The 114212-nt window shown below is 71.5% G+C and carries 102 protein-coding genes, 2 tRNA genes, 1 pseudogene and 1 riboswitch (1 of these 106 cut by a window edge); of the genes and pseudogenes, 68 read left to right on the top strand and 37 right to left on the bottom strand.

The window, feature by feature from the left end; translation table 11 throughout:
• The 4 genes in view from SOM11_RS01780 to SOM11_RS01765 are tightly spaced (each overlapping or abutting the next) and all read left to right on the top strand, a layout consistent with a single transcriptional unit that may run on beyond the window.
• Window positions 1-1795, top strand: the 3' portion of a protein-coding gene (locus SOM11_RS01780; RefSeq protein ID WP_414655435.1) for a gamma-glutamyltransferase family protein. It extends 122 nt beyond the left edge of the window; the window shows 1795 of its 1917 coding nt (coding positions 123-1917); its start codon lies beyond the left edge, outside the window; the stop codon is at window positions 1793-1795.
• On the top strand, window positions 1779-3446 hold the full coding sequence (locus SOM11_RS01775) for an ABC transporter ATP-binding protein (RefSeq protein ID WP_320477011.1): 1668 nt from the start codon (window positions 1779-1781) through the stop codon (window positions 3444-3446). The genes SOM11_RS01780 and SOM11_RS01775 overlap by 17 nt, the downstream gene beginning before the upstream one ends.
• Window positions 3427-4323 carry a GntR family transcriptional regulator gene (locus tag SOM11_RS01770; protein ID WP_320477010.1) on the top strand — a complete coding sequence of 299 codons (897 nt, stop codon included), beginning with the start codon at window positions 3427-3429 and terminating at the stop codon, window positions 4321-4323. The genes SOM11_RS01775 and SOM11_RS01770 overlap by 20 nt, the downstream gene beginning before the upstream one ends.
• Complete coding sequence (locus SOM11_RS01765; protein WP_192059695.1) at window positions 4320-5246, top strand: acetamidase/formamidase family protein; 927 nt, start codon at window positions 4320-4322, stop codon at window positions 5244-5246. Before SOM11_RS01770 ends, SOM11_RS01765 begins: the two co-directional genes overlap by 4 nt.
• A gap of 21 nt (window positions 5247-5267) precedes the next feature.
• Here the strand turns inward: SOM11_RS01765 and SOM11_RS01760 are convergent, their stop codons facing one another.
• The 5 genes from SOM11_RS01760 to SOM11_RS01740 form a co-directional block, all read right to left on the bottom strand.
• The gene (locus SOM11_RS01760) at window positions 5268-6146 is read right to left on the bottom strand and encodes an ABC transporter permease (protein WP_320477009.1); all 879 of its coding nucleotides are present in this window, start codon (window positions 6144-6146) and stop codon (window positions 5268-5270) included.
• Window positions 6133-7131 carry an ABC transporter ATP-binding protein gene (locus SOM11_RS01755; protein WP_320477008.1) on the bottom strand — a complete coding sequence of 333 codons (999 nt, stop codon included), beginning with the start codon at window positions 7129-7131 and terminating at the stop codon, window positions 6133-6135. Before SOM11_RS01755 ends, SOM11_RS01760 begins: the two co-directional genes overlap by 14 nt.
• Window positions 7132-7141: 10 nt before the next feature.
• On the bottom strand, window positions 7142-8263 hold the full coding sequence (locus tag SOM11_RS01750) for a DUF2092 domain-containing protein (protein WP_320477007.1): 1122 nt from the start codon (window positions 8261-8263) through the stop codon (window positions 7142-7144).
• Window positions 8264-8466: 203 nt separating this feature from the next.
• Window positions 8467-8778 (bottom strand): antibiotic biosynthesis monooxygenase family protein, encoded by a 312-nt coding sequence (locus SOM11_RS01745; RefSeq protein WP_192059703.1) that lies wholly within the window; start codon window positions 8776-8778, stop codon window positions 8467-8469.
• A 61-nt stretch (window positions 8779-8839) separates the two neighbouring features.
• Window positions 8840-9322, bottom strand: a complete 483-nt coding sequence (locus SOM11_RS01740) for an FBP domain-containing protein (RefSeq protein ID WP_320477006.1) — start codon at window positions 9320-9322, stop codon at window positions 8840-8842.
• 102 nt (window positions 9323-9424) lie between these two features.
• Here SOM11_RS01740 and SOM11_RS01735 point away from each other — a divergent pair, with 102 nt between their 5' ends.
• Entirely contained in the window at window positions 9425-10318 is an 894-nt protein-coding gene (locus SOM11_RS01735; protein WP_320477005.1) for a putative protein N(5)-glutamine methyltransferase, read from the top strand.
• Here the strand turns inward: SOM11_RS01735 and SOM11_RS01730 are convergent.
• Complete coding sequence (locus tag SOM11_RS01730; RefSeq protein WP_192059710.1) at window positions 10300-10731, bottom strand: hypothetical protein; 432 nt, start codon at window positions 10729-10731, stop codon at window positions 10300-10302. The two genes, SOM11_RS01735 and SOM11_RS01730, sit on opposite strands and share 19 nt — an antisense overlap.
• A gap of 101 nt (window positions 10732-10832) precedes the next feature.
• Between SOM11_RS01730 and SOM11_RS01725 the strand changes: the two genes are divergently transcribed.
• From SOM11_RS01725 to gcvP, 4 genes are all read left to right on the top strand, one after another.
• Window positions 10833-11282 (top strand): SseB family protein, encoded by a 450-nt coding sequence (locus SOM11_RS01725; RefSeq protein WP_320477004.1) that lies wholly within the window; start codon window positions 10833-10835, stop codon window positions 11280-11282.
• A 72-nt stretch (window positions 11283-11354) separates the two neighbouring features.
• Window positions 11355-11458: riboswitch (glycine riboswitch) on the top strand.
• Window positions 11459-11660: 202 nt separating this feature from the next.
• Window positions 11661-12875: a glycine cleavage system aminomethyltransferase GcvT gene (gcvT, locus tag SOM11_RS01720; protein ID WP_320477003.1), complete on the top strand. Its 1215-nt coding sequence runs from the start codon at window positions 11661-11663 to the stop codon at window positions 12873-12875.
• Window positions 12876-12936: 61 nt separating this feature from the next.
• Entirely contained in the window at window positions 12937-13314 is a 378-nt protein-coding gene (gcvH, locus tag SOM11_RS01715; RefSeq protein WP_192059716.1) for a glycine cleavage system protein GcvH, read from the top strand.
• Window positions 13311-16247 (top strand): aminomethyl-transferring glycine dehydrogenase, encoded by a 2937-nt coding sequence (gene gcvP / locus SOM11_RS01710; protein ID WP_320477002.1) that lies wholly within the window; start codon window positions 13311-13313, stop codon window positions 16245-16247. Before gcvH ends, gcvP begins: the two co-directional genes overlap by 4 nt.
• Window positions 16248-16302: 55 nt before the next feature.
• Here gcvP and SOM11_RS01705 read toward each other — a convergent pair whose 3' ends face one another.
• A complete protein-coding gene (locus SOM11_RS01705) occupies window positions 16303-17088 on the bottom strand; it encodes a CPBP family intramembrane glutamic endopeptidase (RefSeq protein WP_192059721.1) in 786 nt (261 codons plus the stop codon).
• A 235-nt stretch (window positions 17089-17323) separates the two neighbouring features.
• On the opposite strand from SOM11_RS01705, the gene SOM11_RS01700 reads away from it, so the two are divergent.
• The 6 genes from SOM11_RS01700 (at window position 17324) to SOM11_RS01675 (ending at window position 25448) form a co-directional block, all read left to right on the top strand.
• Window positions 17324-18949 carry a peptide ABC transporter substrate-binding protein gene (locus tag SOM11_RS01700; protein ID WP_192059723.1) on the top strand — a complete coding sequence of 542 codons (1626 nt, stop codon included), beginning with the start codon at window positions 17324-17326 and terminating at the stop codon, window positions 18947-18949.
• A gap of 148 nt (window positions 18950-19097) precedes the next feature.
• The gene (locus SOM11_RS01695) at window positions 19098-20027 is read left to right on the top strand and encodes an ABC transporter permease (protein ID WP_055794476.1); all 930 of its coding nucleotides are present in this window, start codon (window positions 19098-19100) and stop codon (window positions 20025-20027) included.
• Window positions 20017-20973 (top strand): ABC transporter permease, encoded by a 957-nt coding sequence (locus SOM11_RS01690; protein ID WP_192059725.1) that lies wholly within the window; start codon window positions 20017-20019, stop codon window positions 20971-20973. The genes SOM11_RS01695 and SOM11_RS01690 overlap by 11 nt, the downstream gene beginning before the upstream one ends.
• A complete protein-coding gene (locus tag SOM11_RS01685; protein ID WP_320477001.1) occupies window positions 20970-22733 on the top strand; it encodes an ABC transporter ATP-binding protein in 1764 nt (587 codons plus the stop codon). The genes SOM11_RS01690 and SOM11_RS01685 overlap by 4 nt, the downstream gene beginning before the upstream one ends.
• A 141-nt stretch (window positions 22734-22874) precedes the next feature.
• Window positions 22875-24785 (top strand): translational GTPase TypA, encoded by a 1911-nt coding sequence (typA, locus tag SOM11_RS01680; RefSeq protein WP_192059729.1) that lies wholly within the window; start codon window positions 22875-22877, stop codon window positions 24783-24785.
• A 147-nt stretch (window positions 24786-24932) separates the two neighbouring features.
• Entirely contained in the window at window positions 24933-25448 is a 516-nt protein-coding gene (locus SOM11_RS01675) for a hypothetical protein (RefSeq protein WP_320477000.1), read from the top strand.
• Window positions 25449-25500: 52 nt separating this feature from the next.
• Here SOM11_RS01675 and efeB read toward each other — a convergent pair whose 3' ends face one another.
• The 3 genes from efeB to efeU are packed head-to-tail and all read right to left on the bottom strand — an operon-like array spanning window position 25501 to window position 28909.
• Entirely contained in the window at window positions 25501-26817 is a 1317-nt protein-coding gene (gene efeB / locus SOM11_RS01670) for an iron uptake transporter deferrochelatase/peroxidase subunit (protein WP_320476999.1), read from the bottom strand.
• 14 nt (window positions 26818-26831) lie between these two features.
• A complete protein-coding gene (efeO, locus tag SOM11_RS01665) occupies window positions 26832-28037 on the bottom strand; it encodes an iron uptake system protein EfeO (RefSeq protein WP_320476998.1) in 1206 nt (401 codons plus the stop codon).
• Window positions 28034-28909: an iron uptake transporter permease EfeU gene (gene efeU, locus SOM11_RS01660; protein WP_192059737.1), complete on the bottom strand. Its 876-nt coding sequence runs from the start codon at window positions 28907-28909 to the stop codon at window positions 28034-28036. The genes efeO and efeU overlap by 4 nt, the downstream gene beginning before the upstream one ends.
• A 155-nt stretch (window positions 28910-29064) precedes the next feature.
• Between efeU and SOM11_RS01655 the strand changes: the two genes are divergently transcribed.
• The 4 genes from SOM11_RS01655 to SOM11_RS01640 are packed head-to-tail and all read left to right on the top strand — an operon-like array spanning window position 29065 to window position 33109.
• Window positions 29065-30372 (top strand): PIG-L family deacetylase, encoded by a 1308-nt coding sequence (locus tag SOM11_RS01655; RefSeq protein WP_192059740.1) that lies wholly within the window; start codon window positions 29065-29067, stop codon window positions 30370-30372.
• Window positions 30369-30686: a ferredoxin gene (gene fdxA, locus SOM11_RS01650; protein WP_192059742.1), complete on the top strand. Its 318-nt coding sequence runs from the start codon at window positions 30369-30371 to the stop codon at window positions 30684-30686. Before SOM11_RS01655 ends, fdxA begins: the two co-directional genes overlap by 4 nt.
• Window positions 30687-30696: 10 nt before the next feature.
• Entirely contained in the window at window positions 30697-31797 is a 1101-nt protein-coding gene (gene dapC, locus SOM11_RS01645; protein ID WP_320476997.1) for a succinyldiaminopimelate transaminase, read from the top strand.
• 16 nt (window positions 31798-31813) lie between these two features.
• Window positions 31814-33109, top strand: a complete 1296-nt coding sequence (locus SOM11_RS01640) for a citrate synthase (protein ID WP_192059746.1) — start codon at window positions 31814-31816, stop codon at window positions 33107-33109.
• A 167-nt stretch (window positions 33110-33276) separates the two neighbouring features.
• On the opposite strand, the gene dapD is transcribed toward SOM11_RS01640, so the two are convergent.
• Window positions 33277-34245 (bottom strand): 2,3,4,5-tetrahydropyridine-2,6-dicarboxylate N-succinyltransferase, encoded by a 969-nt coding sequence (dapD, locus tag SOM11_RS01635; RefSeq protein ID WP_243214647.1) that lies wholly within the window; start codon window positions 34243-34245, stop codon window positions 33277-33279.
• 88 nt (window positions 34246-34333) lie between these two features.
• On the opposite strand from dapD, the gene dapE reads away from it, so the two are divergent.
• From dapE to SOM11_RS01620, 3 genes are all read left to right on the top strand, one after another.
• Entirely contained in the window at window positions 34334-35407 is a 1074-nt protein-coding gene (gene dapE / locus SOM11_RS01630; RefSeq protein ID WP_320476996.1) for a succinyl-diaminopimelate desuccinylase, read from the top strand.
• A complete protein-coding gene (locus SOM11_RS01625) occupies window positions 35392-36663 on the top strand; it encodes a hypothetical protein (protein ID WP_320476995.1) in 1272 nt (423 codons plus the stop codon). The genes dapE and SOM11_RS01625 overlap by 16 nt, the downstream gene beginning before the upstream one ends.
• An 85-nt stretch (window positions 36664-36748) precedes the next feature.
• Entirely contained in the window at window positions 36749-36919 is a 171-nt protein-coding gene (locus tag SOM11_RS01620) for a DUF3117 domain-containing protein (protein ID WP_192059753.1), read from the top strand.
• A gap of 68 nt (window positions 36920-36987) precedes the next feature.
• Here SOM11_RS01620 and SOM11_RS01615 read toward each other — a convergent pair whose 3' ends face one another.
• Entirely contained in the window at window positions 36988-37614 is a 627-nt protein-coding gene (locus SOM11_RS01615) for an O-methyltransferase (RefSeq protein WP_320476994.1), read from the bottom strand.
• A 63-nt stretch (window positions 37615-37677) separates the two neighbouring features.
• Between SOM11_RS01615 and SOM11_RS01610 the strand changes: the two genes are divergently transcribed.
• Window positions 37678-38082 carry a Sec-independent protein translocase TatB gene (locus SOM11_RS01610; protein WP_192059757.1) on the top strand — a complete coding sequence of 135 codons (405 nt, stop codon included), beginning with the start codon at window positions 37678-37680 and terminating at the stop codon, window positions 38080-38082.
• 23 nt (window positions 38083-38105) lie between these two features.
• On the opposite strand, the gene SOM11_RS01605 is transcribed toward SOM11_RS01610, so the two are convergent.
• Complete coding sequence (locus tag SOM11_RS01605; RefSeq protein ID WP_192059759.1) at window positions 38106-39020, bottom strand: LysR family transcriptional regulator; 915 nt, start codon at window positions 39018-39020, stop codon at window positions 38106-38108.
• 236 nt (window positions 39021-39256) lie between these two features.
• On the opposite strand from SOM11_RS01605, the gene SOM11_RS01600 reads away from it, so the two are divergent.
• Window positions 39257-39379: a hypothetical protein gene (locus SOM11_RS01600; protein ID WP_255354969.1), complete on the top strand. Its 123-nt coding sequence runs from the start codon at window positions 39257-39259 to the stop codon at window positions 39377-39379.
• Window positions 39380-39479: 100 nt separating this feature from the next.
• On the opposite strand, the gene SOM11_RS01595 is transcribed toward SOM11_RS01600, so the two are convergent.
• From SOM11_RS01595 to SOM11_RS01585, 3 genes are read right to left on the bottom strand one after another with little or no spacing between them, the layout of a single operon-like run.
• A complete protein-coding gene (locus SOM11_RS01595) occupies window positions 39480-40643 on the bottom strand; it encodes an Mrp/NBP35 family ATP-binding protein (protein ID WP_243214652.1) in 1164 nt (387 codons plus the stop codon).
• Window positions 40636-41220 (bottom strand): DUF1003 domain-containing protein, encoded by a 585-nt coding sequence (locus SOM11_RS01590; RefSeq protein ID WP_320476993.1) that lies wholly within the window; start codon window positions 41218-41220, stop codon window positions 40636-40638. Before SOM11_RS01590 ends, SOM11_RS01595 begins: the two co-directional genes overlap by 8 nt.
• Window positions 41207-42526, bottom strand: a complete 1320-nt coding sequence (locus tag SOM11_RS01585) for a magnesium transporter MgtE N-terminal domain-containing protein (RefSeq protein WP_320476992.1) — start codon at window positions 42524-42526, stop codon at window positions 41207-41209. Before SOM11_RS01585 ends, SOM11_RS01590 begins: the two co-directional genes overlap by 14 nt.
• 48 nt (window positions 42527-42574) lie before the next feature.
• Here SOM11_RS01585 and SOM11_RS01580 point away from each other — a divergent pair, with 48 nt between their 5' ends.
• The 4 genes from SOM11_RS01580 to SOM11_RS01565 all read left to right on the top strand — a co-directional run bounded on the left by SOM11_RS01580 (window position 42575) and on the right by SOM11_RS01565 (window position 45420).
• Complete coding sequence (locus SOM11_RS01580; protein ID WP_192059768.1) at window positions 42575-43072, top strand: general stress protein; 498 nt, start codon at window positions 42575-42577, stop codon at window positions 43070-43072.
• Window positions 43072-43680 (top strand): hypothetical protein, encoded by a 609-nt coding sequence (locus tag SOM11_RS01575; protein WP_192059770.1) that lies wholly within the window; start codon window positions 43072-43074, stop codon window positions 43678-43680. The genes SOM11_RS01580 and SOM11_RS01575 overlap by 1 nt, the downstream gene beginning before the upstream one ends.
• A gap of 109 nt (window positions 43681-43789) precedes the next feature.
• Window positions 43790-44572 carry a YcnI family protein gene (locus SOM11_RS01570; RefSeq protein WP_320476991.1) on the top strand — a complete coding sequence of 261 codons (783 nt, stop codon included), beginning with the start codon at window positions 43790-43792 and terminating at the stop codon, window positions 44570-44572.
• Complete coding sequence (locus SOM11_RS01565; RefSeq protein WP_320476990.1) at window positions 44569-45420, top strand: copper resistance protein CopC; 852 nt, start codon at window positions 44569-44571, stop codon at window positions 45418-45420. Before SOM11_RS01570 ends, SOM11_RS01565 begins: the two co-directional genes overlap by 4 nt.
• Window positions 45421-45536: 116 nt before the next feature.
• Here the strand turns inward: SOM11_RS01565 and SOM11_RS01560 are convergent, their stop codons facing one another.
• Both SOM11_RS01560 and SOM11_RS01555 read right to left on the bottom strand, forming a co-directional pair.
• Window positions 45537-47030 carry an aminopeptidase P family protein gene (locus SOM11_RS01560; protein ID WP_320476989.1) on the bottom strand — a complete coding sequence of 498 codons (1494 nt, stop codon included), beginning with the start codon at window positions 47028-47030 and terminating at the stop codon, window positions 45537-45539.
• Between the two features lie 53 nt (window positions 47031-47083).
• Window positions 47084-48112, bottom strand: coding sequence for an endonuclease/exonuclease/phosphatase family protein (locus tag SOM11_RS01555; RefSeq protein WP_243214466.1), 1029 nt, complete (start codon window positions 48110-48112; stop codon window positions 47084-47086).
• Between the two features lie 40 nt (window positions 48113-48152).
• On the opposite strand from SOM11_RS01555, the gene SOM11_RS01550 reads away from it, so the two are divergent.
• Window positions 48153-49007, top strand: a complete 855-nt coding sequence (locus tag SOM11_RS01550) for a PHP domain-containing protein (protein ID WP_192059781.1) — start codon at window positions 48153-48155, stop codon at window positions 49005-49007.
• Between the two features lie 315 nt (window positions 49008-49322).
• Here the strand turns inward: SOM11_RS01550 and SOM11_RS01545 are convergent, their stop codons facing one another.
• A complete protein-coding gene (locus SOM11_RS01545; RefSeq protein ID WP_243214470.1) occupies window positions 49323-50759 on the bottom strand; it encodes a DEAD/DEAH box helicase in 1437 nt (478 codons plus the stop codon).
• 118 nt (window positions 50760-50877) lie between these two features.
• On the opposite strand from SOM11_RS01545, the gene SOM11_RS01540 reads away from it, so the two are divergent.
• Window positions 50878-51564 (top strand): ferritin-like fold-containing protein, encoded by a 687-nt coding sequence (locus tag SOM11_RS01540; RefSeq protein ID WP_243214474.1) that lies wholly within the window; start codon window positions 50878-50880, stop codon window positions 51562-51564.
• Window positions 51565-51633: 69 nt separating this feature from the next.
• Here SOM11_RS01540 and SOM11_RS01535 read toward each other — a convergent pair whose 3' ends face one another.
• Entirely contained in the window at window positions 51634-51921 is a 288-nt protein-coding gene (locus SOM11_RS01535) for a hypothetical protein (RefSeq protein WP_243214477.1), read from the bottom strand.
• A gap of 2 nt (window positions 51922-51923) precedes the next feature.
• Window positions 51924-52148 (bottom strand): DUF3107 domain-containing protein, encoded by a 225-nt coding sequence (locus SOM11_RS01530; protein ID WP_192059787.1) that lies wholly within the window; start codon window positions 52146-52148, stop codon window positions 51924-51926.
• Window positions 52149-52247: 99 nt separating this feature from the next.
• On the opposite strand from SOM11_RS01530, the gene SOM11_RS01525 reads away from it, so the two are divergent.
• Both SOM11_RS01525 and SOM11_RS01520 read left to right on the top strand, forming a co-directional pair.
• A complete protein-coding gene (locus tag SOM11_RS01525) occupies window positions 52248-55397 on the top strand; it encodes an ATP-dependent DNA helicase (RefSeq protein ID WP_320476988.1) in 3150 nt (1049 codons plus the stop codon).
• Window positions 55394-58744 (top strand): ATP-dependent DNA helicase, encoded by a 3351-nt coding sequence (locus tag SOM11_RS01520; protein ID WP_320476987.1) that lies wholly within the window; start codon window positions 55394-55396, stop codon window positions 58742-58744. Before SOM11_RS01525 ends, SOM11_RS01520 begins: the two co-directional genes overlap by 4 nt.
• Here SOM11_RS01520 and SOM11_RS01515 read toward each other — a convergent pair.
• Window positions 58735-59730 carry a phosphotransferase gene (locus tag SOM11_RS01515; protein ID WP_320476986.1) on the bottom strand — a complete coding sequence of 332 codons (996 nt, stop codon included), beginning with the start codon at window positions 59728-59730 and terminating at the stop codon, window positions 58735-58737. The two genes, SOM11_RS01520 and SOM11_RS01515, sit on opposite strands and share 10 nt — an antisense overlap.
• Window positions 59731-59804: 74 nt before the next feature.
• Here SOM11_RS01515 and nudC point away from each other — a divergent pair, with 74 nt between their 5' ends.
• Both nudC and SOM11_RS01505 read left to right on the top strand, forming a co-directional pair.
• Window positions 59805-60737, top strand: a complete 933-nt coding sequence (gene nudC / locus SOM11_RS01510; protein ID WP_197981792.1) for an NAD(+) diphosphatase — start codon at window positions 59805-59807, stop codon at window positions 60735-60737.
• Window positions 60734-62446 carry an ATP-dependent helicase gene (locus SOM11_RS01505; RefSeq protein WP_243214490.1) on the top strand — a complete coding sequence of 571 codons (1713 nt, stop codon included), beginning with the start codon at window positions 60734-60736 and terminating at the stop codon, window positions 62444-62446. The genes nudC and SOM11_RS01505 overlap by 4 nt, the downstream gene beginning before the upstream one ends.
• Here SOM11_RS01505 and SOM11_RS01500 read toward each other — a convergent pair.
• Window positions 62376-62765, bottom strand: a pseudogene (locus SOM11_RS01500) (TOMM precursor leader peptide-binding protein); the annotation flags it as partial. The gene SOM11_RS01505 and the pseudogene SOM11_RS01500 sit on opposite strands and share 71 nt — an antisense overlap.
• A 528-nt stretch (window positions 62766-63293) precedes the next feature.
• Window positions 63294-64670, bottom strand: coding sequence for a zinc-dependent metalloprotease (locus SOM11_RS01495; protein ID WP_192059798.1), 1377 nt, complete (start codon window positions 64668-64670; stop codon window positions 63294-63296).
• Between the two features lie 97 nt (window positions 64671-64767).
• On the opposite strand from SOM11_RS01495, the gene SOM11_RS01490 reads away from it, so the two are divergent.
• The 4 genes from SOM11_RS01490 to SOM11_RS01475 all read left to right on the top strand — a co-directional run bounded on the left by SOM11_RS01490 (window position 64768) and on the right by SOM11_RS01475 (window position 70452).
• Entirely contained in the window at window positions 64768-65877 is a 1110-nt protein-coding gene (locus SOM11_RS01490; protein WP_320476985.1) for a YlbL family protein, read from the top strand.
• A 104-nt stretch (window positions 65878-65981) separates the two neighbouring features.
• Window positions 65982-68945: a UPF0182 family protein gene (locus SOM11_RS01485; RefSeq protein ID WP_243214496.1), complete on the top strand. Its 2964-nt coding sequence runs from the start codon at window positions 65982-65984 to the stop codon at window positions 68943-68945.
• Window positions 68946-69071: 126 nt separating this feature from the next.
• Window positions 69072-69145 (top strand) — tRNA-Met (locus tag SOM11_RS01480).
• A gap of 110 nt (window positions 69146-69255) precedes the next feature.
• Window positions 69256-70452 (top strand): glycerate kinase, encoded by a 1197-nt coding sequence (locus SOM11_RS01475; protein WP_320476984.1) that lies wholly within the window; start codon window positions 69256-69258, stop codon window positions 70450-70452.
• On the opposite strand, the gene SOM11_RS01470 is transcribed toward SOM11_RS01475, so the two are convergent.
• Window positions 70372-71571 carry an aminotransferase class I/II-fold pyridoxal phosphate-dependent enzyme gene (locus SOM11_RS01470; RefSeq protein ID WP_320476983.1) on the bottom strand — a complete coding sequence of 400 codons (1200 nt, stop codon included), beginning with the start codon at window positions 71569-71571 and terminating at the stop codon, window positions 70372-70374. The genes SOM11_RS01475 and SOM11_RS01470 overlap by 81 nt on opposite strands.
• Window positions 71572-71731: 160 nt before the next feature.
• Here SOM11_RS01470 and SOM11_RS01465 point away from each other — a divergent pair, with 160 nt between their 5' ends.
• The 6 genes from SOM11_RS01465 (at window position 71732) to SOM11_RS01440 (ending at window position 78124) form a co-directional block, all read left to right on the top strand.
• A complete protein-coding gene (locus SOM11_RS01465; RefSeq protein WP_192059806.1) occupies window positions 71732-73501 on the top strand; it encodes a trypsin-like peptidase domain-containing protein in 1770 nt (589 codons plus the stop codon).
• A 147-nt stretch (window positions 73502-73648) separates the two neighbouring features.
• Window positions 73649-74692, top strand: a complete 1044-nt coding sequence (locus tag SOM11_RS01460) for a glycosyltransferase family 2 protein (RefSeq protein WP_243214502.1) — start codon at window positions 73649-73651, stop codon at window positions 74690-74692.
• A gap of 8 nt (window positions 74693-74700) precedes the next feature.
• Window positions 74701-75507 (top strand): CDP-alcohol phosphatidyltransferase family protein, encoded by an 807-nt coding sequence (locus SOM11_RS01455; protein WP_192059811.1) that lies wholly within the window; start codon window positions 74701-74703, stop codon window positions 75505-75507.
• On the top strand, window positions 75504-76382 hold the full coding sequence (locus SOM11_RS01450; protein ID WP_320477100.1) for a glycosyltransferase family 2 protein: 879 nt from the start codon (window positions 75504-75506) through the stop codon (window positions 76380-76382). The genes SOM11_RS01455 and SOM11_RS01450 overlap by 4 nt, the downstream gene beginning before the upstream one ends.
• 55 nt (window positions 76383-76437) lie before the next feature.
• On the top strand, window positions 76438-77721 hold the full coding sequence (locus SOM11_RS01445) for a CDP-glycerol glycerophosphotransferase family protein (protein WP_414655434.1): 1284 nt from the start codon (window positions 76438-76440) through the stop codon (window positions 77719-77721).
• Between the two features lie 97 nt (window positions 77722-77818).
• Window positions 77819-78124 carry a helix-turn-helix domain-containing protein gene (locus SOM11_RS01440; protein WP_192059812.1) on the top strand — a complete coding sequence of 102 codons (306 nt, stop codon included), beginning with the start codon at window positions 77819-77821 and terminating at the stop codon, window positions 78122-78124.
• A 15-nt stretch (window positions 78125-78139) separates the two neighbouring features.
• On the opposite strand, the gene SOM11_RS01435 is transcribed toward SOM11_RS01440, so the two are convergent.
• The 5 genes from SOM11_RS01435 to SOM11_RS01415 all read right to left on the bottom strand — a co-directional run bounded on the left by SOM11_RS01435 (window position 78140) and on the right by SOM11_RS01415 (window position 81669).
• Entirely contained in the window at window positions 78140-78421 is a 282-nt protein-coding gene (locus tag SOM11_RS01435) for a hypothetical protein (protein ID WP_192059814.1), read from the bottom strand.
• Between the two features lie 118 nt (window positions 78422-78539).
• Window positions 78540-79325, bottom strand: coding sequence for a hypothetical protein (locus SOM11_RS01430; RefSeq protein WP_243214505.1), 786 nt, complete (start codon window positions 79323-79325; stop codon window positions 78540-78542).
• A 9-nt stretch (window positions 79326-79334) separates the two neighbouring features.
• On the bottom strand, window positions 79335-80111 hold the full coding sequence (locus SOM11_RS01425; protein ID WP_192059818.1) for an ABC transporter ATP-binding protein: 777 nt from the start codon (window positions 80109-80111) through the stop codon (window positions 79335-79337).
• Window position 80112: 1 nt separating this feature from the next.
• The gene (locus SOM11_RS01420) at window positions 80113-80898 is read right to left on the bottom strand and encodes an ABC transporter permease (protein WP_192060190.1); all 786 of its coding nucleotides are present in this window, start codon (window positions 80896-80898) and stop codon (window positions 80113-80115) included.
• Window positions 80899-80955: 57 nt separating this feature from the next.
• Window positions 80956-81669, bottom strand: coding sequence for an NTP transferase domain-containing protein (locus tag SOM11_RS01415; RefSeq protein WP_243214506.1), 714 nt, complete (start codon window positions 81667-81669; stop codon window positions 80956-80958).
• 260 nt (window positions 81670-81929) lie between these two features.
• On the opposite strand from SOM11_RS01415, the gene SOM11_RS01410 reads away from it, so the two are divergent.
• The 3 genes from SOM11_RS01410 (at window position 81930) to SOM11_RS01400 (ending at window position 85350) form a co-directional block, all read left to right on the top strand.
• On the top strand, window positions 81930-83486 hold the full coding sequence (locus SOM11_RS01410; protein ID WP_320476981.1) for an ABC transporter ATP-binding protein: 1557 nt from the start codon (window positions 81930-81932) through the stop codon (window positions 83484-83486).
• Complete coding sequence (locus SOM11_RS01405) at window positions 83462-85027, top strand: ABC transporter permease (RefSeq protein ID WP_320476980.1); 1566 nt, start codon at window positions 83462-83464, stop codon at window positions 85025-85027. The genes SOM11_RS01410 and SOM11_RS01405 overlap by 25 nt, the downstream gene beginning before the upstream one ends.
• Window positions 85028-85089: 62 nt before the next feature.
• Complete coding sequence (locus SOM11_RS01400; protein ID WP_192059824.1) at window positions 85090-85350, top strand: DUF3039 domain-containing protein; 261 nt, start codon at window positions 85090-85092, stop codon at window positions 85348-85350.
• A 45-nt stretch (window positions 85351-85395) separates the two neighbouring features.
• On the opposite strand, the gene SOM11_RS01395 is transcribed toward SOM11_RS01400, so the two are convergent.
• Complete coding sequence (locus SOM11_RS01395; protein WP_192059826.1) at window positions 85396-86685, bottom strand: nicotinate phosphoribosyltransferase; 1290 nt, start codon at window positions 86683-86685, stop codon at window positions 85396-85398.
• A gap of 60 nt (window positions 86686-86745) precedes the next feature.
• On the opposite strand from SOM11_RS01395, the gene murI reads away from it, so the two are divergent.
• Genes murI through rdgB form a run of 3 tightly spaced genes read left to right on the top strand, consistent with a single transcriptional unit; the run spans window position 86746 to window position 88981 of the window.
• The gene (gene murI / locus SOM11_RS01390; RefSeq protein ID WP_192059828.1) at window positions 86746-87630 is read left to right on the top strand and encodes a glutamate racemase; all 885 of its coding nucleotides are present in this window, start codon (window positions 86746-86748) and stop codon (window positions 87628-87630) included.
• The gene (gene rph, locus SOM11_RS01385) at window positions 87627-88397 is read left to right on the top strand and encodes a ribonuclease PH (protein WP_320476979.1); all 771 of its coding nucleotides are present in this window, start codon (window positions 87627-87629) and stop codon (window positions 88395-88397) included. Before murI ends, rph begins: the two co-directional genes overlap by 4 nt.
• On the top strand, window positions 88394-88981 hold the full coding sequence (gene rdgB / locus SOM11_RS01380; RefSeq protein WP_192059832.1) for an RdgB/HAM1 family non-canonical purine NTP pyrophosphatase: 588 nt from the start codon (window positions 88394-88396) through the stop codon (window positions 88979-88981). The genes rph and rdgB overlap by 4 nt, the downstream gene beginning before the upstream one ends.
• 22 nt (window positions 88982-89003) lie before the next feature.
• Here the strand turns inward: rdgB and SOM11_RS01375 are convergent, their stop codons facing one another.
• The 3 genes from SOM11_RS01375 to SOM11_RS01365 all read right to left on the bottom strand — a co-directional run bounded on the left by SOM11_RS01375 (window position 89004) and on the right by SOM11_RS01365 (window position 91160).
• Entirely contained in the window at window positions 89004-89729 is a 726-nt protein-coding gene (locus tag SOM11_RS01375; protein ID WP_192059834.1) for a DedA family protein, read from the bottom strand.
• Window positions 89730-89754: 25 nt separating this feature from the next.
• A tRNA-Leu gene (locus SOM11_RS01370) sits at window positions 89755-89836 on the bottom strand.
• A gap of 70 nt (window positions 89837-89906) precedes the next feature.
• On the bottom strand, window positions 89907-91160 hold the full coding sequence (locus SOM11_RS01365; RefSeq protein ID WP_243215225.1) for an MFS transporter: 1254 nt from the start codon (window positions 91158-91160) through the stop codon (window positions 89907-89909).
• Window positions 91161-91219: 59 nt separating this feature from the next.
• Here SOM11_RS01365 and mnmA point away from each other — a divergent pair, with 59 nt between their 5' ends.
• The 15 genes from mnmA (at window position 91220) to SOM11_RS01290 (ending at window position 107441) form a co-directional block, all read left to right on the top strand.
• Window positions 91220-92347, top strand: a complete 1128-nt coding sequence (mnmA, locus tag SOM11_RS01360) for a tRNA 2-thiouridine(34) synthase MnmA (protein WP_320476978.1) — start codon at window positions 91220-91222, stop codon at window positions 92345-92347.
• Window positions 92348-92357: 10 nt separating this feature from the next.
• Window positions 92358-94670: an NAD-dependent DNA ligase LigA gene (gene ligA, locus SOM11_RS01355; RefSeq protein ID WP_320476977.1), complete on the top strand. Its 2313-nt coding sequence runs from the start codon at window positions 92358-92360 to the stop codon at window positions 94668-94670.
• A 184-nt stretch (window positions 94671-94854) separates the two neighbouring features.
• Window positions 94855-96240 carry an alpha/beta hydrolase gene (locus SOM11_RS01350; RefSeq protein ID WP_320476976.1) on the top strand — a complete coding sequence of 462 codons (1386 nt, stop codon included), beginning with the start codon at window positions 94855-94857 and terminating at the stop codon, window positions 96238-96240.
• A 117-nt stretch (window positions 96241-96357) separates the two neighbouring features.
• Window positions 96358-96657: an Asp-tRNA(Asn)/Glu-tRNA(Gln) amidotransferase subunit GatC gene (gene gatC / locus SOM11_RS01345; protein ID WP_055794582.1), complete on the top strand. Its 300-nt coding sequence runs from the start codon at window positions 96358-96360 to the stop codon at window positions 96655-96657.
• Window positions 96658-96659: 2 nt separating this feature from the next.
• Window positions 96660-98210, top strand: coding sequence for an Asp-tRNA(Asn)/Glu-tRNA(Gln) amidotransferase subunit GatA (gene gatA, locus SOM11_RS01340; protein WP_192059845.1), 1551 nt, complete (start codon window positions 96660-96662; stop codon window positions 98208-98210).
• Complete coding sequence (gene gatB / locus SOM11_RS01335; RefSeq protein ID WP_192059847.1) at window positions 98210-99709, top strand: Asp-tRNA(Asn)/Glu-tRNA(Gln) amidotransferase subunit GatB; 1500 nt, start codon at window positions 98210-98212, stop codon at window positions 99707-99709. Before gatA ends, gatB begins: the two co-directional genes overlap by 1 nt.
• Window positions 99710-99797: 88 nt before the next feature.
• On the top strand, window positions 99798-100655 hold the full coding sequence (locus SOM11_RS01330) for a hypothetical protein (RefSeq protein ID WP_320476975.1): 858 nt from the start codon (window positions 99798-99800) through the stop codon (window positions 100653-100655).
• Window positions 100648-101484: a DUF3097 domain-containing protein gene (locus SOM11_RS01325; protein WP_243215221.1), complete on the top strand. Its 837-nt coding sequence runs from the start codon at window positions 100648-100650 to the stop codon at window positions 101482-101484. Before SOM11_RS01330 ends, SOM11_RS01325 begins: the two co-directional genes overlap by 8 nt.
• Before the next feature lie 76 nt (window positions 101485-101560).
• Complete coding sequence (locus tag SOM11_RS01320) at window positions 101561-102205, top strand: spermidine/putrescine ABC transporter substrate-binding protein (RefSeq protein WP_192059854.1); 645 nt, start codon at window positions 101561-101563, stop codon at window positions 102203-102205.
• Between the two features lie 25 nt (window positions 102206-102230).
• Window positions 102231-102641, top strand: coding sequence for a DUF3054 domain-containing protein (locus tag SOM11_RS01315; RefSeq protein ID WP_320476974.1), 411 nt, complete (start codon window positions 102231-102233; stop codon window positions 102639-102641).
• A 92-nt stretch (window positions 102642-102733) separates the two neighbouring features.
• Window positions 102734-103480 carry a DedA family protein gene (locus SOM11_RS01310; RefSeq protein ID WP_320476973.1) on the top strand — a complete coding sequence of 249 codons (747 nt, stop codon included), beginning with the start codon at window positions 102734-102736 and terminating at the stop codon, window positions 103478-103480.
• A gap of 100 nt (window positions 103481-103580) precedes the next feature.
• Window positions 103581-104402 carry a hypothetical protein gene (locus SOM11_RS01305; RefSeq protein WP_320476972.1) on the top strand — a complete coding sequence of 274 codons (822 nt, stop codon included), beginning with the start codon at window positions 103581-103583 and terminating at the stop codon, window positions 104400-104402.
• A 122-nt stretch (window positions 104403-104524) separates the two neighbouring features.
• The gene (locus tag SOM11_RS01300; RefSeq protein ID WP_243215855.1) at window positions 104525-105532 is read left to right on the top strand and encodes an SDR family oxidoreductase; all 1008 of its coding nucleotides are present in this window, start codon (window positions 104525-104527) and stop codon (window positions 105530-105532) included.
• Window positions 105529-106995: an NAD(P)/FAD-dependent oxidoreductase gene (locus SOM11_RS01295; protein WP_320476971.1), complete on the top strand. Its 1467-nt coding sequence runs from the start codon at window positions 105529-105531 to the stop codon at window positions 106993-106995. Before SOM11_RS01300 ends, SOM11_RS01295 begins: the two co-directional genes overlap by 4 nt.
• Complete coding sequence (locus SOM11_RS01290) at window positions 106992-107441, top strand: SRPBCC family protein (RefSeq protein ID WP_320476970.1); 450 nt, start codon at window positions 106992-106994, stop codon at window positions 107439-107441. The genes SOM11_RS01295 and SOM11_RS01290 overlap by 4 nt, the downstream gene beginning before the upstream one ends.
• A gap of 46 nt (window positions 107442-107487) precedes the next feature.
• Here SOM11_RS01290 and SOM11_RS01285 read toward each other — a convergent pair whose 3' ends face one another.
• On the bottom strand, window positions 107488-109170 hold the full coding sequence (locus SOM11_RS01285; protein WP_320476969.1) for a long-chain-fatty-acid--CoA ligase: 1683 nt from the start codon (window positions 109168-109170) through the stop codon (window positions 107488-107490).
• 133 nt (window positions 109171-109303) lie between these two features.
• On the opposite strand from SOM11_RS01285, the gene SOM11_RS01280 reads away from it, so the two are divergent.
• The 3 genes from SOM11_RS01280 (at window position 109304) to lepB (ending at window position 111763) form a co-directional block, all read left to right on the top strand.
• Window positions 109304-110122 (top strand): SDR family oxidoreductase, encoded by an 819-nt coding sequence (locus SOM11_RS01280; RefSeq protein WP_320476968.1) that lies wholly within the window; start codon window positions 109304-109306, stop codon window positions 110120-110122.
• A gap of 106 nt (window positions 110123-110228) precedes the next feature.
• Window positions 110229-111146 carry an oxygenase MpaB family protein gene (locus SOM11_RS01275; protein WP_243215848.1) on the top strand — a complete coding sequence of 306 codons (918 nt, stop codon included), beginning with the start codon at window positions 110229-110231 and terminating at the stop codon, window positions 111144-111146.
• A 29-nt stretch (window positions 111147-111175) separates the two neighbouring features.
• The gene (gene lepB, locus SOM11_RS01270) at window positions 111176-111763 is read left to right on the top strand and encodes a signal peptidase I (protein WP_243215847.1); all 588 of its coding nucleotides are present in this window, start codon (window positions 111176-111178) and stop codon (window positions 111761-111763) included.
• Between the two features lie 19 nt (window positions 111764-111782).
• Here lepB and SOM11_RS01265 read toward each other — a convergent pair whose 3' ends face one another.
• The gene (locus SOM11_RS01265) at window positions 111783-113477 is read right to left on the bottom strand and encodes a long-chain-fatty-acid--CoA ligase (RefSeq protein WP_192059877.1); all 1695 of its coding nucleotides are present in this window, start codon (window positions 113475-113477) and stop codon (window positions 111783-111785) included.
• A 60-nt stretch (window positions 113478-113537) separates the two neighbouring features.
• The gene (locus SOM11_RS01260; RefSeq protein ID WP_192059879.1) at window positions 113538-114095 is read right to left on the bottom strand and encodes a TIGR03086 family metal-binding protein; all 558 of its coding nucleotides are present in this window, start codon (window positions 114093-114095) and stop codon (window positions 113538-113540) included.
• Between the last annotated feature and the right edge of the window lie 117 nt (window positions 114096-114212).

The following is a 114212-nucleotide window of genomic DNA, read 5'->3' as shown; positions in this document are numbered from 1 at the left end:
CAACGCGTTCGACGCCGCCGTCGCCGGCGCCTTCGTGCTGCACGTCGTCGAACCCCACCTCAACGGACCGGGCGGCGACCTGACGGCCGTCTTCGCCACCGCCGACGCCCCGGGCGCCCCGACCGTGCTGATGGGTCAGGGGCCCGCACCGGCCGCGGCCACCGTCGAGCACTACCTCGCCGAGGGCCTCGACCTCGTGCCGGGAGCGGGGGCGCTCGCCGCGGCCGTGCCCGGTGCGGTCGACGCGTGGCTGCTGCTGCTGCGCGACCACGGCACATGGGAGCTCGGCGACGTGCTCGCCTACGCCATCGGCTACGCCCGCGACGGACACCCGATCACCGCCCGCGTCACGGAGACGATCGGCGCGGTCGGCGAGCTCTTCACCGAGCACTGGCCCACCTCGGCCGACCGCTGGCTCGTCGACGGGCGCCCGCCCGAGCCCGGCGACCTCGTCACGAACCCGGCCTACGCCGCCGTCCTCGAGGGGCTGATCGCCGCCGGCGGGCCCGCCGACGCGGCGGTCGACACGAGCCGAGGAGGCGCGGCGCCGGTCGCCGACGACGCCCGCCGGGATCGCGCGGACCGCATCGAGGCGGCCCGGACGGAGTGGGCCGAGGGGCTCGTCGCCCGCTCGATCGACGAGTTCGTCCGCCGCCCGCACCGTCACTCGTCGGGCACCGATCACGCCGGGGTGATCCGCGCCTCGGACCTCTCGGGGTTCCGCGCCGGGTTCGAGCCGGCGGCGACCGTGGAGTTCCGCGGGCACACCGTCGCCAAGACCGGCGCCTGGGGCCAGGGCCCGGCGCTGCTCCAGGTGCTCGCACTGCTCGACCCGCTTCCCGACGAGCTGCTCGACCCGTCGACCGCCGACGGCGCGCACACGATCGTCGAGGCGCAGAAGCTCGCCATGGCCGATCGCGAGGCCTACTACGGCGACCACGACGTGCCCCTCGACGCCCTGCTCTCGTCGGAGTACGCGGAGGCGCGGCGTGCGCTCATCGGCGCGCGGGCCTCGCTCGAGCTGCGACCGGGCGACCTCGTCGCGGGCGCTCGGCCGCTCGCAGCGCTCCGGACCGACGACGAGGCGGCCGGGGCCGTCGCCGGCGTCGGCGAGCCGACCGTCGGGTCGTTCGCCGAGACGCCCGCCGACGACGACCCCGTCGCCGCGGCCTCCGCCGAGCCCGTCGTCGACGCCACGGGGGCGACCCGCGGCGACACCTGCCACATCGACGTCGTCGACCGGTGGGGCAACATCGTCTCGGCGACGCCGTCGGGCGGCTGGCTGCAGTCGTCTCCGACGATCCCCGCCCTCGGCTTCTGCCTCGGCAGCCGTCTGCAGATGGCCTGGCTCGACGAGGGCACCGCCTCGACGCTCGAACCCGGTCGCCGACCGCGCACCACCCTCACCCCGACCCTCGTGCTGCGCGACGGTCGGCCGGTGGTCGCGCTCGGCTCACCCGGCGGCGACCAGCAGGACCAGTGGCAGCTGCTCTACCTGCTGCGCACGATCGTCGGCGGGTACACGCCCCAGCAGGCCATCGACGCCCCCGCTCTGCACACCACGTCGTTCCCCGGCTCGTTCTGGCCGCGCACCTGGACCCCGGGCGGCGTGGTCGTCGAGGACCGCCTCGGCGACGACGTGATCGCCGACCTCGAGTCGCGCGGACACCGCGTCACGCGGGCCGGCGACTGGTCGCTCGGCCGCCTGTCGAGCGTCACCCGAGACCCCGCGACGGGCGTGCTGTCCGCCGCCGCCAACCCCCGAGGAGCACAGGCCTATGCCGCAGGACGCTGACCGCACCGTCTCGACGACGACCACCGACGCGTCCGCCGGCGCGCCCCTCCTGAGCGTCCGCGATCTGCAGGTGTCGTTCGGCGACCGGCCCGTCGTGCACGGCGTCGATCTCGACGTGGCCCGCGGCGAGCGCGTCGCCATCGTCGGGCAGTCGGGCTCGGGCAAGTCGACCGTCGTCGCGGCCGTGCTGCGCCTGCTGCCGGGTGCAGGGCGGATCACGGGCGGCACGATCCGCCTGGGCGACGACGAGCTGACGACGGCCGGGGAGGCGCGGATGCGGTCGGTGCGCGGCGCCCGGATCGGTCTCGTGCCGCAGGATCCCTCGACCAACCTGAACCCCTCGATGACCGTCGGGGCCCAGATCGCCGACGGACTGCGGGCGGGCGGGGCCCGGGGGCGGGCGGCCGTGGCCGATCGCGTCGTCGAGCTGATGACCGAGGCCGGCATCCCCGACGCGGCCCGCCGATCGGGTCAGTACCCGCACGAGTTCTCGGGCGGGATGCGGCAGCGCGTGCTGATCGCCGTCGCGCTCGCCCGTCGCCCCGATCTGCTGATCGCCGACGAGCCGACCTCGGCCCTCGACGTCACGGTGCAGCGCACCATCCTCGACCACCTGCAGACGCTCGTCGACGCCCACGGCACGTCGTTGCTGTTCATCACGCACGACCTCGGGGTCGCAGCCGATCGCACCGACCGCATCGTCGTGATGCTCGAGGGCCGCGTCGTCGAGACCGGGACGCCGCGGCAGATCCTGCTCGACCCGCAGCACGAGTACACGAAGCGACTGGTCGCGGCCGCCCCGACGGTCGCCGCGGCCGCCGCGCTGCGGGCGGACGAGCCCGTCGGAGACGACGCTCCGACCGCCGCGGACGACATCCTCACCGTCACCGACCTGGTCAAGGAGTACCGCCTGCGCGGTCGCCGCGGCGAGACCGTGCGGGCCGTCGACGGCATCTCGTTCGCGGTGCCGCGAGGCACGACCACCGCCGTGGTCGGCGAGTCGGGGTCGGGCAAGACGACGCTGGCCCGCATGGTGCTCGGCATCGAGCCCGCGACCAGCGGGACGGCCCTCGTCGACGGCGAGAGCATCACCGCCAGTCGCGGGGCGGCCCGTCGCGCCCTGCGACGCCGGGTGCAGCCCGTCTTCCAGGACCCGTACGGCTCGCTCGACCCCACCTACCCGGTCGAGCGGCTGATCGACGAGCCGCTCCGTATCTTCGGGGTCGGCGACCGGTCGACCCGCAGGAGGCGCGTGGCCGAGCTGCTCGACCAGGTCGCCCTGCCGAGGTCGGTCGCCCAGAGCCGACCCAACGAGCTGTCCGGCGGTCAGCGTCAGCGGGTCGCGATCGCCCGGGCCCTCGCCCTCGAGCCCGAGCTGCTGATCTGCGACGAGGCCGTCTCGGCTCTCGACGTGCTCGTGCAGGAGCAGATCCTCGATCTGCTCGCCGATCTGCAGACCCGGCTGGGGCTCAGCTACCTGTTCATCACGCACGACCTCGCCGTCGTGCGGCAGATCGCCCATAGTGTGGTGGTGATGCGCCGGGGCGGCATCGTCGAGCGCGGCAGCGTCGACGACGTGTTCCTCTCGCCCCGCGACGAGTACACCCACGAACTGCTAGGAGCGATACCCGGTGCCAGCCTGGCCGTCTGACCGACCCGATCGTCCTGACGAGACGACCCGCGCCTCCTCGGCTCCGGGCCCCGATGCGACGGTCGAGCCCGCGTCGCCGCCGGTGAGTCTGCTCGACGCCGTGCGACGCGAGATCGTGACCGGGGCGCTGCAGCCGGGCACCCGCATCACCGAGGCCTCGCTGGCCGATCGTCACGGGGTCTCGCGGGTGCCGGTGCGCGAGGCCCTCCGGGGTCTCGAGGCCGAGGGCTTCGTCGAGTCGACGCCCAACGTCGGGTCGCGTGTCGCGGAGATCCCCGTCGACGAGGCCGACGACCTCTTCGCCGTGCGCGAGGCGCTCGAGATCGCCACCGCCCGCCGGGCCGCCACGCGGGCGCGGGCGCTGTTCACCGTCGACGCGCCGCCGGAGGACTGGTGGCGCACCCGCCGGTCGCTCGAGCGCATCCTGGCCGACGGCGACCAGGCGGTCGTCGACGACGATCTCGACCGGCTGGTCGGGCTCAACGAGCGGTTCCACTTCGGCGTGGCCGAGCTGAGCGGCAGCAGCACGCTCGCCACCCTGCTGCGTCAGCTGTCGCGCAAGATCGAGTGGCTCTACGCCCTCGACACGTTCTCGCGGGGCAAACGGCTCTGGCCCGACCACCGCGTCATCCTGTCGGCCATCGACGCCGGCGACCCCGACCGGGCGGCCGAGCGGATGGGGTGGCACGTGCGCGAGTCGCGCATCGGGTACCTCAGCCGCACCGTGCCGGCGTCGGTCGTGGACGAGCTGCGGGCCACGCCGCCGGTCGTCGCGTCGGCCGCGGCCTCGAACCCGCCTGTCGTCGCCACGACGGTCGCCGCTGGCGCAGGCGTCGCGGGCGCGGGCGTCGTGCCGACCGACGGGGGCGCGTCGTGACCCGGCATCGGCTCGACCCGACGTCCGAGACCACGAACGACGTCTACTCGCGCGACCACCGCCCCGTCCTCGCCGTCGACGCCGGAGACACGGTGGTGGTCGGGTCGCTCGACGCGTCGGGGCATCTCGAACGGCAGACCGTTCCGGGCGAGGCGCGACCGCGGCTCTTCGCCGAGGCGCGGGGGCACGCTCTCACGGGTCCGATCGCCGTCCGCGGCGCGCGGCCCGGCCAGACGCTCGCCGTGCACATCGACGCCGTGCTGCCCGGCGACTGGGGCTGGACGGTCGCCGGCGGTCGCGAGACGCCCGTCACCGCCCGGCTCGGTCTCGCCGACGCGGCTCCGTCGTGGCTGCTCTGGGAGATCGACGCCGACGCGGGCGTCGCGGTCGAGAGCCGGGGCTGGCAGGTGCCTCTAGCGCCGTTCCTCGGGGTGACCGGCGTCGCACCGGCGGAGCCGGGGGAGCACTCGACGACCCCGCCTCGGGCCGCGGCCGGCGGCAACATCGACTGCCGTGAGCTCGTCGCGGGTTCGACGCTCTACCTGCCCGTGCAGGTCGCCGACGCCCTCGTCTACCTCGGCGACGGGCACGCCGCCCAGGGCGACGGCGAGGTCGGGGGCACGGCGATCGAGTGCCCGATGACGACGGAGGTGCGGCTCGACCTCGTCGACGACCGCCCCGTCCCGTCGATCCACGCCGAGACCCCCGCGGGGCGCATCACGTTCGGCTTCGACGCCGATCTCGACGTCGCCACCGGTGATGCCCTCGATGCCATGGTCACGTGGCTGGCGACCCTGCTCGACGTCGACCGGGCGACCGCCCTGGCCCTCTCGAGCGCCGTCGTCGACCTGCGGGTGACCCAGGTCGCGAATCAGACGTGGGGAGTCCACGCGCTGCTGCCGACCGGAGCCCTCGGCGTCTGACCTCAGCGCCCCCGGGTCGGTTCAGCTCAGGATGTCCTTCGTGGTGAACCTGCCGAAGGCCAGGGCGCCGAAGACGAGGATGTAGCCGCCCTGCAGCAGGGCGTTGTCGGCGAAGTTCGCCCACGACACCGGGTCGCGCAGGAGGTCCGCGAAGCCCAGCCAGTAGTGCGTGAACAGCCACGGGTCGAGGAAGTCCAGCTGCGGCAGCGCGTCGACGATCTGCGCCACCGTCGAGAGCACGATGGTGGCGGCCATGGCACCCACCGGCACGCTGGTGAGCGTCGAGATGAAGAGCCCGACGGCGCTCAGCCCGAGCAGCGAGAGGGTGACGTACAGCGCCATCATCAGCATCCGCAGCGCGTAGTCGCCGTAGCCGATCGTCTGGCCCGAGAGCAGGGTCACCGGTCCGACCGGGAACAGCGCGGCGCCCGCGATGGCCCCGAACACCACGAGCACGAGGGTGCCGGCCAGGCAGAAGAGCGCGGCTCCGGCGAACTTGACGAGCAGGAGGCGCACCCGGCCCACCGGCGAGACCAGCAGGTACCGCAGGGTGCCGAGACCCGCCTCGCCCGCGATCGTGTCGCCCGCGACGACGCCGACGGTCAGGGGGAGGAACAGCGGGATCGCCACGGTCAGGGCGGTCAACGACACGAAGAGGCCGTTGCGCGTGATGTCGCCGAGGAACGCCGGGCCTCCGGAGGAGCCGCCGGACGCGTCGTCGGTCGTCACCCGCACGGCGATCGCCAGGAGGACGGGGATGAGAGCCAGGGCGCCGAGCAGGGCGATCGTCCGCACCCGTCCGAAGAGCACGACGACCTCGCTGCGGAGCAGGGACAGCCCCGTCCCGCGGCGGCGGAGGCCGTCCGCCTGCGGGGCGGGCACGGGTTCAGCCGGCGACATCGAAGCCCTCCCCGGTCAGATCGACGAAGCGCTCCTCCAGGCTGGCGCCCGTGACCTCGAAGCCGCGCACCCGCACGTCGGCGGCGACGAGCGCTGCCACGACGGCCTCCGGCGACGGCCCGTCGCCGACGAGGTCGGCCTCGACCAGCTCGGCGGCCGTCGACTCGGGCCGATCGGTCGGCCGCACCCGCGCCTCCGGGGCGAGTCCGAGTCGACGGAGCACGACGCGCGCATCGTCGGGATCGGGGGTGAGCAGCCTCACCCGGTGCGTGCCGATCGCGCGGAGATCGTCGAGGGTGCCCTGGGTGAGCAGCCGACCCGCGCTCATGACCCCGATGTGGGTGCACATCTGCTCGACCTCGGCCAGCAGGTGGCTCGACACGAAGACGGTCGTCCCCTCGTCGGCCAGCGAGCGGATCAGGGTGCGGACCTCGCGGGTGCCCTGCGGGTCGAGCCCGTTGCTCGGCTCGTCGAGCACCAGCAGATCACGGGGCATGAGCAGGGCGTTGGCGATGCCGAGGCGCTGCTTCATGCCGAGCGAGTACGCGTGCGCCTTCTTCGACGCGGCGTGCCCGAGGCCCACCCGATCGAGCGCTGCGTCGACCCGAGCGGTGCGGGTCGCCGCGGGCGCCGTGCGGTCGGCCGAGTCGAGCCGGTGCAGGTTCGCCCGCCCCGAGAGGAACGGATAGAAGGCCGGTCCCTCGACCAGGGCGCCCACCCGGGGCAGCACGTCGCGGGCACGGTCGGGCATCGCACCGCCGAGCACCCTGATGTCGCCGCTCGTCGCCGACGTCAGCCCGAGGAGCATCCGGATCGTGCTGGTCTTGCCCGAGCCGTTCGGCCCCAGGAAACCGTAGACGCTGCCCGCCGGCACGGCGAGATCGACGTCGGCGACGGCCTCCTGCCGACCGAACGACTTCGTCAGCGACGACGTCTCGATGGCCAGCGGCGCCGCCGACGTGGCCGCAGAGGGTGCGGGGGTCACGCGTGCGGCGTCATTCGGCCGGTGCCGACGCGACCGCCGCCTGCAGGGTCTCGGCGTCGACGGCGCCTACGAAGACACGCCCGTCATCGCCGAGGTAGACCGAGACGAGGGAGGTCTGCAGCACCCGGCCGCCGTCGACCCGCGTCATCACCTGGTCGAGCAGGGCCGACGGGTCGCCCTGGTCGCCGCCCGAGGCCGACCCGTCGGCGGGCGCGGACCCGGCGGCCGACGTCGCGCCGTCGAGACCCACCACGGTCGACCAGCCCGAGCCGATCACCACGGGCTCGGCGTGCTCGCCGCCGTGCGCCTCCCGGCCCTCGGCGGGCACGGCGACCTCGGTCACGGTCGCGTCGGCCGGGGGAGTGAACTCGAAGACCGAGGAGGCGGGGGTCTCGAACGACACGGAGGTCAGGGCGACCGAGATGGCCGGGTCGTCCTGCCCCCGCGCGTCGACGGTCACGGCCAGCGGCACACCCGTCTCGGCGTCGACGGTGAGGGTGGCCCGGGCGACGAGCGTGTCGGCGTCGTCGGGGGTCAGGACGACCCGGTACGCGTCGCGACCGGCGACGGACACGTCGTCGGAGCTGGTGACCGTCGTGGTGTCGCCCACGGCGTCGAGGACGGCGTCGGCGAGCTCGGACGGTGTCTGCGGCACGGCCGTGCCGTCGGCCAGGGTGTCGGGCAGGTCGCGGGACGACGCGTCGGGCAGCGTGGTGTGCGTGGCGTCTTTCGAGGTCGAGTCGTACGACCACAGGTCGCGGCCATCCCGGATGACGTCGCGCTCGGAGAGGTCGTCGACCACCTGCACGCGCTGTCGCGCCTCACCGTCGACGAAGACCTGGGCGGTGTGGCTGCCGGTCAGCATCTCGAGCGCATCGGAGGTCGACTCGCCGGCCGACGAGCCGCCCTGCAGGGACGAGGGGATGTCGGGCAGCCCGAGGTCGGACGTCTGCTCGACCGTGCCCGAGAAGGCCACGCCCGAGCTGCCCGCCGCGAGTGCCAGCACCTGCTGAGGGCTCTTGTCGGGCAGATCGACGTCGGCATTGGCCGCCATCGAGGGGACGACGATGCCGGCGGCGATGACGGCCACGGGGATCGCGGCGGCGGGGATCCAGCGTGCTGACTTCTTCATGACGATCGGGCCTCTCGCATCGGACCGCGGGCGGGTCGACGACTGGGCGGCAGGCTACGCGTGAACCCTGGAGATGACTGGCAGACGCGACACCGGTGGTTCGACGTCGAGACAGGCCATCCGGGGACGAGGCCGAGGCGGGCGTCGACGGTCGTGCCGACGTCCGGCTCGCCCGGTGCCGACACCGGTGTCGCCCAACTCCCTTACAGCTCGACGACCTCGAACTCGAGCAGATCGGCGCCGGTCGCCACGGGACCCCGCGGGGCGTCGCCCGACCCCTCGGGGCGAGCGTGCGCGGCCTTGGCGCCGTTCGCCGCCCAGGCCAGGAAGTCGTCTTCGCTGCGCCAGGTGGTCACGACGAAGTAGCGGTCGTCGCCCTTGACCGGGCGCAGCAGCTGGAAGCCCTCGAAGCCCTCGGCGCCGTCGACCGAGTGCTTGCGCGCGGCGAAACGCGACTCGAGCTCGGAGCCGGACCCCTCGGGGACGTGGATGGCGTTGATCTTGACGACGGACATGACTGCTCGCTTTCGTGGGGGATGGGTCGGGGATGAGGGCGGGACGGCCGGAGGCGTCGCCTCAGGCGGTCTTCATCACGGTGGCGGTGAAGCCCTGCACGCGGTCGCTCAGCCCGGCCGCGCGACGCTCGATCTGCTCGGGCGGATTCAGGTGCGGCGGTGCGACGCGGATGAGCAGCGAGCAGGCGAGGTCCTCGCAGATGTAGGTGCCGAGCGTGCTGCCGTTCAGCCCCGCCTCGCCGGCCTTCGGTGCGGTGAAGAGCCGCACCTGCGTCGCCGGCTGCGGCGAGTGGCAGAGCGAGCACATCGCCGCGATGCCGGGCCGCAGCGACGAGGTCGACGAACGGACGACGAGCCCGACGGGGCGGTCGGCCATCCAGTGGACGATGTAGCCGCGGTGATGGGCCTGCGGGTCGCGCCAGCCCAGGAACTCCCGTTCGGACCACAGCATCTCGTGCAGCCCCGGGATCGGCAGGCGGTCGAGGTCGCCGGGCTGGGCGTTGACGAACGACTCGCGGATGTCGGACTCGGTCAGCGGCTTCATGGTCTCCTCAGTGCCTGGGTGCCTCGGTCCCGCCACCCTACGCGGCGCCCCCGACACCGCCGTGACACGGGCCACGCGGTCGCACGGTCGTAGCCTGGGGCCATGACCGAGGCCGAGGCGATGCGCCTGCTGGTGGCGCGCCTCCGGGACGCCGGCTGCGTCTTCGCCGAGGAGGAGGCGGCGCTGCTGACCGAGGCGGCCGTCGACCCTGCCGACCCTGTCGACCCCGTCGACCCCGCCGACCGAGCCCGCCCGGTCGACCCCGGCATCCTCGAGGGGCTCGTGCGCCGACGCGTCGCCGGCGAACCCCTCGAACAGGTCGTCGGCTGGGCCGAGTTCGACGGCCTGCGGCTCGCCGTCGCGCCCGGTGTCTTCGTGCCCCGCCGGCGGACGACCGCGCTGGCCGGCCGGGCGTCGGCCCTGGTGCCCCGTGGGCGACCGGCCGTCGCGCTCGACCTCTGCTGCGGGGTGGGGGCCGTGGCCGCCGTCCTCCTGCGCGACCATCCCGGTCTCTCGCTCGTCGCGTCCGACCTCGATCCGGTGGCCGTCGGATGCGCCCGCGCGAACCTCCCGCCGGGCTGCGACGTGGTCGTCGGCGATCTCTTCGACGCCGTGCCCGCCCGGCTCCGAGGTGCCGTCGACGTCCTGACGGCCAATGCGCCGTACGTGCCGACCGGAGCGCTCCCGACCCTGCCGCCCGAGGCGCGCCTCCACGAGCGGGTCACCGCACTCGACGGCGGACACGACGGTCTCGATCTGCACCGCCTGATCGCCCAGGAGGCGCGGGTCTGGCTCCGCCCCGCGGGGTCGCTGCTGATCGAGACGAGCGCGGCTCAGGCCGCCGCCGCCGTGGACCTCCTGACCGCAGGCGGTCTCGACGCGCACAGCGAGTACGACGTCGAGCACGAGACGACGGTCGTCGTGGGCGTGCGACCGCAGTCGGATGCCGCCGGCGGTCGGACGATGCCGTCAGCGGGTCAGATGTCGACCGGGTAGACGCCCTCGACGACGGGGGACTCCGGGGTGCCCGACACCTCGCAGCTGAAGGCGGCCTCGATGCGCCCGTCGGCGGTGTGGCCGTAGCGCACCTCGACGACCGCGCCGGTGGCCGAGTCGCGGACGTCGTCGTCCTCGTAGCTCCAGACGTCGTCGAGGAACGGGACGTCGGGGTACTCGGCCGCGACGGCGTCGACGCAGGCGTCCCAGGCCGGCGGGGCCTCTCGCGTCGGCGCCGTGGCCGGGGCGGGGGGAGTGGTCGTCGGGATCGGCGTGCTCGACGCGTCGGCCCCCGTCGTGGCGAGCCCGGAGGTCTCGGCGGCGCCGGGCTCGGACGTCGGAGTGGCGCACCCGGCGAGGGCGAGGACGAGAGCGATGCTGCTGACGAGCAGGGGGGCGGCCATACGGGGCACGAGGGCTCCTCGAGGGATGACGGGCCGCCACGGTGGCAGGCTTCGAGGGTCAGGATACCGTCACGGAGTCGTTACGGAGGTTCTTCGGGCAAGGTGGACCGATGACCGCTTCAGAGAACCGTGAACCGACCGCACTCGAGCAGGCCATCGCCAAGGGCCAGGCGGGTGAGGGCGACATGAACTCCGTGCTCGCCGAGTTCGTGAACGCCGAGATCGTCGTCCCCACCGCCGTCCAGGCGGAGGAGTCGCTGAACGAGCTGCAGCCCGTGCTCTTCGATCGCGAGGGCACGCCCATGCTCGCCGCCTTCACGCACGCCGACATGATCGGCGACCAGGTGAGAGAGGTGGCGGCGCACTCCGCGACGATCCACGCCGCCGAGCTCGTCCAGGCCATCCCGCCGCAGACGGGACTGGTCGTGAACCCCGGCAACCCCGAGGGCTTCGAGATGCTGCCCGAGGGCGTCGCGCAGCTCGCCGACGACGTCCGCGAGCTCGTGGCCGCGCACCAGGCCGACGAGACCTCGGCGACCGATCGGCCCGCCGGCGCCTGAGCGTCTCGACCCCGAAACCTGCTCGTCACACGCCGGCTGTAGGCTGAGCGCCACAACCGAACATCGGGCCACGAACACGTCGCGGGAGAGCTCCGGTGCGCATCACATGCGCCGACCGGGCACCGAAGGAGCAAGCTCCCCGCCAATCTCTCAGGTACGCGTACCGCGACGGACTGGCCACTCTGAAAAGCAGGAGCGCCTCTCGGCGACTCCTCGCCCACGGTGAAAGTCGACCCGCGTCGGCGAAGCTCTCAGGCCCATGACAGAGGGGGAGCCCCGCACGACTCCGGTCGGGCGGGGCCCACCCCCGTCGTGCAGGTGCTGCACGGCATGCTCCCGGTCGAGACAGCTCGAGGCCGGGCCGTCCTCAGGAGTCAGATGTCCGACGCAGCCTCGAACCTGCCCGCCGCCCCGGGCCCCACCGACGCCGACCTCGTCGACGCCGAGCTGGCGGACGCCGACCTCGTCGACGCCGACCCGGCCGACGCCGACGACGAGCGCTTCAGCCCGCTCCACGAGATCCACGTCGCCGCGGGCGCCTCGTTCACCGACTTCGCCGGGTGGCAGATGCCCGTGCGCTACAGCTCGGATCTCGCCGAGCACCACGCCGTCCGCACCGCGGCCGGTCTCTTCGACCTCTCGCACATGGCCGAGATCGCCGTGGTCGGACCCGACGCCGGCGTCTTCCTCGACCAGGCGCTCGCGGGCACCCTCTCGACCATCGCCGTCGGTCGGGCTAAGTACTCGCTGCTCCTCGCCGACGACGGCGGAATCGTCGACGATCTCGTCGTCTACCGGCTCGACGAGCACGACTACCTCGTCGTGGCGAACGCCGGCAACCGCGAGGCCGCCTTCGGCGCGCTCGCGACCCGCGCCTCCGGCTTCGACGTCACGGTCGACGACGAGAGCGACGACACCGCTCTCGTCGCGATCCAGGGTCCCGAGGCGGAGGGCGTCCTCGACGCGCTCATCAGCGGCGACCGTCTCCAGCCCGACGCGCCGCTCTCGACGCTCCGGTACTACCGGGTGCTGCAGGGCACCTTCGACGACGCCCCCGTCCTGATCGCCCGCACCGGCTACACCGGCGAAGACGGCTTCGAGCTGTACCTCGCGCCCGAGTCCGCCGCCGACCTCTGGACGGCGCTCGCCGAGGCGGGAGCACCCCGGGGCGTCGTCCCCGCCGGTCTCGCCAGCCGCGACACGCTGCGACTCGAGGCGGGCATGCCGCTCTACGGCCACGAGCTCGGTCGCGACGTGCGCCCCGCCCAGGCGGGTCTCGGCCGCGTGGTCGACACCTCGAAGGACTTCGTGGGCCGCTCCGGTGTCGACCCGGCGCCCGGCGCCCGTGTGCTGGTGGGTCTGACCCTGCCGGGTCGTCGAGCGGCCCGAGCGGGCTACCCCGTGGTCACCGACGACGGCACCGTCGTGGGCGAGATCACGAGCGGCGCGCTCTCGCCGACCCTGGGCCACCCCGTCGCCATGGCCTTCGTCGACCCCGACGTGGTCGACCGCGGCCCGGCCCTCGCCGTCGACGTGCGGGGGACGCCGATCCCGGCGACCGTCGTGCCCCTGCCCTTCTACAAGCGCTCCTGACCCTCCCGCGGGCCGACGGCTCGCGCGCCCCGCACCTCACCCCCTCTCGAAAGGCCTCGGCATGACCGACCTCACCTCGCTGCACTACACCGCCGAGCACGAATGGCTGCTCATCGACGGCGACACCGCCACCGTGGGCATCACCGACTACGCGGCCGAGAAGCTCGGCGACGTCGTCTACGTCGACCTGCCGTCCGCGGGCACCGAGGTCGAGTCCGGCACCGTCGTCGGCGAGATCGAGTCGACGAAGTCCGTGGGCGAGCTCTTCGCCCCCGCGCTCGGCACGGTGCTCGAGATCAACGACGCCGTCGTCGACAGCCCCGATCTGGTCAACAGCGACCCGTTCGGCGACGGCTGGCTCATCAAGATCACCCTGGCGTCGACCGACCGCGTCGGCCTCCTCTCGCGCGACGAGTACGTCGCCCTCACGGCCGAATGACCGGCGAGACGACCTCCGGGTCGGTGTTCGGAGACTGGGCCGGTCGTGCGGCCGGCGGATTCGTCGACCGCCACATCGGCACGACGCCGTCCGATCAGGCCGCGATGCTCGCCGTCGTCGGGCACGACAGCGTCGAATCGCTCGTCCGGGCCGCCGTCCCCGACAGCATCCACACGTCGGCCGACGCGGGTGGCACGCTGCCCGCACCGGTGGGCGAGACGGAGGCGCTGGCCGAGCTGAGACGACTCGCCGACCGCAACCGCCCCTCCCGCACGCTCCTGGGGCTCGGTTACTACGACACCGTCACACCCGCGGTGATCCAGCGCAACGTCCTCGAGAACCCGAGCTGGTACACGGCCTACACGCCCTACCAGCCCGAGATCTCGCAGGGGCGGCTCGAGGCGCTGATCAACTTCCAGACGATGGTCTCCGAGCTCACCGGTCTGACCACCGCCAACGCCTCCATGCTCGACGAGGGCACGGCCGTGGTCGAGGGCATGCTGCTCGCCCGCCGCGCCTCGAAGGCGAAGAGCGACGTGTTCGTCGTCGATGCCGACGCGTTCCCGCAGACCAAGGCGCTGCTCGCCGGTCGTGCCGCGGCCGTCGGCATCGAGCTGGTCGAGCTCGATCTGACGGGCGCCGACCCGGCCGAGGTGCCCGAGTCGTTCGGGCTGTTCGTGCAGTACCCCGCGGCGACCGGCGCCGTCCACGACCTCGCGGCGATCAGCGAGGCCAGTCACGCCCACGGCGGTCTCGTCGTCGTCGCGGCCGATCTGCTCGCGCTCACCCTCCTGACCCCTCCCGGCGAGTTCGGGGCCGACGTCGCCGTCGGGACGAGTCAGCGCTTCGGCGTGCCCATGGGCTTCGGTGGTCCGCACGCGGGCTACATGGCGGTCCGCACCGGTCTCGAGCGGCAGCTGCCCGGGCGCCTGGTCGGGGTGTCGCAAGACGTCGACGGGCGGCCGGCCTACCGGCTGAGCCTGCAGACCCGAGAGCAGCACATCCGTCGCGAGAAGGCCACGTCGAACATCTGCACCGCCCAGGTGCTGCTGGCCGTGATGGCCTCGATGTACGCCGTCTACCACGGCCCCTGGGGGCTGCGGCACATCGCGTCGCGGGTGCACGCTCACGCGGCCGACCTCGCCGAGGCCATCGCCGCCTCCGATCTCGAGCTCGAGAACGACACGTTCTTCGACACGCTGCAGGTCTTCGTGCCGGGCCGGTCCGCCGAGCTCGTGGCCGCGGCCCGCGGGCGCGGCTACCTCGTGCACGCCGTCGACGCCGACTGCATCCGGCTGTCGTTCGACGAGACGACCACGCGCGACGACGTCGTCGCGGTCGCCGAGGTGCTGGGCGTCGAGATGCCCCCCGGAAAGGGCGGCGACGGCCCGTCCGGACTCCCGGAGGCGCTGCTGCGGACGAGCGACTACCTCACCCACCCGGTCTTCCGCACCCACCGCAGCGAGACCAGCATGATGCGGTACCTCAAGCACCTCGCCGACAAGGACTACGCCCTCGACCGCGGAATGATCCCGCTCGGCAGCTGCACCATGAAGCTCAACGCGGCCACCGAGATGGCGGCCGTGACCTGGCCCGAGTTCGCCTCGGTGCACCCGTTCGCGCCGGCGGAGGACGTCGAGGGCTACCTCGACCTCGTCGGTCAGCTCGAGGGCTGGCTGGCCGATCTGACCGGTTACGACACGGTGTCGCTGCAGCCCAACGCGGGCAGCCAGGGCGAGCTCGCGGGTCTGCTGGCGATCCGCGGGTACCACCTCGCGAACGGCGACGCCGCGCGCACGGTGTGCCTCATCCCGCAGAGCGCCCACGGCACCAACGCGGCGAGTGCGGTGCTCGCCGGCATGAGGGTCGTCGTCGTCGCCTGCGACGACCGGGGCAACGTCGACCTCGACGATCTGCGGAAGCAGGTCGCGGCCCACGCCGACGATCTCGCGGCGCTGATGATCACCTACCCGTCGACCCACGGCGTGTACGAGCACGACATCCGCGACATCACCGACGCCGTGCACGAGGCGGGCGGCCAGGTCTACGTCGACGGCGCGAACCTCAACGCCCTGCTCGGGTTCGCCAAGTTCGGCGAGTTCGGCGGCGACGTCTCGCACCTGAACCTGCACAAGACGTTCTGCATCCCGCACGGCGGCGGCGGGCCCGGTGTCGGACCGGTCGCGGCCAAGGCGCACCTCGCGCCGTTCCTGCCCGGCCACCCGATGGCGCAGCAGGCCGACCGACGCACCGGGGCGGCCGCGGCGGCCCCGGGGGAGCGACCGGCCCATGCCGGCGTCCCGGTGTCGAGCGCCCCGTACGGTTCGCCGAGCATCCTGCCGATCAGCTGGGCCTACATCCGCATGATGGGCGACGAGGGGCTCGTGCAGGCCACCGGCGCGGCGGTGCTCGCGGCGAACTACGTCGCCGTGCGACTGCGTGAGCACTACCCGGTGCTGTACTCGGGTGAGGGCGGGCTCGTCGCGCACGAGTGCATCCTCGACCTCCGCCCGCTCCGCGACGCGACCGGCGTGACCGTGGACGACGTCGCCAAGCGACTCGTCGACTACGGGTTCCACTCGCCGACGATGTCGTTCCCCGTGGCGGGCACGCTGATGGTCGAACCCACCGAGAGCGAGGACCTCGCCGAGATCGACCGCTTCGTCGACGCCATGATCGCGATCAAGCACGAGGCCGACGAGATCTCGGCGGGTCGGCACGCCGTCGAGGACAGCCCGCTGCGGGCCGCCCCCCACACGGCCGAGTCCGTCATCTCGGGCGAGTGGACGGCCGGTTACAGCCGCGACGAGGCCGTCTACCCGGTCGACTCGCTCAAGCGCGCGAAGTACTGGCCGCCGGTCCGTCGCATCGACCAGGCGTGGGGCGATCGCAACCTGTTCTGCGCCTGCCCGCCGGTCGAGGTCTTCGCCTGATCCGACCGACCTGCGCCCGGGTCCGAGCTCGCCGCTCGGACCCGGGCGTCGGCCGTCAGGAGGGAAGTCCGAAGAACGCGGGGAACGTCGCCGCCGCCCACGGGTAGCCGATGAAGACCGCCGAGTCCATCACGACGTGTGCCACCACGAGCGGCAGGATGCGCCCGAACCGGGCGTACAGCCATCCGAACACCAGGCCCATCACCACGTTGCCGACGAACGCGCCGAACCCCTGATAGAGGTGGTACGTGCCGCGCAGCAGGGCGGCCGCGACGATGATCGTCCACGGGCGCCAGCGGAGATCGGTCAGGCGCGCGAAGAGGTAGGCCACGACGATGACCTCCTCCGTGAGTCCCGCCCGGAGCGCGGAGAGCACCAGCACCGGGACGGTCCACCAGTGCTCGCCGAGGTCCGTGGGCACGACCGTCACCGTCAGGTCGAGAGCCTTGCCGACCAGGTACAGGCCGATGCCGGGGATCCCGATCGCGAGGGCGAGCCCCAGGCCGCCGAGCACATCGCGTCCGCTGCGCGAGAAGTCGACGCCGAGGCGCGCCAGGTGAGGGCGGCGGCCCTGCCAGAGCAGGTAGGCGACCAGCGCGACGGGCACGAGGTCGACGACCACGGCGAGCACCTGGTAGACGAGGTCGAACACGGCGCGATCGCTGAGCGACGAGTTGAGGGTCGCGGTCTGCTGCGACAGGCTCGTGGGCTGGGTGAGGCGGTTGACGATCGACACGAGCGAGTACACGGCGGAGGCGCCGAGCGACAGCCCGAGCACGATCGCGATCTCGACCCGGAGGCGCGAGCGGCTGGGCAGGTCGACCGCCGGTTCGAGAGGCATGGCCGGATAATACCTGCCACGTGTCTGATTTCTCGCAACGGAAACCTGCGCAGATGAGGGGCTTGACGCAACGATCCGTGCGTCGGCGCAACGATCCATCGAATTGGTTTCCGTCGTGTAACCGTTCGCCCTGAGGTTTGGAGAAGCCTGAAAGAGGTGCCTAGGGTCGTCTTCATCCAACGTGGCACGACTCATGGGGAGTCGTGCTGCGTCCTTTCTTGCATCAGGAGGAACATTGAAGAAGACGCGCATGGGCCTCGGGTCCGTCGCCGTCGTGGGGGCGGCAGCACTCGTCCTCACCGGCTGCTCGAACGGCGGTGACTCGGGCGACGCCGCTCCCTCGGGCAACGCCGACGCCATCATCACCACGAACGGCAGCGAGCCGCAGAACCCGCTGGTCCCGTCGAACACCACCGAGACCGGTGGCGGGAAGATCATCGACTCGATCTTCGCCGGCCTCGTCTCGTACGACGCCGAGGGCGCCACCGAGATGGACGTCGCCGAGTCCATCGAGTCCGACGACAACCAGCTCTGGACCGTCAAGCTCAAGGAGGGCCAGACCTTCACCGACGGCACCCCCGTCACCTCCGAGTCCTTCACGAAGGCCTGGAACTGGGCCGCGCAGATCAGCAACGCGCAGAGCGCCTCGTACTTCTTCGACAACATCGAGGGCTACGACGCCGAGGCCGACAGCGACCTCTCGCTCGAGGTCGTCAGCGACACCGAGTTCACGGTCATGCTGAACGCCCCCGAGGCCGACTGGCCCCTGCGTCTCGGCTACTCGGCGTTCTCGCCGCTGCCCGAGTCGTTCTACGACGACGTCGACGCCTTCGGCGAGAGCCCCGTCGGCAACGGCCCCTACAAGCTCGAGAGCGCCGACGCCTGGACCCACAACCAGGACATCAAGCTCGTCACCAACGAGGACTACGACGGTCCGCGCACGCCCGTCAACGGCGGCCTCACCATCACGTTCTACACGACGCAGGACGCCGCGTACTCCGACGTGCTCTCGGGCAACCTCGACATCCTCGACCAGGTGCCGGACACCCAGTTCGCCTCGTACGAGAGCGACTTCCCGGAGCGCTTCGCGAACCAGCCGGCCGCGATCTTCCAGTCGATCACCATCCCGCAGTACCTCGAGCACTTCGACGGCACGACCGAAGAGGGCAAGCTGCGTCGTGCGGCGATCTCGCTCGCGATCAACCGCGGCGACATCACCGACGTCATCTTCCAGGGCACCCGCACCCCCGCCAAGGACTTCACGTCGCCCGTCATCGACGGCTACTCCGAAGACCTCGACGGCTCGGACGTGCTCGACTACGACGCCGACCGCGCCAAGGAGCTCTGGGCTCAGGCCGAAGAGATCGCCCCCTACGGCGACACCACCTTCACCATCGCCTACAACTCCGACGGCGGACACCAGAACTGGGTCGACGCCGCGACGAACAGCATCGCCGACACGCTGGGCATCAAGGCGGCCGGAGAGCCGAAGCCCACGTTCGCCGAGCTCCTCGACCAGGAGGACAACGACGCCATGACCGGCGCCTTCCGTTCCGGATGGCAGGCCGACTACCCGTCGCTGTTCAACTTCCTCGCGCCGCTGTACCAGACCGGTGCCGGTTCGAACTACGGCCGTTACACGAGCGACGAGTTCGACGGTCTCCTGAGCGAGGGCGCCGCCTCGACCTCCGTCGACGACGCCAACGCGAAGTTCCAGGAGGCGCAGGAGGTCCTGCTCACCGACCTCCCCGTCATCCCGCTGTGGTACTCGAACGTGACCGGCGTGTGGGCCGACACGGTCGAGAACGTCCAGTTCGGCTGGAACTCCGTCCCGCTGTTCTACGAGGTCACCAAGCAGTAAGGAACGCATCCGATAGAGGCTCCGGCCTCGTTCAGAACTGCCGAGGGGTCCGGGCGGGTTATCCTGCTCCGGGCCCCTCGGTGGGCGTCCACCACTCTCTCTCCATGATTGCGACATCCATGCACGCGCAGAAAATCGAGGCGGCCTGATGCTCTGGTACACCGGCCGGCGCCTCCTCCAGCTGATTCCCGTCTTCTTCGGGGCGACCTTCCTCATCTACTTCATGGTGTTCGCCCTCCCGGGCGACCCGATCGCCGCCCTGTTCGGCGAGAAGCAGCCGAGCCCCGCCGTCATCGAGGCCATCCGGGCGCAGTACAACCTCGACAAGCCGTTCATCGTGCAGTACCTGCTCTACATCGGCGGTCTGTTCACGGGTGACCTGGGCACGACGTTCTCCGGTCGCCCCGTCATCGACGAGCTCGTCCGGGCGTTCCCGATCACGTTCCGTCTCGCCATGCTCGCTCTCCTGTTCGAATCGATCGCCGGGATCGTCGTCGGCCTCTACGCCGGCCTCCGCAAGGGCAAGATCTTCGACAACAGCGCCCTCGTGGTCTCGCTGCTGCTCATCTCCGTGCCGACGTTCGTCATCGGTTTCGTCCTGCAGTACGTCTTCGGCATCCAGCTGGCCCTCTTCCGGACCACCGTCAGCTCGCAGGCTCCGTGGAGCGAGCTGGTGCTGCCCGCGATCGTGCTCGCCTCGGTGTCGTTCGCGTACATCGTCCGACTCACCCGCGCCTCCGTCGCCGAGAACATGAGCGCAGACTTCGTGCGCACGGCGACGGCGAAGGGCCTCACCCGTCGACGGGTCGTCGGGGTGCACATCCTCCGCAACTCGCTCGTGCCCGTCATCACCTACCTCGGCGTCGACATCGGATCGCTGATGGTCGGTGCGATCGTCACCGAGGGAATCTTCAACATCCAGGGCGTCGGTGGCACCGTCTACCGGGCCATCCAGCTCGGCGAGGGGCCGACCGTCGTGTCGTTCGTCGCGGTGATGGTCATCATCTTCATGCTGGCCAACCTGCTCGTCGACCTGCTCTACGCCGTTCTCGACCCGAGGATCCGCTATGCCAAGTAACACGACACCGGGCCTGTCGCCCGACCACTACGTCGCCCCGCTCGACGAGACCCCGCTGAAGGCCGTCGACGCCGTCGACGAGACCGAGAAGCCCCGCTCCAGCTGGAACGACGCGTGGGACGCCATGAAGACGCGCCCCCTGTTCTGGATCTCCGCGGTGCTGATCCTGTTCGTGATCGTCGTGGCGCTGTTCCCGCAGCTCTTCACGAGCACCTCGCCGACCTCCGGCGCCAGCCTCCCCGACAGCAACGGACCGGCCGAGTCCGGGCACCCGATGGGCTTCACGCTGCAGGGGCTCGACGTCTACGCCCGTGTCGTCTACGGGACCCGGGCCTCGTTGACCGTGGGCCTGCTGGCCACGGTCCTCGTGACCCTGGTGGGCATCGTCATCGGCTCGCTCGCCGGCTACTACGGCGGCTGGCTCGACGCGCTCGTCTCGCGACTCGGCGACATCTTCTTCGCCATCCCCACCGTGCTCGGCGCCATCGTGCTCATGTCGGTCCTGCCCTCGCGCACCCCGCTGACGGTCGCTCTCGTGCTGTCGCTCTTCGCCTGGCCGCAGATCGCCCGCATCATGCGCGGCTCGGTGCTCGGCGCCAAGAGCAGCGACTACGTCATGGCCTCCGCCGCGCTCGGCGTCTCGCGCTTCCGCATCCTGGTCAGGCACGTCATCCCCAACGCGATCACCCCCGTGATCGTCGTGGCGACGGTCTCGCTCGGCACGTTCATCGTCGCCGAGGCCACCCTGTCGTTCCTCGGCATCGGCCTGCCCGGCACCGTGATGTCGTGGGGCAACGACATCAACGCCGCCCGCGCCTCCCTGCGGGTCGCCCCGATGCCCCTGATCTGGCCGGCGGCCGCCCTCTCGGTGACCGTGCTGTCGTTCCTCATGATGGGCGACGTCGTGCGCGACGCCCTCGACCCGAAGGCGAGGGCCCGTCGATGACCTCCACCTCCACCTCCACCCGTCCCGAGTCGGCGAGCACCGCCTCCTCGGCGACCCCCCTGCTCGAGATCAAGGGCCTGAAGATCGGGTTCAAGACCCAGTCGGGCTACGTCGACGCCGTCCGCGGCGTGGACTTCACGATGATGCCGGGCGAACGTCTCGCGATCGTGGGCGAGTCCGGCTCGGGCAAGTCGACCACGGCCACGTCGATCATCGACCTGCTGCCGGGCGCCGGCGAGGTCACCGGGGGGCAGATCCTCTTCGAGGGCAAGGACCTCACGAAGGCGACGCCCGCCGAGATGCAGGCCATCCGCGGTCGCGACATCGGCTACGTGCCGCAGGACCCGATGTCGAACCTCAACCCGGTCTGGAGCATCGGCTTCCAGGTCGAGGAGGCCATCCGCGCCAACGGCGTGGCCACCGGCAAGCAGGCGGTGCGCGATCGCGCGATCGAGGTGCTGAAGGAGGCGGGGCTCGGCGACGCCGACCAGCGTCTGAAGCAGTTCCCTCACCAGTTCTCGGGCGGCATGCGCCAGCGTGTGCTGATCGGGATCGGCCTCTCGTCGCGCCCGAAGCTGCTGATCGCCGACGAGCCGACGTCCGCGCTCGACGTCACCGTGCAGCGGCGGATCCTCGACCACCTCGAGACCCTGACGCGCGACTACGGCACCTCGGTGCTCTTCATCACGCACGACCTCGGTCTCGCGGCCGAACGCGCCGAGAAGCTCGTCGTCATGTACAAGGGCCAGGTCGTCGAGTCGGGGCCGTCGAAGGAGATCCTGGCGAACCCGCAGCACCCGTACACGCAGCGTCTCGTGGCCGCGGCTCCGAGCCTCGCCAGCCAGCGCATCCAGTCGAGCATCGCGCCGACGCACACCAACGACGTCGAGATCTCCGACGAGGGCGCCGACGACGCCGAGCTGATGAAGCGCGCGCACCAGCGCGAAGAGCTCGGCAAGCGGAACGCGTCGTACATCCAGGTCGAGAACCTCACCAAGCTGTACAAGATCCGTCAGGGCGGCTTCAAGACGACCGAGCTGCGGGCCGTCGACGACGTCTCGTTCTCGATCCCGCGCGGCACGACGATGGCGCTGGTGGGCGAGTCCGGCTCGGGCAAGTCCACCGTGGCCAAGCTGGTCCTCCAGCTCGAGTCCATCACCTCGGGCACCGTCGCCATCGACGGGAAGAGCGTCGGGGCCCTGAAGGGCAAGGAGCTCTTCGACTTCCGTCGTCGGGTGCAGCCCGTCTTCCAGGACCCCTACGGCTCGCTCGACCCGATGTACAGCGTCGGCAACACGATCGCCGAACCGCTCGTCACCCACGGCATCGGCGACCGCAAGAGCCGCCAGCAGCGTGTGCACGAGCTGCTCGACCAGGTGTCGCTGCCCGTCTCGATGGTCAACCGCTACCCGGGCGAGCTCTCGGGCGGTCAGCGTCAGCGCATCGCCGTCGCCCGGGCGCTCGCGCTCAAGCCCGACGTGATCGTGCTCGACGAGGCCGTCTCCGCGCTCGACGTGCTGGTGCAGGGCCAGGTGCTCGACCTGCTCACCGACCTGCAGACGGAGCTGGGGCTCACCTACCTCTTCATCACGCACGACCTGGCCGTGGTCCGCCTCATCGCGGACAACGTCTGCGTCATGCAGAAGGGACGCATCGTCGAGGCCGGCACCACCGACGAGATCTTCGCGAACCCGGCGCAGCAGTACACCCGCGAGCTGCTCGAGGCGATCCCCGGCGCGAACTTCGAGTTCGGCCGGTAGTCGACCCGCGCCTCCTCGTCAGGGGCCTCTCCGCCGTTCCGACAGGGGCGGGGGAGGGGCCCTTTACCACGTGCCGTAGACTGTCGTCGCCGGGCTGTGTCCCGTGCATCTCCCCCTCCGCTTCTCGTAAGGAATTCATCCATGGCGACTGCCATCCGCAGCGACCTGCGCAACGTGGCGATCGTGGCCCACGTCGACCACGGCAAGACGACTCTCGTCGACGCCATGCTCAAGCAGACCAACTCGTTCGACGCCCACTTCGACACCGAAGACCGAATGATGGACTCGAACGAGCTCGAGCGCGAGAAGGGCATCACGATCCTCGCGAAGAACACCGCGGTGCTCTACAACGGTGCTCACGCGGCCGACGGCCCGATCACCATCAACGTGATCGACACCCCCGGCCACGCCGACTTCGGCGGTGAGGTCGAGCGCGGCCTCTCGATGGTCGACGGCGTCGTGCTGCTCGTCGACGCGTCCGAGGGGCCCCTGCCCCAGACCCGCTTCGTGCTCCGCAAGGCCCTCGCGGCCAAGCTCCCCGTCATCCTGCTGGTCAACAAGACCGACCGCCCCGACGCCCGCATCGACGAGGTCGTGGCCGAGTCGCAGGACCTCCTCCTCGGTCTCGCCAGCGACCTGAGCGAAGAGGTCGAAGACCTCGACCTCGACGCGATCCTCAACGTGCCCGTGGTCTACGCCTCGGGTCGTAACGGCGCAGCGTCGATCAACAAGCCGGCCGACGGCTCGCTGCCCGACAACGCCGACCTCGAGCCGCTGTTCGACGCCATCCTCACGCACGTGCCGGCGCCGACCTACGACGACGAGCACCCCCTGCAGGCGCACGTGACCAACCTCGACGCGTCGCCGTTCCTCGGTCGTCTCGCGCTCCTCCGCGTGTTCCACGGCACCCTGAAGAAGGGCCAGACCGTCGCCTGGGTCAAGCAAGACGGCACCACGGTCAACGCCCGCATCACCGAGCTGCTCATCACCAAGGCCCTGCAGCGCTACCCCGCCGAGTCCGCGGGCCCCGGCGACATCGTCGCCGTCGCCGGCTTCGACACCATCACCATCGGCGAGACCCTCTCCGACCCCGACGACGTCCGGCCGCTGCCGACCATCACGGTCGACGACCCCGCGATCTCGATGACCATCGGCACGAACACGTCGCCGCTGATCGGCAAGGTCAAGGGTCACAAGCTGACCGCGCGCATGGTCAAAGACCGTCTCGACCGAGAGCTGATCGGTAACGTCAGCCTCAAGGTCGTCGACATCGGACGCCCCGACGCGTGGGAGGTCCAGGGTCGAGGAGAGCTCGCACTCGCCATCCTCGTCGAGCAGATGCGACGCGAGGGCTTCGAGCTCACCGTCGGCAAGCCGCAGGTGGTCACCCGTCGCGACGAGAACGGCAAGCTCCAGGAGCCGTTCGAGCACATGACCGTCGACGTGCCCGACGAGTACCTCGGTGCGATCACCCAGCTGATGGCCGCCCGCAAGGGCCGCATGGAGAACATGGCGAACCACGGTTCGGGCTGGGTCCGCATGGAGTTCATCGTCCCGTCGCGCGGCCTGATCGGCTTCCGCACGCAGTTCCTCACCGACACGCGCGGCACCGGCATCGCCAACGGCATCAGCCACGGCTACGGTCCCTGGGCCGGCGAGATCTCGACCCGTACCAACGGCTCGATCATCGCCGACCGTTCGGGTGTCGTCACGCCGTTCGCGATCCAGAACCTGCAAGAGCGCATGACCTTCTTCGTGCAGCCGACCGAAGAGGTCTACGAGGGCATGGTCGTGGGCGAGAACTCGCGCGCCGACGACATGGACGTCAACATCACCAAAGAGAAGAAGCTGACCAACATGCGTCAGTCGACGGCAGACAACTTCGAGTCGATGACGCCCTCGCGCGTCCTCTCGCTCGAGGAGTCGCTCGAGTTCGCCGGTGACGACGAGTGCGTCGAGGTCACCCCCGACGCCATCCGCATCCGCAAGGTCGAGCTCGACGCGTCGGCTCGCCAGCGCAGCACCGCTCGTCTCAAGAAGCAGAACGCGTAGCACCACCGAGTCACCGCCAGACCGAGAGGCGGCCCGCAGCAGTGCGGGCCGCCTCTCGTGTATCCACCCCGCTGCGCTTCGCCGCCCCTCGCTGCGTGCCCCGCACGTTCCACGCCCACGCCCAGAGACGGCCGCTACCCTCTCCGGGTGCCGATCCGTTCGAAGTCCCTCATCCGCTCCGCCGCCGCTCTGACCATCGTCGTCGGTCTCGGCGCCGGCCTCACCGCGTGCGGTTCGGGCTCGCCGATCGACAACATCGTCGGCGGCGCGATCGACAGCAGCGTCGAGGGCCTCACCGGCACCGTGCAGCAGGCCGTCGAAGACGCCGCGGGCGAGGCGCTCGGCGGGGCCGGCATCACGACGGACGGCACGCTCCCCGAGTCGTTCCCCGCCGACGTCCCGCTCGTCGAGGGCACCGTGCGCGGGGGCGGCGCCGGGCCCGAGGGGTCCGGCTGGGTGGCTCAGATCACCGTCTCGGGCGCCGACCGCTTCACCGTCGCGCAGCAGCAGCTCGAGCAGGCCGGCTACACGGCCAGCGGTGTCGACTCCGACGCGGACAGCGGCTTCGGCACATTCACGGGCCCGGCGTACCGCGTCGTGCTCACCGTGTCGACCGACACCGACGGGGTCTCGACGGCGACCTACGTCGTCACCCCCGTCTGACCTCCGCACTCGCGAGCGTCCGCGCCGCGCCGGCCGCCCCGACCCGGCGGCGTCAGGCGAAGAGCGTCTCGCCGACCCAGCCGTTCTCCGACGCCCCCGGCGGCACCGCGAAGATCGCCGAGCCGACGTGCTTGACGTACTCGTTCATGCGATCGCTGCGGGCGAGCGACTGCTGGATCGGCACGAACTGCCTCCGGCTGTCGCGGTTGAAGCAGATGAAGAACAGCCCCGCGTCGAGGCGTCCGAGCTCGTCGTTGCCGTCGACGAAGTTGTAGCCGCGCCGCAGCAGGGTGGCCCCGTCGTTGTTCTGCGGGTGGGCGAGCGCGACGTGCGAGTCGGGCGCGATGGCCGGCCCGCCGGTCGAGGCCGCGGCGGCGAAGTCGGGTGCGGTGAACTCCGATCCGCCCGACAGCGGGGCCCCCTCGCCCTTGTCACGGCCGACGACGGTCTGCTGCTCGGCGAGGGAGGCGCGGTCCCAGGTCTCGATCGTCATCCGGATCTTCCGGGCGACGAGGTACGACCCGCCCGCCATCCAGGCGGCGCCGTCGCCCTCGGTCGCCCAGACGCCGTCGGCGACGGCCCCGGTGTCCTCGGCCTTGACGTTCGCGGTGCCGTCCTTGAAGCCGAACAGGTTGCGCGGAGTGGTCTGCCCGCGGGTCGTCGACGAGGTGCGGCCGAAGCCGAGCTGCGACCAGCGGAGGGAGGCGCGGCCGAAGGCGATCCGCGACAGGTTGCGGATCGCGTGCACGGCCACCTGGGGGTCGTCGCTGCACGCCTGCACGCAGAGGTCGCCGCCGCTGGCCGCCTCGATCAGCTGATCGCCCGAGAAGTGCGGCAGGTCGATCAGCGCGGCAGGGCGTCGCGAGGCCAGCCCGAAGCGGTCGACGCCCGTGGCGGTGGTGAAGAGCGTCGGGCCGAAGCCGATGGTCACGGTGAGCCCGGCCGCGGGCAGGCCGAGGGCCTCGCCGGTGTCGTCAGGAGGCGCGGCGAGCGACCCGCCCGTCGCCCCCGTCGGGCTGACATCCAACCCGGCGGTCAGTCTCGACGCGGCGTAGCTCCAGTCCTTCAGCAGCTCGACCAGCTCGGCGCGCGTGGTGCCGTCCGAGACGTCGAACGCCGCGAAGTGCAGGCGGTCCTGCGCGGCGGTGGTGACGCCCGACTGATGCGGTCCGAAGAACGGGTACGTCGCCGCCGCGCCCGAGCCGCCCGCGGTGTGCGCGACGACCGCGCGGTCGGCTCCGATCCCGACGCCGAGACCGAGCACGCCGGCGCCGACGCCCGTGCCGACGAGTCCGAGCAGGCCCCGTCGCGACAACCCCGGTCGCTCGGCGGCGCCGCCCGTCTCTCGGGCGCCGTCAGTCCCGCCCACGCTGCGGGCCACCGTCAGGAGACCAGAGCCGCGGTCAGCCGGCTGAGCGGCTCGCTGAGCGCGTTGACGGCGTCCGACAGCTTCTTCTTGTCGGCGTCGGTCAGCTCGGTGTACGCCGGGTAGCCCGAGTCGAGGCTCCCGTAGCCGGCGAGCAGGGTCTCGACCGAGGTCATCTCGTCGTCGATCGAGGTCGCGAGCTCCGGGTCCTCCTCGTCGACGATGTCGCGGACGCCGTCGAAGGCGACACGGGCCCCCTCGAGGTTGCCCTGGAAGTCGTAGAGGTCGGTGTGCGACCAGATCTCCTCCTCGCCGGTGATCTTGCCGGTCGCGACCTCGTCCATCAGGCCGACCGCCCCGTTCGCGATCGTGTCGATGCCGACCGAGAAGTCGTCGGCCGTCACCTCGTCGTAGAGGTCGGCGGTGTCGCCGGTCAGCAGGTCGGCGAAGCGCTGGCGCTCGGCGGGCGTCAGGGCGACGTACGCCGCGCCTCCGTTCGCGTCGGCCGACGGCTGCCAGAGGTCCTTCTCGATGCGGTGCCAGCCGGTCCACTCGGTGCCGGGCTCGACGTCGGCCTCTCGGAAGTCGATCTTCGGGTCCAGATCGCCGAACGACTCGGCGACCGGCTCGATGCGCTCGTAGTGCGCCCGGGCGGTCGGGTAGAGAGCGCGCGCGCGGTCGTCGTCACCGGAGGTGTACGCGGCCAGGAACTCGTCCGTCGCCGCGACGAGCTGCCCCGTCTGGTCCTTCACGTAGCCGACGTAGGCGGCGGCCGCGGCGTCGATGCGCTCCTTCTCCGAGCCGGTCGGCTCGACGGCGCCGCCCGAGTCGGTGACGGTGAACGTCGCGCGGACGCCCTCGCCGACGAGGCCCGGGACGCACGCGGTGTAGTAGTCGCCCGCGGGCACCGACACGGTCATCGAGCCGGACGTCCCCGGCCCGATGTTCTCCTTCTCGCTGATGATCCGCAGGCCGTCGTCGGCGAGCAGCTCGAACTCGCTGTTGTCGCGTCCCGTGTTCGTCATCGTGAACGTGACGGGGCCGCTCGGCACCGAGGTCGTCGACAGCACGCAGCCGTCGTCGGACCCGTCGACGGTCACGGCGGTGGCCGCGGACGAGCCGGCCGGCGTGTTCGCGACGCAGCCGGTGAGGGCCAGCACGACCACGGCGAGGCCGGAGGCGACGCCGAGAGGGTGGACGAGGCGGGCGGGGCGAGCGGTCATTCGTGGGCTCCTGCGGTGCGGGGGGTGAGAGTGGTGGACTCGGATCCGGAGGCGGCGGGACGGGTCGGCCCGCGCCTCCTCGTGGCGCGTGCGACGAGCGGGACGACGACGGCGAGGTAGACGAGCCAGCCGCCGAGCTGCAGCCAGCTCGGGGTCGGGGTGAAGTTCACGAGACCCTGCAGCAGCACGCCCTGGGGGCTCGTCGGCGGCACGGCCGAACTGACGTCGAACGCCGTGGAGGTGCGGCCCGGCAGCACGCCGGCCTCTTGCAGGTCTCCGATCCCGTAGGCGAGCACCCCGGCCGCGACCACCACCAGGAAGTACCCGGTCACGGTGAAGAACCGCCGGAGGTCGATGGTCATCACACCGCGGTGGATGGCGACGCCGATCGCGACCGCGCTGAGGATCCCGAGCAGGGCGCCGAGCAGGGGCACGGGCCCCCCGCCGGTCGACTGCACCGCGGCCCAGACGAAGAGGGCCGTCTCGATGCCCTCGCGACCGACCGACAGGAAGCCGAGTGCGACGATCGCCCAGGCGCCGCCCTCGAGCGCCCGATCGAGCCCCGACTGCAGCTCGTGCTTCATGCTCCGCGCCGTGCGGGCCATCCAGAAGACCATCCAGGTGACGAAGCCGACGGCGACGAGCGAGAGCCCGCCGCCGATGATCTCCTGCGCCTGGAAGGTCAGGCCGTAGGCGCCGAAGGTGAGGACGGCGCCGACGCCGAGCGACAGCACGACGGCGGCCGTGACGCCGAGCCACAGCCGGGGGAGGACGTCCCGGCGATCGACCTTGACGACGTAGGCGACGAGGATGCCGACGACGAGCGAGGCCTCGAGGCCCTCTCGGAGTCCGATGAGGTAGTTGGCGAGCACTGATGGGGCCTTCGGGTCGGCGGCGTACGGGCGGCATCGGCGGCGCCTGGGGCGGTCGGGACTCGACCGCACGGGGTAGTTTGGTTAGGCTAACCTTGCTAAGGGTCGGCTGACGAGGACCGACCATAGTGCCGGGCGGCCTATCCTGTCCAGTGATGACTTACTTCGGCACGCCTGGTGGCGACGGCACCGGCTCAGCGGCCCCCCGGGTCGAACGGGTGCTCGTCGTGCACGCCCACCCCGACGACGAGACGATCACGACGGGGGGCACCCTCGCGACCCTGGTCGACGCGGGTGCGAGCGTCACCGTCGTGTCCTGCACGCGCGGAGAGCTCGGAGAGGTGATCCCCGACGACCTCGCACGACTGCGCGACGACGAGGCCGCGCTGGCGGTCCACCGAGAGGGCGAGATCGCCGCGGCGCTCCGCGAGCTCGGCGTGCGCGACCACCGGTTCCTCGGCGACGTCGGCGCGCGGACGCCCGGTCTCGAGCCCCGCGTCTACCGCGACAGCGGCATGGTGTGGCGCTCCGACGGCGTCGCCGGTCCGACCGACGACCTCCACCCGGCCGCCTTCTGCGCGGCCGAGTTCGGTGAGATCGTGTCCGATCTCTCCGCCGTCGTCGACGCCGTCCGGCCCACGGTCGTCGTCTCGTACGACGACGACGGCGGCTACCACCACCCCGACCACGTCCGTGCGAACCGGGCCGCCGTCCGAGCCGCCCGCCTGGCGGGTGTGCCCTACTTCGCCATCGTCGCGGGCGCCGACGAGGCGACCGGCGTCGAGGCCGAGGCCCTGCGAGACGACCCCTCGGTCGTGACGATGGACGTCCGACCCGTGGCGCCCCGGGTCGTGGCCGCGCTCCGTGGGTACCGCACGCAGCTCGAGGTCGTCGACCTGCCCGGCGGCGGAGCGGGCATCCGCTACCCGCACGGCCGGGTCGACCGCCTGGCGTCGACCGAGTCGTTCCGCTTCGTGGCGGACCCCGACGAGCTCGCGCCGCTCCCGGCGAACACCTCCGAGCTGAGCGACATGAGTCTCGGAGGCAAGATCGGCACGTATCTGCTGTCCGTCGCGGCGGGCGCCGTCTTCGGCGCTATCGGCACGGTCGCGCATCAGGGCACGACGTCGATCGGCGGCGCGGTGGTGCCCACCGGTCTCGTGCTCTCGCTGATCATGGCGCTCGCCCTCCTCGTCGGCTTCCGCCAGGTCTTCCGGTCGCGCACCGTCGTGGCGGCCGTCGCGCTCGGACTGCTCGGGGTCACCGCGCTGCTCTCCCAGCCCGGTGCCGGCGGCTCGGCGCTCGTCCCGGCGAATCCCGCCGGCTACCTCTGGACGTTCGGCCCGGTGCTGATCGCCACGGTCGTGCTCGCGTGGCCCTTCCTCGACGGGGGAGCCAACGTGCAGCGGGGCCGCGATAAGATGAACGCCTTGCCCGACGCGAAGGGAACACCCGAGACGTGACGTATGTGATCGCACTTCCCTGTGTGGATGTCAAAGACCGAGCCTGCATCGACGAATGCCCCGTCGACTGCATCTACGAGGGCGAGCGTTCGCTCTACATCCACCCCGACGAATGCGTCGACTGCGGTGCGTGCGAGCCCGTCTGCCCCGTCGAGGCCATCTACTACGAAGACGACCTCCCCGACAAGTGGGCCGACTACTACAAGGCCAACGTCGAGTTCTTCGACGAGATCGGCTCGCCCGGCGGCGCGGCCAAGGTCGGCGTCATCGCGAAAGACCACCCCGTCATCGCCGTCCTCCCGCCCCAGGGCTGACGAGTCCGTCGTGGCGCTCGATCTCCCCGACTTCCCGTGGGACTCCCTCTCCGAGCTCGCGACGACGGCACGGGCGCACCCCGGTTCGATCGTCGACCTCTCGGTCGGGTCGCCGGTCGATCCGACCCCGGTCGTCGTCCGCGACGCTCTGACGGCCGCCACCGACGCGCACTCCTATCCGCAGGTCGCGGGCACACCCGCCCTGCGTGAGGCGATCGTCGAGTGGTACGCCCGGCGACGCGGAGTCACGGGTCTCGACACCGACGCCGTGCTCCCGACGATCGGGTCGAAAGAGCTGATCGCGGGGATGGCCCTCTGGCTCGGCCTGGGCCCCGGCGACACGATCGTGCATCCGGCGAACGCCTACCCGACCTATGCGCTCGGCGCCGCGCTCGTGGGCGCCGACGCCGTCGCCTCCGACGATCCCGCGTCATGGCCCGAGTCGACCCGTCTCGTCTGGCTCAACAGCCCCGGCAACCCCGACGGCTCGGTGCTCGACGTCGAGCGGCTCGCCGCCGCGGTGGCCCGTGCCCGCGAACTCGGCGCCGTGATCGCCGGCGACGAGTGCTACGCCGAGCTCGGCTGGGAGGGCGAGTGGGCCACGCGACCCACGCCGTGCATCCTCGACCCCCGTGTGGTCGGCGACCGGCTCGACGGGGTCGTCAGCGTCTACTCGCTGAGCAAGCAGTCGAACCTCGCGGGGTACCGGGCGGGCTTCGTGGCCGGCGACCCGGCCGTCATCGGCCAGCTGCTCGCCGTCCGCAAGCACGCGGGTCTCATGCCGCCGGCTCCCGTCCAGGAGGCCATGCGCGTGGCGCTCGGAGACGAGGCGCACGTGGCCGAGCAGAAGGCGCTCTACCGCGCGCGACGCGCAGCCCTGGCGCCGGCCCTCGAGGGCGCCGGTTTCCGCATCGATCACAGCGAGGCCGGTCTCTACCTCTGGGTCACCCGCGACGAAGACGCCTGGCAGAGCGCCGCCTGGCTGGCCGAGCGGGGCATCCTCGTGGCGCCCGGCTCGTTCTACGGCGCCGAGGGCGGGCGGCACGTCCGCGTGGCCCTGACGACGACCGACGAGCGCATCGCCGCCGCCGTGGAGCGCCTCGAGCACTGACCGCTAGGCTGGCGGAGTGACTGACACTGCCAACGACGCCCAGAAGGCCACGCTGCAGTTCCCGGGGGGAACAGCCGAGTTCCCGATCGTCCCGAGCACCGAAGGTGCCTCGTCGATCGACATCTCGACGTTCACCAAGCAGACCGGTTTCACCACCCTCGACAACGGGTTCGTGAACACCTCGACCGCCCGCAGCAAGATCACCTACATCGACGGTGATCAGGGCATCCTGCGCTACCGGGGCTATCCGATCGAGCAGATCGCCGCGAACTCGACCTACCTCGAGACCGCCTGGCTGCTCATCTACGGCGAACTGCCCACCCCCGACGAGCTGGCGGGCTTCGACGCCCGCATCCGCCGCCACACGCTGCTGCACGAAGACCTCCGTCGGTTCTTCGACGCACTGCCGCATTCGGCTCACCCGATGTCCGTGCTCTCGAGCGCGGTCGGCGCCCTCGGCACGTTCTACGAGGGCTCGATGAGCACCTCCGACCCCGAGCAGGTCGAGCTGCAGACGATCCGTCTGCTGGCGAAGCTGCCGGTGATCGCCGCGTACGCGCACAAGAAGAGCCTCGGTCAGGCGTTCCTCTACCCCGACAACTCGCTCAGCTTCGTCGACAACTTCCTCAAGCTGAACTTCGGCACGATGGCCGAGCCGTACGAGGTGAACCCCGTCCTCTCGAAGGCGCTCGAGCGCCTCCTCATCCTGCACGAAGACCACGAGCAGAACGCGTCGACGTCGACCGTGCGACTCGTCGGCTCGACGCAGGCCAACATGTTCTCGTCGATCTCGGCCGGCATCAGCGCCCTCTACGGCCCCCTGCACGGCGGGGCGAACGAGGCCGTGCTGTCGATGCTGGCCGACATCAAGGCCAGCGGCCAGGGCGTCGAGCGCTTCGTCGAGCGGGTGAAGAACAAAGAAGAGGGCGTCAAGCTCATGGGCTTCGGCCACCGGGTCTACAAGAACTACGACCCGCGCGCGAAGCTCGTCAAAGAGAGCGCGAACGAGGTCCTCGCCGCCCTCGGCGTCAAAGACGACCTGCTCGACATCGCGATGGAGCTGGAGGGCATCGCCCTCGCCGACGACTACTTCGCCGAGCGCAGGCTCTACCCGAACGTCGACTTCTACACCGGGGTCATCTACAAGGCCATGGGGTTCCCGCCCCGCATGTTCACGGTGCTCTTCGCGATCGGGCGTCTGCCGGGCTGGATCGCCCACTGGCGCGAGATGAACGCCGACGCCACGACCAAGATCGGCCGCCCGCAGCAGCTGTACCTGGGCGAGACCCAGCGCGACTGGCCCCAGCGCTGACCGCGCATCGGTCGCCGCGAACACGACGCCCCGGCGTCGGCGCCGCACCCGCATCTCGTGGGTGTCGCGTCGAAGCCGGGGCGTCGTGCTGTCAGCAGCCGCAGCAGCGACAGCGACAGCAGCCGCAGCCGCAGCGGTAGCGACCGCCGTCGCAGCGGCCGCAGCCGCTAGGCGTGCAGCTGCGAGTTCAGCGTGATGCCGTGGCCCTTGCGCGGCAGCACCTCGACGGCGCCCGTCAGCGAGTTGCGGCGGAACAGCAGACCGGGCCGCCCCGAGAGCTCGACGGCCTTGACGGTCTGGGTCGAGCCGTCCGACGACGTCGTGCCGCCGACGACGACCACCTTGGTGCCGGCGGTGACGTAGAGCCCCGCCTCGACCACGGTGTCGTCGCCGATCGAGATGCCGATGCCGCTGTTCGCGCCGAGCAGCGCCCGCTCGCCGATCGTGACGCGCTGGGCGCCTCCTCCCGACAGGGTGCCCATGATGGAGGCGCCCCCGCCGATGTCGGATCCGTCGCCGACGACGACGCCCTGCGAGATGCGGCCCTCGACCATCGACGTGCCGAGGGTGCCGGCGTTGAAGTTGACGAAGCCCTCGTGCATGACGGTCGTGCCGGGGGCGAGGTACGCGCCGAGGCGGACGCGCGAGGCGTCGGCGATGCGGACCCGGTCGGGCGAGACGTAGTCGAGCATGCGGGGGAACTTGTCGATGCCGGTGGTCGCGATGCCGGCGCGCTGCAGGGCGGGGCGGAGGCGGGCGAAGTCGTCGGGGTGCACCGGGCCGGCGTTCGTCCACGTGACGATCGGCAGATGCCCGAAGACGCCGTCGAGGTTGACCGTGTTCGGCTTGACCAGCAGGTGGCTGAGCAGGTGCAGGCGCAGGTACGCGTCGGAGGTGGACGCAGGAGGCGCGCTCAGCTCGATCTCGACGGTCACCGGCACGAGATCGACGGCGCGGCGGGCGTCGGGCCCGGCGGCGTCGGCGATCTCGGCCGGGACGAGTGCGGGGTCGCGGTCGGCCGGAAGGCGGCCGAGCGAGGGGGAGGGGAACCAGGTGTCGAGCGTCGTGCCGTCGGCGGAGACGGTCGCCAGCCCGTCACCGTAGGCGTGGGTGGCGGCGGTGTCGTCGGAAGTCATGAGGTCAACCGTATCGGCCCGACTCCGTGCGGTCACGGGGTGCGACGACCGCAGCAGGCGCTCCGTCGGCCCCCGTACACTCGGGGCCATGCCGAAGATCGACCTCAGCGTGTCCGCCGTCGACGTCACCCGCCAGCTCTGCGACATCGAGTCCGTCTCCGGCGACGAGGGTCGCATCGCCGACGCGATCGCCGAGACCCTGGCGGGGCACGATCATCTCGAGGTGGAGCGCGACGGCGACGCGATCGTCGCCCGCACGAGCCTGGGCCGGCCGCAGCGCGTCGTGGTGGCGGGACACATCGACACCGTGCCCCTGAACGACAACCTGCCGACCCGCTACGAGACCGAAGACGGCGTCGAGTTCCTCTGGGGTCGCGGCACCGTCGACATGAAGGCCGGCTGCGCCGTGCACCTGCGGCTGGCCGTCGAGCTGACCGAGCCCAACGTCGACGTGACCTGGGTCTGGTACGACCACGAGGAGGTCTCCGACTCCCTCAACGGCCTGGGCCGCCTCGTCCGCACCCGCCCCGAGCTGCTCCAGGCCGACTTCGCCATCCTCGGCGAGCCCACGCGCAGCGAGATCGAGGGCGGCTGCAACGGCAACCTCCGGGCGGAGATCCGCACCACGGGTCGCCGGTCGCACAGCGCCCGCTCGTGGATCGGCGACAACGCCATCCACCGCGCCGCCCCCATCCTCGACCTGCTCGCCGCCTACGAGGCCCGCGAGGTCGAGGTCGACGGCCTCGTCTACCGCGAGGGTCTGAACGCCGTCGGCATCGCGGGCGGTGTCGCCGGCAACGTCATCCCCGACGAGTGCGTCGTCACGGTCAACTACCGCTTCGCCCCCAGCCGCTCCGGCGACGAGGCCGTCGCCCATGTGCGCGAGCTGTTCGCCGGCTTCGACGTCGTGGTCGTCGACCTCGCCGAAGGGGCTCGACCCGGGCTCGACGCCCCGTTGGCCGCGCAGTTCCTGGCCGCGGTCGGCGGTGAGGCGAAGCCGAAGTACGGCTGGACGGACGTCGCGCGCTTCTCCGCCCTCGGCGTGCCCGCCGTGAACTACGGCCCCGGCGACCCGCTCCTCGCCCACCACGACGACGAGCGGGTGCCGCTCGAGCAGATCGTCGAGAACGAACGCGGACTGCGGGCGTGGCTGACGGCCTGACCGTCGGAGACGCGACCCGCGCCTCCTCGGCGGGCGAAGGAGGCGCGGGTCGTCGCCGAGCTCGTCGCGCGCTGGTCGTCCGCTACCGTCTCACCCCCTGGTGGGCGCGGGTGCTCGTCGTGTTCGTCGCCTCCCGCGTCGTCAGCACCGCTCTCCTGCTCGGCTTCGCGCGGGTGCAGGGGCCCAACGCGTGGACGCTGCCGAGCCCGGACTACGCGAGCTTCGCCACCATCTGGGACGGCCACTGGTACTACATCATCTCGGCGGTCGGCTACCCGACGACCCTGCCGATCACCTCGACCGGGAACGTCGGCGAGAGCGCGTGGGCCTTCATGCCGGTGTACCCGTTCACGGTCCGTGCCCTGACCGAGCTGACCGGGGTGCCGTTCGCACCGCTCGCCGTGTTCGTCTCGGTCCTCTGCGCCGCCGGCACGGCCCTGCTGCTGCACCGACTGATGCGGCACGTGCTGCCCGAGGGCACGGCGCTCTTCACGGTCGCGCTGTTCTGCTTCTCGCCCCTCTCGCCGCTGCTGCAGGTGGCCTACGCCGAGTCGATGTTCCTGCTGCTGCTCTGCGCCTGCCTCCTCCTGCTGGTGCGTCGTCAGTACCTGCCGATGCTGCCCCTCGTGGCCGCGCTGTCGTTCACGCGACCGGGCGCCCTCGCTCTCGCCCTCGCGATCGGACTGCACGCCGTCCACCGATGGTCCACGCGCGCCCGCGACCCGTTCCCGCGCCGCGAGATGATCGCCGTGTCGGTGTCGGCGGTGACCACCGCGGTGCTCGGCGTCGGCTGGCTGATCGTGGCGGGCGTCGTCACGGGGCGGCCGGACGCCTACACGGCCACCGAGCTGGCATGGCGGGCGCCCTACGTGGGGTACGGGCCGCTGGTGCCCTTCTCCGCCTGGTTCGAGGGGGCCGCCTTCTGGTCGCGGATGAGCGGCGGGTTCCCCGTCGGGGCGGTGTTCGTGCTCGCCGTGCTGGGTCTCGCCGTGCTCCTGCTGGGGCCGTGGGGGCGCCGGATCGGAGTCGACCTGCGCCTCTGGGGAGTCGCCTACGCGCTCTATCTGCTCGCCGTGTTCTTCCCGCAGTCGAGCACCTGGCGACTGCTGATGCCGCTCTTCCCGCTGCTGGGCATCCTCGCGGTGCCCCGTTCGCGCGTCTGGCGCGTGGGGCTGCTGCTGGTCTTCGTCGCCGGGCAGTTCGCCTGGCTGTATTACAGCTGGTGGGTCGACGGCTACGACTGGACGCCGCCGTGATCGGCCGACGACGGAAGCGCGTTTAGGTGCGGGCGTACAAATCACGGATAATAGGACGAGCATCTTTGCGAAAGGGGACTATCTGATGGCAGCCATGAAGCCGAGGACCGGCGACGGACCTATGGAAGCCGTGAAGGAGGGTCGTCTCATCATCGTGCGTGTTCCGCTCGAGGGTGGGGGACGCCTCGTGGTGTCGGTCAACGACGACGAAGCCAAAGAGCTCCACGACGCCCTCGCGAGCGTCGTCGGCGCTTAGTCGGCCACCTTCCCAGCACCATCGCGAGCAGCCCCGCCGATCACCGATCGGCGGGGCTGCTCCGTCGTTCAGAGCTTGACGAGCTGCAGGAGTCCGTCGCCGGCCGTCGACAGCGAGCTGATCACCGCGGGGGAGGTCGAGACCTCGGTCAGCAGCGTGCGGAACTGCGTCGTCGTGGCGTCCCGTCGGGCGGGGTTCGAGACCGAGCCGTGCCAGAGCGCGTGGGCGACCAGCACGAGTCCGCCCGGGCGGGCGAGGCGCAGACCGTGCTCGACGTACTCGATGACGGAGCCAGGGTCGGCGTCGACGAAGACGATGTCGTACGAGTTCTCGTTCATCCGCGGCAGCACCTCGGAGGCGCGGCCGGTGATGAGACGGAACCTGTTCACCGGCACGCCGGCGCCGAGGTACGCGTCGCGGGCGGCCTGCTGGTGGTCGACCTCGCGGTCGATCGACGTGAGGGTCGCCCGGGGTGCGCCGTGCAGCAGCCAGAGACCGCTGACGCCGACGCCGGTTCCGATCTCGATGATGTTCTTCGCACCCGATGCTGCCGCGACGACCGCGAGCTGCGCGCCGACGGCGGGGGAGACCGGTTCGACCCCGACCTCGAGCGAGTGCTGACGAGCCTCTGCGAGCGGACCGCTCTCGGTGACGAGCTCTTCGGCGAATTTCCAGCTTGACTCTATTTGCGACACACCCACTCCTCGAAAGGCCAACTCTAGGGGGTGGCCCCCGGCGGCACCGGTTAGTCTGCTTGCGTGTCCCTCTCCGGTCTGACCTTCGACAAGCTGCTCATCGTGGGTGTGCTGGCCGTCTTCCTGCTCGGGCCCGATCGTCTGCCCGTCTACGCGTCGAAGCTCGCTCAGCTCGTCAAGTCGGTCAAGAACATGGCCAACGGCGCCAAAGAGCGCATGCGCAGCGAGATGGGCCCCGAATTCGACGAGGTCGAGTGGCAGAAGCTCGACCCTCGGCAGTACGACCCCCGCCGCATCATCCGCGATGCGCTCCTCGATCCGCCGAGCGGGGGCGCCACGTCCGTGACCCCCGCAGCCATGGCGACGGCCGGGGCGGTCGCCGCGGGTCTGCCCTCCCGCGGCCCGGCGCCGCGCTCCGTGCCGCTCGCCGCCGGCGAGGTCGCGCCCTACGACTCCGAGGCCACCTAGGCCGCTCGTCACTGCGCCTGCGCTCAGACACCCCCGTGCAGGCCGGCGACCCGTGTCGCCTCGGCGCGGAGCGCGTCGACCACGCGACGGACGCTCGGCCTCTCGGCCCGGTCGCGGCGCATCAGCGCCGAGACGTAGCGGACGGCCCGGATGTTCTCGAGAGGCAGCAGGACCATGTCGTCCCGCGCCTCCTTCGCGGTGAATCGGGGCAGGACGGCGATGCCGAGACCCGCACCCACCAGCGACTCGGTGACCTTCGTGTCGCTGAAGCGCTGCGAGATGCGCACGGGGCTGCCGGTGACGCGCTCGATCTCGGTGTAGACCCACTCGAACGGGAAGCCGCTCGGCACCCCGATCCAGCTCTCGCCCTCCAGGTCGGAGGGGGAGAGCGAGGCCCGGCCCGCCAGGCGGTGGTCGGCGGGGAGGGCGATGTCGAGCGGCTCGGTGAGCAGGGGGACGTTGACGAGGCCGCGCCCCCGCCAGGAGCGGCTCTCGGACGCGTGGGCGACGACGACGTCGTGGTCGCCCGCCAGGTCGGCGAACTCGCGGATGGACGGGTCGTGGTCCGTGGCCACGACGACGAGACCCGGCGTCTCGGCGACGGTCCGCAGCAGGCCGGGCAGCAGCATCTGGCCTCCCGTGGGGAAGGTCGCGAGGGTGACCTCTCCTTGGGGGGTCGCGATGAAGTCGGCCCAGACCGCCTGGGCCCGCTCGAGCGCGACGGCGACGTCGGTGGCGGTCTGGGCCAGCACGCGCCCCGAGCCGGTCAGGACGACGCCGCGCCCGATGCGCTCGGTGAGCGCCACGCCGGCCTCCTTCTCGAGGATCTTCAGCTGCTGCGACACCGCTGACGGGGTGCGGTGCGTGGCCCGCGCCACGGCGGCGATGCTGCCCCGTTCTGCCAGCTCTCGGAGCAGTTCGAGTCTCTTGACGTCCATGTAGACAATCTACGGTGTTCCGGTAGCAACGTGAGATTGTTCTACGTCTTTGCAAGGCGCAGAATAGAGGAGTCCTCGGAGCGACCCCATGCGCTCCGGCCCCTCGGTCGACCTGGTCCCGAGGCTCGGGTGCCCGTCGGATGCACGGCGGCTCCACCCATCACGCACGACGTCGAACCGCGTCGTGTCCGCACCACCAGACCGCGCGACGCATCGCGCCAAGAAAGAGAAACACCATGTTGACCGGAATCATCGTCCTCGCCATCGCCGCCGTCGTCGGCATCACCGGGTCGATCGTCTCCGTCGCTCGCGACGGCTTCCACGCGATCCCCACCAAGACCTACACCCGCTGGAGCTAGGTCCGCCGCCGTCGCCACTCGCGACGGCCACCGCCGAGGGGCGTCTCGCATCGCGAGGCGCCCCTCTCGCATGCCCGGGGTCGCCCGGGGCGAGGGCGGCTCAGCCGACGCTGAGGCCGAGCTTCCGCCCGGCGAGTCCGCGTTCGCGCACCGCGAGCCGGTCGGCGAGGGCCTCGATGGCCCGTGCCGCGGGGTCGGAGGGGGCGGCGAGCACGACGGGCGTGCCCGCGTCGCCGCCCTCGCGCAGGGCCAGACTCAGCGGCACGCTCGCGAGGACTGTCACCGGCTCGTCCTGCCCGGTCGACAGCCGGCGGGCCGTCTCGGCGCCGCCGCCCGAGCCGAACAGCTCGAGCACGGAACCGTCGGCCTGGGGGAGACCGGCCATGTTCTCGACGACGCCGAGGAGGCGCTGGCCGGTCTGGCGCGCGACCACACCGCTGCGCTCGGCCACGTCGGCCGCCGCGGGCTGCGGTGTCGTCACCACGAGCACCTCGGCGTGGGGCAGCAGCTGCCCGACCGAGATCGCGACGTCGCCGGTGCCCGGGGGCAGGTCGAGCAGCAGCACGTCGAGATCCCCGAAGTAGACGTCGGTGAGGAACTGCTGGATCGTCCGGTGCAGCATGGGCCCGCGCCACGCCACGGCGGTCGACGCGTCGTCGACGAACATGCCGATCGAGATCACCTTCACCCCATGGGCGACGGGCGGCAGGATCATGTCGTCGACCTGCGTCGGCTTGACCGATGCTCCGTCGTCGCCGACGAGACCCAGGAGGCCGGGGATGCTGAAGCCGTAGACGTCGGCGTCGACGATGCCGACGGCGAGCCCCCGGGCGGCCAGCGACACCGCGAGGTTCGCGGTGACCGTCGACTTGCCGACCCCGCCCTTGCCGCTGGTCACTGCGTAGACGCGGGTGAGCGTCTCGGGCCCGAACTGCATGCCCCTCGCGGCCCGGCCGGCGCGCAGCTTCTCGGTGAGGGCGCGCCGCTCGTCGCGGGTCATGACCGTCACATCGACGTCGACCGCCGTGACGCCGGCCACGGACGCGGTGGCGGCGCGCACGTCGCGTTCGATGGTGTCGGCGGCGGGGCAGCCGACGATGGTGAGCTTCACGGTCACCCGCGCCGCGCCTCCTCGGTCGACGGAGACGTCTCCGATCATGTCGAGCTCGGTGACGGGCTTGCGGATCTCGGGGTCGAGCACGCGACCCAGCGCGCGTCGGACGCCCTCGACCAGCGGACCGGACCTCGTGTCGTCGTCAGCCACGGTGCCCGTCGTGCCTCGCGTCGTGCCGCTGCTCGCGACGAGCCGGGGCCGAGGAGGCGCGGGTCGTGTCGGACTCGTCCGCGTCGCGTCGGTCGAGCTCGTCGAGCATCGAACGGAGCTCGGCGCGGATGAAGTCCTTGCTCGCCATGTCGCGCATGGCGATGCGGAGCGCGACGACCTCGCGGGCCAGGTACTCGGTGTCGGCGAGGTTGCGCTCGGCGCGCTGACGGTCCTGTTCGAACTGCACCCGGTCGCGGTCGTCCTGACGGTTCTGCGCGAGCAGGATGAGCGGCGCCGCGTACGAGGCCTGCAGCGAGAGGATGAGCGTCAGGGCCGTGAAGCCGATGGCGGCGCTGTCGAAGCGCCAGGCCTCGGGGGCGATGGTGTTGAAGATCATCCACGCGACGCAGAACAGCGTCAGCGCGATCAGGAAGTACGGCGTGCCCATCCCGCGCGCGACGGACTCGGTCGCGCGACCGAACCGGTCGCGACCCGGGCCGCGACGACCCGGGAGCACCCGGGTGCGGAGCCCCTTCGGCGCATCGAGCCGGACCGTGCTGCGGTTATCGCGTGCCACCGGGGGTCCTCCTCGCGGGCGTGTTGACGGGTGCGCGCCGCGGGCGCGGCCGGTTGCGGTTCAGGGGCTGACCCGGATCCTGGCTGCGCCAGTCGTCGGGGAGCACATGGTCGAGGACGTCGTCGATGGTCACCACCCCGACCAGGCGGTGGGCGGCGTCGACGACCGGCACCGAGACGAGGTTGTAGGTCGCCATGACCCGCGTGACCTCGAGGGCCGTGGCATCGACGCGCACGGGTTCGAGCTGCTGGTCGAGCAGCGTGCCGAGCCGTTCGTTCGGCGGGTAGCGCAGCATCCGCTGGAAGTGCACCATGCCGAGGAACCTGCCGGTGGGCGGCTCGTAGGGCGGCAGCGTGACGCACACCGCGGCGCCGAGGGCCGGCGCGAGCTCGTGCCGACGGATCAGGGCGAGCCCCTCGGCGACGGTGGCGTCGGCGGAGACGATCACCGGCTCGGTGGTCATCAGACCGCCCGCCGTGTCGGCGTCGTAGCTCAGCAGCATCCGGACGTCGTCGGCCTCGTCGGGCTCCATGAGGCCCAGCAGCTGCTCTTTGCGCTCTTCGGTGAGCTGCGCGATGAGGTCGGCCGCGTCGTCGGGCTGCATCTGGTCGAGCACGCCCGCCGCGCGGTGGTCGTCGAGCTGACCGAACATGTCGATCTGCTCGGTCTCGGGCAGCTCTTCGAGCACGTCGGCGAGGCGGTCGTCGGAGAGCTCGGCCGCGACCTCGTGCCGGCGCTCGGGGGTGAGCTCGAGCAGGGTGTTCGCGAGGTCGGCGGGCACCAGGTCGGAGTACGCGGCGATCAGGTGCTCGGCGCTCTGCGCCTCGCCGTCGGCGTTCTCCTCTCGGACGTCCTGCCAGGAGGCGAAGGTCGTGGGCCCCTTGCCGAACGGCGACGGCGTCGACTTCGGCTTGCGGAGGAACAGCTGGCCGATCTCCCAGTCGCCCTCGGATACCTCGTCCATCGCGACGTCCTCGATGGTGGCCCGGCCGCCGTCGCGACGCAGGGTCACCTTGCGACCGAGCATCTCGGCGATGACCCGGGTCTCGCCGCCGCGCTGCTCGAAGCGGCGCAGGGTGATGAGTCCGTTGGTGATGATCTGACCCGAGCCGATGCTCGTGACCCGGCCGATGCCGACGAAGACGCGGCGTTTGCCGGGCACCTCGACGATCAGTCCGACCACCCGAGGGGGCTCGTCGCGACGGTAGACGACCAGGACGTCGCGGACCTTGCCGACCTTGTCGCCGGCGGGGTCGAAGACGGAGCACCCGGCGAGACGGGCGATGAAGACTCTGTTGGCGCTCACACGACCAATTTAGTCCGTCGAGACAGGCGCCCCGTGTTTAATGGGGCCATGACGAATCAGAGCCCCCTGGGCCGACGCACCCGTCCGGTGCCCACGGTCCCGCGGGGCGACGTCCTCGGCACGTACGCCAGCTACCCCGAGGCGCAGGCCGTCGTCGAGCGCCTGTCGCACGCCGACTTCCCGATCAAGCAGCTCGCCATCATCGGCAACGACCTCACCACGGTCGAGCGGGTCACCGGCCGGCTGACCTACGGCCGGGCGGCCCTGGCCGGCGCGGTGACCGGTCTGTGGCTGGGGGTCTTCTTCGGTCTCGTGATGCTCGTCTTCTCGCCGACGACCGTGACGATCACCACCGTCGTCGCCGCCGCCCTGATCGGCGCGGGCTTCGGCATGCTCTACGGCATCGCGAGCTTCGCCATCAGCCGTCGTCGCCGCGACTTCACCTCGACCCACCAGGTGCTCGCCACGAGCTACCAGATCGTCGTCGACCCCGAGGTGTCGTCGCGCGCCCATGAGGTCCTCGCACGCCCCGACCAGAAGCGCTGATGGACGCACGACGGATGCGGTTCCACCGCGGCTGGCTGACCGCCGGTCTCTCCGTCGTCGTCGCCGCCTTCTCGCACGTGGCCGGCGGCGGTGCCGAGCCGGGCCTCCTCGGGGTCGGCCTCGCTCTCGCCTTCGCGCTGCCGGTCTGCGTGGCGCTCGCCGGTCGGCGGGTCTCCACACCCCGCCTCGCCGCATCCGTGGTGCTCAGCCAGTTCGCGTTCCACATCCTCTTCTCCCTCGGCTCGACCGCGACCACGGGGCTCGGCGCGTCGGGCGGGCACCACTCGCCCCTGATCCTGACCGTCCGCGCGGCAGCGGGTGCGACGGCGGCGCCCGAGGCCGCGATGAGCACGTCGGCGATGTGGCTCGCGCATGCGCTGGCCGCCGTCGTCACGGTGGCGGCCATGGTCCGAGGTCACCGGGCGATGCGGACGGCGCTGCGGGCGGCCTCGCGTCGGGCCGTCGCCGCCGGGCGGGTCCTCGGAGACGGGGTCGTCCCCGTTCCGGAGGCGCGCCTCCTGAACGCCGTCGTCCCGCCTCTCCGACGGGGCCGGCCCCCGCGCTTCCTCACCGCGAGTCCGCACCGGGGTCCGCCTCGTCCCGTCTGACTCCGACCGTCGCCGAACCCGGCGACGGGACGGCGCCGTGCCCTCGGCCGACGCCGATCATCAGACACCGGCCGTGCTCCGCGCAGCCGAGAACAAGGGACCACCACTCGTGAAGAAGACCACTCTCGCCCTCCGGGCCGGCGGCGTGCTGGGCGCCGCCGCGTTCCTCTCCCTCGCGGCGCCGCTCGCCGCCTCCGCCCACGTCCACGTCGAGCCCGGACAGGCCGAAGCCGGTTCGTACTCGACGCTCACCTTCAAGGTGCCGAACGAGTCCGCCGACGCGGGCACCGTCCGGTTCGTCGTCGACCTGCCCACCGACACCCCCTTCACCTCCGTCTCGTACGAGCCCGTCCCCGGGTGGTCGACCGAGGTCGCCACGGGTGCTCTGCCCGAGCCGGTCGACATCGACGGGGCGACCGTCACGACGGCTCCGGTGACGGTGACGTGGACGGCCGACGAGGGTGCTCAGATCGCCCCCGGGCAGTTCCAGCAGTTCGTGATCTCCGCCGGGGCCGTGCCCGACACCGGCTCGATCCTGCTCCCGTCGCACCAGGAGTACAGCGACGGCAGCGTCGTCGACTGGGACGAGCCCACGCCCGCCTCCGGTGAGGAGCCCGAGCACCCGGCACCGACCCTGTACGTGAACGACACGCCGCCCGACGAGGGGCACTCCGGCGACCACGCGGTCGGCGAGGGGGCCGACGCCTGGTCCGACGACGCGGCCGTCAGCGCGTCCGGCGACTCCGACGCGTCGTCGACCGCGGGCGTCGCCTTCGGCATCGGCGGGCTCGCGTTCGGGGCCGTCGCCCTCGTCGTCAGCGTCGTCGCGCTGACGCGTCGCCCCGCAGCGGGCGGCCGGGGCGGGCGCAGCTCGGGCGGGTCGACCTCGTGACGGGCCGCTCGCGCAGCGTCGTCGCCACAGGGCGCTCCCGTCTCGCCGGCGGCGCCGGCGCATCCGTCGGCCTCGTCGGCCTCGTCGGTCTCGTCGGTCTCGTCGGACTGGCCGTGCTCGTGCCGGCGACGGGGGCCTCGGCGCACGACTACGTGCTCTCGAGCAGCCCGGAGCAGGGGGCCGTGGTCACCACGGAGCTCGGGGAGGCGTCGGTCACCTTCAGCGACGTCGTGCTCGATCTCTCGGGGACGGGGTCGTCCAACGTGCTCGAGGTGACCGACGCCTCCGGACGGCACTTCGAGGACGGCTGCTCGACGACCGCCGGGCCCGTCCTCAGCACCGGCGTCGCACTCGGCGCCGCAGGCGAGTACACGATGACCTACCAGGCGGTCTCGGCCGACGGGCACACGGTGTCGGACTCGCGGTCGTTCAGCTACCAGCCGCCGGCGGGGGTCGAAGCCTCCGCGGGCGCCGCCGAGCGGCCCGTCTGCGACCCGTCGACGAGCGACCCGACCGACGACCCGGCCGTCAGCGGGCCCGACGGCGACGAACCGGATGCGGCGGCCACGACCGACCCGGCGGCGGGCGCCGACGCGACCGTCGCTCCTGAGACGGGCTCCGCCGCCGAGGCGACCGACCAGTCGTCCGACGTGGCCGACGACGGCGACGGGCTCGGCCTGGCGATCGGACTCGGCGTCGGGATCGTCGTCCTCGCCCTGGTCGCGGTCGTCGTCGTCCTCGCGACGAGTCGACGTCGATCCGGTTCGGACGAGGGAGGCGACGAGGGCCCCGACGGCGACGGCGAGGCCGACGGCCCGGCGGACGGGCGCTCGACGCCGCGGTCGTAGTCCCGGTCGGGCGACCGGCCGGCCGTACGACGAGCCGCTCACGCGACGAGCCGCTCACACGACGAAGGGCCCGGGCGACCGCTGATGCGGATCGCGCGGGCCCCTCGTCGGACGGGTCAGCCTCGGGCGACCCAGGCTTCGACGTCGGCGACGGTGCGGGGGATGCCCACCGAGAGGTTCTCGGCGCCGTCGGCCGTGACGACGATGTCGTCCTCGATGCGGACTCCGATGCCGCGGAACTCCTCGGGCACGCTCAGGTCGTCGGGCTGGAAGTAGAGCCCGGGTTCGATGGTGAACACCATGCCCGGCTCGAGCACCCCCTCGAGGTACAGGTCGCGGCGCGCGGCCGCGCAGTCGTGCACGTCGATGCCCAGGTGGTGGCTGGTGCCGTGCACCATGTACCGGCGGTGGTACTGGTGGTCGGGCTCGAGCGACTCGGCCGCGCTGACGGGCAGGAACCCCCACTCGGCGGTGCGCTCGGCGATGACCCGCATGGCCTCGGCGTGGATCTCGCGGAACCGGATGCCGGGGCGAACGATCGCGATGGCCGCGTCGGCCGCCTCGAGCACGGCCTCGTAGACCAGGCGCTGCACGTCGGTGAAGCGACCCGACACCGGGAGGGTGCGTGTGATGTCGGCCGTGTAGAGGCTGTCGAGCTCGATGCCGGCGTCGATGAGGATGAGGTCGCCGTCACGGACGGCCCCGTCGTTGCGGGTCCAGTGCAGGACGCAGGCGTGGTCGCCCGATGCCGCGATGGTGTCGTAGCCGACCGTGTTGCCGTCGGCGCGTGCCCTGCGGTTGAAGGTGCCCTCGACCAGACGCTCGCCCCGAGGATGCGCGAGGATCTCGTCGAAGTCGCTCACGACGTCCGTGAACCCGCGACCGGTGACGTCGACGGCTTCGCGCATCTGGGCGATCTCGTAGGCGTCCTTGACCAGTCGCAGCTCGCTGAGGTCGCGTGCGAGGTCGCGGATGTCGTCGGCTGCCGAGGGCTCGGCCTCGGCGGCGGCGGGGGAGTCGGAGCGGCGTGCGGCGTCGATCTCGTCGACACGTCCCGTCAGCTCGGGGTCGGCCTCGCGCAGCAGCAGAGTGTCACCGTCGACGACGCTGAGCACCGCGTCGAACTCGGCCAGGTCGCGGGTCTCGAGTCCGAGGTCGGCGCCGACCTGCGAGAGCGACGGGCGAGGCCCGATCCAGAACTCGCCGATCTCGGGGTTCGCGTAGAACTCGTCGGAGTCGCGGCCCGCGCTCGCCCGGAAGTACAGCGTCGCATCGTGCCCGCCGTCGACGGGTTCGAGCACGAGCACCGACCCCGGCACCGTGTCGGAACCCCACCCGGTCAGGTGAGAGAAGCCCGAGTGCGCACGGAACGGGTAGTCGCAGTCGTTGGAGCGGACCTTGGCGCGCCCGGCGGGCACGACGAGCCGCTTGCCGGGGTGCTTCGCCGACAGGGCCTCGCGGCGAGCGGCCGCGAACGGCGCCTGCTCACGCGGCTCGGGGAGATCGCTCGGCCTCTCGGCCCAGTTCGACGAGATGTAGTCCTTGAAGGTGTCGGAGCCGGGGGTCGTGGAGCGGTTCGTGGTCGCGCGGGGTGCCTTCTGTTCAGCCATGGCACCCATTCTCTCGCGATCCGGATCGGCCTGCGCGACGTCCCGCCGGGTGCTCAGGCCCCGGTGCGGCTGAGCTGCGCGACGACCGGGCGGTGGTCGCTGCCGGCCTCATCGAGGTCGGTCACCACCCGGAACCCGGTGGCGAGCCAGTGTCGGGTGGCCATCACGTGGTCGATCGGGGTGCCGAGCAGCGGGCTGAGATCGGTAGGCCAGGTGCCGACGCCACCGTTCGCCGTGCCCACCGCAGCGTCGCGGCACGTGCCGAGCGCGCCTCCTTCACGGCCCAGCCCGCTCATGTGGTCGACGGTCGCGTTGAAGTCGCCGGCCATGATCACGTTGCCCGAGGCGCACGCGTCGGCGAGCACGTCGAGCCCGTCGCGCCACGTGTCCATCGTGTCGCGGAGCGGGGCGACGGGGTGGGCCGCGACGATGACGGGCGAGGCCTCGTCGACCGGGGTCGCGACGATGCTGGGCATGCCGGGCGTCGTGGTGATCGACGTGCCGTCGTCGGCCGTGGCGACGGTGTACTCGCCCAGGGCGGTCGACACGAGCAGAGACGTCGGCTTCGCGGTCGCCACGTCGTCGTAGCTGGAGGTGAAGCCGGCCATCGGGAGACCCGCCGCGTTCATGGCGTCGGCGACGGCCTTCGCGGTCTCGGCGTCGGTCTCGGGCAGGGTGACGACGTCGGCGCCGACCTCGACGGCCAGAGCGGCGATCGCGTCGGCGCCGGGCGCACCGCCGAGGGTGTTCCACGACAGGACGGTCACGTCGGATTCGAGGGCGTCGGTGAAGTCGTCGCGACCGATGCCGCGCGAGGCGAGCACACCGGTCGAGACTGCGCCGGCGACGAGCGCGAGCACGGCGATGGAGGCGGTCACCGAGCGGATGCGACGGGCGAAGAGCCCGACCACGAGCAGGACGACGGCCGCGACGAGGGCGACGCCCGCCGCCACGATGCGGAACGACACGACCTGCGTCGCCGGCCAGCTCCTCTGCAGGTCGAGGGCCTGAGGCCAGATGGCGAGCAGCAGCGCTGCAGCGGCGGCGAGCACGAGGACGAGGGCGACGAGACGACGGATCATGGCCCGACCGAGCATAGGCGACGACGCCTACGATGAGGGGATGCCGTCACGACCGATCGACCTGCACACACACAGCAGCGTCTCCGACGGGACGGAGACCCCCGCAGAGCTCGTGCGGGCTGCATCGGCGGCGGGGCTCGGCACCATCGCCCTCACCGACCACGACTCGACGGCCGGCTGGGCCGAGGCGACTCGGGCGGTCGCGGGCACGGGCGTCACGCTCGTCCCCGGCATGGAGCTCAGCACGCGCTTCGGGCTGAACAGCGTGCACATGCTGGGCTACCTCTTCGACCCGACCGACCCGGCCCTCGTCGCCGAGACCGCTCGACTGCGCGACAGCCGCCTGCACCGGGCCGAGCGGATCGTCGAGAGGATCTCGGCCGACTACGACATCAGCTGGCAGGACGTCCTCGACCAGTCGACGAACGGTGCCACGCTCGGCCGTCCGCACATCGCCGACGCCCTCGTCGCCCGGGGCTTCGCCCCCGATCGCAGCGCGGCGTTCGCCGGCATCCTGCACTGGCGCTCCGGCTACTACGAGCCGCACGAGGCCCCCAGCCCGCTCGTCGGAGTGCGGTTGATCCGCGATGCGGGCGGCGTCCCCGTGATCGCGCACCCGGCGACGCACGGTCGCGAGCCCAACGTCTCGGAGAAGGGCTTCGCGGCGCTCGTCGACGCGGGCCTGATGGGCGTCGAGATCGACCATCGCGAGAACACCCCCGCCGGCGCTGCTCGTCTCCGCGAGCTGGCCGCGCAGCACGACCTGATCGTCACCGGCTCGAGCGACTACCACGGCGAGGGCAAGCCGAACCGGCTGGGCGAGAACAGCACCGACCCCCGGCAGTTCGAACGGATCGTCGCGGCGGCCACGGGCTGGACGCCGATCGTCGGCTGAGGAGGCGCGGGTCGGGTCTGGTCTGGTGACGTGCCGAACCCGACCGGGCTGCGGGAGTCCGGTGTGCCGGACCCGAGCGGGCTGCGGGAGCTGGGCGTGCCGGACCCGACCGGGCTGCGGGAGCTGGGCGTGCCGAACCCGACCGATCGGCCGCGACACGCCGTTCGCCGGGTCGCTGAAAGGGCCCGCGGCCTTCTGGTCGCGATTTGCACAGCGGTGGGACTGGTGGGTGGGGGTCGAGGGGCGTCACGTGAGACGACCCCCTGGCCCTGGTGGGCGAGGGGGTCGTGTCGGGTGCGGCGTCGGCCGTAGGGCTCAGCCCTGGGCGGGTGCGTCGCCGCTGGGACGACGGCGGCGACTGCGACGGCGGGGCTCGCCGCCCTCGCCGGAGTTCTCGGACGAGGCGGATCCGACCGACGCGCTCGTGGGCGGAGTGGTGGCCCCGCGACCCGAGCCCTGACGCCCCGACGAGCGACCGGCATCGTCGTCACGACCACGCGAACGGCCTCGCGACCCGGGGTTGCGTTCGCGGGGGGCGGAGGCCCCGCCCTCGACGGCGGCCTTGGGTGCGCTGCGCAGGCGGCCCTTGGTGCCAGCGGGGATGTCGAGGTCGGTGAACAGGTGGGGGCTCGACGAGTAGGTCTCGACGGGCTCGGGCTGCCCCATGTCGAGTGCGCGGTTGATGAGCGCCCACTTGTGCAGGTCGTCCCAGTCGACGAACGTGACGGCGATGCCCGTCTTGCCGGCGCGGCCGGTGCGACCGGCGCGGTGCAGGTAGGTGTCGTGGTCGTCGGGCACGGTGTGGTTGATCACATGCGTGACGTCGTTGACGTCGATGCCGCGGGCCGCGACGTCGGTCGCGATGAGGATGTCCTTCTTGCCCGCCTTGAAGGCGGCCATGGCCCGCTCGCGCTGCTCCTGGTTCAGGTCGCCGTGCACGGCGGCGGCGTTGAAGCCGCGGTCGTTGAGCTCTTCGACGAGCTTGGCGGCCGCACGCTTGGTGCGGGTGAAGACGACGGTCTTGCCGCGGCCCTCGGACTGCAGGATGCGCGCGATGACCTCGTCCTTGTCGAGCGAGTGCGCGCGGTAGACGACGTGCTTGATGTTCGCCTGCGTCAGGCCCTCGTCGGGGTCCGTCGCGCGGATGTGGATCGGGCGGTTCATGAACCGGCGGGCCAGCGCCACGATCGGGCCGGGCATGGTGGCCGAGAACAGCATCGTGTGCCGCGTCTCGGGGACCTGCTGGAAGATCTTCTCGATGTCGCTCAGGAACCCGAGGTCGAGCATCTTGTCGGCCTCGTCGAGGACGACCTCCTGGACGCCCTTGAGATCGAGGAGGCGCTGGCCGGCCAGGTCGAGGAGGCGCCCGGGGGTGCCGACCACGATCTGCGCCCCGGCCTTCAGCTGCTCGACCTGGCCCTCGTAGGCCTTGCCGCCGTAGATGCTGACGACCTTCGTCGAGCGGTTCGAGGTGGCGACCTCGAGGTCTTCGGCGACCTGGACGCACAGCTCGCGGGTGGGGACGACGACGAGCACCTTGACGCCGGGGGTGGGGTCGAGTCCGATGCGCTGGGCGATCGGGAGGCCGAAGCCGAGGGTCTTGCCGGTGCCGGTCTTGGCCTGGCCGATGATGTCCTGGCCGGCGAGTGCGAGCGGGATCGTCTGGGTCTGGATGGGGAACGGTTCGACGATCCCCTTCGCGGCCAGTGCGTCGACCATGTCCTGGTCGATCGAGAGGTCTGTGAAAGTCACTGTTGTTGCCCTGTCTCATATAGGCGGATGCAGCGAGTTTAGCCCGTCGCTCCGAGCGGGCCTCCGGACCCCGTAAGCTGTCGGCGTGGTGTCATGGATGGGCCGAGGGTCGAAGCGCGTGGTTCCCACGCTGCAGTGGCCCCGACCCTCTGCGAAGCAGCTCCCCGTCAACCGGGTCGAGCTCGGCGCTTTCACCCCCGATCTCGAGGTCTACCTCGGGCAGGCCGCCTACCTGCAGCTCGCGCTCTCCGAGGCCCTCGGCCGTGCCGCCGGCTCGGCACCGTCGGTCGGCGCTCAGGCCGTCACCGCCCGCGTCGCCGGGGCGACGCTCGACCGACACCGCGGTCTCGTCGCCGAGATCGAGCGCATCGGCAGCGACCCCGCCGGCTCGATGGAGCCCCACGTCGCGGCCATCGACGAGTTCCGCCGTCGCACGACCGGGTCGACGTGGTTCGAGACCATGCTGGCGCACTACGTCTGCGCCGGTCTGCTCGACGACGTCTTCGTCCGTCTCGCGGCGGGTCTCTCGAACGATCAGCGGGATCGTATCGTCGCCGTGCTCGAGGCCGGCGACGACGCGGAGACCGTGGCGGACGTCCTGTCGGCGTCGATCGAGACCGACCCGCGACTGGCATCCCGCCTGGCGCTCTGGGGTCGTCGTCTGGTCGGCGACACCCTGCTCGTGGCTCGGGCCGCGATCTCGGCGTCGCACGAATCGGCGGACGACGAGCGTCTCGAACCCGTCTTCACGGAGCTCATCGCAGCTCACACGCGCCGGATGGACGCCCTGGGCCTGACGGCCTGACAGCCTGACAGCCTGTTCGGCTGACGGCCCGACCCGCTGACAGCCTCGGGCCGCCGTGCGTCGGCGGGGTCAGCCGACGAGGCGCGCCACGAGAGCGTCGTCGTGCGCCCGCCGCGAGCGGGTGGTGACCCGGCAGACGACCGCCGAGACCACGGCGGGGGCCACGAGCGACACGACCCAGATCCATCCGCCGTCGGCGGGCCAGCCGAGCCAGGTCAGGCCCTCCCAGACGACGGCCGCGACGGCGGCGCCCACGGCCGGAGCCAGTGCGACGCCGCGCGTGTCGCGCCCGGGGAGGACGAAGTGCGCGAGGAGGCCGACGATGACCCCGCCGAGCACGACGAAGAGGAGCTCCATCGTCAGCCGACGAAGCCGACCCGGCGGCTCTCCTCCGAGCCGACCTCGACGTAGGCGAGCGACGCCGTCGGGACGAGGTAGGTCTTGCCCTTCGCGTCGGCGAGCGTCACGTACGACTTGCCGCCGTCGAGAGCGTCGGCGACGACCTTCTCGACCTCGGCCGCGCTCTGCGACGTCTCGAAGCTGATCTCACGGGGGCTGTTGGTGATGCCGATTCTGATGTCCACGAGGTCACGATATCCGACGGCGTCGGCCGTCGGCGGCGCGTTCACTGTCGGCGCAAGCGCTCGACCCGAGTGTCGGCGGCAGCCAGTAGCGTCGACGACATGGTGACCACCGGCTTCCGCCTCCCCGACGAGAAGCGCCGCGCCTCCTCGCCGCTGCGCCTCGACGAGTCCCAGGCCCGCGTCGTCGGTCTGCCCGAGGGCGTATCCGCCGCTGTGATCGGGGCCCCCGGCACGGGCAAGACCACCACGCTGATCGAGACGCTCGTCGATCGGGTCGAGGGCCGCGGGCACGGTCCCCGGTCGGTGCTGGTGCTGACACCGGCGCGATCGACGGCCACGCGCCTCCGCGACGTCATCGCCGCCCGACTCGGCGTCCCGACACCGGGGCCGATGGCACGGACGATCTCGTCGCTGGCATTCGACGTGGTCGGCCACTCGGCGCTCCTCGCCGGCGCCGAGCCGCCCACCCTGCTCACCGGCGGCGATCAGGATTCCATCGTCCGCGAGCTGCTCGAAGGGCACGAGGCCGACGGCACCGGCCCGCGGTGGCCCGAGCACCTCGGCCCGCAGGTCCGGCGGCTGCGCGGCTTCCGCACCGAGCTCCGCGAGATGTTCATGCGCGCCACCGAGCAGGGCCTGTCGCCCGACGACCTCCGTACCCTGGCGTCTCGCCGCCCTCGGCCCGAGTGGGCGTCGGTGGCGGACCTGCTCGACGAGTACCACCGGGTGGTCGACGGTCTCTCCGGTCGGCATCTCGACTCCGCCGAGCTCGTCGCCTACGCGGTGGCCGCCCTCGACCGCGGCGAGACCGCGCCCGTGGTCGAGGGGCTCGAGCTGGTGCTCGTCGAAGACGCCCACGAGGCGACCGAGTCGACCGTCTCGCTCCTCCGGGCACTCGTCCGACGGGGCGTCGCCGTCATCGCGTTCGGCGACCCCGACCTGTCGACGAACGCCTTCCGTGGCGGCAGCCCCGACATCCTGGGTCGGCTCGGCCCACGGCTCGGCGTCGAGGTCGTCGAGACCATCTTCCTGTCGACGGCCCACCGGCACGACCCCGTGCTCCGCGACCTCGTGTCCCGGGTGACCGGGCGCATCGGCACGGCGGGTGCGGGGCGCCAGCACGCCGCAGTGGCGGGTTCCGAGAGAGCCGTCGGCGTCGGCGACCCCGCCGGTGACGTCCCGCCGATCGTGACCGTGCGGGCCGACAGCCCAGCCCACGAGATCTCGTCGGTCGCGCGTCTGCTGCGCGAGCACCACCTGGTGAGGGGCGTGCCCTGGTCGCGGATGATGGTGATCGTGCGGAGCGGTGGCCAGGTCGCCTCCGTCGCCCGGGGCCTGCAGGCAGCCGAGGTGCCGACCCGCACCTCCATCGCCGGTCGCGCCGTCCGCGACGAGCACGCCGCCCGCCACCTCATCGCGGCCGCGTCCGTCGCCGTGGGTCGAGACCGGCTCACCCCGGAGATCGCCACCGACCTCCTGACCGGGCCGTTGGCCGGGCTCGACGCGCTCGCGGTGCGCCGCCTCCGATTGGCGCTCCGTGCCGACGAGCTGTCCGCCGGCGGCACGCGCTCCGCCGATGCGCTGCTCGTCGAGGCTCTCGACGGGCCGGGGCGCTTCGTGACGATCGACTCTCGCTTCGCCGCGCGCGCCGGTCGCTTCGCCGCCAGCCTCGACGCGGCGCGGCGGGCCGCGGCAGGCGGCGCCAGCATCGAGGAGGTGTTCTGGGGCCTGTGGGAGCGCAGCGGCCTCGCGGCCCAGTGGTCGGCGCAGTCCGCGGGGCGCGGCATCGTGTCCGCCGAGGCCGACCGCCATCTCGACGGCGTCGTGGCGCTCTTCACAGCGGCCAAGCGGTTCGTCGAGCGGACCCCGGAGGCCGACGCGATCGGATTCCTCGACTCGCTGCTCGACGCGGAGGTCCCTGACGACACCCTGTCGCCCCAGACCTCCGTCGAGTCCGTGCTGGTCTGCTCTCCGTCGGGCGCCGTCGGTCTCGAGGTCGACGTCGTCGTGGCCGCCCGCCTGCAAGACGGGGTGTGGCCCAACCTCCGACTCCGCGGGGCACTGCTCGGGCCCGACGATCTCGTCGACGCGTCGCGCGGCGAGTCGGCGCCGACGTCGGCCGTCGACGATCGGGCGGCGGTCCTCTCCGACGAACTCCGCATGTTCGCGCTCACCGTGTCCCGGGCGACCCGTCAGGTCGTGCTCTCGAGCACCGAGAACGACGACGAGGGGCCATCGGTCTTCCATCGGCTGCTGCCCGACGGCACCCCCACGGCACCCGCCGGGCATCCGCTGTCGCTCCGGGGGCTCGTCGGGCATCTGCGGCACGCCCTCGTCGACTCGCCCAGGGGCGCCCGGGCCGAGGCCGCCGCCGTCGGTCTCGCCCGACTGGCGGAGGCGGAGGTGGCCGGTGCCGACCCGGCCCAGTGGTACGGACTGGCGGCCGCGACCACCACGGCCCCGCTCGCCGATCTCGACGACCCCGAGGTACGCGTCCCCGTATCGCCGTCGCAGCTCGGCGCCTTCGAGGAGTGCCCTCTGCATTGGTTCGTCGACCGCTTCGGAGGGTCGGCCCCGAACTCCGCCATGGGTCTCGGCACGGTGCTGCACGACGTCATGGAGCACGCCGTCGACAGCGACGTCGAATCGCTCTGGGCGGCGGTCGAGGCCCGCTGGAGCGAGCTGCAGTTCGAGGCGCCATGGATCGACGAGGCCGAGAAGAGACGTGCGCGCACGATGACCGAGAGTCTCGCGTCGTACCTCCGCGACTTCGAGGCGAGCGGCGCCGAGCTGATCGGCGCGGAGTCGACCTTCGAGCTCGACATCGGGGCGGCGAGACTCCGGGGTGCGATCGACCGCGTCGAGCGGACCCGCGACGGGGCCGCGGTCATCGTCGACCTCAAGACCGGTCGATCGGCCCCCACCTCGGCTGCCGCGGTGGCCGAGCACCCGCAGCTGGGCAGTTACCAGGTGGCACTGGCCGACGGGGCGATCGAGGCGGTCCCGGACGGCACACCGCCCGGCGGTGCGAAGCTCGTCATCGTGTCGTCCGGCGTCCGCGGCAAGCTCTATCGCGAGCCGTCGCAGGCCCCCTTCGACGACGAGACCCTCCAGCTGTTCCGCGATCGGGTGCGTACGGCCGCAGAGCAGATGGTGGGGCCGGTCTTCCTGGCGCGACTCGACGACCACTGCACCGGGCGCCACGGCGGCTCGTGCACCATCCACATCGTCGGAGAGGTCAGCGGATGAGCCTGACGACCAGCGCCTCCTCGGCTGCGGCGCCGATGTCCGCACTCGAACTGGCGCACGTGCTCGAACTGCCCCCGCCGACGCCCGAGCAGCAGGCCGTCATCGAGGCGCCGCTGACGCCCGCGCTGGTCGTCGCGGGAGCCGGCAGCGGCAAGACCGAGACCATGGCCAACCGGGTCGTCTGGCTGCTGGCGAACGGGCACGTCCGCGTGTCCGAGGTGCTCGGGCTCACCTTCACCCGGAAGGCCGCCGGCGAGCTGGGCGAGCGGATCGAGCGGCGGATCTCGCAGCTCGACGCGGCCGGGCTCCTCGGCGATGCTCTCGATCCGTTCGACCTGCCCACGGTCTCGACCTACAACGCCTTCGCGAACGGGATCTTCCGCGACAACGCCCTCCGCGTCGGCCGGGAGAGCGAGTCGCAGGTGCTCGGCGACGCCTCGGCCTGGCAGCTCGCCAGATCACTCGTCGTCGCGAGCAGAGACGACCGGCTGGCGGGTCTCGGTCGCAGCGTCGACTCCCTCACGGAGGCCGTGCTGCGACTCAGTCACGCGCTCAGCGAGAACGTCACGTCGGCGGAGCCGGTCGCCGCCCTCGCCGAGCGGTTCCTCGACCTCGCCGGTCTGCCCTCGACGAAGGGCAGCGCCTACAAGTCCGTCACCGATGCCGTCGGGGCCGTGTCGGCGCTCCCGCCCCTGCTCGAGCTCGCCGACGCCTTCGCCGACGAGAAGGCCCGACGGGGATTCGTCGAGTACTCCGACCAGGTGGCCCTCGCTCTCGAGGTCTGCGAGACGGCGCCCGATGTCGTCTCGGAGCTGCGCGACCGGTTCCGGGTCGTGCTGCTCGACGAGTATCAAGACACCAGCGTCGTGCAGACGCGCCTGCTCTCGAGGCTCTTCCGGGGCACGGGGGTGATGGCGGTCGGCGACCCGCATCAGTCGATCTACGGGTTCCGGGGGGCGAGCGCCGCGAACCTCGGGCGGTTCCCCGTCGACTTCGACGCGGCCGAGGGCACCCGCTACAGCCTGTCGACGAGCTGGCGGAACGCCTCGACCGTCCTCGACGCGGCCAACCGGGTGGTGGCCGACCTGGCGACCTCCGGCGACGACCTCGTGGGGACGTTGCGGCCCCGTCCGTCGGCCCCGCGAGGTGCGGTCGAGGTCGCCTACGAGCAGACCCTGCCCGAGGAGGCCGCCCGGGTCGCCGAGTGGTTCGCCGGCCGGCTCGCGATCCCGACCGTGGTCGACGGGCGACCGGCACGACGCACCGCCGCATTGCTGTTCCGGTCGAAGAAGACGATGCCGGTCTTCGTCGAGGCGCTGGCCGCCCGGGGCGTGCCGTACCACGTGCTGGGAGTCGGCGGTCTGCTGCAGCGGCCCGAGGTCGTCGACCTCGTGGCGTGCCTGCGGGTTCTGCACGACCCTGCGGCGGGGTCCGAGCTCATCCGCCTGATGGCGGGTGCCCGATGGCGGGTGGGCGTCCACGACATCGCGGCGCTCCGGGGGGTGTCGTCGTGGCTCTTCTCGCACGACCACGCCCAGCAGGCGCTCTCCGACGAGGTCACCGCCGGGTTCCGTGCGTCGGTCGCGGTCGGCGAGCACGGCTCCATCGTCGACGCCCTCGACTTCGTCGCGACCGCGCCTCTCGCGCACCGGCAGCTCGAGGCGTTCAGCCCCGCGGGTCTCGACAGGCTGCGCCGTCTCGGCGCCCAGCTGGCGTTCCTCCGCGGTCGGACGGGTCTCGATCTCGTCGACCTCGTCACGGTCGTGCAGCAGGAGATGCTCCTCGACGTCGAGGTGGCAGCGGCCACGGGTGCAGGGTCGGGCGGTGCCTGGCTGCAGGCGTTCGACGACGAGCTCTCGGGCTACGTCGCCACCGACGACGGCGCCTCGCTCGGTGGCTTCCTCGCCTGGCTGACGGCGGCCGAGCGTCGCGACGACATGGGCCCGCGAACGGAGGCGGGCGAACGCGGCACCGTGCAGCTTCTGACCGTGCACGGTTCCAAGGGCCTCGAATGGGACGTCGTCGGAGTGCCGCGCCTCGTCGAGGGCGAGTTCCCCGGCACGTCGCGTGCGGGCGTGGGCTGGCTCGGCTTCGGAGAGCTGCCGTACGAGTTCCGCGGCGACGCGGCCGAACTCCCCGAGCTCGGGTGGCGCGGGGTCGACGACCAGAAGGACTTCGACCGCCGGCTGAGCGAGTTCAAGACCGAACTCGTCGCGCGTCACGAGGGCGAAGAGCGCCGACTGGTCTACGTCGCGTTCACCCGGGCCAAAGACGAGCTCCTCCTGAGCGGCTCGTTCTGGTCGTCGACCGTCAAACCCCGGAAGCCGAGTCGGTACCTGACCGACCTCGCGGCCGCGGGTCTCGTCGATTCCGAGAGTGTTCCCGAGGCGCCGGAGGACGACGAGAATCCATTGGCCGAGGCCACCCGCGAGCTGCCCTGGCCGGGGGATCCCCTGGGGGCGCGCCGCGCAGCGGTCGAAGAGGCCGCCGGTCGGGTCGGTCGGCTCATCGCGGCACGACGGGCTCATGCCGAGACGGTCGAGACGGTCGAGACGGTCGAGACGGTCGAACCGACAGATCGGCGGGCGGGCGAGCAGCAGACCGATGCGGACCGCGCGCCCCTCCTCTGGGCCGCCGACATCGACCTCCTCCTGCTCGAGCGCGACGCCGCACGAGCGGGGGCGGGTCTGCTCGATCTGCCGCAGCGGATCCCGGCGTCCCGCTTCAAGGACTACGTCGACGACCCGGCCTCGGTGGCAGCAGCGCTGCGGCGGCCCCTGCCCGAGCGCCCCTACCGGGCCACGCGTCTCGGCACCCTGTTCCACGAGTGGGTCGAGGCCCGGTACCGGCCCACGGGGCGAGTCGAGGTGCTCGACGCATTCGCCGTCGAGACCGACCTGGACGACGAGCAGGTCGGCGGGACGCGGGGTGTGGTCGACCCGGACGACGCGCGTCGGCTGGCCGAACTGCAGGCGACCTTCGAGCGCTCCGACTGGGCGGCCCTCGAGCCCGTCGACGTCGAGCTCGAGGTGCACCTGCCGCTCGCCGGCCGCACGGTCATCTGCAAGATCGACGCCGTCTTCGCGCGCGGCGACCGCTTCGAGGTCGTCGACTGGAAGACCGGGCGTTCACCGGTCGACGCCGACGACCTCGAGCTCAAGCAGCTGCAGCTGGCCCTCTACCGCGAGGCCTACGCCGCGTACCGGGGCATCCCCACCGAGCAGATCGACGCGGCGTTCTACTTCGTGGCCGACGACCGGGTCCTCCGGCCGGAGCACATCGCCGACCGGGCCGAGCTGCTCGACCTCTGGGGTCGCGTCGAGAGAGGAGTCAGCCCTCAGCCGTGACGCCGTTCCGTGGTCGACAGCAGCTTCTCGACGCCGTCGATGTCGAGGGCTGCCGTCTGACCGGCGCCGATCGCGCCGCTCCGGTCGAGTTGCAGCGAGTCGACCAGGCCGCCCATCAGCTCGACGGCGTCGTCGACCACCTCGGTGCTCTTCGTGCTCGTGCCGTGCAGCAGCCACTTCGCGAGTTCGAGCTCGTGATAGAGGGTCGCCCGGTGGCGCAGCTGGTGGTCGCTCGAGCCGCGCTCGGCGTTGTAGGCGTCGAACACCTCGTCCACCGACGACGGCGTGCCGAGCAGCCAGGCGAGATCGCGTGCGGGGTCGCCGACGTGCAGCTCGTGCCAGCCGAGGACGCCGGTGACGTCGCCGCCCGAGACCAGGATCGACCCGGCGTCGAGTGCGCCGTTGACGACCGTGGGCTGGAACTGCCAGAGCAGGTGATCCTGGATCGCCGCCTCCCACCGTTCGAGCAGGGCGGCCGGCAGGAGGCGCGTCGAGGCCGCCCGGTCGACCAGCGACGCCGTCGACCGCATCGCCTCGAACGGCGTGTGGCTGGTCAGACCCGCGTCCGTGACGAAGCTGGTCGGCAGGGAGTGGATTGCCGCGATGCCCCGGCCGACGACCGCGGGCAGACCCGAATCGGGCGTGACCCGGGAGGCGGGGACGTGCTCGCCGGCGATGAAGTCGTAGACGATGCCCCGGGTGCGACCGAGGGGCGCCTGACCGCGGTACTGGGGGACGGCGAAGGGCAGGCGACCGCGGACGCCGGCGCTCAGGGCGCGCAGGGCGACGAGGTCGGCCGACTGGCGGGCCTCGGCCCGCTGCGAGCGGGGCACGCGGATGATCCAGTGCTCGCCCAGGCGCCCGTTCAGCAGCGCCGAGTCGTAGTCGCCGCCGGTCGGGGAGCCGTACGGGGCGGCCGCGGAGACGTCCAGGTCGGCGACTGCCGCCGTGGCCAACGCGGCTAGAGTGAGATGAGATCTGGCCATGCCCTCAGGGTAGGCCGCCCGGTGTGGTGCCCCGTCGTTCGCCACGCTGTCAAACCGTGATGATTGGTCGTTCGATGTCCTCGCCTCTGACGGACCGCCTCCCGCTCGCCCGGCACCAGGTCGATCGCGACTACCTGACGCGTGATCGCGCCGGCGCCGTGTCCGACCTCCTGGCCTCGGAAGACACCCGGGTCCTGCCCCTCTGGCGCGGGCGCACGCTCATGGCCTCCGAAGACCGCCTCGCTCTGCTCCCGGCCAGTGACGTCCCCATGGCCGACGACTACGTCTACCTCGGGCTGTCGCAGGCGGCCGACGCGGCCGAACCCGTCGGCACCCCGCTCGTGGCGGCGCTGCTCAGCGACGACCAGGCGCGTGCGCTGGAGTCCGACGAGGCGTCATGGGGCAGCCTCCGGGCCTTCGGCAGCGCGCTGAGCGCCCGCGACGCGGGTCTGGCGGTCGAGGCGGTCGCCGTGGCCAACTGGCACGACTCGCACCGCTTCTCGCCGCGCAGCGGTCGCGAGCTCGTGAGCGACAAGGCCGGGTGGGTCCGTCGCGACCCCGAGAACGGCCACGAGGTGTTCCCCCGGACGGACCCCGCGATCATCGTGGCCGTCACGGACGCCGACGACCGCCTCCTGCTCGGGTCGAACGCCCTCTGGGAGAACAACCGCTACTCGCTGCTCGCGGGTTTCGTCGAGCCCGGCGAGTCGCTCGAGCAGGCCGTGCAGCGCGAGATCTTCGAGGAGTCCGGCGTGAAGGTCGTCGACCCCGTGTACCTCGGATCGCAGCCCTGGCCGTTCCCGGCCAGTCTGATGCTGGGGTTCCGCGCCCGGGTCGACGTCGACGACCCCGGCGTCCTCGAACCCGACGGCGCGGAGATCCTCGAGCTGCGCTGGTTCAGTCGCGCCGAGCTCGCCGCGAGTCTCGGCGAGGTCATCCTGCCCGGCCGCACATCGATCGCCCGCGCCATCATCGAGGACTGGTTCGGCGGCGAGATCGACCAGTGACCGAGGCCGCCGAACTCATCGCCGGGCTCGACGAGCAGCAGCGGGAGGCGGCCCGTCGGCTGCTCGGTCCGGTCTGCCTGCTCGCGGGCGCCGGAACGGGCAAGACCCGTGCGATCACGCACCGGATCGCCTACGGCGTCGCGACCGGGGTCTACGCGCCGAACCGCGTCATGGCGCTGACCTTCACCTCGCGGGCCGCCGCCGAGCTCCGCGGTCGTCTCCGGGCGCTGGGCGCCGGGGGAGTGTCGGCGCGCACCTTCCACGCGTCGGCGCTGTCGCAGCTGTCGTACTTCTGGCCGCAGACGATGGGCGGTCAGATGCCGCGCCTGATCGACGGCAAGGGCAAGCTGATCGCGCACGCGGCCGAGCGGCTGGGGCTGAAGCTCGACACGGCGTCGCTCCGCGACATGGCGGGCGAGATCGAATGGCGCAAGGTCTCCCGTCTCACGCTCGAGTCGTACGCTCAGGCGCTGCCCCAGCGGTCGCTGCCGCAGAACGTGAGCCCCGAACGCGCACTCGACCTGCACGCGGCCTACGAGGACATCAAAGACGAACGGCGGCAGCTCGACTTCGAGGACGTCCTGCTCGCCACGGTCGGCATGCTCCAGCTCGAGGCGCGCGTCGCGCAGCAGGTCCGAGAGCAGTACCGGTTCTTCGTGGTCGACGAGTACCAGGACGTCTCGCCGCTGCAGCAGGAGCTCCTCGAGCTCTGGCTCGGCGACCGCAACGACCTGTGCGTGGTGGGCGACGCCAGTCAGACGATCTACTCGTTCGCGGGCGCGTCGGCCGACTACCTGCTCGGCTTCGGCTCGCGCTACGACGACGCCACCGTGGTCCGCCTCGAGCAGAACTACCGCTCGTCGCGTCAGATCGTCGACACCGCCAACCAGCTGATGCGAGGGCGACCCGGTGCGCTGCACCTGCATCCCGCCGTCGAGACCACCGGGCCCGTCCCCCCGGTCGTCGAGTACCCGAGCGACTCCGCCGAGGCCCGCGGCGTCGCGCAGACGATCGCCGACGAGATCCGATCGGGTGTCGCTCCGGAGGAGATCGCGGTGCTGTACCGGGTCAACGTCCAGGCCGCGGCGATCGAGCGGGCACTCGCCGACGTCGGCGTCTCGACCCGGATCCACGGCGCGACGAGGTTCTTCGAGCTCCGCGAGGTCAAGGAGGCGCTGATGATGCTGAAGGGCGCCGCCGTCAGCATCGTGGGCGAGCCGCTCTTCAAGACCGTCAGCGACGTCCTCCGGTCGCTCGGTTGGACTCAGGAGGCCCCCGAGCAGCGCGGCGCCATCCGCGATCGGTGGGAGTCCTTGAACGCCCTGATGGGCCTGGCCGAGGCCTCGCCCGCCGACACGACCCTCCGCGCATTCGTCGACGAGCTCCTGGCGCGGCAGGCGGGCCAGCACGAGCCGACCATGCCCTCGGTCACCCTCGCGACCCTGCACTCCGCGAAGGGCCTCGAGTGGCGGAGCGTCTACCTCGTCGGTCTCAGCGAGGGGCTCGTGCCGATCAGCTACGCCCAGAACCCCGAGGCCGTCGACGAGGAGCGCCGCCTGCTCTACGTCGGGGTCACCCGCGCCCGCGAACGCCTCCGTCTGTCGTGGAGTCAGACCGGGCAGGGCCGAGGAGGCGCGCGTCAGCCGAGCAGGTTCCTGGAAGAACTGCGCATCCGCAGTCGGAATGCGGCCGAGTCGACATCGTCGTGATCCGACCCGTCTCGAGGTCGATGCGCAGGACGGCGCCGGCGGAGCCGGCATCGGCCCGGCGGCCGCCCACCACGAGCGGCTCCGAGTCGAGGAGTCGTCGCGCGGCCGCGGCCGCCGCCTCCCGGAGGACGAGTGGTCTGGGTCGAGCCACGGGTCGTGTGCTGAGCTGACCCGCTATCGCGGGCCAGGCCGAATCGGCGTCGCCGGCCGTGAGGTGGAGGCATCGAGCGCAGGCGGTCAGCCCCGGCACGACGAGAGGGCCGATGCGCACGGAGCGGTCGCCCGTCCGGACGAGGAGATGGGGGAGATCGCCCCGCATCCAGTCCGACGCCGTCACGGGGTCGGGGGCCGGGCCGCCCACCAGCACGCCGACGGCGGGTGGGCTCCGAGGGTCGAGTCGCACCGCACCGACGGTGTGGACCGCGGTGTGCACCGGCAGGCCCTCCGACTGCAGCAGCCTCCCGATGTCGTCGGCCAAGGGTCCGCTGCCGGCGAGGAGCACGGCGAAGGCGGGCGGAGCCTGCGTCGGTCGGCGGTCGAGGGCGGGCTCGAGCCGTGCCACGAGGCGTGCGGCGTCGAGTCGGTCGCCCCCGGTCTGGGCCAGGATCGCGTCGACGCCGCCGTCACCCAGTCCGTGCGCCACAGCCCAGACGAAGGTCTCGTCGAACGCCGTCACGTCATGGAGGACGACGTACGCGCGTTCCACGCCGATCTGCAGAGTCGAGGGGTCCCGCCAGACGACGGCGGTGTGCGGGGGGAAGCGGAGAGGGCGGGACATCCGACGATCATGGTCGCCGACACGGTGGTCGACGCGGTTGTCCACAGGCGCCCCGGCCCCTCGTCCGATTCAGCGCTCGGGGGAGGACCCGGGTTCTCCGGCGGCGCCGTCGCCCCCCTCGTGCGGCCGATCGCCGGACGTGTCGTCGAGGAGCTCCGCGATCGCGCGGTCGACGTCGTCCAGAGCCGGCTCGGCGTCGGTCAGTCGAGCGATCAGACCCTGCGGGTCGTCGATGTCCTCGCTGGAGGGCACGATGTCGGGGTGCGACCACAGCGAGTCGCGGCGTTCGGCACCCACGGCCTCGGTGATCGCCGACCACATGGCCGCGGCCTCGCGCAGTCGCCTCGGGCGCAGCTCGAGACCAACGAGGGTCGAGAACGCGGACTCGGCGGGGCCACCGGCCGCGCGACGACGACGGACCGTCTCGGCGATGGCGCCCGATCTCGGCAGTCGTGCCGTGGCCTCGGCCGTGACGACGTCGACCCAGCCCTCGATCAAGGCGAGCATCGTCTCGAGGCGGGCGAGCGCGGCGAGCTGCTCGTCGGACTTCGGCGGGATCAGAGCGCCGCTGGCCATCGCGTCCCGGAGCTCGTCAGGGCTGGACGGGTCGAAGTCGACGGCCAGCGCCTCGAGGCGCTCGGTGTCGATGCTGATGCCCTGGGCGAATTCGCGGATCGACGAGATGAGGTGGAGGCGCAGCCACCGGGCGTGGCGGAACAGGCGGGCGTGCGCCAGCTCGCGGACGGCGAGGTAGATCTGGATCTGGTCGGTCTCGATGTCGAGGCCCTCGCCGAACGCGGCGACGTTCTGCGGCAGGATCGCGGCCTGCTGGTCGTCGAGCAGCGGGATGCCGACGTCGCCGCCCGAGACGACCTCGAGCGAGAGCTGACCCACCACCTGACCGAGCTGCATGGCGAAGAGCGTGCCGCCGACGCTGCGCATCACCTGGCTGGCACCGGCCAGCAGCGACTGCATCTCCTCCGGGGCCTGATCTCTCAGCACGCCCGTCAGCGAGTCGGCGATGGACGATGCGACCGGCTCGGCGAGCTGACTCCACACCGGCATGGTGAGACGCGACCACTCGGCCCGGGTCACCAGTCGCGGCGCCACCGTCAGCTCGGAGACGAACGTGACGTCGTCGAGCCACAGGGCGGCGACGTGGAACGCCTGCTCGAGAGCGGCCCGGTCGGCGGCGGGCGTCTCGACGGCCGATCGACTGCCGGCGGCGACGGCCTGCTCGGTGGCGACCTTCCAGTCGATCCCGTCACCGCTGCTGTCGACGGCGTTCTGCAGCTGGCTCATCAGCCGGGCCATGAACGCCGGGTCGTCGGGCAGGCCCGCCACACCGGCGAGCTGGGCCGGGTCGATCTCGGAATCACCGGACAGGAACTGGCGCAGCATCTCGCGGAACTCGTCCTCCGGCCCGCGCTGCGAATCATCGGTCATACGAACTACGCTAACTGCTGGCCATCGGAACAACCTCGAATTCGGCGCCCGCCCCGGGCTCCCCGCTCCGCCCGTGGCGAACATCGAAAGGACCGTCGTGGCCTTCTTCTCACCCCCGACCCGCGCCTCCCTGTCCCGGCGCCGTCCCGGCCGGGTCGGCTGGTCGCTGCTGGGGGTGGCTCTCGTCTCCGGTCTGGTGCTCACGTTCCTGCCGTCGCCCTATCTCATCGAGCAGCCGGGCCCGGTGTTCGACACCCTCGGCAGCGCCGAGTACGAAGGCGCCGACCAGCCGCTGATCACCGTGACGGGCGCCGAGACCTACCCCACCGCCGGCACGCTCGACCTCCTCACCGTGAGCGTCCAGGGCAACGAGTCGGTCCGGCCCAGCTGGGTCGAGGTCGTGTCCGCCTGGTTCGACCCGAGCCGGGCCGTCGTCCCGGTCGAGGCGATCTACCCCTCGGGGGTGACGAACGAGCAGGTCGACGAGCAGAACACGGTCGACATGCAGAACTCGCAGAAGTCCGCCATCGCCGCGGCCATGATCCACGACGGCTACACGGTGCCCAGCAGGGTCACGATCAGCCAGGTCTCCGCCGGCGGCCCGGCCGAGGGCGTGCTGGAAGAGGGCGACGTCGTCATCAGCGTCAACGGCACCAGCCTCGAGGCGGACGGCGACGTCGACACGCTCCGGCGGCTCGTGGCCGAGAACGGCGTGGACGAGGCCGCCACGGTCGTCGTCGAGAGGTCCGGCACGTCGATCACGACGGAGGTGACCCCTCAGGAGGTGCAGCGCACGGCCCTGCTCGGGGTCGGCGTCAGCGTCGACTACGACTTCCCCTTCGACGTGTCGCTGAAGCTCGACCAGGTGGGCGGTCCGAGCGCCGGCATGATGTTCGCACTCGGCATCATCGACAAGACGACCCCCGGCGAGCTGAACGGCGGCGAGCAGGTCGCGGGGACGGGCACGATCACCGCCTCGGGCCAGGTGGGCCCGATCGGCGGGATCCGTCAGAAGCTCTACGGCGCCCGGGACGCCGGGGCGAGCGTGTTCCTCGCACCGGCCGACAACTGCGACGAGGTCGTGGGCAACGTGCCCGACGGGCTCGACGTGTACTCGGTGACGACGCTCGACGACGCCGTGACGGTGCTCGAGACCGTGGCGGACGACGGCGACACGGCGTCGCTTCCGACCTGCACGGCGGGCTGAGGGCGGCCACCCAGCCGGGTCATAGGTCGGCGGTCGAGGGTTGAACGGTCAGGTGCGGCCCGTAGGATGGCCCCTCCACGTACCCCTGAGCCAGGAGCACACACTTGACGTCACCAGCATCGTCGCGATCCGCACGCCGTTCGCCCCGATTGCCCGTCCTGGTCACGGTGGCGATCCTCGCCGCTCTGGTCATCGCGTTCTTCATCTTCTCGTCCCTGCTGACCGACTACATGTGGTTCGACCAGCTCGGGTTCGCGAACGTGCTGACCACCCAGTGGATCGCCTCGGCGGTGATGTTCTTCATCGGGTTCCTGGCCATGGCCATCCCGGTCTACGTCAGCATCGAGATCGCGTTCCGCTTCCGGCCGGTGTACGCCAAGCTCAACTCCCAGCTCGACCGCTACCAGCAGGTCATCGAGCCGCTGCGTCGAGTCGTCGTGATCGGCGTGCCGATCGTCCTCGGGCTGTTCGCCGGCATCGCGTCGTCGACCAGCTGGCAGGTCGCGCTCCAGTGGCTCAACCGCACGCCCTTCGGTACGACGGACCCGAAGTTCGGCCTCGACGTCGGCTTCTACGTCTTCTCGCTGCCCTTCTACCAGGGCGCGGCCGGGTTCGCGTCGGCGGTCGTCCTGATCTCCGGTCTCGCCGCCGTCGCGACGAGCTACCTCTACGGCGCGCTGCGCTTCACGGGGCGCGAGGTCCGCATCTCGAAGGTCGCGCGCATCCAGCTCGCCATCACCGCAGCCGTCTACCTGCTCCTCCAGGGCGTGAGCCTCTGGCTCGACCAGTACGCGACCCTCACGCAGGGCGCCAACAAGCTCCTCACCGGTGTCACCTACGCCGATGACGCCGCCGGCATCCCCGGCAAGCAGATCCTCGCGCTCGCCGCGGCGATTGTGGCCGTGCTCTTCATCGTGACGGCCATCATCGGCCGCTGGCGTCTGCCGGTCATCGGCACCGCGGCATTGATCATCGCGAGCATCATCGTGGGCGGCATCTACCCCTGGATCGTCCAGCGCTTCCAGGTCGAGCCTAGCGAGCGCACGGTCGAGGCGCCGTTCATCGAGAACAACATCGACGCGACCCGCGAGGCCTACGGGGTGGCCGATGTCGAAGAAGAGACTTACGACGCCCAGTCCGACGCCGAGGCCGGTGCACTCGCCGGCGATGCGGTGACGACCGCCAACATCCGCATCATCGACCCCGCTCTCGTCACCGACGCTTTCGCGCAGCTCCAGCAGTACCGCCAGTACTACAGCTTCCCCGAGCAGCTGTCGGTCGACCGGTACACGATCGACGGCAACACGCAAGACACCGTCATCGCGGTCCGCGAGCTGAACACCGATCAGCTCGGCGCATCGGCGACGCCCTACAACACGACCTTCGTCTACACGCACGGTTACGGCGTGGTCGCCGCCTACGGCAACCAGCGCTCCGCCGACGGTCAGCCCGTGTTCCTCGAGTCGGGCATTCCCGTGACGGGTGCGCTCGGCGACGCCGACGAGTACGAGCCGCGGATCTACTTCGGTCAGCAGTCGCCGGCGTACTCCATCGTCGGCGGCAACGGGGACAACGACATCGAGCTCGATTACCCGTCGGGCAGCAACGACAACGGGACGAACCAGACGACCACCTTCGACGGTGACGGCGGGCCGAAGCTCGACAACCCCTTCAAGAAGCTGATCTACGCGATCAAGTTCCAGTCCGAGCAGATCTTCCTGTCGGACGCCGTGAACGACGAGTCGCAGATCCTCTACGACCGCGACCCGTCCGAGCGCGTCCAGAAGGTCGCCCCGTACCTGACCATCGACAGCGCGCCCTACCCGGCCGTGGTCGACGGCAAGGTCGTGTGGATCGTCGACGGCTACACGACGACGCGCGACTACCCGTACTCGAAGCCTCAGGCGCTCAGCGACGCGATCGCCGACACCTACACCGAGCGCCCGACGTACGCCTCGAACGAGATCAACTACATCCGCAACTCGGTGAAGGCCACGGTCGACGCCTACGACGGATCGGTGAACCTCTACGCCTGGGACACCGAAGATCCGATGCTCCAGACCTGGCAGAAGATCTTCCCCTCGACGCTGACGCCGCTGGCCGACATGTCCGTCGACCTCATGCAGCACGTCCGCTACCCGCAGGACATGTTCAAGGTGCAGCGCGCCATCCTCGGCACGTATCACGTCACCGACTCCGACTCGTTCTACTCGAGCGACGACGCGTGGGTCACGCCGAACGAGCCGACGAGCACCGCGACGACGCCGCCCCTGCAGCCGCCGTACTACCTGACGCTGCAGCTGCCCGATCAAGATCCGGCCTTCTCCATCTACTCGACGTACATCCCGCAGCAGTCGGGAGAGAACGCTCGGAACGTCCTGACGGGGTATCTCGCGGCGAACGCCGACGCGGGGTCGACACCGGGGGAGGTCGCCGACAGCTACGGCGATCTGACCCTGCTGACCCTCCCGCGAACGGACACCCTCCCCGGCCCGGGGCAGGTCCAGAACAACTTCAACACGGACACCGCCGTGGCGAACCAGCTGGCTCTGCTCACCCGCGGTGACACGAGCGTCGTCCGAGGCAACCTGCTCACGCTCCCCGTGGGCGGCGGTCTCCTGTACGTTCAGCCGATCTACGTGAAGTCGACGTCAGAGACCTCGTACCCCGTGCTGCAGCGGATCCTGGTCTCGTTCGGTGACCAGATCGCCTTCGAGGACACCCTCGACGGCGCCTTGGACGAGCTGTTCGGCGGGAACTCCGGTGCGACAGCCGGTGACAACGGCGTGCCGACGACCGACCCGGCGGCCGACGACGGTGCGACCGACGACGGCGCGACCGATGGTGGTGACACGGGCGGCGACACCGAGACCCCGGCTCCGACCACGGCTCCCGACGCCGGCTCGGGAACGGACAACCCGGCGCTCGACCAGGCTCTGGCCGACGCGCAGTCCGCTCTCGACGACCGGGCCGCGGCGTACGCCGACAACGACCTCGTCGCGGCGGCGGAGGCGGACGCCCGTCTGCAGACCGCCCTCGAGGACGCGGTCGCAGCGAGCGGCGAATAGCACTCGCACCATCGATCGACGAGACCCCCTTCGGCGCTGCCGGAGGGGGTCTCGTCGTCTCCCGGAGGCCTGGACCGGTCGCGATTGGACGGACTGCGAAACGCGTGCTAGTGTTTCTTCTTGTGCCGCGGGGTGGAGCAGTTCGGTAGCTCGCTGGGCTCATAACCCAGAGGTCGTAGGTTCAAATCCTGCCCCCGCAACAGAAGAAAGAAAAGCCCTGGTCATCGACCAGGGCTTTTCTCGTTTCCCGCCATGCGCGTCTCGTCTCTCGAGGTTCCGCACTCGTCCCTGCGCATGTCATTCTGACCTCATGCCGAACCTCCGAGTCGTCGTCGCTCCCGATTCGTTCAAGGGGTCGGCCGGCGCAGCCGCTATCGCCTCCGCCGTGGCGCGGGGCTGGCTCCGCGTCAGCCCGGACGACGTTCTCATCGAGGCGCCTCTGGCCGATGGCGGAGAGGGGACCCTCGATGCCTTCGAGGCGGCCGTCCCCGGGTCCGTCCGCCGTGAGACCGACGTGCCCGGCCCTGACGACCGGATCGTGCGGGCGCCCTGGCTCCTGCTGCCCGACGGCACGGCGGTCGTCGAGCTGGCGGCGGCCAGCGGGCTCGTCCTCCTGGAGGCGCCTCGTCCCTACGACGCGCATACGCGCGGGCTCGGGCGGGTCATCGTCGCGGCACTGGACGCGGGGGCCACGAGAGTGGTCATCGGTCTCGGGGGCAGCGCTTCCACCGACGGCGGCGCGGGGCTGCTCGTCGAACTGGGGGCGCGCCTCCTCGACTCCGTCGGAGACGCCGTGCCCGACGGGGCCCACGGGCTGACGGCCGCGGTCCGCATCGACCTGAGCGGGCTCCGAGCGCTGCCGCCCCGAGGGGTCACGGTGCTCGCGGACGTCCGCAACCCGCTCGTCGGTCCGCGGGGCGCCGCCGCCGTGTACGGGCCGCAGAAGGGCGCCACGGGCGACGACGTGCTCGCACTCGACGAGGGTCTGCGTCGCTTCGCCCAGCTCGTCGACGTCGATCCCGAGACCCCGGGGGCCGGGGCGGCGGGCGGGACGGGCTTCGGTCTGCTGGTCTGGGGGGCCGCGCTCGTCCCGGGTGCCGAGGTCGTGGCTGACCTCGTGGACCTCCCGTCGCTCATGACCCGCGCCGATGTCGTCGTCACGGGCGAGGGGCGCCTCGACGAGCAGACCGCGGAGGGCAAGGTGGTCTCGGTCGTCGCATCGATCGCGGGGTGGGCCGACGTCCCGGTGCTCGTCGTGGCGGGCTCTATCGCCGACGGCGTCGCCGATCAGTCGGTCTCCATCGCCCTGTCCGAGCTCGCAGGAGGCGCGGAGGAGTCCATCGCCCATCCCGAGCTCTGGGCCGAGCGGGCCGGTGCCGCCCTGGCGGTGCACATGATCACCCGAGGAGTGCGGGGCGAGCTGTCGTCAGAGGCGGAGCGCGGCGAGGCGGCGGGTGGCCTCGTCGATGACCTCGACTCGCTTGCAGAACGCGAAGCGGACGAGTGACGAGTACTCGTCCGCCAGGGCGGGGTGGCAGAAGGCGCTGACCGGCACGCCGACCACGCCCGCGATGCCGGGCAGCGCCCGGCAGAACGACGCTGCGTCGTCGAAGCCCAGCGGGGCGGCGTCGGCGACGACGAAGTACGAGCCCTGCGAGGGGGAGACCTCGAAGCCCGCCGTCGAGAGTCCGCCGGCGAGGAGGTCGCGCTTGTGCTCGAGATCGCCGGCGAGCCGGTCGAAGTGGTCGCGGGGGAGTCGCAGCCCGGCGGCGATCGCGGGCTGGAAGACGGAGCCGTTGACGAAGGTCAGGAACTGCTTGACGCTCATCACCTGGGAGACGAGTTCGGCGGGCCCGGACAACCAGCCGATCTTCCATCCCGTCGCGTTGAAGGTCTTGCCGCCGCTCGAGATCGTGAGCGTGCGTTCGGCCGCACCGGGGAGGGTCGAGATGGGCACGTGAGGGACATCGTCGAAGACGAGGTGCTCGTACACCTCGTCGGTCACGATGATCGCGTCGAACTCGTGGGCGAGGGCGACCACGGCCCGACGCGTCTCGTCGTCGAGCAGGGTGCCGGTGGGGTTGTGTGGGTCGTTGACGATCACGAGGCGGGTCCGCGGCGAGAACGCCGCCCGCAGTTCGAGGGGGTCGACCCGGAAGTCGGGACCCCGCAGGGGGACCGTGCGGTGCCTGCCGCCGGCGAGTCCGATCACCGCGCCGTAGGCGTCGTAGAACGGTTCGAGGGTGACGACCTCGTCGCCCGCGTCGACGAGGGCGAGCACCGTCGCGGCCAGCGCCTCGGTCGCGCCGGCGGTCACGAGGATCTCGCGCTCCGGGTCGAGGTCGATTCCGTAGAAGCGCGACTGGTGCTCGGCCACCGCCTCGAGCAGGGTCGGCATGCCGCGCCCCGGCGGGTACTGGTTCAGTCCACCCGCCAGGGCGTCCCTCGCGGCGGTGAGCACCGCCTCCGGAGGGTCCTCGTCGGGGAAGCCCTGTCCGAGGTTGACGGCGCCGGTGGACGCGGCCAGTGCGGACATCTCGGCGAAGATCGTGGGCGACAGTCGGCCCGCATCGTCGAGAAGCATGGCGCCGCGGGCCGTCCGCTGCCACGGTGTCGGTGAGGTCATGGTCCCTCACCGTAGCCCTCGGCGTGCTGCATGACGGGGCGGCGACCGGGAGTCGGATCCAGGCGTCGCTTATCGGGCGTGCAGCCCGCGCACAGGTTCGCCGAATGCTCTGCACAGGTGGACGGACCAGGCTGATGACGCTTGAAAGGAGCATCCGCTGATGAACGAGAACCCCCGGGGCGCAGACGACGCCGACGACACGACGCGTGGACCCCACGACGGCGAGGCGGCCCGAGACGACTCGACGGGCCGCGACGGCTCGACCGCCGGCGGCGACGAGGTGACGTACGGGGCCCCTCGGCTCCCCGACGGCGGTGCAGCCCCCGACGGAGATCCGGCACCTGGCGGCTACTCGGCGCCCGGCAGCTACTCGGCGCCCGGCAGCTACTCGGCACCGGGCAGCTACGCCGCGCCCGGCAGCTACTCGGCGCCCGGCTACCCTGAGCAGTCCTACGGCGGTCAGTCGCCCTACGGTGGTCAATCGCCCTACGGTGCCCAGCAGCCCACTCCGGGCCAGCAGGGTCACGGATCACCCCAGGCCTACGGGGCCCAGCAGGCCTACGGGGCCCAGCAGAACGACGGGAATCAGCACGGCTACGCCGGTCAGGCCGGCTACGCGCAGGGCGGCTACGCGCAGGCCGGTGCCGACGGCACCCCCACGCAGCAGTACGGGCACCACGGTGCGTACGCCGCGCAGAACCCCTACGACACGAGCACCTGGCAGGCGCCGGCACCCGCGCAGAAGACGAAGCGGAACCGCGGGGTCGGCGTGCTGGCGGCGACGCTGGCCGTCGGACTCGTCGCGGGCGGTGCCCTGGGCGGGGTGATCGGCGGATCCGTGGCCGATGGAGGCGCGGGCACGTCGACCGCGGCCGGACCCTCTCGGGATCTGACCGTCAACGACTACGACGACGCCACCGTGGTGACGGCCGTCGCGGCGAAGGCCACGAAGTCGGTCGTGACGATCAACGTCGCGTCGGGCTCCTCCGGCGGAACGGGTTCGGGGGTCATCCTCTCCGACGACGGGTACATCGTGACCAACACGCACGTCGTCACCCTCGACGGGGCGAGCGCGTCCGGCTCCGTCAGCGTGACGATGAGCGACGGCAGCATCCTGCCGGCCGAGGTCGTCGGGCTCGATCCCGTCGTCGACCTCGCCGTCCTCAAGGTCGACGCGACCGGTCTGACCCCCATCGAGTTCGCGGACTCCTCGAAGCTCAACGTCGGCGACACCGCCGTCGCGATCGGTGCGCCCCTCGGGCTCTCGAACACGGTCACCGACGGCATCGTCTCGACACTGAACCGCAGCATCACGGTGCAGTCGTCCGCGGCTCCGTCCGACGGGTCCGATCAGGGCGACTCGAACGACAACAACGGCCAGGGCCCGTTCTCGTTCAACAACGGCGACGGTGCGCAGCAGGCTCCGGCCAGCAGCGTCATCTCGCTGCCGGTCATCCAGACGGACGCCTCGATCAACCCCGGCAACTCGGGCGGTGCGCTCCTCGACTCCGACGGCGAGCTGATCGGGCTGAACGTCGCCATCGCGAGCTCTGGCGAGTCCTCCGGCAGCATCGGCGTCGGGTTCTCGATCCCGTCGAATCTCGTGAAGCGCGTGGCGGGTGAGATCCGCGACTCCGGTTCCGCCTCGCACGGTCTGCTCGGCGCCAGCGTCGACGACGCGACGAGCGACTCGGCCGCCACGCAGGTCGGGGCCCTCATCGTCCAGATCAGCCAAGGAGGCGCGGCCCAGTCCGCCGGGCTCCGTCAAGGCGACGTCGTGACCGAGTTCAACGGCGTCCCGATCAGCGACCGCACCGATCTGACCGCGCAGGTGCGATTCCTGGCAGGGGGCAGCGACGCCGAGCTGACCTACGTCCGAGACGGGCAGGAGGGCACCGCGAAGGTGTCCCTCGACACTCTCACCACCTAGCAGCAGGGGGTCTCCTCCTGAGGGCGGGTCGTGGCGAGTGTCGCCGCGGCCCGCCCATCGCTGTTGATAGGCTCGCTGTCGATCGTCGGGGCATCCGACACGACCCACCGCGCCCCGTGCGCCGCGAGAACCCGAGGCCCGACCGACATGACACCGCTCGAGACTCCTCTGCCGGGTGTCTCGTACGTCATGCCCGTGCTGAACGAGGAGCGCGACATCCGCTCCGCCGTCGAGAGTCTCGTCGCGCAGGACTACCAGGGCCCCTTCGAGATCCTCCTGGCCCTCGGGCCGAGCGTCGACCGGACGAACGACGTCGTGGCCGAGATGTCGGCGGCCGACCCCCGCATCCGCAGTCTGGCCAACCCGGTCGGCTCGACGCCGGCCGGTCTGAACGTGGCGATCCGTGCCTCCGTCCATCCGGTGACCGTCCGCGTCGACGCGCATTCGGTGCTGCCGACCGACTACACCCGTCTCGCCGTCGCGGCCCTGCAGCGCAGCGGCGCCGACAACGTGGGCGGGATCATGAAGGCCGAGGGGCGCACCCCCTTCGAGAAGGCGGTGGCGCGGGCGTACGGCAGCCGCGTCGGGCTCGGAGGCACGCCCCACCATGTCGGGGGAGTCGAGGGGCCGACCGAGACCGCGTACCTCGGGGTGTTCCTCCGCTCGCGCCTGATCGAGGTGGGGCTCTTCGACGAGGGCATCAAGCGCGGTCAGGACTGGGAGCTCAACCGCAGGTTGCGCGCGACCGGCGGCACCGTCTGGTTCACCCCCGACCTCGTGGTCACCTACCGACCGCGTCCGAGCATCCGGAAGCTCGTCCGCCAGTTCGTCGCCACCGGTCTCTGGCGAGGCGAACTGGCGCGCCGGTTCCCCAAGGCCAACACCGTCCGCTATCTGGTGCCGCCGGTGATGGTGATCAGCGTGCTGCTCGGTCTGCTGCTCGGTCTCGTGGGTCTCGCAGCCGCGGTCGTGGGCAGTCCTCTCGCCTGGGCATCCCTCGGCCTCGCGGCACCCGGCGTCTACCTGCTGTTCGTCGTCGCCGCCGCCCTGCTGGCGGCGCGAGGCGAGAGCGTGCGGACCAGGTTGTGGTTTCTCGTAGTCTTGCCTTCCATCCACTTCGGCTGGGGCTTCGGATTCGTCTTCGGTTTCTCGAGCCTGACGAAGAACATCACCGCACACACCGGAAGATAGGCGATCCGATGACCGCCCCGCCCACGAGACCCTCGTCGATCGCCGAACTGCGTCGGGTCGCCCAGCCGCCCGAGGTCCGCAGCAGGGCGAACGCCGAGCACTGGACGGCGTCGCTCTACCTCCGCGACCTGTCGCCGTACCTCACCTGGATGCTGCTCAAGACGAGCGTCACGGCCAACGGCGTCACCGGGCTCATGATCCTCACCGGGTGGGCCACCGCCGCCGCCCTCCTCGTCCCCGGGGTCGGGGGCGCCGCTCTGGCGCTCGTGCTCGGGCAGCTGCAGATGCTGATCGACTGCAGCGACGGCGAGGTCGCCCGCTGGCGGCGGACCAGCTCGCCCGCGGGTGTGTTCCTCGACAAGGTGGGTCACTACTCCACCGAGGCCCTCATCCCCGTCGCCCTCGGCATCCGCGCGGCCGGGTACCCCTTCGATGCTCCCGGCGACTACCTGTGGACCACGCTCGGCTTCGCTCTGGCCCTCGTCATCGTGCTGAACAAGGCGCTGAACGACATGGTGCACGTCGCACGGGCCCACGCCGGCCTGACCCGACTCGAAGACAAACGTGGTGGGGTGAGCGCGCCCAGCAGCCGCCTCCTCTCGCGCCTGCGGGGCGCCGCCCGCTTCCTGCCGTTCCATCGTCTGTACCACTCCGTCGAGCTGACCATCCTCGCCTTCGCGGTGTCACTCGTCGGATTGGTCGTCGGCCAGCCGATCGCCGACCGTGTGCTCCTCTCGGTGCTCGTGCCGCTGGCTCTGCTCGCCCTCGTCGGGCACTTCGTCGCGATCATGGCGTCGAAGCGGGTGCGCTCCTGACCGGGTCCGGGCTGCCGCGCGTCGGGGTCGTCAGCCTCACGCAGGGGAGGCGCCCGGCCGAGCTCGAGGCGGGTCTGGCGAGTCTGCTCGCTCAGGAGGGCGTCGAGCTCGACATCGTCTGCGTCGGCAACGGGAGCGGCCCCGGCGATGTCCCGTCGGGCGTGCGCACCCTCGAGCTGGGCGACAACGTGGGCATCCCCGCGGGTCGGAACCGCGGCGCCGACCTCGTGACCGGCGAGTACGTGTTCTTCCTCGACGACGACGCGTCGTTGCCGTCGCCCCGCTTCCTGGCCGACGCGGTCGCGATCCTCGAAAGTGATCGGGGCATCGGCCTGCTGCAGCCCCGGGTGATGGACGCCCAGGGGGCGGCCAACCCCCGCCGGTGGATCCCGCGACTGCGGAAGGGCGATCCCCGCACCTCGGGCGACGTCTTCTCGGTCTGGGAGGGCGCTACGCTCCTGCCCCGCGACGTCTTCGACGCCTGCGACGGATGGGGAGAGCCCTACTTCTACGCGCACGAGGGCATCGAGCTCGCCTGGAGGGTCTGGGCCCAGGGGCGCCGAGCGCACTACGAGGGTGGTCTCGTGGCCAATCACCCCGCCATCGACCCGACCCGTCATGGCGAGTACTACCGTCTGAACGCCCGCAACCGGGTCTGGCTCGCCAAGCGCAACCTGCCGTGGCCCCTCGTCCCCGTCTACGTGGCGTCGTGGACGGCCGTCCAGCTGCTGCGCTGGGGACGGACGCCGTCGAAGCTGAGGCCGTGGTTCGCCGGCTGGGCCGAGGGGTGGCGCAGCCGCCCCGGCGGCCGTCGGTCCATCGGTTGGGTAACGGTCGGGCGGATGACGAGGGCTGGTCGACCGCCGGTCATCTAGCCTGGAACGACGGCGGAGGCGTTCCGCCGTCGCCCCTCGAACGGAGATCGACCCTGTGGCATTGACCCGTGACCTCACGCTCGCCTGGAGTCTCGTCGGTCGACTCGCGAAGTCCCGTCGCAGCCGCCGAGCACTCGAACGGACCGACGCAGCAGGGCGGGCCCCGCTCGACGGCACGGTGCGGGTGGCCGTCTACTTCGCCGACACGTCCGTGAACATGTACCAGATCCGCCAGTGGTACGGCCCCCTGGCGCGTCTGAACGAGCGCTGTCCCGTCGCCATCGTGGCGCGGTCTCCCGGTGCCACGGTCGAGCTGCTCGCCGAGTCGCCGGTGCCCGTGGTCTACGCCCGTCAGGTCGCCGACCTCGAGACGTTCGTCGCCTCCCAGCCCCTCGCGCTCACGCTCTACGTGAACCAGAACGCGAAGAACTTCCAGATGATGCGCTACGGCCGCATGTGGCACGTCTTCGTGAATCACGGCGAGAGCGACAAGATGTACATGACGACGAACCAGTTCAAGGCCTACGACTACGCCTTCGTCGCCGGCGACGCCGCACTCGACCGGCTCTCCGCCAAACTCTGGGACTACGACCTCGAGAAGCGCGCCGTGCCGATCGGCCGCCCCCAGGCCGACCACGTGGCCGGTGTCGTGCCGTTCGAGGCCGACGGCAAGACCGTCGTGCTGTACGCCCCGACCTGGGAGGGCGATCGGTCGTCGGCCGCCTACGGCTCGATCGCATCGCACGGCGTGGCCCTCGTGTCGGCGCTGATCTCGACCGGCCGTCATCGGATCGTCTACCGACCCCACCCTCGGAGCGGAGTGGTCGACCGCGACTACCGGCGGGCGCACGAGACCATCGTGAAGGCGATCGCCGCCGCGAACCTCGCCGATCCATCGGCGCAGCACGTCTACGATTCGGGGTCCGAGCTCGGCTGGCAGCTCGTCGTGGCCGACGTCGCCATCACCGACATCTCGGCCATGGTCTACGACCGGCTGGCGACCGGCAAGCCCCTCGTCGTGACGCGCCCCGTGTCGCCCGATGCGGACGTCGACGAGCGAGGGTATCTCGGCGATGCGGAATGGCTCACGGCGGCCGGTGCCGGCGATGTCGCCGAGCTCGTCGATCGCGTGCAGGCGGATCCGGAGGCGCGGGGCAGGCTGGACCACTGGGTCACGCATCACTTCGGCGACACGACGCCCGGCATGGCGACGCAGCGATTCGAGGCCGCGGTCGCCCGTCTCGTCGCGCTGCGGGACGAGTACGCGGCGACGCATCCCGTCGACGCCGACTCCGTCCGCCCCGCGCAGGACGACGCTGACGGCGACATCGACTCCTGATCACGGGAACGAGTCGCCAGGCACCAGGCGCCTGTGGATGAATGCATGATGTATTCAGCATCTGGATAGAGATCGCTGCATCGCGTATCCATGAGGTATGCCTGAGCCGACGTCGACCGCCGCCCGCATCTTCGGAGACCGAGTCCGGGAGGAACGCCAGAGGCTGGGGCTCACTCAGGACGAGTTGGCGCACCTGGCGGGAATGAACGTCTCGAACTACGGCAAGATCGAGCGCGGGATCGGCAACCCCGTGCTCCACACGATCGTGAGACTGGCCGTCGTGGTCGGTGTCGACCCTTCGGTGCTGGTCACCGGGATGACCGCGGAGCACCTCCCGCCCGTGCTCGAGACCTTCACGGCTGCCGACTACGTGAAGGAGCGCACCGCGCGGCGGACGAGCTGAACCCGGGGTCGGCGATCAGAAGCTGAACCGCCAGAGGAACTCCTCTCGCGTCGGCCGGAACCAGCGGACCACCGCGATGGAGTTCTGCGTGAGCTCGGAGGCGATGACGCTGACCGACAGGGCGTCGCCGGGGTCGAGCCTGTTCGTGGCGACGGGGACGAGCAACCCGCACCCGAGGAGGGTGACCCTGATGCCGAGGACGGGCTCGTCCGCCACATTGACCAGACGATGGACCCTGGGGGCCTTCGACCGATCGACGTGGAAGGGGACTGCGTAGGCGGTGGCTGTACTGGTCATGGCCCCACGGTAAGGAGCGCGACCGACGTCAGCCCCTCCAGCCTGTGGACGGCGTCCTCTTGTGGAGGGTCGCGATGGGCCAGCGGCGAGACGACGGGAGCGGACGGCCCCGGGGGTCTCAGGCGTCGAAGTCTGCTGCGAAGAACTGCGGTGCGGGGCCGAAGGCGTCGCGCGCGCTCATCACGACCTTCCGTCCGAGGAGGTGGTTGCCCGTGCCGCCCACCACGGCCCCGATGCCGAACGGGACGGCCCGCCCGATCACCGTGGCGGTCTGCGATGCGGCGAACCGACGGACGAACGACTTGCGGACCGAGTCGGTGAGACCGCTGATGGCGGCCTTGGGCAGCTTCTGCGTGACGAGCTCGCCCCAGAAGGCGGATCGCGCCGGCGCCGTCCCGAGGGCCTCGCCGGCGAACTGACGGACCAGGCTCGCCCCGGGAGCCCCCATCATCATCGCCATGACGAGGGCACGGGCTCGGTCGGGATCGGTGATGGCGATGCCGTGCACCTCGGTGACCGACTGGGCGAAGAGGGCGCTGGCTTCGAGGAACCCCGCGGTCTCGACACCCGACAACGCCAACGAGACGCCCCAGCCGACACCCGGGATGACGGCGCTCGCGCCCACCGCGGCGCCACCGGTCGTGACGGCGGTCAGGTACTCGCGCTCGAGGATCCGGATGAGCTTCTCGGGGGTCGCCTTCTTGTGACGACGACGCAGTGTCCGGACGTGCCGTACGACGACGGGTCGCTGGATGGCCAGGAGACGATCGAGGCGCTGGAGCCACGGCGACTCGGCGAACACCTCGCCGGATTCGTCACGACCCGACTCGACCTCCGTCCCCTGGGCGGGGACGACGGGGACGACGGGGGTCACGGGGGACGAGGGATCGTGCTTCGGGCGCATCGCTCGACCTTACGCCGCGGGCCGGGGAGGATGATCCGAGTTGTAGCGGGACAGTGCTTCGGCGAGTGGGCCGTCGAAGACCAGTGCGCCCTTGTCGAGATACAGCCCGCGGGTGCAGAACCGCGTGAGGTCGCGCTCGTTGTGCGAGACGAGGAAGAGCGTCCGCCCGGCGGCCAGCATCTCCTCGATGCGGCGGTAGCACTTCTCGCGGAAGGCCTTGTCTCCGACGGCGAGCACCTCGTCGACGAGGATGACGGGCTCCTCGAGTCGGGAGATGACCGCGAAGGCGATGCGTACCTTCATGCCGCTCGACAGGTGCTTGTAGGGCGTGTCGACGAAGGCGGCGATCTCGGCGAAGTCGATGATCTCGTCGAACCGCGCGTCGATCTCCGCACGTGTCATGCCGTGCAGCCCGGCCGTCAGGTAGACGTTGTCGCGCACCGTCAGGTCGGCGACGAAGCCTCCGGTGATCTCGATCAGGGGTGCGACCCCGCCCTCGACCGCGACCGTCCCCGTGTCGGGCAGGATGACTTCGGCGACCAGCTTCAGGAGGGTCGACTTGCCTTGGCCGTTCCGGCCCACGACACCGATGGCCTCGCCGGCGTGCACGTCGAAGGAGACGTCTCTCAGAGCCCAGAACTCGCCGGGACGGGAGCGGCGGCTGCTGTCGGCGAACAGGTCCTTGAAGGAGCGACGACCGCGGCGGTTGCGCCGGAATCGTATTCCGACTCCCTCGACGCGGATGACGGGATCGCCGGGCTGTCGAGTCGCGCTGGGGGCGGGCATGTCAGATCTCCTTCAGGACTGCGCGCTCGCTCGCCCGGAAGACGACCAGGCCGATGCCGAGGATGAGGATGCTCATGCCGGCCCCGACGAGCACCTCGAGCAGGTCCAGCTGGTCGGGGAAGAACGCCGCGCGGTACAAGCCGAATATGCCGCTCAGCGGGTTGAAGGCCGCGAGGAGGTGGAGGCTCTCGGGGAGGTTCTGAGTCCCGTAGATGATCGGCGAGGCGTAGAAGAGGAACCGGAGTGCGAGTTTCGTGGCCCTCTCGAGATCGCGGAAGAAGACCACGAGCGGGGCGACGATGAGGCCGACACCGGTGACCAGGATCGCCTGCATCACGATGGCCAGGGGGAAGTAGACCACCTGCCAGTGCAGCTCGGCCTTGGCCACGATGGCGAACAGCGCGAGGACCGGCAGGCTCAGGAGGAACTCGATGCCCTTGGAGGCGACGAGCCTGTTCACCCAGATGGTGCGAGGGATCTTGGTCGATCGGACGAGCTTGGACTCGCGGATGAACGCCCTCGTGCTGTCGGAGACCGCTCCGTTGAACCACATCCAGGCCAGGAGTCCGCTGAGCAGGAAGACGATGTAGGGGTCTTCTCCGACGTCGCGCTCGAAGACGACCGTGAAGACGAAGAAGTAGATGCCGGCCATGACCAGCGGATCGAGGATCGACCAGATGTAACCGAGAGCCGAGGTGGAGTAGCGGACACGGAGGTCGCGGGTGGTCAAGAGCCACAACGTCTGCCGGTACCGCGTGAAGGCGCTGCGCGGCGGACGTTCGATCATGGCTTGGCTCACGGGTGTCCTTCGTCGATCAGGACACCGACCTCAGACCTGCGTCGATCAGACGAAGAGGTTCGCGCGCTCCAGGTCTTCGGCGAAGTCGACCTCGACGGCGTAGAGGTCGGAGATGTCCACGGGCTCAAAGAGTAGCCCGTCCTGCTCGATCGCCAGTTCGATGCCACGCTCGAAGTAGTCCTGGTTGTCGACCTTGTTCAGCTGACGCATCAGGACGGCCTTGTCGCCGCGGGAGACGTAGTTGATCCCGACTGCCTCGCCGAGACCGCCGACGACCTGCTTGGAGAGCTGGGCGATGAAGCCCTCGGCGTCGGTCGTGTACTTGACCTCCTCGTCGGAGACCTTCGAGGTGTTGACGGTGACGAACGACTGATCGGCGCGGACCTGGCGTGCGGCGCGGCGGAGCGCCTCGGGGTCGAAGACGACGTCGCCGTTCATCCAGAGGACACCGCCGGAGGCGCTGGCCCGGAGGGCGCGCAGCAGGCTCTTGGACGTGTTGGTCTGGTCGTACTGCTCGTTGTAGACGAACGCGGCCGAGGGGAACGCCTCGACGATGTGCTCGAACTTGTAGCCGACGACGACGGTGATCCGTGCTTCGGGGCCGAAGGCCTCGTGGATGTTGTCGAACTGCTGACGCATGATGGTGCGGCCGTCGTTGAGTTCGGTGAGCGCCTTGGGCAGCGAACGGCCGAGGCGGCTTCCGAGGCCGGCGGCCAGGATGACGACCTGCTGGGGTGCTGTCGAGTCGGTTCTGCTCACGTCTTGTCTCCTCACAGGGGCGAGGTCGGGCGAGCCGACTCTCTGGGTGACCCGGCGGAGGATCCCGGCCGTCTCTGGCTCGGGTCCGTCTCGTGTTGGAGCGGTGTTCACCGCGGGGTCTCGATCTGGACACGTCGTTGTGCCTGGGGAGTCTATCGCGGGGGGCGCTTCTGGCGGTAGTGTCCGCACCCTCTTCGTTTCCCATTCGTGATGCGCCCCGGTAGGCCGTGCCGGTCCACGCGCGTTGGTACGGTTGACCGATGGCTGTGACGACGGACGACGAACAGGGCGACGAGCGCGCCGACGACTCGCCCCGTTCGGGCGACTCGGACGACGGCCGGACGGACACCACGACGGGGACTGCGATTCAGGGGGACGACATGGACGGCGACGGCATCGAGACCGGCCGCGGGGGCGACGAAGCGGTGGCGCCGACGCCGACCGTCCGATCAGGTGGTCGTGCTCCGCGTCGCCCCGCCACGCCGCGCTCTGCGGCCGATCGCTCCGCCGCCGCGAAGAAGGCGGCCGCGACCCGGGCCGCGAACGCCCGCGCACGGGCCGCCGAGGCGGCCGCCCGCGCGGCCGCCGAGGAGCTCGCCGCACGCGAGGCTGCAGCCGTTCAGGCGCAGGAGGACGCGACCACCGTCGCGGACGACGACGTCGCCGGCGATGAGGCTGAGCTCGTCGCCGAGACGGACGAGACCCTGCAGGCCGACCAGGCCACCGACACCGACCAGGACACCGTCACCGACGAGGCCACGGACACCGTGGAGGCCACGGACACCGTGGAGGCCACGGACACCGTGGAGGCCGTCGAGTCCGACGAGACCGTGGAGGCCTCCGAGGACGACGAGACGACCGCGGTGCGGGCTGACGCCGACGCAGTCGTCGGCACTCGAGACGAGGCGACCGGGCCCGAGCCCGTCGTCGGCACCCGCGACGAGGCGACCGGTTCCGAGTCCGACGTCGAGAAGGTCGTCGCCGTCGACGGGACCGATGCGCAGGAGGCTCCCGTCGTCGACGAGGCGACCCGCGCCTCCTCGGAGGCCGTCGAGGCGCCGGTCGTCCTGTCCATCTCGGGTCTCGTGAAGCGCTACGGCGCCACGACCGCCGTCGACGGCATCGATCTCGAGGTGAGAGCGGGTTCGTTCTACGGCATCGTCGGCCCGAACGGGGCCGGCAAGACCACGACCCTGTCGATCGTCACCGGTCTGCTGCGCCCCGACGAGGGCAGCGTCAGCGTGCTCGGCAGCGACGTCTGGTCCGATCCGGCCGCAGCGAAGCGCGCCCTCGGCGTGCTGCCCGACAGGCTCCGACTCTTCGACCGTCTGACGGGGGCTCAGCTCCTCTACTACTCGGCGACTCTGCGGGGGCTCGACGGATCGACGGCGCGCAAGCGCACATCGGACCTCGCAACGGCCTTCGGCCTGCAGGACGCACTCGGGCGGCTCGTCAGCGACTACTCGGTCGGCATGACGAAGAAGCTCGCCATCGCGGCCGCCATCATCCATTCGCCGCGGGTGCTCGTCCTGGACGAGCCCTTCGAGTCGGTCGACCCGGTGTCGGCGCAGACCGTGACCGACGTGCTGCAGCGCTACGTGGCGGGCGGGGGCACCGTCGTCCTGTCGAGCCACAGCATGGATCTCGTCGAGCGCATCTGCGACAGCGTCGCCGTCATCGTCGACGGTCACGTGCTGGCCAGCGGGACGGTCGACGAGGTCCGTGCCGGGCGCTCACTCGAGCAGACGTTCGTCGAACTGGCCGGCGGTCGGGCCGTCACGGAGGGCATGGAATGGTTGCAGAGCTTCTCCGACTGAGGCTCCAGACGATCGCCAACACGGTGCGCTTCGGTCCGCGTGCGCTGCTCGCCGCCGTCGTCTCGGTCCTCGTCGTCCTCCTCTCGTCCTCCGCGCTCTCGGCTCTGGCCGGCGGGCTCCGCGGTTCGTCGCTCGACGACGTCCAGGCCCTCGTCGTCGGTGGGGGCTCGCTGCTCCTGCTCGGCTACTTCGTCGTGCCGTTCGCACGGGTGCGCCCGCCCTGGGCCGATCCGCGCCGGCTCGCCCTCGTCGGCACGCCTGAGCCGGCCGCCGCCGCAGGGCTGGCACTCGGTGCCCTCATCGGGCTCCCCGCCTTCGCGCTCGTCGTGCTGTCGCCCGGGTACGTCCGTGCCTGGGAGGGCACCGGGGCGTCGGCGTCCGTCGCCGTGGTGGCCGCCGTCGCCGCGGGTGCGACGGCCTTCCTGCTATCGCTGGTCTCGTCCACTCTCAACACCGTCGTGCTCACCTCGCGCCGGTCGCGGCAGTTCCTCCTGGGCGGGGGAGTCCTCGTGGCTCTGCTCGTCGTGCCGTTGATCGTCGATCTGGTCCGCGCCTCCTGGACGGGCTCCGCGCCCACCGGCGTGCTGGCCGGGATCCTCGCCTGGACGCCGTTCGGAGCGGCCCTCGCGCTGCCCGGGCACGCCGCCGAGGGCGACACGGCACGGGTCGTGCTCGATGCGCTCATCGCGGCGGCCTCGCTGGTGGGGCTCTGGTGGGCCTGGCGCGCGCTCGTCGCCCGAGCGTTCGTCGATCGGCCCGAACCCGAGCTCGACGACGACACGAGCGGTCTCGGATGGTTCGAGTTCGTGCCGGCCACGCCGATCGGCGCGGTGGCCGCCCGGAGCCTGACGTACTGGATGCGCGACGCGCGTTACCGGATGTCCCTCGTCGTCATCCCGATCATCCCTCTGCTCGTGATCCCGCTGGGCATCGCGGGCGTGAGCTGGAACTGGCTGGCGCTCGTCCCGGTGCCGCTGATGTGCCTGATCGTCGGGTTCCTGCCGCACAACGACGTCGCCTACGACAGCACGGCGCTGTGGCTGCACGTGGCCGCCGACACGAAGGGGTCGTCCGACCGGATCGGTCGACTCGCGCCGCCCCTCCTCATCGGCATCCCTCTCGTCGTCATCGGCTCCGCCGTCGCGGTCTGGGCCTTCGGCGACTGGCGCGCCCTCTGGTCGGAGATCGGGATCGGGTCCGCCCTGCTGCTCAGCGGACTCGGCCTCTCCAGCGTCATGTCGGCGGCCATGCCCTACGCGACCGTGCGTCCGCACGACGATCCGTTCCAGCAGCCCCAGTCGAGCGGCTCGTCGTCGGTGCTCTCCCAGACGCTGATGATCGGCGGGGCGCTCGTCTCGGCCGTCCCCGCGCTCTGCTTCGCGGCCCTCGACCTCTTCGGCGGCGACACGTCGGCGGGTCCGTGGTCGATGGTGTCCGGTATCGCGGTGGGTCTGGTCGTGCTGATCGTCGGGGTCGTCGTCGGCTCCCGCGTGTTCACGAGGCGCGCGCCCGAGCTGCTGGCCTCCGCTCTCCGCAGCTGACGGCGCGATCCGAGGGGCAGCCCCTCGACGCGGGTGCGGCCCGGCGTCGTACCATGGTCGGCATGAGCAACACGGAAACCGGCGGTGGCCTCGACGTCCTCGATCGCGAACTCGAGAAGCTCCTCAACGAGGAGAACATCGACCCGGGCGATCACGAGCGCTTCTCGCACTACGTCAAGAAGGACAAGATCATGGAGTCCGCCTTGAGCGGCAAGCCCGTCAAGGCGCTCTGCGGCAAGAAGTGGACCCCGGGTCGCGACCCGGAGAAGTTCCCGGTCTGCCCGACGTGCCGCGACATCTACGAGAAGATGACGAAAGAGTAGAACCGCGCACCACCTGATCGTGGCGCCCGGGCACCCCTCGCCCGATCAGGCGTAGACGGTCGGGATGACGGGTTCGCCGCGACCGAGGCGGAATGCGCCGGCAGGCAGCTCGGCGACCGCGGTGCGCCTGTGCTCGCGTGCTCGCTGGACACCGGCGTGCCCCATGAAGCGCTCGTCGACGACGCCGCCCGTGACCAGCGGGACGAGCAGGGCGCGTTCACCGTCGGCGGTCTCGTGGTCGCCCACGCGGACGAGCTCGGTGGTGGCGACGCCGCCGGACAGCACCCGCACGGGAGCCTTTCGGCCGCCGACGCTCGCCTTGTCCGCCGACTTCTTCGCGACGGAGAGCCACGCGCCGTCGCCGCCCCGGCGGGCGACGAGCTTGTAGACCATCCCCGCGGCCGGATGCCCGGACCCGGAGACCACCGACGTGCCGACTCCGTAGCTGTCGACGGGCGCGGCTCGCAGGGCGGCGATCGTGTACTCGTCGAGGTCGTTGGTGACCGTGATGCGGGTGCCGGTGGCCCCGAGGCCGTCGAGCTGACGACGCACCTGCGCCACGAGCGAGGGCAGGTCGCCGCTGTCGATGCGCACGGCGCCGAGGCCCGTGCCCGCGACCTCGACGGCCGTGCGGACCGCCTTCTCGATGTCGTAGGTGTCGACGAGCAGAGTCGTGCCCGAGCCGAGGGTGGCGACCTGCGCTCGGAAGGCCTCCTCCTCGCTGTCGTGCAGCAGGGTGAAGGCGTGCGCGGCCGTCCCCATGGTGGGGACGCCCCAGGTGCGACCGGCCTCGAGGTTGCTCGTGGCGTCGAAGCCCGCGATGTAGGCGGCTCGGGCGGCGGCCACGGCGCTCCGCTCGCCGGTGCGTCGCGAGCCCATCTCGGCGAGGGGGCGACCGTCGGCTGCGGCCACCATCCGCGCTGCGGCGCCGGCCACCGCCGAGTCGTAGTTGAAGACGCTGAGCGCGAGCGTCTCGAGCAGGACCCCCTCGGCGAAGGTCGATTCGACCACCAGGATCGGCGAGCCGGGCAGATAGACCTCGCCCTCGGCGTAGCCGTGCACGTCGCCCGAGAACCGGTAGTCGGCGAGCCAGTCGATCGTGGCGCCGTCGACGATGCGCTCGTCGCGGAGCCAGGACAGCTCGGCGTCGCCGAATCGGAAGCGGGTCAGCTCGTCGAGGAACCTGCCCGTCCCGGCCACGACGCCGTAGCGGCGCCCCTCGGGGAGGCGACGGGCGAACACCTCGAAGACGCTGTCGCGGTGGGCGGTGCCGGCGCGGAGCGCGGCCTCGACCATCGTCAGCTCGTACCGGTCGGTCAGCAGTGCACTGGTCACGGACTCAGCCTAGGCCGCGCGAGCCGGGCGGACCGCACGAGCCGGGTAGGCTGGGCGACCGTGACGGACGCACCCATCGGAGTCTTCGACAGCGGGGTCGGGGGGCTGACGGTGTCCCGGGCCATCATCGACCAGCTGCCCCGCGAGTCCATCCTCTACGTCGGCGACACCGTCCACTCGCCCTACGGGCCGAAGCCGATCGCGACGGTGCGCGAGTACGCCCTCGCCGTCATGGACGACCTCGTCGAGCAGGGCGTCAAGCTGCTGGTCATCGCGTGCAACACCGCGTCGGCAGCCGTCCTCCGAGACGCTCGCGAGCGCTACACGATCGGCCGGGGCATCCCGGTCGTCGAGGTCATCCAGCCCGCCGTCCGGTCGGCGGTCAAGCAGACCAGGGCGAGACGCATCGGCGTGATCGGCACCGAGGGGACCATCAACTCGCGCGCTTACGAGGACGCCTTCGCGGCGGCGGCCGACCTCGAGCTCTTCACCCGGGCGTGCCCCCGGTTCGTCGAGTTCGTCGAGGCGGGCGACACGTCGAGCGCCGAGCTGCGGGCCGTCGCCGAGCAGTACCTCGCCCCGCTCCGCGACGCCCGGGTCGACACCCTCGTGCTCGGCTGCACCCACTACCCCCTGATGTCCGCGGCCATCCAGTACGTGATGGGGCCTGACGTCCATCTGGTCTCGAGCGCCGACGAGACGGCCGCCGACGTCTACCGCACCCTCGTCGACCACGACCTCGAGGCCCCGGCGGGCAGCGTGCCCCGCTACGAGTTCGAGGCGACCGGCGACGACCAGGGGTCGTTCCTCCGTCTCGCCAAGCGCTTCCTGGGGCCCGAGATATCCCGGGTCGGCCATCTCGAGACCGGCGCGATCGACCTCCCCCCACGACCTTCCCGCACGACCGAGCAGGGGCCGAGCACCGGCCCGAGGAGAACAGCATGAGCGACGACACGACCACCAGCACCAGCACCAGCACCAGCACGACCGTCCGCGCCGACGGTCGACGGGTCGACGACCTCCGCGCCGTCACCATCGAGAAGGGCTGGAGCTCGCAGGCCGAGGGCAGTGCGCTGGTCTCGTTCGGCGACACCAAGGTGCTCTGCACCGCGTCGTTCACGAACGGCGTCCCCCGGTGGCTCACGGGCAAGGGCAAGGGCTGGGTGACCGCCGAGTACTCGATGCTGCCGCGGGCCACCAACTCGCGCAACGACCGCGAGAGCGTCAAGGGCAAGATCGGCGGTCGCACCCACGAGATCTCCCGTCTGATCGGTCGCAGCCTGCGTGCGGTCGTCGACACGAAGGCTCTCGGCGAGAACACGATCGTGCTCGACTGCGACGTGCTGCAGGCCGACGGCGGCACCCGCACCGCGGCGATCACGGGCGCCTACGTGGCTCTCGCGCAGGCCATCGAATGGGGTCGCGAGAAGAAGTTCATCGCGCAGAAGGCCTCGCCCCTGACCGACAGCGTCTCGGCCGTGTCCGTCGGCATCATCGACGGCGAGCCGATGCTCGATCTCGCCTACGTCGAGGACGTCCGCGCCGAGACCGACATGAACGTCGTGGTCACGGGCAGCGGTCTCTTCGTCGAGGTGCAGGGCACGGCCGAGGGCGCGCCCTTCGACCGTCGCGAGCTGGGCGAGCTGCTCGACCTCGCCGTCGCGGGCGCCGCCGATCTCACGCGCATCCAGCTCGAGGTGCTCGGCAAGTGACGAAGGTCGTCATCGCCACGCACAACCAGGGCAAGGTGGCCGAGCTCCGACTGCTTCTGGCCGAGACGGCGCCGGGCGTCGAACTGGTCGCCTACGACGGACCGGAGCCCGTCGAAGACGGCGACAGCTTCGTGGCCAACGCGCTGATCAAGGCGCGGGCGGCCGCCGAGCACACCGGGCTCCCCGCGCTCGCCGACGACAGCGGCATCTCGGCCGCCGCCCTCGACGGCGCACCGGGAATCCACTCGGCGCGCTACGCCGGCACCCGAGACGCCGACGACAACATCGACAAGCTTCTCCGCGAGGTCTCGGCCCACGACGACCGCTCCGTCTGGTTCTCGTGCGCGGCCGCGCTCGTCGTACCCGGCGAGGAGGCGTCCGAGCACGTCGAGTCGGGGGAGTGGCGGGGGACCCTGCTGGAGGCGCGGGTCGGCTCGAACGGACACGGCTACGATCCGGTCTTCCGCCCCGACGGCGAGACCCGGAGCGCGGCCGAGCTGACGACCGACGAGAAGAACGCGGTCAGTCACCGCGCGAGGGCGTTCCGGGCGATCGCGCCCTACGTGGCGGCGCTGGCGGACTGAGTCGACCCGCGCCTCCTCGGCGTCAGCCCTGGTGAGGCGTGCCCGAGACCTCGGACGCGCCGGACAGGTCGACGTCGTCGGATCCGCCGGTCGGCCCGGTCTTCTTGGCCTGGTGCACGCCGTGGAGGTAGTGGATCGCGATCGGGACGACGGTGGCCAGCACCGCGCCGAGCAGGATCAGATCGATGTACGAGCTGACGAAGTCCGCGATCGGGGGGATGTGCCCGATGCCGAAGCCCAGCAGGGTGATGCCCATTCCCCAGACGACCGCCCCGATCGCGTTGAAGAGCGAGTAGCGGCGATAGCTCATGTGGCCGACGCCCGCCATGATCGGCGCGAAGGTGCGGACGACCGGCACGAACCGCGCGATGATGACGGCCATCGGGCCGAACCGCTCGAAGAAGGCGTTCGTGCGGTTCACGTTCGCGACGCTGAAGAGACCGCTCTCCTTCCGCTCGAAGATGCGGGGCCCGACCTTGTGTCCGATCAGATAGCCGAGCTCGCCCCCTGCGAAGGCGGCGATGCTGATGAAGACGGCGATCAGCCAGATCGGCATGCCGAGGGCGCCCGGGTTCGTGGCCGCCAGGATGCCCGTGATGATCAGCAGGGTGTCGCCCGGGAACAGGAACCCGATGAGCAGTCCGGTCTCGGCGAAGACCAGGACGCAGACGCCGAGCACGGCCCACGGGCCGAACGCCGAGAGGAGGTACTCGGGGTCGAGCCAGGGGATGGAGACGAGGGGCAGCATCGGGTTGTTCTCCGGTCGGGTCGAGTGCGGGAGAAGGGACTTGAACCCTCACGCTCGAAAGCACAGGAACCTAAATCCTGCGTGTCTGCCAATTCCACCACTCCCGCGGCAGGGTCAGTGTAGCGAGCCGCTCGACGGGAACGCGATCGCCTGCCGGCACCGGACGGGCAGGAGGCGCTACCGCTGCGACCGGGGCACGTGCGGCGAGTACCGGGGCACGTAGCGCACCAGGATCGCCGCGCCGATCAGCCCGAGCACGCCCATCACGCCGCTGGCCACCGAGATCGAGACGAGGGCCGTCACGGCCGAGATCAGCAGGGGCGCACCGGCGCTGCCCGCGTCGCCCGTGAAGCGCCAGGCGCCGAGGAACGGCGCGGGGTCGCGCTCGTCGGCGAGATCGGCACCCAGGGTCATGAGGATGCCGCTGCCCACCCCGTTGGCGAGCGACATGAAGACCGCGACGGCGACGAACCACCCCACCCGGGCGTCGAGGTCGTGGGTCAGCGAGAGGGCCAGGTAGGAGACCCCCAGGCCCACCATGCAGGGCACGGCGCTCCAGAGGCGGCCGAAACGGTCCATGATCTGACCGCTCGTGTAGAAGAGCGCGAAGTCCACCGCGCCCGCGACGCCGATGATGATCGCCGTCTCGGACGCCCCGAGTCCGATGCTGACGGCCCACAGGGGGAGCATCACCTGCCTGCCGGAGCGCATGGCCCCGATCAGCGCCGCACCGCTGCCGAGCTTGACCAGCACCCCGCGGTGTCGCCAGAGCGTCGCGAAGAGCCCCTGGCGCTCCAGGGCGACGAGATCGGGCTCGTCGGAGGCCCGACGCGCGGCGGGGCGCTCGCCGAACGAGGCCGCCGGATCGCGCAGGACGAGCAGCGACACGGCCGCGCCGAGGCAGCCGACGATGTGCACCACGAACGCGGACTGCACGCTGCCGGTGAGCTCGATCACCCCCGCCGAGAGGAACGGCCCCACGAAGTAGCCCAGCCGGAAGACGCCGCCGAGGCTCGACAGGGCGCGGGCGCGGATGGCTACGGGCACGAAGCTCGTCATGAACGCGTGCCGAGCCAGGGCGAACACCGCGGTCGCCAGACCGATCACCAGCACGCCGATCGCCAGGACGACCTCGTTCGGGGCGAGGAGGCAGGTCACCAGCCCGCCGATGCTGACCAGGGAGGCGCCGATCATGCTGCTGCGCTCGCCGACCCGCGAGACCAGCCAGCCGCTCGGGATGTCGCCGATCAGCTCGCCCACGAGGATGAGCGCCGCGACGAACGCGGCGAACGGCAGGGAGGCGCCGAGTCCGCTCGCGACGACGGGGATGATCGGGATGATGGCGCCCTCGCCGATCGCGAACAGGGCCGCGGGGAGGAAGGCGGCCAGAGCCACCGACCGCATGCTGAAGTCGGGCGCGGAGTCGGTCATGTCGTCGGCCAGACTAGCTCCGCCCCGGCGCGGGCCCGTCCGCTGCGTACACTTGTCGGATGAAGGTTCTTGCAGCGATGAGTGGCGGCGTCGACTCGGCGGTCGCCGCAGCGAGGGCCGTCGAGGCCGGTCACGACGTCGTGGGGGTCCACCTGGCGCTCAGCCGGATGCCGGGCACCCTGCGGACGGGCAGCCGCGGCTGCTGCACCATCGAAGACAGCATGGACGCGCAGCGGGCGGCCAACAAGATCGGTATCCCCTACTACGTCTGGGACTTCAGCGAGCGGTTCAAGCTCGACGTCGTCGACGACTTCGTCGCCGAGTACACGGCGGGCCGCACCCCGAACCCCTGCATGCGCTGCAACGAGCGCATCAAGTTCGCCGCCCTGCTCGAGAAGGCGCTCGCCCTCGGCTTCGACGCGGTCTGCACGGGGCACTACGCGACCATCCTCACCGACGACCAGGGCAATCGCGAGCTGCACCGCGCCTCCGCGTGGGCCAAAGACCAGTCGTACGTGCTCGGGGTGCTGACGACCGAGCAGCTGGCGCACTCGATGTTCCCGCTCGGGGCGACGCCGTCGAAGGCCGAGGTGCGCGCCGAGGCCGCCGAGCGCGGCTTCAGCGTCGCCACGAAGCCCGACAGCCACGACATCTGCTTCATCCCCGACGGCGACACCCGCGGCTGGCTGGCCGACCGGGTCGGGGCCGAGACGGGCGAGATCCTCGACCGCAGCGGTTCCGTCATCGGCAGCCACGAGGGCGCGCACGCCTTCACCGTCGGTCAGCGCAAGGGGCTCAACATCGGGTTCCCGGCGGACGACGGCAAGCCCCGGTTCGTGCTCGAGGTGCGTCCGGTCGACAACACCGTCGTGGTCGGGCCGAAGGAGGCCCTCGACATCGCGGAGATCGCAGGCGGCTCGTTCACCTGGGCCGGTCTGCCGCCGGTCGACCCGACCACCGCGTTCGACTGCGATGTGCAGATCCGCGCGCACGCCGACCCCGTGCCCGCAGTCGCGCGGGTGTCGGTGGTCGAGGGTAAGACTGAACTCGTGATCACACCTCGCGAACCCCTCAACGGAGTCGCCCCCGGGCAGACCGCCGTCGTCTACGTCGGCACCCGGGTGCTCGGCCAGTGCACCATCGACCGCACGGTCAGCGCCGTGCCGGTCCCGGCCGTCGTCGCCTGAGCAGCCGGCCATGAGCGACAGTGACGCCGTTCCCGCCGACCTCGCCGAGGCACGTGACGAGGCCGAGGGCCTCACCGCACGGATCCTCGATCTCCGCGACCAGTACTACGAGTCGAACGCTTCGACGGTGTCGGACTCCGAGTACGACGCCCTGGTGCGGAGGCTCGACGCGATCGAGCGGGCGCACCCCGAGCTCCAGAAAGACGACAGCCCCACGCAGACCGTCGGCGGCCGGGCCGAGACCACGCAGTTCGCCCCGGTCGAGCACGCCGAGCGCATGCTCAGCCTCGACAACGTCTTCAGCGACGACGAGCTGGCCGAGTGGGCCGCGAAGGTGCAGCGCGACTCGGGGTCCGAGCGCGTCCGGTTCCTGACCGAGCTGAAGATCGACGGTCTCGCCATCAACCTCCGCTACGAGAACGGCGTGCTCGTCACCGCCGCCACCCGCGGCGACGGCGTCGTCGGCGAGGACGTCACGGGCAACGTGCTCGTGATGGGCTCGATCCCCGAGCGCCTGTCGGGCACGGGTCACCCGCCCCTGGTCGAGGTGCGCGGCGAGATCTTCTTCCCCGTCAGCCAGTTCGACGAGTTGAACGCGCAGCAGCGCGAGGCAGGCGAGCGGGTCTTCGCCAATCCCCGCAACGCGGCCGCCGGGTCGCTCCGTCAGAAGGAGGAGGGCAAGAGCCCCGAGAAGCGCGAGCTGATGCACGCCCGCCTCCGTCGCCTGCGGATGCTGGTGCACGGCATCGGCGCGTGGCCGGTCGGCGACCTCGAACGCGCCACCGAGGTGCGTTCGCAGTCGGAGGTCTACGAGCTGCTGGGTGGCTGGGGTCTGCCCATCTCGACGCACCATCGGGTGTTCGACACGGTCGCCGACGTGCAGGCGTTCATCCACGACTACGGAGTGAGGCGCGCGTCGGTCGAGCACCAGATCGACGGCATCGTGATCAAGGTCGACGACCTGGCGCTGCACGAAGAGCTGGGCTCGACGAGTCGTGCGCCACGGTGGGCCACCGCGTTCAAGTACCCGCCCGAAGAGGTCAACACGACTCTGCTCGACATCGTCGTCAGCGTGGGGCGCACCGGTCGGGCGACGCCGTTCGCCGTCATGGAGAAGGTCGAGGTGGCCGGCAGCGAGGTGCGGCAGGCGACACTGCACAACCAGCAGGTCGTCAAGGCCAAGGGCGTGCTGATCGGCGACACCGTCGTGCTGCGCAAGGCCGGCGACGTCATCCCCGAGGTGCTGGGGCCGGTCATCGAGCTTCGGGACGGCACGGAGCGCGAGTTCGTCATGCCGACCGACTGCCCCGAGTGCGGCACACCGCTCCGACCCGCCAAAGAGGGCGACATCGACCTCCGCTGCCCCAATGCCCAGAGCTGCCCCGCGCAGGTGCGCGGTCGGGTCGAGCACATCGCGTCGCGGGGGTCGCTCGACGTCGAGGGGCTCGGCGAGGTCGCCGCCGCGGCGCTGACCCAGCCCGTGGAGCCCGCCGAGCCGCCGCTCCGCACCGAGGCGGGGCTGTTCGACCTCACGATGGCCGACATCTTCCCGGTGAGGGTCGTCGTCCGCGATTCCGAGACCGGCATGCAGAAGCTCGAGGCCGACGGGGCTCCCAAGCTGGTGACGCCGTTCCGGCGTCGGCGGACGAAGCGGGACGGCCCGTTCGACCCCGACGCCGACGGGTTCTCGGGCGACGAGACGTCCGTCCCGTCCAAGAGCGCCCTCGAGATGCTCGGCAACCTCGACAAGGCGAAGACGAGCCCGCTCTGGCGCATCCTCGTGGGTCTCAGCATCCGCCACGTCGGTCCGGTGGCCGCACGAGCTCTCGCGAACCACTTCGGCTCGCTCGACGCCATCCGATCCGCCGACCGCGACGAGCTGGCGGCCGTCGACGGCGTCGGCGGCATCATCGCCGACGCCCTGATCGACTGGTTCTCCGTCGACTGGCACGTCGAGATCATCGACCGGTGGGACGCCGCTGGTGTGCAGTTCGCCACGCCCGGGCATCCGGGGCCGGGGGCTGCCGAGACGGCCGGCGGGGTGCTCTCCGGGCTGACGGTCGTCGCCACCGGGAGTCTCGAGGGGTTCAGTCGAGAGGGAGCCCAGGAGGCCATCCTCGCCGCCGGCGGCAAGGCGGGCAACAGCGTCAGCAAGAAGACCGACTTCGTCGCCGCCGGGCCGGGGGCCGGTTCGAAGCTGACGAAGGCGGAGGCTCTCGGCGTCCGCATCATCGACGCAGCGCAGTTCCATGTCCTCCTTAAGGAGGGCCCGACGGGGCTGGCCGAGCCCGAAACGGGGGACGATACCGACATCGAGGCGTAGCGCATCTGGTGGGGCGTCATCGGCTCCCCCTACGATATGAGCGCACATCGTCTTCGGGCTGTAGGGGGTTCGGGGTACAGGTGTGCCTCGAGGGGGAAGACCCGACGTGCTGTTCCTCGCTACAGCAATCCTTTCCGCATCGATCCACCTCCTCGGAGCGATCGATGCACCGGCGACATCGGTCGTGCCGTCCGAGGCCGTGTCGACGGCTCACGCCGAGGTCGAGACCGCTCTCGTCTCCGCGAGTGCGACCGTGCCAGCACGGGTTCCGGCCTGGGCGGGACCCGAGGCGGGGGAGTCCGCCGACGCGGTCGCCCTGGCGTGCGGTGGAGAGACGACCGAGGGCGTCGACGGGGCGGGTTGCCTCGGTGAGCTGACCCGCGCCTCCTCGGAGTCCGTGCGGTCGTTCGCTGCGCACCTGGACTCGGCGGGAGACGACGTCAGCGCACTGTCGGCCGCGGTGACCGCCGACGTCGAAGCCGACGTCGTCGGCGACTGGTGGGCAGCCCTCGACCCGTCGCGACGGAACGAGCTCATCGCGCTGGCACCCGGTCTCGTGGGCAACCTCGAGGGGGTGCCCTACGGCGTGCGCGACGGAGCGAACCGGGTCTTCCTGAGCGAGGCCGTGGCGGCCGTGGACGACCGTCTCGCGAGCGGCGAGGCCGGCCCTGACGACGTCGCCCGCGCCGCGATGCTCGCCGCCGTCGGCGAGGCCCTCGCCGATCGCACCAGCGGAGCGGCCGACCGGCAGCTCGTCCTGCTCGACACGGTCATGCCGGGTCGGGTCGCCGTGTCGATCGGGGATCTCGACGCGGCCGACGACGTCAGCATCCTGGTGCCGGGGATGCTCTACGGGGTGACCGGTCAGGTCGTCGACTGGTCGATCACGGCCGGTGGGCTCTACGACGAGCAGTCGAGCTGGGCGGGCCTGCCATCCGGACGGGCGGCCGCCGACGCCCCCTCGACCGCCGTCGTCGCGTGGATGGGCTACCGCACGCCCGATCTGACCAACGTGTACTCGCTCGACCTCGCCCGGGTCGGCGCCGGGCACCTGGTGGACTCGCTCGCCGGGCTCGACGCCGCACGCTCGGCGCACCCCGCGAGGGTCACCGTGGTCGCGCACTCGTACGGTTCGACGACCGCGACCCTCGCGCTGTCGTCCGGGCGGACCGTCGTCGACTCGCTCGTGCTGCTCGGCTCGCCCGGGAGCGTCGTCGAGACGTCGACCCAGCTCGCCGTGCACGGCAGCGACGTCTACGCGGCGGCGGGCAGCTTCGACCCGGTGGCCGGCAGCGGCGTCTTCGGCGCCGACCCCGGATCGCCGGGCTTCGGCGCGGTGATGCTGCACACCGGGGGAGGCCTCGACGGCGTGACCGGAGAGGCCCTCGCCGCGGCGCTCGGGCACAACGACTACCTGCGCCCCGGCACCGAGTCGCTCCGCAGCATCGCCCTGATCGGACTCGGTCGCGGCGACCTCGTCGACTCCGACGAACGCACCCCGGGCACCGGAGGCCCGGTGCTCCCCGACATCACGCTCGTGCGCCCGCAGGATCTCTACGCCCGCGACTGAGAAGGCGCAGGAGGCGCGGGTCGACTCGCACCGCGCCTCCTCGGTCGGAGCCTCCCCGTAGAATCGACGGCGACCCCCAAGCGCAGTACCCCCACACGATCCCTGTGACGGAGCACCATGTCTGACATCACGCGCGAGCAGGTCGAGCACCTCGCCGGTCTCGCCCGAATCGCCCTCACCGCCGACGAGATCGACACGATGACCCGAGAGCTCGGGCAGATCGTCGACAACGTCGCGAAGGTGGCCGAGGTCGCCACCGACGACGTCCCCGCGACGAGCCACCCCATCCCGCTCGAGAACGTCTTCCGCCCCGATGTCGTGGGCGAGACGCTCACGGCCGAGCAGGCGCTGTCCGGCGCCCCCGACCACGACGGCTCGCGCTTCAGAGTGAGCGCCATCCTCGGAGAAGAGCAGTAGAGATGACCGACACCGCAAGCCTCATCCGCCTCAGCGCGGCCGACCTCTCCGTCAAGCTCGGCTCCGGCGAGGTCTCGTCCGTGGAGGCCACGCAGGCGCACCTCGACCGCATCGCCGCGGTCGACGGCGACGTCCACGCCTTCCTGCACGTCAGCGACGCCGCCCTGGCCACGGCCGCCGACGTCGACCGCCGTCGCGCCGCCGGCGAGCCCCTCGGGCCGCTGGCCGGTGTGCCGATCGCCGTCAAGGACGTCCTCTGCACCATCGACATGCCGTCGACCTCGGGCAGCCGCATCCTCGAGGGCTGGGTGCCGCCCTACGACGCCACGGTCGTCAAGAAGCTCCGCGCCGCGGATCTCGTGCCGCTCGGCAAGACGAACATGGACGAGTTCGCGATGGGCTCGTCGACCGAGTTCTCGGCGTACGGCCCGACGCACAACCCGTGGTCGCTCGACCGCATCCCCGGTGGCTCGGGCGGCGGCTCGGCCGCGGCGGTCGCGGCCTTCGAGGCGCCCCTCGCGCTCGGCAGCGACACCGGCGGCTCCATCCGTCAGCCGGGCGCCGTCACCGGCACCGTGGGCGTCAAGCCCACCTACGGCTCCGTCAGCCGGTACGGCGCCATCGCCCTCGCCAGCTCTCTCGATCAGGTCGGTCCGGTCAGCCGCACCGTGCTCGACTCCGCCCTGCTGCACGACGTCATCAAGGGCCACGACCCGCGCGACTCCACGTCGCTCCGTGACGAATGGCCGTCGTTCACCGACGCCGCTCGCGCCGGTCTCGCCGGCGGCGCCCTGAAGGGCGTCCGCATCGGCGTCGTCAAGGAGCTGAACGGCGAGGGGTTCCAGGGCGGGGTCAAGACGCGCTTCACCGAGGCTCTCGATCTGCTCACGGCGGCGGGTGCGGAGATCGTCGAGATCTCGGCGCCGAGCTTCGAGTACGCGATCAGCGCCTACTACCTCATCCTGCCGGCCGAGGCCTCGAGCAACCTCGCCAAGTTCGACTCCGTCCGCTTCGGCATGCGCGTCGTGCCCGAGGGCGGCGGCACCGTCGAGGACGTCATGGCCGCGACCCGCGAGGCCGGCTTCGGCCCCGAGGTGAAGCGCCGCATCATCCTCGGCACCTACGCGCTGAGCGCGGGGTACTACGACGCCTACTACGGCAGCGCCCAGAAGGTCCGGACCCTCGTGCAGCGCGACTTCGCGAAGGCGTTCGCCGAGGTCGACGTGCTCGTGTCGCCGTCCGCTCCGACCACGGCGTTCCCGCTCGGCTCGAAGATCGACGACCCGCTGGCGATGTACCTGAACGACATCACGACGATCCCGGCGAACCTCGCAGGAATCCCCGGCATCACGATCCCGATGGGGCTCGCCGCCGAAGACGGTCTGCCCGTCGGGCTGCAGTTCATGGCTCCGGCCCGCGAGGACGCCCGCCTCTACACCTACGGCGCCGCACTCGAGCAGCTGCTCGAGCAGAGCTGGGGACGCACCCTCATCTCGCAGGCACCCGATCTCAGCAGCACCGAACAGCACGCCGCCACCGAGGGAGTCATCTGATGGCCAAGGCAGACCTGATGGACTACGACGAGGCGCTGCAGAGGTTCGAGGTCGTGCTCGGCTTCGAGGTGCACGTCGAGCTCGCCACGAAGACGAAGATGTTCTCGGACGCCCCGAACTTCTTCGGCGGTGCCCCGAACACCAATGTGACCCCGGTCGACCTCGGCCTGCCGGGCTCGCTGCCCGTCGTGAACGAGCAGGCCGTCCGCTACTCGATCAGCCTCGGGCTCGCCCTGGGCTGCTCGATCGCCGAGAGCTCGCGCTTCGCCCGGAAGAACTACTTCTACCCCGACAACCCCAAGAACTACCAGGTCAGCCAGTTCGACGAGCCGATCGCCTACGAAGGCGAGGTCGAGGTCGAGCTGCCCGACGGCACCGTCTTCCGGATCCCGATCGAGCGGGCCCACATGGAGGAGGACGCCGGCAAGCTGACGCACGTCGGCGGTTCGACCGGGCGCATCCAGGGCGCCGAGTACTCGCTGGTCGACTACAACCGCGCCGGCATCCCGCTCGTCGAGATCGTGACCAAGCCGATCATCGGCGCGGGCGCGCTGGGCCCCGAGCTCGGCGCCGCGTACGTGTCGACCATCCGAGACATCGTGCGCTCGCTCGGTGTCAGCGAGGCGCGCATGGAGCGCGGCAACCTGCGCTGCGACGCGAACGTCTCGCTGCGCCCCCACGGCCAGGAGAAGCTCGGCACCCGCACCGAGACGAAGAACGTCAACTCGTTCCGTTCGGTCGAGCGCGCGGTGCGCTACGAGATCCAGCGGCAGGCCGCCATCCTCGCCTCGGGCGGCACCATCACCCAGGAGACCCGCCACTGGCACGAAGACACCGGTCGCACGTCGGCGGGTCGTCCGAAGAGCGACGCCGACGACTACCGCTACTTCCCCGAGCCCGACCTGCTGCCCGTCGTGCCTCCCCGCGAGCTGATCGAAGAGCTCCGGCTCGCCCTGCCCGAGGCCCCGGTGGCCCTCCGTCGCCGGCTGAAGGCCGAATGGGGCTTCGCCGACCTCGAGTTCCAGGACGTCGTGAACTCGGGCATGCTGACCGAACTCGTCGAGACCGTCCAGGCCGGCGCCTCCCCGCAGGCGGCCCGCAAGTGGTGGACGGGCGAGATCGCCCGTCTGGCGAACGCCCGAGGCGTCGAACCGTCGACCCTCGTGTCCCCACTGCACGTCAGCGAGCTCATCGCGCTCGTCGAGTCGGGCGATCTGACCGATCGCCTCGCGCGTCAGGTGCTCGAAGGCGTCGTGGCGGGCGAGGGCGCACCCGGCGAGGTCGTCGAGAAGCGCGGGCTCAAGGTCGTCTCCGACGACGGCGCGCTCATCGCGGCGATCGACGAGGCCCTGGCCGGTCAGCCCGACGTCCTCGCGAAGATCCGCGACGGCAAGGTGCAGGCTGCCGGCGCCGTCATCGGCGCGGTGATGAAGGCCATGAAGGGCCAGGCCGACGCGGCCCGCGTGCGCGAGCTGGTGCTCGAGCGCGCTCAGGCCTGACGACCGGCGGCACGAGCATCGCCGTCGACGGGGGAGCCGCCGTGATCGAGCAGGTGCCTGCGCTTCGGCACGAGCGCGACGGCGACCGATGAGCGTGCCCCGGTGGATCCGACCCGCCGCCCCGGTCGGGGTGGCGGTCATGGGTCTCGCCGTCGTCGTGGCCGTCGCGGCGACGTGGCTGCCCCTGCGCGTCGTCGTCATCCGCACGACGGACGGTGCCGGGGCGGCGTTCGCGAGCAGGTCGGACCTCCTCCTGGTCGCCGTCGCGGTCGCCGTCGTGATCCTGATCGCGTATCTGGTCTCGGCCGCCGCGCTCGCCTGGACGCCCGCACGGCACCTGCTCGTGCCCCGCGCCTCCTACTGGAAGCACGAGTCCCGACGCCGTGAGCTGCGCCGTCGACTCGCCAGCCACCTCGCCCGAGGCACGGCGGCGGGGCTCTGGTTCGTCGCCGCGCTGATCGTCGTGGCACTCGTCGGCCAGTCCGGTGGTGCCGTCGCCGCATGGTGGATCCCGCTCGCGGTGTCCGTCGTCTACGTCGTGGGGATGCTCGTCTGGCTCAGCTGGGTGCTCACCGGCGGATTCGCTCCGCCGCGGCGATCGGCGCAGACGGGAACGACGGCCGCGCGGTCGACTCCCGCACGCGCCGCCGGAGGCGCGGCGCAGGGGGTCTCACGCCGGTCACCCCCTCGAGACGGGCCCTCTCGCGACGCCCCGGCCCGCGTGGCTCAGCCCCGCGCGGCTCAGCCCCGCGCGGCTCAGCCCCGCGCGGTCGGGGCGAAGGCCGCGTCCCCCGTGGGTCGCACCTCGCCGCGGCCCGGCGAGCGTCGCCGGTCCGACGAGGCCGGGGCGTCGAAGAGCCCGCCTCGCCCCTACCAGCCATCACCGAGACCGCAACCCCGAACCCGACCCGAACCACCGCAGAGAGGTCCATCGCCCCGTGACTGACGACCGATACGGAGACGACGTGCTGAGCGGCGACTGGAAGCGCTCGAAGCGGCCGGTCGCGACGCCGACCGACGCCGTCCGCGATCTGGTCGTCGAGGACTCCGCGAGCGGCTTCACCGGGGCCGTCGTGCGGGTCTCGGCGGGCCTGGTCGAGCTGGAGGACTGGAAGGGCCGCGTGCGGGCGTTCCCGCTGTCGGGATCGTTCCTGATCGACGGCGCGCCCGTGGCGCTGCGGGTGCCGCGGGCGGCGCCGGCCGGCCGGGCACGCACCGCGTCGGGATCGTTCGCCGTCGACGGGGCCCGTGCCCGGGTCGCCCGCGAGAGCCGGATCTTCGTCGAAGGACGTCACGACGCCGAGCTGGTCGAGAAGGTATGGGGCTCCGACCTGCGGATCGAGGGCGTCGTCGTCGAGTACCTCGAGGGCGTCGACCACCTGGCCGAGGTGCTCGCGGAGTTCCGTCCGTCGCCCACCCGGCGGGTGGGCGTGCTGGTCGACCACCTCGTCGCCGGCTCGAAGGAGAGCCGGATCGCCGACTCCGTCATGGCGGGGCCGTCGGGGGCGGGCGTGCTCGTCGTCGGGCACCCGTTCGTCGACGTCTGGCAGGCGGTCAGGCCCGCGCGCGTCGGTCTCGCCGAGTGGCCCGCGGTGCCCCGCTCGATCGAATGGAAGCACGGCATCTGCGACGCGCTCGGCTGGCCGCACGACGACCAGGCCGACATCGCCGCCGCCTGGCAGCGGATCCTCGGGCGGGTGCGGACCTTCGCCGACCTCGAACCCGCTCTGCTCGGCCCCGTCGAGCGACTGATCGACTTCGTCACCGTCGACTGACGGCACCCGGGCCCCGACCCGGTGAATCGCCCGGGGGTACGCGGTCATCACCGCCCGATGCCCGTAGATTCGGGGCATGGCGGAATCGATCGAGGGGCGCGTGCAGAGCGCCGTCGACGCCTGGCTGCGCTGGCTGCCCCGCTGGCGCATCGGCACGGCCCGCGGGCGCACCCGCGTGTGCCGGCTCTGCTTCGGGTCGCCCGTCGCCGTCGCCGCCGGTTTCGACCGCGACGTGCCGCACGCCGTCCAGCACGCGCTGCTGAACCGGCTGCGTCACATCGTCGACGACGAGGTCGAGATCTACACGGCCCGCAACCTGCCGCTCGTCGACCGGGAGCTGCGTCGCGAGGCCGACGGCGTCGTCGACGTCGGCTACCGCCCCGACGTCGGTCTCGACCCCGAGTTCGAGGGGCTCGACGTCGATCCCGAACCGGACCCCGCTCAGCCGTTCCTGTTCACGCTGGCCGGTCTCGCAGAGGAGGACGCGCCTCCTGCCGGGTCCCGCACGGTCGACCCCGTCGAGTACTCCGACGAGGCCAAGGAGGCGCTGCGCCGGGAGCTCGCGCTGGCCGACGACCACGCGCAGTCGGTCGGCACGAGCCTCTGCTTCGCCCTCGTCGCTCAGCGGGAGCGCATCGGCGACGCCGTCGAGCGTCTCGTCGAACCGCAGATCGACGACCTGCTGTCGGAGCTGTCGCAGACGCTCGAGCAGCCCTCCTGAACCCGCTCCCGCTCGAAAGGCAGACATGACCGGCATCTCACGCAGCGGGCGCTCGAGGCGCTCCACAGGGCTCTGGTGGGTCGCCGTCGTCGATCTCCTGCTCGTCGCAGCGTTCGTCCTCATCGGCCGCAGCAGTCATGCCGAGGCCCTCGACCCCACGGGCGTCGCGACGACCCTCTGGCCGTTCGTCGTCGGTCTCGCCGTCGGCTGGGCGACGGTGCTCGGGGTGGGCTGGTCGATGCGCGGCCCCAGGGCGGGGCTGGTCGTCTGGGTGGCGACGGTCGTCGTGGGAGTGCTGCTGCGTGTCGCGAGCGGACAGGGCGTCGAGCCGAGCTTCGTGGTCGTCACGGCGATCGTGCTCGGGGTGTTCCTGGTGGGCTGGCGACTGATCGGGCTGCTCGCGACCCGCCGACGAGGCGCCGGCCGACCCGTCTGACCCGCGCAGGGGTCGTCCACAGCCTGACCCGGCATACTCGAAGAGCCGATCCGAGCCCGTCCCGAGCGGGACCCGAACCGACCCAGGGACACATGACCTCCTCAGCCGCGCCGACCGCACTCCTGACCGCCGCATCCGCCCCCGGGTCGTTGACCGAGAGCGGGGGCATCGTCGGCATCGCGTCGCGCGTGATCGACGCGCTGGGCGAGTGGGGCGTCGGTCTGCTGACCTTCATCGAGACGATCTTCCCGCCGATCCCGAGCGAGCTGATCCTGCCGTTGGCCGGTGCACTCGCCGGCAGCGGCGACATGAACATCGGCCTCCTCATCGTCGTCACGACGCTCGGAGCGTACGTCGGTGCACTCGTGCTGTACCTCCTCGGTGCGAAGCTCGGTCTCGAACGGAGCATCCGATGGCTCTCGACGCTGCCGCTCGTCGACCGCGAGGACTTCGACAAGGCGGCGGGCTGGTTCCACCGGCACGGTCGCTCGGCCGTCTTCTTCGGGCGCTTCATCCCCGGCGTCCGCAGTCTCATCTCGCTGCCGGCCGGCGCCGACCGCATGCCCCTCGTCACGTTCTCGCTCTTCACCATCGTCGGCAGCGGCATCTGGAACACCCTCCTGATCTCCCTGGGCGCCGCCCTCGGAACCCAGTACGAGCTGATCGACGAGTACGCGAAGTACCTCGACTACATCGTCTACGGCGCGATCGTCGGCGTGATCGTCTGGCTCGTGGTGCGGGCGCTGCTGCGGCGCCGACGTCGCGGCGACTCCGCCGGCGCCCACGACACCCGCGAGCCCCGCGATCACCGAGACGTCGACGGCGACGTTCGCGGCTGATCCGCACGCTGCGCACAGGCAGGCGGCGGCGGGCGACCGTACTGTCATGTTCGGCAGGTGCCTCCGCACCGCACACCACGAACGGAAGGGAACCGCTCCGATGGGATTCCTCGACAGACTCCTCGGCCGCGACGACGACCAGGCCAAGCCCGGCCCCAGGGCGGACACCCGGCCCTACGGCCAGCAGTCGTACGAACAGCAGCCCTCCGGCCAGCAGTCGTACGACCAGGCGCCCTCCGGCCAGCAGTCGTATGACCAGGCGCCCTCCGGCCAGCAGCCGTACGGGCAGGCGCCCGCGCCCCGGTCGTCCGCACCGCAGGCTGCACGGACCGACGACGAGATCGCCGTCGAGCGCTATCGCTACCTGCTGCGGACGGCCCCGCCCGAGACCATCGAGCAGGTGCACGCCGAGGCCTTCGAGAAGCTCACGCCCGAGCAGCGTCGCCTGGTCTTCGACGAGCTCAGCGCGCAGGCGTCCGAGAGCGAGCGCCCGCGCGGCGACGACCCGGCGTCGCTGGCGCAGGCCGCCACCCGGTCCGAGCTCCGCCAGCCGGGCACCCTCGAGCGCACGCTCGGCGGCGGCAGCCCCTCCGAGGGGCAGAACGCCCAGGGTCGCCGCGGGCCCGGCATGGGGTCGATGATCGGCGGCTCGCTGCTCGGCACGGTGGCCGGCTTCGTGATCGGCTCGGCGCTGGTCGGTGCGTTCCTGCCCGACGGCGGCGCCACGGCCGACGGCGGCGAGGGCGACCAGGGCGACGGCTCCGACACCGGCTCCGACCCGGGCGACACGGGCACGGAGACCGCGGGCGCCGACACCGGCGCGGGCGACGGCGGCGGCGACTTCGGGGGTGGCGACTTCGGTGGCGGTGGATTCGGCGGGGGCGACTTCGGGGGCGGCGACTTCGGCGGCTTCGACATCTAGCACCGTGCGGCGCTGCGCCATGGTGACGACCGAGGAGGCGCGACTCACGCGAGTCGCGCCTCCTCGGTCGTGAACGACTACCGTCGGAGACCCGCGAACGCGAGGATGAGTCGAGGAGAAGCATGAGCACCAGCAGGATCGCCGTCGTCACCGGAGGAACCGCCGGACTCGGCCGTGCCACCGTCCGAGAGCTCGCCGCCCGCGGCTGGGACGTCGCGGTGCTCGCCCGCGGTCAGGACGGACTCGACGGGGCCGTCGCCGACGTCGAGGCCGCCGGGCGTCGCGCTCTCGGCATCCCGACGGACGTCGCCGACCGTGCGCAGGTCGAGGCCGCCGCCGATCGAGTCGAGTCGGAGCTCGGGCCCATCGACCTCTGGGTGAACGACGCCATGGTCGGGGTGTTCGGCGAGTTCCTGGACACCGACCCCGACGACTTCGAGCGGGCGACGGCCGTCAACTACTTCGGCTTCGTCAACGGAACCCGTGCGGCCCTCTCGCGGATGGTGCCGCGCGACAGCGGTCACGTGATCCAGGTCGGCTCGGCGCTGGCGCACCGCGGCATCCCCCTGCAGGCCGCATACTGCGCCGCGAAGCACGCCGTCCAGGGCTTCACGGAGTCGGTGACCACCGAGCTGCTGCACAACAAGAGCGCGGTCCGCATCTCGACGGTCGACATGCCGGCGCTGAACACCATCCAGTTCAACTGGGTCCGCACGGATCTGCCCGACCACCCGATGCCCGTCGCGCCGATCTTCGAACCCGAGGTCGGCGCCCGGGCCATCGCCGCCGTCGCCGAGAAGCCGCGTCGCCGGTCGTGGATCGGCGAGCCGACGCTGGGCACGGTCATGGGCAACCGCCTCGCCGCGGGGCTGATGGACGTCTTCCTGGCCAAGACCGGCTACTCGGGTCAGCAGGCGCCTCAGAAGAAGGAGCCGATGCTGCCCGACAACCTCTACGAGCCCACGGCCGGCGACCACGGGGCGCGAGGTATCTTCAGCGATCAGGCCCATTCGACGAGCCCCCAGGTCTGGTACACCGAGCACCGCGGCATCGGTCGCGGTCTCGCGGTCGCCGCCGCCCTCGGTGCCGGATTCGCGACCGTCCGGGCGGTGTCGGGGCGTCGCCGATGAGTCGGCCCTACGACGCATCGGTCGTCGGGGCGGGCCCCAACGGGCTGGCCGCTGCGGTGGTGCTCGCTCGGGCGGGGCTCAAGGTGCAGCTCGTGGAGCGGGCGTCGACCATCGGCGGCGGCACGCGCACGGCCGAGCTGACCCTGCCCGGCTTCCGCCACGACATCTGCTCCGCCGTGCACCCGATGGCCATGGCCTCGGGGTTCTTCCGGCGGTGGGGGCTCGAGCAGCGCGTCGAGATGATCGTGCCCGAGATCTCGTACGCGCATCCCGTCGACGGAGGCACCGCGGGTGTGGCGTACCGCGACCTCGAGCGGACGGTCGCCGGTCTCGGGGTGGACGGGCCGACCTGGCGCCGCATGTTCGGCCGCCTCGTCGACCTCGAGGACGAGATCTCGCAGTTCACGCTGTCGCCCATCCTGCAGGTGCCCAGGCACCCCGGCACGGTGGTGGAGTTCGGCCTGCGCATCCTCGCCCAGGGCGGCCCCTGGTGGGACGCCGGGCTGAAGACGCGTGAGGCGACGGCCCTGCTCGCCGGCGTCATGGCCCACGCCATCCGTCCGATGCCGAGCCTGTCCGCCTCCGCCGCCGGTCTGACCCTCGCCGTGCACGGGCATGGGCGGGGCTGGGCTCTGCCTCGCGGCGGCAGCCAGTCGATCGCCGATGCGCTCGCGGCCGACCTCGTGGCGCACGGCGGGGTGATCGAGACCGACACGGAGATCACCGACCTCGGGCAGCTCGACAGCGACGTCGCACTGCTGGACGTGACGCCCCGGCAGCTGATCTCGATGGCCGGCGCGCGCCTCCCCGACGGGTATCGTCGTCGCCTCGAGCGGTTCCGCTACGGCGGGGGAGCGTCGAAGGTCGACTTCGCGCTCAGCGGCCCGGTGCCCTGGGCGGTCGACGCCCTGCGGGGGTCGCCGACGGTGCACCTCGGCGGCGATCGGGCCGACGTGGCCCGCGCCGAGCACGACGTGGCCAGGGGGCGGCACTCCGACGACCCGTTCGTGCTCGTCGTGCAGCCGAGCGTCGTCGACGACACCCGGGCACCGAGCGGGCAGCACTCGCTCTGGACGTACGCGCACGTGCCGTCGGGCAGCACCCGCGACATGACCGAGGTCATCACGGCGCAGATCGAGCGCTTCGCGCCGGGCTTCCGCGACGTGGTGCTCGCGTCGCACTCGTACAGCGCCGACGAGCTCGAGGCCCACGACCCGAACTACATCGGCGGCGACATCGCCTCGGGTGCGCCGAGCCTCAAACAGCTCGTCGTGCGCCCGGTGCTGTCGACCGAGCCGTGGCGGACCCCCGTGGCCGGCGTGTACCTCGCGTCGTCGTCGGTGCCGCCCGGGCCGAGCGTGCACGGGATGGGCGGCGCCTACGCCGCCCGCAGCGCCCTCCGGCACGAGTTCGGCATCACCGACCTGCCCCATCTGGGGCCCGACCGGGAGGAGCCGGCATGAGCATCGAGGAGCGATTCATGGACGCATCGCCCAAGGACGTCTTCGCGATCCTGCGCGACGGCTGGTCGTACCCGAGCTGGGTCGTCGGGGCGTCGCGAGTGCGCGATGTGGAGCCCGCGTGGCCGGAGGCCGGCTCGAAGATCAGCCACTCGGTCGGCGTCTGGCCCGCGGTGATCGACGACTCGACGAGCATCGTCGAGTGGGACCCGCCCCGTCGCGTCGTCATGATCGCGCGCGGTTGGCCCCTGGGGGAGGCGCGGGTCGGGTTCGCGGTCAAGCCCATCTCGGGCGGTTCGCACGTGACCATGACGGAGGACGCGGTGTCCGGCCCGGGAACCCTCGTGCCGAGACCGCTGCAGAACGTCATGCTCAAGCACCGCAACCGCGAGACGCTGCAGCGGCTGGCCTGGCTGGCCGAGGGGCGACGGGACGGCAAGGCCGACTAGGTCGGGTCTCGCCGCCCCCGGGCCAGGACGCCCGGGGCGCTGTCGGTCAGTGACCGAGCAGCTCGTCGCGCACCTTGCGGCGCAGCACCTTGCCGATCAGCGAGGTCGGCAGGGCGTCGACGACGACGATGCGGCGCGGCACCTTGTAGGGCGTGAGGTGCTTGCGGGCGAAGGCACGCAGCTCGGCGACGTCGACCTCGGCACCGGGGGAGACGACGATCGCCGCGGCGACCTGCTCGCCGCCGGGGCTCGGCATGCCGACCACGGCCGCGTCGACGACGCCTTCGAAGCGCGTCAGGACCTCTTCGACCTCGGAGGGCGCGACGTTGAACCCACCGGTGATGATGAGCTCCTTGATGCGGTCGACGACGCGCACGAAGCCGTCGTCGTCGACGGTGACGATGTCTCCGGTGCGGAACCAGTCGCCGTCGACGAAGACCTCGCTCGTGGCCTGCGGCTTGCGGTAGTAGCCGGTGAACACCTGGGGGCCGCGCACGATCAGCTCGCCGGACTCGCCGGGGGCGACGTCGACCGTCGGCTGGTCGGGGTCGACGACCCGCACCTCCGTGCTCGGCAGCGGGAGCCCCACGGTGCCGGCGCGGCGGGTCGGCCCGACGGGATTGGCCATCAGTACGGGCGAGCACTCGGAGAGCCCGTAGCCCTCGACCAGCCAGCCGCCGGACTCGGCCTCCCACGGCTCGACGACCTCGGCGGACAGGGGCATGGCGCCCGAGATCGCGACCTCGACGCCGCGCAGCGAGACGCCGGCGTCGTCGGCCGCCTTGCGGAGGCGCGTGTAGATCGGCGGGACGGCCGGCAGGAAGGTCGGCGGTCGCTTCTTCATGACCTTGAGGACGAGCGCCGGGTCGAAGGCGGGGAACAGCACGAGGCGCGCCCCCATGCTCATCGCGAAGGTCAGGCAGAGCGTCAGGCCGTAGGCGTGGAACATCGGCAGGACGGCGTAGACGGTGCACGCGCCCTGCTCGATGGTCGGCACCCAGGCCCGTGACTGCGCCGCGTTCGAGAGCAGGTTGCGGTGCGTCAGCTGCGCGCCCTTCGGCGTGCCGGTGGTGCCGCTCGTGTACTGGATAACCGCGAGGTCGTCGGTCTCGGGGCGGGGGTGCTTGGAGCGGATCGGGCGCGAGCCGACGACGTCCTCCCACGGGGTCGTGCCACGGACCGGCGCGAAGAGGCGCTCGCGGGACTCGCGTGCCTTGGCGATCGGCAGACGGAGGGCCAGCCGCGTGCCGAACGGCATCGCCTTCGTCACGTCGACCGAGACGACGTGGTCGACCGCGACGTCGTCCGGGAACGCCTGGATCGTGTCGACGACCTTGTTCCAGGCGATGGCGATCTTGGCGCCGTGGTCTTCGAACTGGTGACGCAGCTCGCGCGGCGTGTAGAGCGGGTTGTGCTCGACGACCACGGCGCCGAGACGCAGGACGGCGTAGAACGCGACGACGTGCTGCGGGCCGTTCGGCAGCACGAGGGCCACGGTGTCGCCGTGGCCCACTCCGAGCTTCCGCAGGCCCTCGGCCGCACGCGCGATCTGCTCGACGAGCTCGGTGTACGAGGTCGTGGCCCCGAAGTACTCGAGCGCCACCGCCTTCGGGTAGCGCTTCGCGCTGCCGTCCACCAGGTCGAGGAGAGAGCCCGTGACGGGCTCGATCTCGTGCGGGACGCCGGGGGCGTACGAGTCAAGCCAGGGACGCGGGGTCTCGATGGTCACCCTCTCACTCTAGGGCGAACGAGGCCGTTCGATCGTGCGCGTCGTGCAGCGACGCGGGGAAGGGGCACCTGGACGCCGTCCAGACGGGCGGGCGTTGGATCGGGGGGACCCGCACCCCGACGAGAGGAACACCGTGAGCAAGGTCTGGTTCATCACCGGAGCATCCAAGGGCTTCGGCCGAGAGTGGGCCGAGGCCGCACTCGAACGAGGCGATCGCGTCGCCGGCACCGCGCGGAACCTCGACGACGTCGCCGGTCTCGTCGAGCAGTTCGGCGACGCCTTCCTGCCGCTTCAGCTCGACGTCACCGACCGCGCGGCCGACATCGCCGCCGTGCAGGAGGCAGCCGAGACGTTCGGCCGCCTGGACGTCGTCGTGAACAACGCCGGCTACGGCCACTTCGGCATGGTCGAGGAGATCAGCGAGAGCGAGGCCAGAGGGCAGCTCGAGACGAACCTGTTCGGCGCCCTGTGGGTGACACAGGCTGCTCTGCCGATCATGCGCGAGCAGGGGTCGGGCCACATCGTGCAGGTGTCCAGCATCGGCGGCATCAGCGCGTTCCCGACGGTCGGCATCTACCACGCGTCGAAGTGGGCGCTCGAGGGCATCAGCCAGTCGCTGGCGCAGGAGGTGGCGGGCTTCGGCATCCACGTCACCCTGGTCGAGCCCGGCGGATTCAGCACCGACTGGTCCGGCCCGTCCGCGTCGCGCAGCGACGAGCTCGAGGAGTACGCCGAGGTGCGCGAGGCCGCCTCGAAGCGCCCGTCGGCCGCCGACCCGGGCGACCCGAAGGCCACCCGCGGCGCGATCCTCAAAGTCGTCGACGCCGAGCAGCCGCCCCTCCGCATCTTCTTCGGCAAGGCGCCGCTCGGCATCGCCACCAAGGACTACGAGTCGCGTCTCGCGACGTGGAACGAGTGGCAGTCCGTCTCGGTCGAGGCGCACGGCGGCTGACCCTCCGTCGCCGACGCCCGCCGCGCCTCCTGCGTCTCTCGAGAGCTGCGGGAGGCGCGGTGTCCGTTCACGGGAGTCCTCAGGTCCGAGAGCGCATGATCGGGCCATGACCGACCTCGTCTCCCCGCTGCGCGCCCGTCTGCAGCAGACCTTCAACGGGCAGGCGACGGGCACGCCGCAGTGGATGATCGACCTCGAGAAGGGCGACGACGAGGGGTTCTTCGAGCCGGGGTCGGCCGTCTGGGCCGTGCACGGGGCCAAGGCGACCATCGCCGCCGGGGTTCGGGCGCTGCTCGTCCAGGCCCTCCACCCCGGTGCGCTCGCCGGAGTGCACGACCACTCGCGCTTCAAGGAGGACCCTCTGGGGCGGCTCGCCGGGACGATCCGCTGGATCTACACGGTCACCTACGGCAGTCGGGACGCGGCGACCCAGGCGTCGAACTGGGTCTCGCGGCTGCATACGAAGGTCGTCGGGCAGTACGACGACCGTCACGGCGTCTCGCACGATTACGCGGCCAACGACCCCGAGCTGCTCAGCTGGGTGCACATGGCCTTCGCCGACTCGTTCCTGGCCGCCTTCCATCGATGGGGCGGGCGCGAGGTGCCCGGAGGCCCCGATGCCTACGTCCGCGAGTGGGCCGTCGCCGGCGAGCTGATGGGCGTGCCGAATCCGCCGCTGACCGTTGCCGAGATGCAGCACCAGCTGATGGACTTCGATCGCCGGGGAGTCCTCGAGCGGACCTCGCGCACCGACGACGTCGTGCGGTTCATCCGGCGTCCACCGCTGTTCCCCGTCCTCCGGGCCGGCTACCCTCTGCTGTTCAACGGCGCGGTCGCGACGCTGCAACCCCGATTCCAGGAGCTGCTCGATCTGCGTCCGCCGCACGTCGGTCCCGTCGAGCTGCCGACCGCCGGTCCCGCCGCGGCCGTGCTGCGGGGAGTGGGCGCCGTCATGGGCCCGCGGCCGCCGGCTGAGAAGCACGCGCTGGCGCGACTCGAACGACTCGGGTGGGCATCGGTCTGACCCCAGCAGGCGACTGAGAGGATGTCGTCGTGACCGACACCGCGCCTCCTCGTCCCCATCGACCGTTCCGCCTCCTGCGCGACGTCGTCGTGATCGTGCTGATCGCCCTGCTCGTCTCGTGGGGCGTCCGCACGTATCTGGTGCGGTCGTTCTACATCCCGTCCGCGTCGATGGAGAACACGCTGATGATCGGCGACCGGCTGGTCGTCAACGTGCTCGCCTCGAACGCGATGCCGCTGCACCACGGCGACATCGTCGTCTTCGAGGATCCGGGCGGCTGGCTGCCGGGGGAGCCGGGTCAGGACCTCGTCAAGCGCGTCATCGGGCTGCCGGGCGACACCGTCTCGTGCTGCGACGCCGAGGGGCGCGTGCTCGTCAACGGCGAGCCGATCGACGAGCCGTACATCACGGTGCCCGCGGGCGACCCGGCGTCCCTGACGCCCTTCGACGTCACCGTGCCCGAGGGGGCGCTGTGGGTGCTCGGCGACAACCGCGAGGACTCCGCCGACTCGCGGGCGCACCAGAGCGGGCCCTACGCGGGGTTCGTCCCGGAGGAGAACGTCGTCGGCCGGGCCTTCGTGGTGTTCTGGCCGTTCGACCGGGCCCGCTGGCTCTAGTCGTGCCGGGACGTCCCGTCTAGCCCGCGGCGATGAGGCTGTCGCGGACCTGCCGACGCAGCACCTTGCCGATCAGCGACTTCGGCAGCTCGTCGACCACGACGACCCGGCGCGGCACCTTGTAGGCGGCAAGGCGCCCGCGGCAGTGATCGCGCACGGCGGCCTCGTCGAGGGTCGCGCCCGCGGCCAGGACCACGGCCGCGACGACGTCCTCGCCGCCCTCGGCGCGCGGGACCCCCACCACGGCGGCCTCGGCGATGCCGTCGGCACCGAGCACGGCCTCCTCCACCTCGGACGGGGCGACGTTGAAGCCGCCCGTGACGATGAGCTCCTTGATGCGGTCGACGATGGTCACGTAGCCGTCGGCGCTCATGCTGACGATGTCGCCGGTGCGGAACCAGCCGCCCTCGAGGAACGCCTCGGCGGTCTCGTCGGGCCGGTTCCAGTAGCCGCGGAACACCTGCGGACCACGCAGCAGCAGTTCGCCCGCTGCCCCGGGAGGCACGGGTCGGGTCGGATCGGGGGAGTCCCGGTCGACGACGATCGCCTCCGTCGACGGGAACGGCACCCCGACGGTGCCGACGCGGCGGGTCGGGCCGATGGGGTTGCCGAGCGCGACGGGCGAGGTCTCGGTGAGACCGAAGCCCTCGACGAGCATGCCGCCCGTCACCCCCTCCCAGGCGGTCACGACGGAGGTCGGCAGATTCATGGCACCCGAGATGGCGAAGCGGGCCGACGACAGGTCGACGCGCTTCTCGCGGGCGCCGTCGGCGAGTCGCTGATAGATCGGCGGCACCGCCGGCAGGAATGTCGGCGGGTGCTTCTTCGCCGCCTTGAGCACGAGGTCGACGTCGAACTTCGGGAACAGCACCAGCCGCGCGCCGAGACTCATCGCGAAGGTGAGGCACAGCGTGAGCCCGTAGGCGTGGAAGAACGGCAGCACGCCGTAGACCGTCTCGGCGCCCTCGACCAGCCCCGGCACCCACGCGCGCCCCTGCTCGGCGTTGCTGCGGAGGTTGCGGTGCGTGAGGATCGCGCCCTTCGGCGACCCGGTCGTGCCGCTCGTGTACTGCAGCAGGGCGACGTCGTCGACCTCGGGCCGGGGGTGCTTCTTCTTGATCGGGCGGTTCGACAGCAGGTCGTCGAACGTCGAGTCGCCCGTCGCGCCGTCCGTCAGCGCCGCCCGCGACGACCTGGCGGCGGGCACCGGCAGCTTCAGCGCCAACCGGGTGCCGAGCGGCATGCCCTTGGTCACGTCGACCGACACGATGGTCGTCAGGCCGAGGTCGGAGGGCAGGGCGCGGAGGCGGTCGACCAGCTTGTCCCATGCGACCGCCACGGTCGCGCCGTGGTCCTCGAAGAGGTGGCGCAGCTCGCGGTCGGTGTAGAGCGGGTTGTGCTCGACGACGACGGCGCCGAGGCGCAGCACGGCGTAGAACGCGACCACGTGCTGCGGGCTGTTGGGGACGATCAGGGCGACGCGGTCGCCTCGACGCACGCCGAGCCTCCTGAGCCCTTCGGCCGCGCGCGCGATCTGGTCGCCCAGATCGCGGTACGACGTCTCGCGCCCGAAGAACTCGAGGGCCGGCCGCGTGCGGTGCGCGGCCACGGCGTCGTCGATCAGGTCGACGAGGCTTCCCGTGACGGGCTCGATGTCGGCGGGGACGTCAGGAGCGTAGCTGTGCAGCCACGGGCGGTCGATCGGATCGGTCATGCCCCGAGCTTGCCAGGGTCGGGTGATGAACCCCCGGGAGGCGCGAATGCGACGGGCGTGTCAGCGGGCGTCGCGGCCCGTCAATGCGAGCAGGCGGATGCGGAGCGGGGCGTCGTCGCCGACCGGCACGGGCGACGCGAACAGCCCCGAGGCCTCGAGAGCGTCCTTCTGCGGCTCGAAGACGCCCCAGACGGCCTCGACCAGGGCGTCGTCCAGCTCTTCGTCGGCGCCGACCGCACGAGCGAGATCCCAGCTGTGGATGGTGACGTCGGCGACCTGCTCGGCCAGGTACTCGTGCACGGGGACGACGTCGGCGCTCAGTCGGACCTCGGCGTGCGGATCGGCGTCGCGCCAGGCCGCCGTCGCGGCGTTCGACCAGCGGTGCCAGGCCTCGACGAGGTCGTCGCCGAGCGGCTCGATGGAGTTCTCGGCCTCGGCGGGGTCGCCGCCCTCGAGCAGGAGGGGCACCCACTGCTGCTCGCGGGTCACGTGCCGGACGAGGTCGCGGACCTTCCACTCGGTGTCGGGTGTGGGGGCGTCCCAGTCGGCCACGGCCTCGACCCGGCGGGCGAACTCGTCGTGCGCGGTCTTCTGCAGGGTGATCCAGTCGACGGTCATGGGAGTCCTCTCGGGTGGTGCGGGGCTGACTGCCAGGGCCAACCGTACGGGGCCGCGCATTGTTCCGCGGGTCGGTGCGGCGGGTTCCCGTCATCGGGGGCGGGTCAGCGCTGACCC

Origin of the sequence: Frigoribacterium sp. CFBP9029, from assembly GCF_034045305.1 — a bacterium.
GTDB lineage: Bacteria > Actinomycetota > Actinomycetes > Actinomycetales > Microbacteriaceae > Frigoribacterium.
Note: the sequence above shows the minus strand (reverse complement) of the source record. Positions and strands in the feature narration are given on the sequence as shown.

Coding starts and splice junctions, on each gene's coding strand:
- SOM11_RS01575 (WP_192059770.1), top strand. CDS start 43,072: ATGGACGCACGACGGATGCGGTTCCACCGCGGCTGGCTGACCGCCGGT.
- SOM11_RS01435 (WP_192059814.1), bottom strand. CDS start 78,421: ATGACCAGTACAGCCACCGCCTACGCAGTCCCCTTCCACGTCGATCGG.
- SOM11_RS01535 (WP_243214477.1), bottom strand. CDS start 51,921: ATGGAGCTCCTCTTCGTCGTGCTCGGCGGGGTCATCGTCGGCCTCCTC.
- ligA (WP_320476977.1), top strand. CDS start 92,358: ATGAGCGACAGTGACGCCGTTCCCGCCGACCTCGCCGAGGCACGTGAC.
- SOM11_RS01460 (WP_243214502.1), top strand. CDS start 73,649: ATGACACCGCTCGAGACTCCTCTGCCGGGTGTCTCGTACGTCATGCCC.
- gatC (WP_055794582.1), top strand. CDS start 96,358: ATGTCTGACATCACGCGCGAGCAGGTCGAGCACCTCGCCGGTCTCGCC.
- mnmA (WP_320476978.1), top strand. CDS start 91,220: ATGAAGGTTCTTGCAGCGATGAGTGGCGGCGTCGACTCGGCGGTCGCC.
- SOM11_RS01400 (WP_192059824.1), top strand. CDS start 85,090: ATGAGCAACACGGAAACCGGCGGTGGCCTCGACGTCCTCGATCGCGAA.
- SOM11_RS01475 (WP_320476984.1), top strand. CDS start 69,256: ATGCCGAACCTCCGAGTCGTCGTCGCTCCCGATTCGTTCAAGGGGTCG.
- SOM11_RS01725 (WP_320477004.1), top strand. CDS start 10,833: ATGACCGCTTCAGAGAACCGTGAACCGACCGCACTCGAGCAGGCCATC.
- gcvH (WP_192059716.1), top strand. CDS start 12,937: ATGACCGACCTCACCTCGCTGCACTACACCGCCGAGCACGAATGGCTG.
- SOM11_RS01495 (WP_192059798.1), bottom strand. CDS start 64,670: ATGACCGATGATTCGCAGCGCGGGCCGGAGGACGAGTTCCGCGAGATG.
- SOM11_RS01265 (WP_192059877.1), bottom strand. CDS start 113,477: ATGACCGATCCGATCGACCGCCCGTGGCTGCACAGCTACGCTCCTGAC.
- typA (WP_192059729.1), top strand. CDS start 22,875: ATGGCGACTGCCATCCGCAGCGACCTGCGCAACGTGGCGATCGTGGCC.
- SOM11_RS01685 (WP_320477001.1), top strand. CDS start 20,970: ATGACCTCCACCTCCACCTCCACCCGTCCCGAGTCGGCGAGCACCGCC.
- SOM11_RS01760 (WP_320477009.1), bottom strand. CDS start 6,146: ATGTCGCCGGCTGAACCCGTGCCCGCCCCGCAGGCGGACGGCCTCCGC.
- SOM11_RS01310 (WP_320476973.1), top strand. CDS start 102,734: ATGACCTCCTCAGCCGCGCCGACCGCACTCCTGACCGCCGCATCCGCC.
- SOM11_RS01420 (WP_192060190.1), bottom strand. CDS start 80,898: ATGATCGAACGTCCGCCGCGCAGCGCCTTCACGCGGTACCGGCAGACG.
- SOM11_RS01455 (WP_192059811.1), top strand. CDS start 74,701: ATGACCGCCCCGCCCACGAGACCCTCGTCGATCGCCGAACTGCGTCGG.
- dapE (WP_320476996.1), top strand. CDS start 34,334: ATGCCGAAGATCGACCTCAGCGTGTCCGCCGTCGACGTCACCCGCCAG.
- SOM11_RS01745 (WP_192059703.1), bottom strand. CDS start 8,778: ATGTCCGTCGTCAAGATCAACGCCATCCACGTCCCCGAGGGGTCCGGC.
- SOM11_RS01465 (WP_192059806.1), top strand. CDS start 71,732: ATGAACGAGAACCCCCGGGGCGCAGACGACGCCGACGACACGACGCGT.
- gatA (WP_192059845.1), top strand. CDS start 96,660: ATGACCGACACCGCAAGCCTCATCCGCCTCAGCGCGGCCGACCTCTCC.
- gcvT (WP_320477003.1), top strand. CDS start 11,661: ATGTCCGACGCAGCCTCGAACCTGCCCGCCGCCCCGGGCCCCACCGAC.
- SOM11_RS01275 (WP_243215848.1), top strand. CDS start 110,229: ATGACCGACCTCGTCTCCCCGCTGCGCGCCCGTCTGCAGCAGACCTTC.
- SOM11_RS01525 (WP_320476988.1), top strand. CDS start 52,248: ATGGTGACCACCGGCTTCCGCCTCCCCGACGAGAAGCGCCGCGCCTCC.
- SOM11_RS01655 (WP_192059740.1), top strand. CDS start 29,065: ATGACTTACTTCGGCACGCCTGGTGGCGACGGCACCGGCTCAGCGGCC.
- dapD (WP_243214647.1), bottom strand. CDS start 34,245: ATGACTTCCGACGACACCGCCGCCACCCACGCCTACGGTGACGGGCTG.
- rph (WP_320476979.1), top strand. CDS start 87,627: ATGAGCGACGACACGACCACCAGCACCAGCACCAGCACCAGCACGACC.
- SOM11_RS01330 (WP_320476975.1), top strand. CDS start 99,798: ATGAGCGTGCCCCGGTGGATCCGACCCGCCGCCCCGGTCGGGGTGGCG.
- SOM11_RS01515 (WP_320476986.1), bottom strand. CDS start 59,730: ATGGCCAGATCTCATCTCACTCTAGCCGCGTTGGCCACGGCGGCAGTC.
- SOM11_RS01705 (WP_192059721.1), bottom strand. CDS start 17,088: ATGCCTCTCGAACCGGCGGTCGACCTGCCCAGCCGCTCGCGCCTCCGG.
- SOM11_RS01300 (WP_243215855.1), top strand. CDS start 104,525: ATGAGCACCAGCAGGATCGCCGTCGTCACCGGAGGAACCGCCGGACTC.
- SOM11_RS01580 (WP_192059768.1), top strand. CDS start 42,575: ATGACGAATCAGAGCCCCCTGGGCCGACGCACCCGTCCGGTGCCCACG.
- SOM11_RS01550 (WP_192059781.1), top strand. CDS start 48,153: ATGCCGTCACGACCGATCGACCTGCACACACACAGCAGCGTCTCCGAC.
- efeO (WP_320476998.1), bottom strand. CDS start 28,037: ATGACCGCTCGCCCCGCCCGCCTCGTCCACCCTCTCGGCGTCGCCTCC.
- SOM11_RS01425 (WP_192059818.1), bottom strand. CDS start 80,111: ATGCCCGCCCCCAGCGCGACTCGACAGCCCGGCGATCCCGTCATCCGC.
- SOM11_RS01470 (WP_320476983.1), bottom strand. CDS start 71,571: ATGACCTCACCGACACCGTGGCAGCGGACGGCCCGCGGCGCCATGCTT.
- SOM11_RS01410 (WP_320476981.1), top strand. CDS start 81,930: ATGGCTGTGACGACGGACGACGAACAGGGCGACGAGCGCGCCGACGAC.
- SOM11_RS01440 (WP_192059812.1), top strand. CDS start 77,819: ATGCCTGAGCCGACGTCGACCGCCGCCCGCATCTTCGGAGACCGAGTC.
- SOM11_RS01555 (WP_243214466.1), bottom strand. CDS start 48,112: ATGATCCGTCGTCTCGTCGCCCTCGTCCTCGTGCTCGCCGCCGCTGCA.
- SOM11_RS01260 (WP_192059879.1), bottom strand. CDS start 114,095: ATGACCGTCGACTGGATCACCCTGCAGAAGACCGCGCACGACGAGTTC.
- SOM11_RS01305 (WP_320476972.1), top strand. CDS start 103,581: ATGGGATTCCTCGACAGACTCCTCGGCCGCGACGACGACCAGGCCAAG.
- SOM11_RS01290 (WP_320476970.1), top strand. CDS start 106,992: ATGAGCATCGAGGAGCGATTCATGGACGCATCGCCCAAGGACGTCTTC.
- SOM11_RS01605 (WP_192059759.1), bottom strand. CDS start 39,020: ATGGACGTCAAGAGACTCGAACTGCTCCGAGAGCTGGCAGAACGGGGC.
- SOM11_RS01520 (WP_320476987.1), top strand. CDS start 55,394: ATGAGCCTGACGACCAGCGCCTCCTCGGCTGCGGCGCCGATGTCCGCA.
- gatB (WP_192059847.1), top strand. CDS start 98,210: ATGGCCAAGGCAGACCTGATGGACTACGACGAGGCGCTGCAGAGGTTC.
- SOM11_RS01430 (WP_243214505.1), bottom strand. CDS start 79,325: ATGCGCCCGAAGCACGATCCCTCGTCCCCCGTGACCCCCGTCGTCCCC.
- SOM11_RS01405 (WP_320476980.1), top strand. CDS start 83,462: ATGGTTGCAGAGCTTCTCCGACTGAGGCTCCAGACGATCGCCAACACG.
- SOM11_RS01620 (WP_192059753.1), top strand. CDS start 36,749: ATGGCAGCCATGAAGCCGAGGACCGGCGACGGACCTATGGAAGCCGTG.
- SOM11_RS01690 (WP_192059725.1), top strand. CDS start 20,017: ATGCCAAGTAACACGACACCGGGCCTGTCGCCCGACCACTACGTCGCC.
- SOM11_RS01750 (WP_320477007.1), bottom strand. CDS start 8,263: ATGAAGAAGTCAGCACGCTGGATCCCCGCCGCCGCGATCCCCGTGGCC.
- SOM11_RS01735 (WP_320477005.1), top strand. CDS start 9,425: ATGACCGAGGCCGAGGCGATGCGCCTGCTGGTGGCGCGCCTCCGGGAC.
- SOM11_RS01560 (WP_320476989.1), bottom strand. CDS start 47,030: ATGGCTGAACAGAAGGCACCCCGCGCGACCACGAACCGCTCCACGACC.
- SOM11_RS01740 (WP_320477006.1), bottom strand. CDS start 9,322: ATGAAGCCGCTGACCGAGTCCGACATCCGCGAGTCGTTCGTCAACGCC.
- SOM11_RS01295 (WP_320476971.1), top strand. CDS start 105,529: ATGAGTCGGCCCTACGACGCATCGGTCGTCGGGGCGGGCCCCAACGGG.
- SOM11_RS01775 (WP_320477011.1), top strand. CDS start 1,779: ATGCCGCAGGACGCTGACCGCACCGTCTCGACGACGACCACCGACGCG.
- SOM11_RS01365 (WP_243215225.1), bottom strand. CDS start 91,160: ATGACCGACTCCGCGCCCGACTTCAGCATGCGGTCGGTGGCTCTGGCC.
- SOM11_RS01695 (WP_055794476.1), top strand. CDS start 19,098: ATGCTCTGGTACACCGGCCGGCGCCTCCTCCAGCTGATTCCCGTCTTC.
- SOM11_RS01375 (WP_192059834.1), bottom strand. CDS start 89,729: ATGCTGCCCCTCGTCTCCATCCCCTGGCTCGACCCCGAGTACCTCCTC.
- SOM11_RS01315 (WP_320476974.1), top strand. CDS start 102,231: ATGACCGGCATCTCACGCAGCGGGCGCTCGAGGCGCTCCACAGGGCTC.
- SOM11_RS01600 (WP_255354969.1), top strand. CDS start 39,257: ATGTTGACCGGAATCATCGTCCTCGCCATCGCCGCCGTCGTCGGCATC.
- gcvP (WP_320477002.1), top strand. CDS start 13,311: ATGACCGGCGAGACGACCTCCGGGTCGGTGTTCGGAGACTGGGCCGGT.
- SOM11_RS01320 (WP_192059854.1), top strand. CDS start 101,561: ATGGCGGAATCGATCGAGGGGCGCGTGCAGAGCGCCGTCGACGCCTGG.
- nudC (WP_197981792.1), top strand. CDS start 59,805: ATGTCCTCGCCTCTGACGGACCGCCTCCCGCTCGCCCGGCACCAGGTC.